This is a genomic window from Paenibacillus sp. FSL R10-2736 (genome assembly GCF_038000245.1).
In the GTDB taxonomy this organism is placed as follows: domain Bacteria; phylum Bacillota; class Bacilli; order Paenibacillales; family Paenibacillaceae; genus Paenibacillus_AQ; species Paenibacillus_AQ phytohabitans.
In genome coordinates this window covers 461371-576713 of the sequence record NZ_JBBOBN010000001.1, presented here as the reverse complement: position 1 = coordinate 576713, position 115343 = coordinate 461371, and the positions used below count along the sequence as shown (strand labels likewise).

The window sequence follows — 115343 nt, the reverse complement described above, 5'->3', positions numbered from 1 at the left end:
CTTCCTCCGCTCCGCCGCCCTCCGGACGCAGAATCTTGCCAAGCTCGGCTTCTACGGAAACTCCGAGCGCCTTGGCGATTTTGCTGATCTCATTGGTCTGGCGGATATTCTCCTCCAGCGGCAGATGCGCGCCGTCGAACATCACCGACGAGAAGCCGAGCTGCATCGCCCGGATCAGAATTTCGTGATCCTGGCCGTGATCCAGGTGTACCGCAACGGGAACCTGCGCTTGCCTCGCAGCCGCCAGTATAATTGGAGCGATCACCTCAAGCGGAACAAGCGGAATATGCACTTCAGCAAAGGACAGAATGACCGGTGAGCGCGCCTCCTCGGCCCCGGCAATGATTCCCCGGATCATCTCCAAATTAATCACATTGTACGCGCCGACGGCATAACGTTTGGCTTCGGCATCCTTCATTAACTCTTTCAGGGTCACTAATGGCATTCTTCAGCATCTCCTATGGGTTTGACATGGCGTTACTCACCGCTTGATACAGCCGTTTATATTTGGCGTAATTCTCGTCATAGTGCTTGCGGTTCTCCGGGCGGGGATAGAAGGTAGTGCCCACCTTCACCAAATGACGGGCAGCTTCTGCATAGGAAGGGAACACTCCCAGCGCCACCCCGGTCAGAATAATCGCTCCTAGAATACCCGCCTCTTCGATATCGAGGGCGATGACGGCCCTGTTCATGATGTCCGCCTTGATTTGCAGCCACAGGGCGGACTTGGCACCGCCGCCGCAAGCTTTTAGTTCCCTGATACGCATACCCGCTTGCTCCAGACAATCCAGATTGAGCCTCATCTCATAGGTGACGCCCTCCATCAAGGCTCTGTACAGTTCACCCTTCGTGGTGTTGAAATTCAAGCCCGCGATGACCCCAACCGCAGCCGGATTCATGTAAGGTGTGCCTGAGCCGGCAAAATGCGGCAGTACCAAAATGTCTGTAGGACCTTCTCCGGCGCTCTCGCCCATAATCTCATAGACACTCCGGCCGGACTCATCTGCCGCACATTTCTCTTCATAACCGAACTGGTCCCTGTACCACTTGAGCAGGGAGCCGCCGGTGAAATTAAACGCATAGGTGGTATAACTCCCCTGGATATAAGGAACTAGCGCCAGCTTGCTGAGTGCAAGTGCTTGGTCATCGACCTGCATGGTATGGAAGACGGGCGTGATGCACTCTACGGTGCCAATGCCATCTACGGCCGAGCCTTCTTCCGTGACTCCCGCGCCAATAGCAGCGCATACCTGGTCATGTCCGCCGAGCACCAGCTGGAGGTGGGCAGGCAGCCCCAGCGCCTCAGCCGCTGCGGGTGAAATCCGGCCGAGCCGTGATCCAAGCTCCAGCGCCTGGGGAAATATCCCGCTCCTTAAGCCTGACGCCCGGATAATCTCCTCATCCCACTCAAGCCGGTGAACATCAAAGGCCATCGTTCTGGACGCCAGCGAATAGTCGATCACGGGTCCTGCACCCAGCTTGTAGAGAATAAATGATCCAAACGGCAGAAAGGTATGAAGCCGCTCATAAATGTCCGGCCGCTCTTCGCGGTACCACATCAATTTGGAGAGGGTGTACATCGGATGGGGATGAAGACCCGTCTTGCCAATGATGTTCTCTTCTCCGATATGCTCCACCAAAACCTCCAGTTGCTCGCTTCCCCGCTTGTCAATATACAGCAGGCTGTTTCCAAGCACGCCGCCCCCGCTGTCGAGCAGAACGGCAGCCTCCCCAAAGGAAGAAACGGACAGTCCGGCAAGCATGGCAGGCGGTCGGTCATACCTAATCATTGCGGAACTGATCACAGCTTGAACCGCTTCCCACACCCGCTGCGGACTCAGCTCATAACAGCCGCTTTCCGGCGATTCCATGGGGTATTCCCTGTATGCCTGGGCCAGCACCTCACCCGTTGGAGCCATGATCAGACATTTCGTGCCTGTTGACCCGATATCTAGGCCTATGAGATCGACGGCCATGTCCCCGATTCAGCCCCTCTCCCCATCCGGGACGTATTTCACACCGGCTATACTATAGCGCTCAGAGATTATGTCTTGTTGCTCTATGCTCAGACCGCCTTCTTGGGTCACCTTAATTGTGGCAAAAGGCAGGCTCTCAGAAATCATGGTATAGCTGACTGCATCATCACATAAAAGCGAGCATTCCCCTGCTTCCGCACCGTACAGAACGGGCTCTACATTAAAAACGGTGTTGTCCCGGACACATAGAACGGGCTCTGCCCAAGGAACTAGCGCGCCCTGTTTGATATACAGAGGAACTTCATCCTCAGCAACCTGGCGGGTGATCCATTGTCCGCCGTTCAGCCACTCTCCGGTCAATCGTTCGTACCAGCGGCCTTGAGGCAGGTAGAGCTTACGTGTGTCACCGTTACCATAGACAACAGGAGCAGCCATAATATCCTCTCCAACCATGAACTGGTCGAAGCAATCCAGCACCTCAGAGTCACCCGGGTAATCCATCACTAAGGGACGTATAGGCGGTACCCCCTGCTGACGGTATCTGCCAAATGCGGCATACAGGTAAGGAATCAGACTCATTCGGATTTGCAGAAGCTTTCTGCATTGCTGCGCCAGCTGCGGCCAATCCTCCAGCCATTCACCGGCATGGTTCTTGTCATGATCGAATTGCTTCCACGGCGGCGAAGGAATCATATAACAGTTAAGCACCGCCAGAGGCGAGAAAATCACAGCGCCAATCCGGCGCAGCAGCTCTTCCCTCGTTGCTGTCTGGCGGACCTCCGGCGACCAGAGCAGACCTGAGAAGGACGCTGTGGCCAGCCCCCGTACGAAGTCTTCATGGTCGTAGAGGTCGCTGTACAGTACATAGGGATAGGGCGCCGCGAGCGCATGGGAAGCGCGCACCTGTCCATAGGTCCGGCGATCCGCTGCCTTGAACGGGGCGAGCATCGTTTGCTGATAGAGCTGGCCGAACAAGCTGTGCATCTGCTCCCCGTCCGCCCCTCCCGGAAAACGGGCGAAATCGGGAAAGCCCCAGTTGCCGATATAATCGCCGTTATCACATTCATCCAGCTTGAAGCCTGACAACCCCGCCTCAATGAAGGGCTGATGGATGTCCGTGAAGGCTTTCCGGGCCTCAGCTTGCGTGAAATCCGGCACCAGACCGTCCCATACATAGCTGTCGGCCGAATAAGGCTTCAGCTCCGGGAAGACAGGACTATCAGGATGCACATAAGCATGTTCCCACAGATTAAGCCGGTACCCCATATCATTCAGATCCTGGATCAGCCTTGTTTCATCCGGAAATCTGTTGCTGTCCCACACATAGGTGCAGGAGTAGGCGTTCGTCTGCCAGCCGGGCTCCAGACCAAACATGTCGCAGGGCATCTCATCTTCCCTGATTTGCCGGGCTAACTGCAGGACATCCTCCTGATCCGCATGCCAGTCTGCACGGTACATGACACCCAATCCCCACATCGGAGGTAACGCCCCGCCGCCGCTGAACAGATTATAGCGGCTGACCGCGTCCTTCATATCCCCGCCGCAAAACACATAAATATCTACTCCTTGCGCCGCAGGGATATCCACCAGCATATTGCCGCTTCCCTTTTTCACTTCCCAGTGCCCCTTCTCGGTGCCTGCCGATTCGAAGCCTTCCAGATCCTGCTTGCTGCCAACTCTCTTGCACCCTCCGCTGAAAAAGGTCGCGTACCGGGCCGTATCCACCAGAATGGCATAACCGGCAGTACTTACATAAACGGGAACCGGCGCATGGGAGTCGCCCAGATCGGCGGACGGGTCGGAATTCGTTCGCAGCTTCTTCTTGCTGCCGCTCTGTCTGAACGATTTAAGCTGTAAGCCCAAACCGTATACTTCCTCTTCCGGCTCCAAGGGAATCTCCAGCAATACGGAGCCCTGGCGCGGTTGAAATTGAATGTCCTCCCTTAGAAAGGGAAGCGGATGATCTTCAAGCGCATTCAGCGCTTCGAGACATGTGACGGGCTTCAATACCGATACCGGTGTAAATTCTTCGGGTGTTCCGAAGGTCAGCTTAAAGATTCCACTGGCAATTTTCTGCATAATCCATTTCTCCTACTGTAAATAGTTTTTGGAACTATCCCTTCACGCTTCCCAGGACGAGACCAGACACGAAATAACGCTGTAAAAAAGGGTAGACGCACAAGATGGGCAACGTGGCCAGAATGATTTGCGCGCTCTTGGTCGTGCGCGGTGAGATGCTGGCCAGGAGTGCGGCATCCTCAGACCTCACATTGCTGAAATCGAAGCTGACAATAATGGAGCGCAAATAGGTGGCGAGCGGATAGTTCTCGGTCTGGTTCATGAAGATCATTCCGTCAAACCAGCTATTCCAATGCCCTACCATAGCCAGCAGCAGGATGGTCGCAAAAGCAGGCAAGGACAGCGGGAAGTATAACCGCCACAGGATGGTCCAGTGTCCGGCTCCATCTATGCGGAAGGACTCATCCAGTTCCCGGGGCAGTCCTCTGAAGAAATTGATCATCAGAACGATGTTGAAGACCGCCAGGGCTGTCGGCAGGACCAGTACCATCATGGTATCCAGCATGTGGAGGGATTTCACTTGCATGTACAGGGGAACAATGCCTCCGCTGAACAGGATGGTGAACATGAAAAACCATACATAAAACGTCCGCATGCTGAAATCCCTGTTCTCCCTTGAAAGGGGATAAGCCGAAATAAAGGTAACCAGCATCTGCAGGGCGCTCCCTACAAGCACCCGGATCACAGCCACGCCCAAGGATCTTAGGAATTCCGGACGGGTAGCGATAAATTTATAAGCGTCCAGTGAAAAGTCCGACGGAAAAAACCGTACCTTCCCCATCGCCACCGCCGAGGCGGAGCTGAAGGAAATGGCTAACGTATTGACAATCGGCGCAATGCAGAGGATTCCCAAGAGAATGAGAAACACTTTGTTGAATACTGCGAACACGGTGCTGCCGTTCAAACGGTATTTCACCCTTGCTCCCCCTTTCAAAAAATGCGGTAATCGGCAAACTTATAAGCCATATAATAGGAAACTGAAATAAGTACTCCGGACACCAGGGATTTAAACAGTCCTACGGCTGTCGCTACGCTGTACTGCGCCTGATTGAAGGCCAGCCGGTAGACCAGCGTATCCAGGATATCGCCGGAATCGACCACCAGCGGATTGAGCAGCATGAATACCTGCTCAAACCCGGCGTTCAGCACATTGCCGAGACTCAGAGTAGCCAGAAGAATGATTGTGGGACGAATGCCGGGCAGCGTAACATGCCAAATCTGCCGCCAGCGGCTGGCTCCGTCAATCATGGCTGCTTCATATAAATCCGGATTGATGGAGGTTAGCGCAGCCATATAGATAATCGTATTGAATCCAAAGTTCTTCCACACTTCAGTAGTGACCAGTACGCCGGGGAACAGCCGGTTGCTGGACAGGAAGCCCACCGGCTCTCCGCCAAAGGCCTGGATGAGGCTGTTAATCACCCCCTCCAGACTGAGGACATCCAGGATAATGCCGCCCAAAACCACCCAGGACAGGAAATAAGGCAGGTACATCGCAGTTTGCAGCACCCGTTTCAGCCTCTGGCCGCGCATTTCGTTCAGCAGCAGCGCAACAACGATAGGCACAATCAATGAAAATACAATTTTCAAAATCGAGATATAGATCGTGTTATACATGACTTGCCCGAAGCGGGGCATGGAAATAATATATTTGAAATTGTCCATCCCGACCCACGGACCCGCAAGCCAGCCCTTGAACACGCTAAAGTTCTGGAAGGCCATGACAATCCCCATCATCGGGATATAGCAGAATAGAACGGCCAGTATAATTCCCGGTATCAAAAACAAATGATACGGCAACTCATGTCTGAAGCGGCTCTTCAGGTGCAATGCTCTCACAATAGGCTACCCCTTTCATCACAAGCTGGCGTTGATCTCGTCCAGAATCTGCTGGCCGCCCAGCTTGTGCCACTCGGATACGAAAGTATCGAATGCATCAATAGGCTCTGCACCCATGATGATCTTCGTGAAAATTTCACGTTCATAATCGCCCAGAATGCCCATTTTATTCAGCATCGTTTCTGTGGTGCCTCCATAAGCCTGGGGAATCAGATGATCCGTGCCATAGCCCTCCACAATCGTTTTGAAGGCTTTGACCTGGTGATACTCCATATAGCCGGTCCCCTTGCCGTCCAGATAAGCTACGCTCGGTTCGTATTTCCCCGTCTCGGTCAGAGCCTGATCCAGCTTGCTGGGATCGCGCTTCTCGATGGCTTCGATCAGGTATTCCAAAGATTTCACGGTGGCATCATCGGTCGTAAGAGTCCGGGCCAGAGACAAATGCCCCTGTTCCACAATGGTCTGCCCTTTTTCGAAAGCAAAGAATTTCTTGACCTCGGGATCATTCCGGTTCGGACCGTAAGCCATCTCGTTGTAATCATTCAACAATTGGACCAGAATTTCGGGATGCTTATAGTCTTTGTTCACCGCGTAGTAGCTCACCACGGTTGTGCCTACATTGGCAAATACATCCTCGCCGTCGGCGCTTGGGGCCGCCAGTGGAGTCCAGACCATATCCGGCTGGCCCTCCAGGCCCGTACCGTACATGTATACGTTCCAGCAGCGTCCATAGCTGATGCCGTATTTGCCGCCGCTGACCTCCTCCGTTACCTTGGTCGTATCCTTCATGCCAAACTCAGGATCAATCAGGCCGGCCTGATACATTTCTCTGAGCTTGGCCAAGGCATTCTTCATTTCAGGCTGCACGCTGCCGTAGGTGATCTTGCCGTCATCTCCTTTGAGCCAGCTCTGCGGATAGGCATGGTAGCCGTTGAAGAATCCGGTGGTGGAGGTAATCCCGTCGAATAACCAGTTGCTGAACGCCAGCCCGCCGGTGTCGTCAATGCCGTTGCCGTCCGGGTCCTGTTCCTTGAAGGCCTTGGCCACCGCAATCACATCGTCGATGGTCTTCGGCACAGGCAGGTTCAGCTTATCCAGCCAGTCCTGCCGCACCCACAGCAGACTGGGTTCATAGATGACCGAGGTCGTGTAGGGCAAAGCCATGAGCTTGCCGTCAAAGGTGGCCGAATCCATCGCAAGGCCGCCGTCACCGGTGAGAATCTCCTTCGTCAAATCAGACGCATGCTCCTCGAAAACATCGGTCAAATCCGCTGTCATACCGGCCTTTACCATGGTCTCCAGCTGGTTGGTGGAGGCTTCGATGACGATATCCGGAATCGATCCCGAGGCAATGACGATGTTCAGCTTCTCATTGTATTCATTCTGCAGAGCTGTCCATTCGTGTATGACGTTCAGATTGAACTTGTCAGCATAATGCCGGTACCAGATGTTGTTCGCAAAATCATCCCCTGCGGGATAACCCCAGGTGGGCAGGGAATAACGGCCTACCCGCAGGTCAATGGGTTGCTTGGGATCGGCACTGGAGCTGGCAGTGTCTTTGGTATTGGATGGAGAGCTGCAGGCTGTCAGGGCCAAAAGAACAGTACTAATAGATAAAGCGGCAATTTTTTTCATGATTTTGCTTCCCCCTCATATTCGGTTTCTGCATGATCTCTTTACTGCTCAATCAGAGTCGGCTGGCCCCAGAAGGCCCGGTCATATCCGTAATCGCCCAAAGAATCGGTGATCAGGGTGATGATGACCGAAGTTCCGGCATACTCGGCCAGCGGGACACTGAACGGTGTCCAAGCCCCGCCCGGCATCATATCCTGCGACCACTTTACCGTTCCGTTCACCGCTATGCGGAAGCCGGCGCCCTGGGAGTCATCCGATCCGTCCTTAATGCCGGCGAATCCCTGCAGCGCAGCTGGAGTGCCTGCCGGTAAATTCAAGGCATATTCAATATGCGTCTGCCCGTGCTGCGGCGGGTGGGCATCCAGCCCCTGCTTCTCAAGACCGAGTACAGAGCCGCTTCCCGGGAATCCGCCGAACGGAGACTGGGCTTGCCCTTCGCTTCCGTCCTCGAACACCAGGTTCGAATGATATGGAGCGCCGGGTAACGATAATGGCAGCTGCACAGGAGCAGACACGTTGTGAATCAGATACACCGTACCCGAGGCAGGTGCTGTAATTTCGTAGTGATTGTTACCTAGACTTACAGACGAGGCTGCTCCGTAGCTGGATTGCACCACAGTTAAGGGCAGCGGGCTGTTCACCTTGAAGCTTACGCTGCGATTGCCGCCGTAAGTTGCAACGGCTACCGTCGGCGCCACCCATACGGCAGAATCATTGTCCACCGTCACACCGGGATGCGTCTCCAGCCGGAGGGTCACTTCTTTGCCTGCTAATTCCGACAAATCCAGCTCCATGGCTGTAGGTGAGGCACTTCTGCTGAACTGCTCTTCACTCAGCACCGTACGGTCTCCAGGCGCTTCTGCCTTATCCCAAGCGGATACCTTGAAGGTGACACCGTCACTGCTCGCAACGTTCTGCTCGGAGCCCAGCTGCACACCCGCTTGAAAGCTCGCTGCCGCTGCTGCGGGCAGACTGATGTCAAATTCCAGCCAGGTATGCCCGCCCTGCCACTGTCCTGCGTAAGGCGGATGGGCCATGATCCGGTCGCCCCAGTGCTGCACAGTTCCTCCTCCGGGAAAGGAGTAGGAGAATCCGCCCGTGGTAGGGAACGGGGCTGCGGTTGTATGGACGGTGCCGTCTCCCAGGACCTCTCCTGCTCTCACCGGTCCTTCGTAATTCAGCAGATCTATATCACCGGACTGAAGCTTATCTTCCATAACGATGGTGGTGTGGGTGGACCGGCTGGACAGCCGTTTTAACGCCACATCCTCCGGCCACTCATAGACATGGAATCCTTCGGAATCGCGGACCTGGTTCAAATACAGATACGTTTTGTCCGGGTCCAGCCCGAACAGCTTTTGTTCGTCATAGAGCAGCCACCCCGGAATGCTTCCCGGCAACGGATAGGTCTCTGCCCCGTACAAATAACGCATGATATCGGTGCCCCCGCCGGAAGGGTTCCCGTCGTAGGCGGTCAGCTTCTCGCCATAGGAATCGCGCACATATTTGGCACTGCCGCCGTTAGCTGTCCTGAAAGCAAACAGAGTGGGATCTGACATATTGCTGAAATCAGCTGTAGGCTGTGCGCTCTGGTACCAGCCCGCTTCATCCAGCAATTGTTCCATCAGCGGCGTAGGATTGGCGATCTGGCCCAGATTAGGTCTTGTGAGCATCGGAATAGCCCCCAGCCGGTTCTGAACAACCTTATGCCAGGCTATGAAATAATCCTCCGTGATCGGGTTCGCATGATCGGGATGACCGTAAATGGTCGTATACGGGGCAAAAATCGCTGAGCTGGCCGGAACCACCTGATTGATTTTGCTGTCATCCCACGTTCCGCTCGCGGAGAAGATGCCATAGGCATGGCGCTGCGCAAAGGACTCATACCGTGTCGTGATTTCATTCAAGCTCTCCCCGCCCAAGGCGATATCCGGCAGCGCTTCTCTAAGCTCGCGGTGCAGGGCGATATTGCCTTGCATCATGTTGTTGCCGTCAATCAGGCCGTTGGCATCGTTATACATGAGCAGCGACTGGTCCAGATGCAGCGCGTCCGGTCCGACCTCATTCACCAGGGCAGTCATCTTGTTAACGAAGAGTTCCCGCCATGCCTCCGCCGCCGGATTAATAACGGCAAATGAAATCTGTTCCGATCCTGCTGTATACTCCCAGCGCTTCCGCTCCAGCGTGAACGGATCTTTCACCTGATAGGGCTGCATCTGTGTGTAATTCTCGTTGTTAAACGATGTTCCGAATATATTGACATACAGCATGACGCGGAAACCCAGCGCCTGAGCAGCGTCGATCCTGGCTGCGATATCCGGTTTAGGCTCATAGTTGGGAAAATTCACATCATAAGGGTCCGCTCTCCAGCCGGGAACAACCAGCAGCGTCCGCTCCGCATCTACCCGCTGTGCAAGCTCCTCAAGCATCGGCTGGTCTTCCAGATCCGTCAGCACCGTGAATCCTATATCCTTGGCCCAATCCGGTGCCTTCGCGGAAGATTCAGCTAACCCGAAGGCGCCATCTGCCCACTCCCGGTACATCGCCGATCCTTTTGCCCAGTCACCGGCGTATGCTTTAAGCCGCCAATCGGTGGAGACCGCCTTGGTCGTTTGCTGAAATGGAGCGGGTGCTTGCGTCTCTATTCCTACATAGAAGCTGCCATTCTCATGCTTCACATGCAATGTTTTGAAGAAATCGGCATTGTCATCCGCATGAACCAGCAGTCCGCCCTCTGCCCCCTGCACAAGAAACATCTGCGCCTCCCAGACATCGGGATAGGTGAACTGGGAGAAGCCATAGGCGGCGTCCGGTGATTCAGCAGTGAGCCGGATCCCGCCCAGTGCAGGAATAATCAGATCATACGTATCGGGGATAATGAATCCCCATTGCACGCCCGATATGCCTAGCTGCTCTGTCTGCGCATGCTGGCTGACGGTCAAGGTACCGTCATATTTACGGGCAACCGTCGTCTCCAGCTCAGCTAGCGAAGTGCCCGACCCCCAAGTGTGTTCATAGGTGACATGCCCTCTCTTCGCTGAAACGGTGGAAGCTGCCGTATCATTCCACAGATTGTTCTGCGCCAGATGGCGGATACCGGTCAGCTTTCCTTCGTTGCCGCGGGCCAGGTTTATCGTGCCATAAGTGAAGTCGATGGCGGCCGTGCCGGAATCAATCGTCACCTTTACATTAGCCGTATCTGCAGAACTAAAGCCCGGCAGACTGCTATACAAAAGGATACACGCCACACATACCATCACTGTTCTTCTGACAACATTGATCATTACCTATCCCCTCTCTTCATCCGGATTGGAATGGACCTACATTGCAAACTGCCTGAATATGAATTCCGCACTCCCCTCACTCACGAACAACCCCGTCCCTCCCTGCTGGAAATCATACAGCCGTGTGCTTAATGCAAGCTCCTCGTTCACATAGACTACGCATACCTGATCTTCCAGATATATGCTTAACGAGCAGGCGCTTCCCGGCAGCAATTGCAGCGGCCGCTCCATGCCGACGGCGTAGGGGACATCTCCCTTCCTCGGCCACTGGTCAACAACAATCCGGTTACGGCCCGGCTCCAGCCGGATCATATACCCCTGCCTGAACTCCTGATCGGTCCGCAGAACAATGCCGCAGCCCCGGGTGCCGGGAGCGAACGTTATCGTCGCCTCCAGCTTGCAGGCGCCGTCCGGTAATGGCCCCGCATAGGCACCGGCGAAGGAATCGGTTGCCGTAACCGCGGCCGTGCTGCCACTGAACTTCCAGCGTCCGAGCACTTCGGTGAAGGATAAAGCGCTTTCCTTATTGAATGCAGCATTCAGGGTATCCGGCACTTTTACAAGCAGCGCACCATCCGTGCCCTGTACTACTTCATGCACAACCAGATGTCCGCCCCATTGCCAGGTGCCCCCGTCATGCTCGCCTTCCCGCGTCGGGTTCCATCCGAATGCATAACGCCGCTCACCGTCAGTCCAGGTCTTGGCGGCATAGAATGCCCGGGTATCAAGTGCATCGTTCTCGGGCGCCAGCCAAGGCCCCTGCAGCGAGCGGCTCATCCGGTAATGCGTGACCGTACGGTCCGAGAATGTCGAGTACAGAAGGTACCACCAGTCCCCCATCCGGAACAGGTCCGGGCATTCGTGAGTCGTATACAAGTAGGGAGCCCAGAACGGATCGCGTACCTCCCAGCTGGTCAAATCCTTGGAGGCGCATAAGGCAACGCAGCCGCGGCGACCCGCGGGGCCCTTCTTCAACCGGGCGGCAAGGAGCATCCAATATTCCCCCGCCTCCTCGTTCCAGAACACAAACGGATCACGCCAGTCATGCTCCTCGTAGCCCTCCGTTGGTGCGTAGAAGGCATCCTCCGGCCGTTTTTCCCAATGTACAAAATCGCTGCTGACCGCATGCATCACTGCCTGCTGCGCCTTGCCCTCTGCCGGATAATGAAAATTGTTGCCGGTATAGAAAATATGATACAGTCCGTCTTTCTTCAGCACGCATCCCGTATAGATATACAGATCCTGCTCGGATACCGCGCCCCTCGGCAGAACCTCTCCGTATTCCTTGTAGTGAATGAAATCCCGGGTCCCCAGCAGAAACCAGGGCGTGCCTTCACCGTGTCCTTCCCTGTCGCGCCAATCTTTCAGATACAGCAGCTTGAACTCGCCGTCTTCATAGAACGGGATAACGTCGGCCAGCCAGCCGTCTTCAGGCTTGTAGAATAATTTGCTCATGCTGCTCGTTCACTCTCCTCCATACGGTTCATTAATTTCTTCCAGGATCGCTTTACCGCCAAGCCGGTTCCAATCCTTTACGAATCTATCGAATTCATCAATGGAAACCGCACCCATAATAATTTTGGTGAAGGTTTCCTTCTCGAGTCTGTCCAGCATGGCCCACTTCTCTGTCATCGTAGGGGTCTGTCCGCCGAAGGCAGTCATCAGCAGCCGGTCGCCGCTATAGTGGTCCATGGTCGTCTCGAACCCGAAGTATTGATGGGCAACGGCCCAATTGTCCATATTCCCGGTTGTCAGGTAATCAAGAGTCGGCCCGTATTTGTCGGTTTCGGTGAGCGCATCCTTCAGCAGGCTTCCATCCTCGTTCCTGATGGCCTCGCGCAGTAACGACAACGACTCTGCCACATCTTCGTTGGATACGCCGGATTGGACAAAGGACAGCCTGGAGGTGTTGATCCTTCCGCCGGCTTCTTCCACGGTAATGAATTCGCCTTCGCCGCGTCTGGAGCCGTGAACCACCTCTTCATGCAGGTTCAGCATTTTCACTACAGCTTCCGGGTGCTGATAGCCTTTACGTACTACGACATATCCGCTTGCCGAGAAACCTACGCTGGCCTTGGCCGGCACGCCATCCACCGAAGGCACCGCATACGGCTTCCACTCCATTCCGGGGTTTTGCCGTACAGCATCCAGGAATACATAGGGATTCCAGTTGGCACCGAACGTCATGCCGAGCTTGTTCGCGGAGATATCCTCCACCACCTGGTCGCTGTCCTTGACACCGAATTCCCGGTCCAGCTGCCCGCTCCTGTACATCTCCTGAAGCTTGCCCAGCGCACGCTTCATCTCCGGCTGAATGGAACCGTACATCACTTGACCGTTCCCGTCCTTGATCCAGGTCTGCGGATAAGCATGATACGCATTGAAGAATCCGGTAACCGAGGCAATGCCGCCATACAGGTAATTATTGATGGCCAGGCCAAAGGTATCCTGCCGGTTGTTGCCGTCGGGATCTTGCCCCGTAAATGCATCGGCAATCGCAAACACCTCCTCCAGCGTTTTGGGCTCAGGCAGACCCAATTTGTCCAGCCAGTCCGTACGCACCCACAGCAGATTGGCTTCGTAGATCGGAGCATTGACGATGGGAATGGCCAGCAGTTTGCCGTTGAACGTGGCGGAAGCCAAGGCCGCACCGCCGTCTCCCATCTGCAGTTTTTTGGTGCGGCCGGAAGCGTAGCGCTCGTAGACCGCGGTCAGATCTTCCAATTGATCCGCATCCGCCAGCTGTTTGAGCTGGCCTGCCGAGACGGAGAACATCTCCGGCAGACTGCCCAATGCGATCAGGACATTCAGCTTGCGGTTGTACTCGCCCGGCAAGGCGGTCCAATCGTGTTCAATTTCGATGCCCAGCAGGCTGCGGTACTCCCGGTACCAGATATTATCTTCAATGCTGTCACCGCCGGGATACGTCCAGGTCAGATCAACCGGACGCGCGATATGAAGCTGAATCGGCGGATCGTATTTTCCAAACGGGTAGGCTTCATGTTCCGCAGAGTTCAAGCTTCTGTCCGTTCCGGGACTGCCAGCGCTCAGCAGAAGCGACAGAACGATTCCGTAAGACGTCAAGACTGCCAATCTCTTTCCCTTCACTTCTTATCCCCCCTAAATCTTGGTGGGTCTTTCGTGAAAGTTCGCCTTATTTAGCATTATTATAGGCTCGCTTCCCCTAGCCCCTCTACTCGCCGATTTTCACTTTTGATTATCCGATTTGGATAAGGTATGCCGCTCTCTGTATTCCTGGGGAGTAATGCCGGTCTCCTTCTTGAAAAAGCGGTAGAAGGATTGCTCCGTCATAAAGCCGACCGCTTTCGAAATGTCCTGCACAATCAGACTGCCGCCCTCCAGCAGCTTCTGGGCTTCCGCCAACCGGGAGGAAGCCACGTAATCCGGCAACGACTGGCCCGTTAAACGCTTATACAACCGGGTCAAGTAATACGGATTGTAGCCGACGACATCACCGATCCGGGTCAGTGACAGATCGCCGGCCAAATGGTGCTCCACATACAACCGGACGCGGGTAATCAAATCATGCTCGCGGTAGACCTGGTCATCTTGCTTTTGTTCAAACAGCCGCATGGCCAGCGCCGACAAATAATCTTCCGCGCTCTCCCAAGAAGGGTGGGCCTCATATCTTGTAAGCTTGTCCAAATCCATGGACTCTCCGATGACCTCATGCAGTTCCCAGCGGTTCATATAAGACAGCAACAAACACATGAGCGAATAGTAGATCTCCAGCTTCAGCCGGTTGTCGGTGCCACGCGCAGGGGAGGCCAACGCTGCCAGCTTGCCGAATTCGAGAAAAAAATGCTCCTGCTGTCCGTTGTCCAAATAAGCCGCCATGGCTCCCAGCTTCCCCAATTGGCTGCTAATTTCATGATTGTGCAGCTCTGCCTGCTGCGCCTCCTCTCCGGCTTCCTTGCGCTGTTCGATCAGGACAAGCTCCTTGCCCATGCCAAGTCCCCGTCCCAGCAGCGCCTTCAGGGTGCTGAACTGCCGGGGCGCCTCCTCCCAGGGGCGAAATGCTGCACCGGCCGAGAACGACAGCCGCAGCTTCAGCAGCCGCTTGCAGCTCATGGCGATCGTCTCAAGCGTCCCATGGATGAACCGGAGCGCCCGCTCCCTGTCCTCCGGAGCATCTGCCATAGGCTGCAGCAGCCACAGCAGCTTGTTCTTCTCATAACGCAGACTGAGGCAGCGCACGGAGGGGAGCCAATATTCTTCGGCAATATTCCGGATAGCGTACAGCATCAGCTCCCTGTCTGCTACACTAAGCTCGTCCCGCCAGTCGTCCACGCGCCCGATGGTGAGCAGTACGCCGCGGGCAGCATCCAGCGGACACTCCAGCTCCTGGAATTTATGTGCAAGCTGGCTTACGCCCGGGCTATCCCCCTGCATCAGCTCCAGCAAATAATCGCCCAGCAGCAGCGGACGGACAAGCTGTAGCTGCCGGTGCGCGCGCTCAATCAGCTCCTCTGCTTCCACCGCCGCATCCAATTGCGCAGCGGCCTGCTCCACAGCGTGAAGAATCGCTTCCTCGCCTTCTGTCTTTAACAGGTAGTCCACCCCGCCGCCACGCATGACTTGCTGTATATAATCAAATTCGTTATATCCGCTCAAAAAAATAATTTTGCACCACGGCCAGTGGCGTCTGATTTCCTGCTGCAGCTCAAGCCCGTCCATTCCCGGCATACGGATATCGGACAATACAATATCGAACTTCATCTTTCCGAGCTGCTCCAGTGCCTCCGCAGCGGAATAAGCACCGTATACCTCCAGCTCCAGCTTGTCCCAGTGCCCGAACAGATCAAGCAGGTTCCGTACAATCCACCGTTCATTATCGACAATCAGCAGTCTGATCATGGCTGTCTCCCTTCTTCCCGTCTTATCATCAGCAGCACCTTCAATCCGCCCAGCCCGCTGCGTGACACCTCAATTCCGAACGCCGGACCATAGTTCAACTGAAGCCGGCGGTGCACATTGAGGATTCCTGTCGTCTCCATAGCTTCTTCAGCAAGAGCCAGCGTTCTGCGCAGCGCATTCAGCTGTTCATCGTCCAGCGATTCGCCGTTGTCTTCCACCCCGATGACAAGCCGGTCCGCCCCTTCCTCCCGGAAGGTTACCCGCAGCATCCCTTCTGCCAGCTTGTTCTCCAGCCCGTGGGCATAAGCATTCTCAATTAATGGCTGGACAATGAGCCGAGGCACCATGGAAGCCTCCCACCCCTGCGGTATGGGCTCCAGTTCGGCTGTGACCGTACCGGCGAAACGTATATTCTGAATCTCCACATAAGACCATGCGTGCTTCATCTCTGCAAGCAGACTGACCTGTTCTGCTCCACTACGTGTAATAAACTGAAAATAGCCGCTGAGATGGTGAAGCATCCGCTCGGCTACTTCATGTTCCCTCATACGAACGAGACCCTGCAGAATGAAGAAGGTGTTGTAAAAAAAATGGGGGTTGATCTGCGATTGCAATTGCTTAAGCTCGGATTGCTGGGATCTGATCTGCTGCTCATACACTTCATGAATCAACTCCTGAATCCGCTCCAGCATATGGTTGAAGTGATTATACACATAATTGAATTCATCCTGATTGCCGTGATACAGCCTGACGCTCAGATCGCCCATCTCCACTTTCCGGAAGGAAGTAATCAGCCGCCTCATAGGCTTATGAATAAACCGGTATATCCAGTAAGAGAAAACAACGGCGAGCAGCAAAGCGATCAGCGACTCTCCCCAAATCCAGTTGCGATGCTTGTTCAGCGGCTGGAGCACCGTTTCCGCAGGAACAAATACGGCCAAAGTCGTTCCCAGCAGCGGTGAATATTCACTGGCTCCAAAATAGTCAATGCCTGCTGACTCCAGCCGGTATTGGCCGGACTCGCCGCTATCGTCGAGCAGTTCTCCCCGCAGTGCTTCCCCGAACGCAGCCAGCAGCGAGCCCTCCACACCGGAGGCAATCTGCCACTGGCCGCCGGTGTCCATCCATACTGCTCCGCCGCCCTCGCCCTCCGCCATGCTGGAGAGTGAGCGGAGAATCTCCGAGCGTGACAGCTGAATTTCGATAGCCAGCACAGGCGGCCGGCCGGCGTACACCGCATCGGGATACACCCCGCTCATCAGCAGCTTCTCGCCCATGCCGAAGATCGGCGATTTCATGTGGGCCGGGTTCAGAATGTCCTCCAATTCTTCAAGCGGCATCGCACTGTCGAAATTGTTGGCATTGATGCTTCGGTCCAGGGAAGGAATATACAGCGTAACGTTCTCCACGAACGGGCTGGAGCTTTTGAGCAAATACAATTTGCTCTTGGCGGATAATAAGGCGCGGGTCCGTTCATAGTCGTTCAACTGGTTCGGAACCGTCGCCAGCAAGAGCAAATCGTCGTCATTGACATACTCCAGCTTCAGCCGCGTAAGCCGGGTCAGCTCTGTCTCCAGCGAAGTCAGATAGAAATGGACACGGCTGGCCATGGATTCCGAGATTTGCTTCTGGACAACCTCCTGTCCGGATTGATTCATGATCAGGCCCCACAGGTAGAGCGGAATAATGACAAGCAAGAAAGCCATAACAAGTTTGGGATAAATTGAAAGCGTTCTCATATATCTGATCAACAGCATCTCTCTCCTTCCACAAGCCTCCCCTGTAGTCCCATCATACCTCTGCAGCAGGCCCTTAAACAATAATAAAGAGAGGCGGTTAGCCTCTCACATTTCAAGCATAAATTGTATGGTCTTATCCTCGAAGCCCGGCAGCCGTTCATGGATAAAATCGGGATAGATCTCCAGTTTCTTCTCGCAGCGGATTCGGTTGTAGGCGGCGAATTGCGTCGAAGGCGGACACACCGTATCCAGCAATCCCACACCCATCATCACCTTCCCGCTGATCCGGTCCGCCAGGTGTTGAACATCAATATAGCCGAGCCGTTCAAAAATCTCATTCTCCCGCAGGTGCTGGGGATCGCGGTGACGGAAAAAAGTCCGCAGTTCCTCATAGGCATCTCTGGCCAGGTCCATTTCCCATACCCGTTTATAATCACACAGGAATGGAACACTGGGCGCAGCCCGGTTGACCCGCGGCTCAAGCGCCGCACAGGCCAGCGCCAGCCCCCCTCCCTGCGATCCGCCGATTGCACCGACGCGGGCGGCATCCACTTCCGGCATGTCCATTACAATTCCAGCCAGCTGCGCCGCATCAAGATAGATCTGCCGGAACAGCAGCCGTTCGGGCGCATCATCCAGTCCGCGGATCAGATGCCCTTTATGTGTGGTTCCTTTGACCCCGCCAACATCTTCGGACAGTCCTCCCTGGCCTCTGCAATCCAACGTGGCTATGGTAAAGCCCAAGGAAGCATAGATCAGCTTATCGGCCCAGTCATCCGAGTGGTGGGCGTACCCGTGGAACTGCACTACCGCCGGGTGTGGGCCGGCAACATGCTTCGGCTTGACCAGCTTCGCATGGATACGCGCTCCGCCTGTCCCCGTAAAATACAAATGGTAGCATTCGGCGAACGGAACCTGAAACTCGCTTCTCACCAGTTCAACACGGGCATCCGTATTTCTCATCTCTTGCAGTGCTTGTTCCCAGTAAGCCTCGAAGTTGGCCGGACGTGGATTACGTCCCTCATACGTTAATAATTGTTCTAACGGCATATCGACTAGCGGCATTAATAAGCACCTCCGTCTCTCTTTGTTTGTGTGTCCCGTATCAAATACAGTACAATGTTGCCAGCAACGCAGATCAGCCTTGAAGAAGAGGAGGCCGCACAATGAGCTTGTTGTTCAACCTGCGGGGCGTCAAGGAATTGCTGCGCAATTTCTATACATTGACCGGTATCCGCACAGTGATTTTCGACAATTCCTTTACTGAGCTGGCTGCCTATCCCACCCGCCATTCGACATATTGCCACATCATCCGGAGTGATCCGCGCGCAGAGGCCCAGTGCATCCTCTGCGACCAGGCAGCCTGCACCCAAGTGAAAAAGGAGAAAACCCTCTACACCTATCAATGTCATGCCGGACTTACCGAAACGGTGGTGCCTATTCAAACGGACAATCAGGTCATCGGGTATATTATGTTCGGCCAATTGCTGCAGACCGGGTCCCGCGATGAGTTATGGGAGAAGGTCTGTGAGAATATAAGCCCCTATAATGTGGATATGAATAAACTGTACAGCGCCTTCCAGCGAAAAAAATACATCTCCAAGGAAGTCATTGATGCTTACGCCAAAACCATGGAGATGAGCGCCAGCTACCTGTATCTATCCCGGATGCTGGTTCTGAAGGAGGATACGCTGGCACAAAAGATCGACGGTTATATTACAGAGCATATCCAGGAACCGCTGTCCGTTCCCGTTCTGTGCAAAGAATTCAGCATCAGCAAATCCCATCTCTACAAGCTCTCGGAGCAGAACTTTGGCATGGGCATTGCGGAATACATCCGTAGCCTGCGTATCCAAATGGCCAAAAGGCTGCTGGGTGACACCGATAGTCCGATTTACGAAATTGCGGAGCAAGTCGGCATTCCCGATTATAATTACTTTACCAAAGCCTTTAAAAAGGTCACCGGCACCTTGCCCAGAGTCTACCGCAAAGAAAACACTTTACAAGGACGCACTCTGGACCGGTTCTGATTGCACCTGAGTGGAAGCGTATACAGCAGGGAAGGCGCCATGGCAGCTTCCCGCAATAACCGATTTTTATCACCCCCGGCTTATAGCAATTCTGCCTGCTCTTTGCTGATCTTATCATCCGGTCCCTAGAGCAAAATAGTAATAAACGTTTCAGTTAATAGTCATTTTGTTTCAAGGTGTGCACTACTGTACGCGAAAAAAATGCTAATTCATTTCTACATTTTCACCGGTTAGGGTGATGCGTGCTTAGCTGGGCACGCGGCAAACAAAAAAGCCGGCTTTCGCCGGCTCTGCTTAAATCCAAGCGCGAAGATTCACCTGTTTGATGAAATCCGCTTGGGACATACTTTCCTTGGATGTTGCCTCTATCTCTTCCGCCTCAACTTCTTCACCGTTCATCAGATGATGGAACAGCTTCTCGTTGTACGTCGATAGAGCATAATCTATCAAAGCTTCGTGCGTGGCTCTTTCAGCTTCTAGTACCAGCAATTGCTCTTCGGCCTCAATATCCTCCGCCGTAACATAGAAATTTCTATTGGCCTCGGGAACACGAATGACATAATCAAACGCATTATCTGGATTGCGGTCGTAAGCAATTAGGTAGCCGTAGTCTCCGATAGGAAGACTCTGCTCAAAAGCGTCCGCGACAATGACAATCTTCTCTCCTAAACGCAGCATCGTCCTACCTCCTGACCAAAATCTATCATGGTTCTGCTTGTTTCAACAGTCTACTAAAAAAAGATAGAGCTGTCCAGCCGCAGGAGAGTAGTCCGATGATTTTTCGCAGAAAATACTCTGAAAATTCTTGAAAACGTGCTATTCTATTGCAATTTTATCAATTCGGCAATTTATTCCTGCGAATGAGCAGCGAAGCTCCAGCAATACAAGCAACGATTAACACGGCTGCTGAGATCATCGGCCCGCCGGTTACTCTGCCTTCTGCAAGCACGCCGGCAGACATTCCAGGAAGCGCTGCAGGCAACCAGGCAGTCCTGGAAGGCAGCAGGCTGTGGGCAAGACTCATGCCAGCAGCCAGCAGGAGAGCAAACCCGGCAGCAGCAGGTCCGCGCAGCCAGGCGCTGAAGAGCAGCGTAAGTGACACCGCACACAGCAGCCAGAGTGCATAGAGTCCTGAAGCCGCCGCAACTGTGCCCCAGGCCAAGCTCCCCATTAGCTGCACTGTATAATAAGCCGCTCCCGCGACCCCCAATACCAGTGCAATTATCAGCACTGTGAAATTTGCCGCCCATTTGGCAACAACGATGGATACCGGTGAAACAGGTCTGGCCATCAGCAGCTCGGCTGTCCCGCTGCTCCGCTCCCCGGCCAGGCTGTTCATTGTCCCCAGCGCCAGAATCAGGATGCCAATCGTTCCGTATTGGCCCAGAGCCTGAGCCATTACCGCAGCGGCCCCAGGCATCTCGTAGCTGTCCATAAATCCTGCCGGGACATTTGAAGAGGCTGCCAGTATATCAGCCATATAAAAGGTGACCAGCGGCTGCATGATACCCAGAATAATGAACACTACAGGTATCCAGATCAGCTTATAGCTGCGTACTGCCTCCAGCATCTCTCTCGAATACAGGGCCCAGAGCTTGCTCATGTTCCCACCACTTTCATAAACAGGTCCTCCAGCGTCGATGAACCTGCTTCAAATTGCAGCAGCGGAATATCCAGCCCTGCCGCTTCCTGCAGAATCATCCGGCGCGCGAGCCCGACATCGCTTACGTTAAAGACTGCCCTGCCGTCCGAAATACTTGCTTCTTCAATAAAAGCTTTGTGCTTAAGCTCCTCCAGCCACCGGACAGCCTTGTCTTCCTTCGCTGTGGTTATTCTGATAACCGGAAGACTGTACTCTGCCCGGAGACGGGCCAAGGTCCCCTGCACAGCTATAGCTCCCCGGTTCATCAATATGACGTCATCGCAGATCTCTTCCGCATCATGCAGTACATGGGTGGAGAAAATCACAGTTGTCTCTTCCCGGATGTCCCGCAGCAGCTCCATCACTTCCCGGCGCCCTATAGGATCAAGCGCAGAGACAGGCTCGTCAAGCAGCAGCAGACGCGGGCGGTGCACTAAGGCCTGGGCCAGCCCCAGGCGCTGCTTCATACCGCCGGAATATCCGCCGATCCGGCGGCGCGCTGCGGAGCTAAGCCCCACGCGCTCCAGCACTGCGCCCGACACCGCCGCAGCTTCTTTGGCGGCCATGCCGCTAAGCTTGGCGGCAAAGATCATATATTCGAGTCCGCTCATCCAGCTGTAAAAAGCCGGAGACTGCGGCAGATAACCAAGCTGCCGGCGGTAATCCGTTCCGGGAGGAGCGCCGCCAAAGGAGATGCTCCCTCCGGTAGGCGGCAGAAGACCGGCAAGCATGCGCAGTGTGGTGGTTTTGCCTGCTCCATTGGGTCCCAGCAAAGCGACACAACGCCCGGCTTCGGCTCCGAAGCTGATGCCGTCCACGGAGAGATGTCCGCCAAAGCTTTTGCGGAGATTCGTAACCTCAAGCAGCGGCATCAGAGTTCTTTCCTTCCCAGTGTGAAATAAGCTATACTTCCTAGCAGGTTGCCAAATACCAGGAGCAGCACCCACATCCATTTGGGCCCGCGGACCTGCTCTGTCCTGGCCAGCGAGATCAGTCCCACAACCGCCAGCAGAATCTGCAGCGCCAGCAGCGGCGCAATCAACCCCCAGTTCACTTTATCCATCCGTACACCCTCCATACTCCAGTTTGCTATTCTGAAATCGCCTTCCCTGTCCGCCTTCAGCGCTTCTGCCCGGCCTTCCGCCTGCCCGGGAGAACTACAAACAGCAGATAACACAAAACTGGTGACGGGAAACCGGTAAGGCCCCAAATTCCCCAGAACCAGGCCATTCGGCCCTTCCCTCTGCCCTGAGCATTACGGAACAGCCAAGTCCCCTGCAGCATCAGTACAGCAGCTATACAAAGCCACAGCCACAAAGGCGCCTTCTGCAATTCACTCACTCTTCAGCATCCTCCCGTCGCAGCCTGATCCGTGCTACTCCCAGACTGCCAAGTGCTGCCAGCGGAAATAGCGCCTGCAAGCCCCAAAACAGTGCCGGGGCAGAGTTTAGAATAGACAGCACTACGCTGAGCAGGAGTAAAGCCACCAGAGAGAATATCAGCAGTTCCTTGCGCTGCCGCTTCACGCGGCGGATTGCTTCTGCCGCAATAAGCTGCTCCAGCTCCGGCAAGGAGGGGGGCGCCACATCGGCATAGTGCTGATCCAGAATCTCCAGTTCTGCTGACAGCTTATTCAGCAGCTCTTCATCACTGTTAAACCTCATCCTCGTCCAGCTCCTTTCGCAGTTGATTCAATCCGGCTGCTACCCTTGATTTGGCCGTGCCGGAAGGGATCTGCAGCATCTGGCCGATTTCATCATAGCCATATCCGTAATAATGCTTCAGCAGTACAGCCATTCTGTGGGCAGTAGACAGGCGGGATAAGGCATCAAGCACTTCACTCCACTCCATATTCCGGCTCTCAAACCTCCAGCGGATACTGCGGCTCCCCTGCTCCTGAGCCTGCTCCTTCTGCCACTTCAACTCACGCTTCCACCGCCGCTTGCGGTCGATGTAGAGCCGGCTGGCAATCGTTATCAGCCATGAAGAAAATGCAGAGGTTCCATTGTAACTTCCCATCTTCTCCATGCATCTGACCATTGTATCCTGAGCCAGTTCTTCCGCAAGTGAAGGGTCCATTGTAGCTTTAATCAGATACTTGTACAGGAAGGGATAATGCTCCCGCAGCAGCATAGCTGTTGCCTTGGCATCCCCCTGCTGCGCCAGTCTGATCTTCTCCAGCGTCCCGTCGCCCATAGTCCCTCCTCTTTCTCTTCCTCACCTCTGTAATACGATTATGTATTGTAGATCGTTCATTCAGGGTCAGAATTATTCTGCAATTCCCACAGCCTGCGCCTCCATGGCTGGACGGCTCCCTTGCCTCTGGGGAAGCGCCAGAACAGAGAAATCTTATTATCCCCATTCTCTGCAGCATACTCTACGGAATTCTGCTCCGCCACGCCTTCCCCGTCTGTTCTCAATTCCCCATAGTCCAGTTGGTGATGCATATCTTCCTTCATCTGCTTCCTCCCATGAAATTAAAGACATATAGACAAAAAAAAGAACGCAAACCGGGATTATTCCACAGTCTGCGTGCTTCGCGAGGTAAATGTTACATTTAATTAACATTATTGTAGCAACTCTGTATCTTCTTGTCCATCTCTAATTTCCCGAATTATGTCATAACCGGCATAAACACGTCGTTACATAGGAACGTATGGGTTATTTTGCTTCTCAAACCCGATAGAGGTGCGCGGACCATGTCCGGGAAATACCCTCACTTCTTCATCCAGCCGGTACAGCTTACCGCGGATCGAATCAAACAGATCACGTTCTCTGCCGCCGGGAAGATCGGTGCGTCCTACTCCCATTTTGAACAATACATCGCCGGAGAACAGATCATTTCCGCACAGGAAGCTGACACTCCCCGGAGAGTGTCCAGGCGTATGCAGCACCCGGAAGGTTAAACCGAGCAGCTTCAGAATCTGGCCTTCCGCCAAATCATATTCTGCCGGATCTGTACTGACCGGAGGGGATGATTCAGGCCACATCAGCGAGCCGTTCAGCTTGGGACTGCCCAGCCACTCACTCTCCAGAGCATGGATATACACTGGGCATTTCTTGGCCTTACGGACCTCATCCAGACCGGCAATATGATCAAAGTGGGCGTGAGTCAGCAGGATGGCCTCAATTTCCATACCCTCAGCAGCACGGAGAAGGGCAGCCGGATTGGCTCCGGGATCAATAATTACACCTTTGGCAGGGTCGGCTCCTGTCAGGAGATAAGCGTTCGTCTGAAGCGGTCCAAGATTATAAGACCTAATATTAAGCATCGGCATTAGAATCCGGAGATCAGACTGCGCAGCTCTTTGGCAATAACCGCGTGTGATTCCGTTCCTTCTCCGTAGGCTTGGCCCATGGCTTTGCGCACTTCGGTGATTTTGCCCTCATAATCCGCAGCTTCGCGGTCCGGGTTCTGCTGTTTAAACTCTCTCATCAGTGACTGTACATGCTCCGGACGCGGTCCCCAATGGCCCAGCACATAGCCGCCGGTATCGGCAAAAATCACGATCGGAACCGAACGTCCGCCCATGGTCAGGAAGTTATCCATAACATCCTGATTCTCTTCCAGAATCAGAACTTCAGTCTTAATGCCTGCCGTCTCCAGGATGCGGAACACCACAGGGACATTACGAACCACATCCCCGCACCAGTCAGCAGCCAGAATCAGTACCCTCAGATCATCCCGGTGATTCAGGCTCTCGAAATATTCCCGGTCACCCTCATCTGTCCAGGCAAACTTCTCATACCAGGATTCAAAAGCCTGCTGGTTCTTCGTCATGCCTTCCACGAACTGGCGCGGGGTCAATCCCTGACCAAATTTAGAAGCTACATTCTGTTTCATACTGCACTACCTTTCTTCTTGGATTTGTACCACTTGAACAGGAAATACAGAACAATAACCGCAAGTGCGGCAAGAATGATTTCATGCGTATACTTAGCTGCGACTTCATCAATAGTCTCCCATTTATCGCCGAGAGTATATCCGAGATATACAAACAGTGCACTCCATGGAATAACAGCCAGCGTGGTCAGCATAGTGAACTTACCGAGCGGCATGCGCGAAATACCAGCGGGAACAGAGATCGCATGACGGACAACCGGGATAAAACGGGCGGTGAAGATTACTCCGGTCCCGTATTTCTGGAACCATTCTTCAGAATGGTCAATATGCTTCTTTTTGATAAAAATATACTTCCCGTACTTCTCCAGCACCGGTCTGCCGCCATAACGGCCGATCCAATACACAAAAATCTGGGCGACTACCCCGCCAATTGTACCAAACAGAACCGCGCCAAAATAATTAATATCTCCCTGCGAGACCAGATAGCCGCCAAAAGCCAATACAATCTCACTTGGTATGACTTCAATCATCAGGCCAATCATTATTCCGAAGTAACCCAAACTCTGAATCCATTCAAATAAATGCGAAATCAGTTCAGATATAAAATGCAACTGCAGCTCTCCTTCCGTGTATTGCGTAATCAGCCTGGCATTCTGCTGGCAGAATCCTAAGCCTCGTCCGCTCTATGTATCCAGCTTCTCCTAGCCTATTCTAGCATATGCAGGCTTACGACTTCTACTTATGGAAAATGGACATTCGGTTCTCTGCTATAGAGAAGCAGGTATTCCAGCATTGACAAAGTGTGGAATGAAGATCTATTATACATTTAGATAATTATTTAAATGTCGAAAGGGGGCTGCGGAGTTGAATGAATCCTTCAAGGCGCTGGCTGATCCGACCCGGAGACAGATTCTCCGCCTGCTGCGGGAAAAGGATAGGACGGCCGGAGAAATTGCCGATTTTTTCAATATGTCCAAACCCAGCATCTCCCATCATCTGAATGCACTGAAGCATGCGGGACTGGTGCAGGACGAACGGAAAGGCCAGTTTATTCTCTATTCGCTGGACTCCACGGTGCTCGAAGAGGTGCTGGGCTGGTTCCTGGAATTGACGGGTACGGGTAAGGACGGTACGGAGAGTAAGACCATTGCGGATGAACCGGCTGAAGATGCGTTAGGCTCAAAAGGCGCAGGTTCAAAGGGGACCAGGAGCCGGGAGCATTATTCTGACACGGAGGGTGAATCAAGATGAAGGATTTCCAATGGAAATGGCAGGACACACTGATTGTCATTCTGGGATTATTCTCGCTGGGCTACGCATTGTTGAATTACGGCAAGCTGCCGGATCAGCTTCCTGCCCAGTTCAGCATTACAGGCAAGGTTAACACTTACTGGAGCAAGGGCTCCCTCATTGCTTTTTTCTCCTTCATGGGACTGATCTTCCCTATAGCCATGCAGTTTATGCGTACAATTGATCCCAAAAGAGAGAACTACACTAAGTTTCAAAGCGCTTATAAAATGATCCGCCTGGCAGTGGGCATTATATGCGATGCTGCACTTGTGCTGTCGGTCACACAAGGTCTGGATGAGCAATTTGCCGCCGGGAAGTGGGCTACTGTGAGTCTCGGGCTGCTGTTTATAGTGATCGGAAACTTCATGCCGCAGATCAGGGATAATTATTTCACGGGTGTCCGTACACCCTGGACGCTGGCTAACCCTGTAGTCTGGCGGAAGACCCACCGTCTCTCCGGAATCATGTGGGTGATTGGCGGACTGCTGATTGCACTGGGGGCTTTTATGCCAAAAGCTCTGTCGGTCAGCATGATCATTACCGCCCTGGTTATCGCCATTATCGTACCTTATGTGTATTCGTGGCTGATCTCACGGAGGATCAAGGCCTGAAGCTGGCCGCAGGACTGCACCGAGATCTGGAAGAACGCTGCTGGAGATGCGCATGTAATAAATTCAGCCGGACAGAGTGCCTGCTTAGAGCTTCATTGTTCAGCGGGCCACAATCTTCTCCCGCTCCTCAAGCGTAGCCAGTGCCTGCAAAGCTCTCAGCCGAAGGTAAACACCTTCGGCTTGCTCATCGATCCCGAAGCCGCGGTCATTATGCCGCCGGCCTGCACTATGCTCCCTGCCGGCAAGCAGGCTGTATTGCCGCAGCAGTTCCAGTCCGGCAGCTGCGCTGTCTGCAGCCCTCTGCCTGTTCCCTTCCGCCCATCCGCGTTCGGCCATTTTAAGCATCCCTTCAATCGCCGCCAGTCTTTTGGCGGCGTTAAATATGTCCGCCTTCAGGCTGCGGCGTACCCAGTACAACGCCTCTCCCGGATCGCGGCCTTGCAGATAACGCTCTGCAAGTTCCCAGTGCAGAGCAGCATCTCCGGGGGAGAATTGCAAACTGCACAGCAGCAGGTCCATTCCCTGCTCCTCTGGAAGCAGCCGTGATAATGCGGCCGCCGTCTGCGGCTCTCTTGGATTCCATGCCAGCGATTGCCGCAGCAGCGCAGTTTGTGCAGCAGGATCAGCGCTTGTGCGGGCGGCCTGCTTGTACAAAGCAGCCCCTCTCATCGCCTGATATGAAAGGATGCTTAGTATGAAGGTCAAGGCGCAGAGAACGGCGATTGCTGCATACGGCCATGATCGCCGCAGCCCTGTAAGGATGGCGGTATCCTCCGCAACTGGCCGATGTATGGTTTCTGCAAGAGCCCATGCAGGCAGCAGCAGGAGCAGCAGCCATATCAATCCGTAGCTCCAGTCAAAATCAACTGCGCTATGCAGGATGATGACAAGCAGAGGCGGAAGCAGCCTTGGTGACGCCTTGAATACGAGCCAGCCTGCGGCCAGCAGCAACAGGAGGACAGCAGCCAGACCGGCTGTCCCCAGATTGAGCAGGATGTCGAGATAACCGCTGTGCACCTGGCTGCCTACATAGGGGCGGGACTGGGCGGCGAGGTACGAATGCCGCCAGGTCTCGCCCCCGCGCCCCAGCCAGGGCGCCTCTGCCGCGAGCTTCCAGGCATCGCGGTAGAAGAGCCCGCGCGCGGCGGCCGTCGGGGACGGCCCCGTGATCCGCGCGCGTACCTGCAGCAGGACGGCGCTGGCTGCCGCCGTCCATGCCCCCGCCGCCAGCGCCAGCATGGCGGCGCGGTGCCAGCCCGCCGCGCGGCAGCTGCGGCGGTGCAGCCATAGGCCGGCTAGCAGCGCGCCGGCCCAGAGCCCGGCCAGCAGCAGCAGGCCGGGCAAGGGCTCTGCCGCCAGCCCGGTACGGGCCAGCTGGCGGTACAGGAGCGCCGCGGCGGCCACAGGCGCGGCGCCGGTGATTAGAAGCGGCGCGGACAGCTGCCGCTTCCAGAGCAGGGCTGCGGCGCCGGCTGAGGCCGCAGCCAGCCATGCGCCGCGCGACTCGCTGAGCAGCAGCGCGGCGGCGTACGGGAACAGCGGCAGCAGGCGCGCCGCTGTCCGCCACAGCTCTGCGGACCAGCCCCGTGCACGGTCCGCTCTGCCAGCTATAGCGGTCTCACCCGCTCTGCTTACCGCTCCACCCTCCGCTCCACCCTCCGCTTCACCGCTGGCTATGTTCTCCTGCTCCGCCCGGTTTACCGCTCCACGGGATGCTTCAACCTCTCCCTCTGCGCAGTCTTCTCCACTCACGGTTCCCGAAGGACCTGTCAGCCTGAAGCCATAAGCAGCAGTAAATAGCCGTTCCAGCAGAAACACGGCCATCACCGTGCCAAAGGCATTCGGATACTGGAGCAGTCCGGCCAGCCGGGCACCGGTCGCACTGACCTCAGGTGACTGGCTGTAGGCTACCGCGTAAGGAACCGGCAGGCCACCGCACACCGCCAATAAGGCAGACAGGCTGATCACGAGACCCAGCAGATGCCAGACCGCTGCAAGAAGAGTTCCTCCCCGGCGTGTTCCCGCCACAAGTACAGCAAATACAGCAAAGCTGGCGTAGAATCCCCAGCGCAGCAATTCATCCAATGTTCCCTGCGAGGATAGGGGGCCACGGAATGCATGAATAGCGTAAAGAATACAGATGACAATGCAGCAGCCCGGTAACAACCATACAGCCGCCCTCAACCCCGTAACTCTACTCACACTGCCCTCCAACATACGGCCACTCCCGGACACTGTCTCATCTGCTGCTTGCGTTATCTCGGCCTTCCCGGCATTATCTGTCACCAACCGGCCACCCCCGGCTAACCTCTCAGCTTCAGCTATATCTTCCTTCACGCCCCCTCCAGGTAGCGCCCGCACGGTCTCCGTCTTCCCCGCCGGCCCCCCCTGCGGCTTTAGCCGCTTTTCCCAGCCGGAGGCGGCATACAGGACAAGTCCTCCTAGGGTTAGAACTCCGCACAACACAAACCATAGGGTCAGGAAGAGATACATTTCCTTGGCAAAAAAGAATCCTCGCAGCACACAGGCCGCTCCGGCCGCTGCTATCACCGCCAAACTGCAAGCCAGAGTGACCGCCATTCCTCCGTACTGCTGAAACCGATTTATCCGCATTTCTAAATCCCCTATTCTTATTGTTGCTTACAGTCTTCCCATATCTATAGCAATGCAAAAGAAAGTCGCTATATGAACCACACTTAAGTCTAAGATTGGGGAAATAAACGCTTAAGAGCTGGTAGTCAAGCGGGATTATTCGAAATGTTGTATGTATTACAACTTTGCTTCAGGTATACCCGGGTGTTTGGATGAATTATTGTACAAAATACAAGATTAGTTCCATAAATCGGCTGGCGGAGGGGGAAATGTTGCATTTTGTACAACAATTTCCGATTAGAGGCGGCGGAGTGAAGGAAATGTTGTATTTGGTGCAGGATTTTAATTACAGAAGGCCCTACAGTAGCACTAAAACAGCACTAACAATACAATTCACTACAGTAGCACATCAGCACCACAGTCAGCACTCCATAGGCACAGCAGCAGCACTCCATCAGCACTACATCAGCACCACAGAAGCACCACAGATGCTCTACAGAAGCACTACAGACGCATCGCAATAGCGGCCGAAGCTTCCAATAGCAATCCCAAGTGGAAACGGCTTTGCAATCCTTTTGTAAGGACGCTGACGGTTCAGCGAGAAACACAAAAAACAGCCGCCCCCGCAGGAAGCAGCCGTTCTGTCATACTCTGAACTATTAAGCTGATTAATTAAGCTCCGCATTTCCCCCGGGCAGCAGATCAGAGCAGACGCGCTCCAGATAAGGCTTGGCACCGAGAAAATCGCGGAACGCGGTGTACTCGCGCCATTTGGCGGCGTTGTCGCCGCTGTCACTCCGCACGGCACGGATTAGAATGTTCTTCGGCGTATGCTCCATGTCGATGAATTCCAGCAGCTGGCTGCGGTAGCCCATCAGATCGAGCAGCTTGGCCCGGATTGCATCCGTGGCCAGTGCCGAGAAGCGTTCCTTCAGGATTCCGTGCGACAGCAGCGGGCTCAGCACATCGCTCTGCACCTGCGCAAACAACTCATGCTGGCAGCAAGGCACCGAGAGGATGACCGATGCGCCCCAGCGTACCGCCTTCTCCAGAGCTGCATCTGTAGCTGTATCACAGGCATGCAGGGTAACAACCATGTCCACCTGGTCCAGTTCATTATAGTCAGCGATATCACCGACAAGGAACTGCAGACGGTCGTAGCCCAGCTTGGCAGCGAGGGCACCGCAGTGCGCAATGACATCCGCCTTCAGATCAAGACCGACTATATTCAGCTCCCGCTGCTCACGGACGGCCAGATAGTGGTACAGTGCAAAGGTCAGATAGGATTTGCCGCAGCCGAAATCCACAATTGTCAGCGGACGGCCTGCCGGAAGATCACCGAGCACATCCTGGACCATCTCCAGGAACCGGTTAATCTGGCGGAACTTATCATATTTCTTAGCCAGCACTTTGCCTTCGCTGTTCATAATGCCCAGCTCTACGAGAAACGGCACAGGTTCTCCTTCGTCCAGGACATACTGCTTCCGGCGGTTATGTGCCAGGTCCGGTGCCTCCTGTTTGCTGGCAGACTTGGTCAGAATGGACACCTTGTATTTTTTGCTGATCAGCACCTGGTAGTCGGCACTGGCGGTACAGAGCAGGCCTTGGCGGAAGGTCTCTCTCAGCAAAGTCAGCATTTCCTCAGCGGCATCCTCTGCCGGAATATTGCGGTGTTCGACCTTAGGGCCGATATAGTAGGCGAACTGATAGTGCAGCTTGCCCTTTAATTCAACAGGTTTGATCTGCACTTTGCTGTAGGTGACCCCACCCTTGCTGCGCAGCTGGCTTAGTGTAGCCGTAATCAGTGTACGGCCGGCAATCAATTGGTCGATCAATGCTTTCAAAGATTCCACTGGGTACATCTCACTTTCGAATTTATAAATGGAGCACGTTGTCTCCTGAATATCGTTATATTATAGCATTAACCGTAAGCTTGCTCCATTCTTCCCCGCCCTGCTGCACTTCCTCCAGAGGAAGCCCCCCCTGGGCTAACCGCTCCGGACTCAGCAGCAGCAGCCGTCCGTACAGCTCCCTGCCCTCCGCCGCAACATCCTCCCCTTGCTCCCATAGCCGGTACAGGCTGTTCTCCGCTTTGGCGTAATGTCCCAGGGATTCCTGGTAGGCCATCAGCAGCCGCTCGGTTTTGGCCGGAAGGCGGTAAGGCTCTACTTCCTCCAAAAGCTCATGGATATCGCCCGTCATGTTCAGCAGCTCACGGTCGGCACCATGCAGATCCGCATACAAAAACAAATGCAAGGACCGCATCGCCCTGTAGAGGGCTTGATCCTGATCCCCTTTTGCCGCGTAAATACCGCCTTCCTCCTTCAGCAGCCGGGCTACCCCTTGCAGCTTATCAGACTCCAGCACACCGCCGAGACGAAACATATCAATAATGTCCTCTACGGACAGCGAATTGAGCAGACGGGAATTTATGCGGAAATGCCGCATCAGCAGCTCGTCCACTTCCCACAGGGCTTCTGTTGTTTTTTTATCCTGCTTCAAGGTCATTACCTTGGCAACCATTGCCGTCATATCCTCGATCATGCGTACGATATAATCTCTCCGGAACATGTTTGCTCACCCTTTCGCCTTTGAAATCATCTTAAACCATTCCACCCGCCTGCGCCACCTGGCATAACCCCTGTCCTTCAGCCAACACTTGTTATCACTGCTACTGATTGTTCTTGACATAAAATAGCAGCCTCAAATACAATACAAATAACCGATCTGGAACCCAGATCATACTGTTACACAGATTGAATTACAGGAGGAAACTTGATGTCCCAACCCGCTGACCCCGGGCAAAGCCCGCCGGAAGCAGCTGCTTCAAGCAAATCTCAACTGGAAGATAACGTCCAGCCTTTGAAGGTCACCCCGGAACAGGATAAGCTGCTGGAAAGCGCCTTGCGGATTAAGATCATGCATACGCTGTCGGGGGAACCCCTCACGTCCAAGCAGGTTGCCGGGAAGCTGAACAAGACACCGGGGAACATCCACTACCACATCGTCAAGCTCTATGAAGGCGGGCTCCTGGAGCTTGTCCGCACCGAAGCAGCAGGAGGCATCATCCAGAAATTCTACCGCTCCAAAGGGACGATGTTCCGCTCGGAACAGCTTAGCAGCTTCCACTTCCGCCAAGAAGACCAGGTGGAGCATTTCATTACCAGACTCACCCTCTCTCCTCCGGAGCTTGCGAAATTCCATCAGGAGATGCTGGAGCTGATCACCGCCTGGGAATCCAAAGTTACTGCCGGTGACGAGTATGGTGTTGAAATCGTGATGGGCCGTCTGCAGTCTGCTGAGCCTGCTCCGGAGACGGATACAGATGCGGAGGTACAGGAGTAGATGAATACCGCCGCTCCTTCCGGACAGGAAAGGCGCAATCCGCTGCAGGGTTTCGCTGCTCCTTTTGTCCGCTCACGCGCTTTTCCCTATCTGTGGCTGGGACATTTAATTTCATTCCTCGGCAGCTCGGTGACGATGGTCATTCTGCCCGTCCTCGTCTATTCACTGACCGGATCAACCACCACGATGGGTCTGGTTATGGCCGCTTACATGCTGCCGAATGTGATCATGCTTCCGGTATCCGGACATATCGTGGACCGTTACGACCGTGTGCGGATTATGATGCTGGCCGATATTGCCCGCTTTGCCGTGATGATGATAACGGCAGTCTTGGCCCTGACCGGAATACTCAGTATTCCGCTGCTCTATATCCTGGTAGCCTTCTACGGCCTTCTCGATGGTCTATTCCAGCCTGCTTATGCTGCAGTCCGGGCCACAGTATTCACTCCGGACATCCGCGTGGCTGCGAATTCATTGACCCAAATCACTACCCAGTCCGTACGCCTGATCGGCCCCGCACTGGGCGGTCTGCTGATCACTCACCTGTCCGCAGGTGTCGGCTTCGGCCTGGATGCCTTCACTTATCTGATCTCCCTAATCTGCCTTGTCTACCTGCGCAGAGTGCTGATCGTCAAATTGCAGCCCGGACCCGCCGCAGATTCCGCGGCCTCCGTTCTTCCGGATACTGAAGCCCCGGATACTCCTAACTGGAAAGAGGATTTCATCGAGGGAATCTCCGTTCTGCGCAGCCACCCCTGGCTGTGGATTACGATTCTGGCCTTCTGCTTCATCAACATCTGCTACGCGGGGATCAGCAGTGTCCTTCTTCCCTGGCTCTTCAAGGTCCATCACGGCTGGCCTCCTTATGTCTACGGGCTTGCCGTTACTTTCTCCGGTGTAGGCGCAATTATCGCAGGCTTGCTGTTCGGACTGCGGCCGAAATGGAAGAACCGCGGCATTATGGCTTACGGCGGTGCTATGCTGGGTGGTGTGGCTCTGCTGCTGATGCCGTTTGCGGGTACTCCGGCTGCAGCCATCGCTTTCTTTGCCCTTGAAGGCTTCGGGCTGATGATCTTCGGACTGATCTGGGAGATCAGCCTGCAGGAGCTGGTTCCGAAGGAAGCCTTCGGACGGGTAGCCAGTCTCGATTTATTCGGCTCCTTCGCCCTGCTGCCGGTCGGCTATATCTTTGTCGGCTGGCTGGCCGACCTGATTGGCGGGGTTCCGACCATAATTATTTTCTCCAGTCTGGGACTTACCTGTGTCGCTCTCGTGCTCTGCGTTCCGGCTATCCGTAAATTTCAATAAAAGCCGCAGCGCGGCCAACACAAAGAAGCAGCACTCCGCCATCCGGCGGGTGCTGCCTCTTTGTGTGCTAAATGAATTACTTCTGCACAGGCGTGTGTACGAAATCCTTGATAATCTGCGACAAATGCTCCGGAGCTTCAAACATGCTCATGTGGCCCACTCCTGCTATCGTCACCTTGGTAATATTCGGATTATCCGAGGTGAAGGTCCGTTCTGGAGTCACCTTCGAATCCTCCGCTCCGGCTACCAGCAGCACCGGCAGCGCTGTTGCCGAGATCACATCACGCCGGTCCGGGCGCTCACGCATAGCCATGGCCGCGCCTACCGCGCCTTGCGGCGGGGTCTTATAGCCGATCTCCTTGGCACGTTCCAGCAGCTGCGGAGCTGCTCCGGAAGCAAAGAGTCCGGGCACCAGCTGATCTACAAAAGCAAAGATCCCTTCATTCTGGATCATGCTGACGCTCTTCAGCCGGTTCTCCTTGGCTTCCTCACTATCCGGATAACCGGAGGAATGAATCAGTCCGAAGCCCTTCAGCCTGGAGGCATGGCGCTGGGCAAACGACAACGTAATGTAGCCTCCCAGGGAATGTCCAAGCAAATAACACTCAGGAATCTCCAGGGCATTCAGCAGTGAAAGAACATCATCGGCCATCTGTTCGATCGTGTAGGCTCCGAGCGGAGCATCTGAAGATCCGTGTCCGCGCAAATCAGGGGCAATGACCCGGTAATTGGCGATTAGGCCAGGAATAACCTTCTCAAAGTATTCCGAGCTCCCGCAGAATCCATGCAGCAGAACAATGACATCACCTTTACCTTGATCACTGTAACAAATGTTGTTTCCTTCGCATCGAACATTTTCCATGGCTGCTTCCTTCTTTCTATGTAGTATCCGGTTGAAGACCGCGGCTTGTCTTTATTATTAAGCTAGATCAGGTACCTTTGAAACGCTCTCAGCCCGTGAGCCCGAAACCCTGGGCGGCAGCACGGGCAATCTGGTCGGCCATAACGATCACCCGGTGCAGCGGCGTGGTCTGCAGCGTACGGTAAGGCCGGGGACTGTTCACATCGACAATCGCCGCCAGACTGTAGTTTCCGACTGCGGGCAGCAATAGCCCGACAGACTGTGCCGGACGAAGCGGCTCCGCAGCCGCGAAGTAATACCCGAGCGCAGCGGGCGGCCCCAGGCAGGCATCCACAGCGATAATAATCTGCCCTTCCGGAATCTCTGCTATCCGCTGGACCAGATTATTAGCATCGCATGGTGCCGGCAGCGTACCGGTAACATGGGGGAAACCATATTCAAGCAGACGGCTGCCAGTTAGCGGCCCCAGGGCATCACCAGTGGAGCGGTCCGTTCCGATGCACAGAAAGGTCAGCTGCTCTGCCGGATGCAAGGCGGCGATCTCCCGGAAGAAAGAAGCCAGCCCGTCAGCATCCATTTTGCGGCGTTTCCTGCTCTCTTCTTCTCTGATTGCCAAAGACTTCTCTCCCCCTCACTCCATTGCCTGCGAATTATTCCCTCTAATTTAACATGTTTTCTGTGATCCAGACAAAAAAATGGTCTTTCACTGTCCAAACATGATAAAATACTTGAACTATCACTTAGGGAGGACTGTTATACCCCATGGATTTATCGAAACCAAGCCAGGAAAATGTTGAGTATATGATCGAGGGTATCAAAAACAAGCTGAAAATGGCCAGCGCTGCGGCTATGCAGGCCTCGGCTTTTTCGGTGGAGCATTATGAGGATATTCAGGATATTTATGAGGTTGCCATGGGCAGCGACAGGCTGAGCATCTCACAGGTTGAGGCGCTTGTCTCTGAGCTTGGACGCTTGCGCAAGAAATAATCCGGTTAAATTGGCATGATAAAAGCCCTTCTCTCCGACCCGTCCGTAGGAATGGATAGGGAAGCTGAAGGGCTTTTGTGCGTTGATGCTCGAGTATAGGCTGGTCTGCGCCCGGCATTTACGGCAGATCAATCAGGATAAACTCTGCATCTCCGCCATTGCTTGTCCCTTTAATGGTCAGATCACAGCTCTTGCGGATACGCGCCGCATCTCCCTGCTGAAGCTGAAACACGCCGTCTGAGCAGCTAATCTCCAGATTCCCGGAAATCAGATAAATATGAGTGCGCCGCTCCTCTTGCTGCGGATAATGCAGCTCCCGGTTCGTCTGCAGAAGGGACAAATAGACCGTAACATCCTCGCCCAGCTTAAGCGCTCCCTTGTCCGCTGATCCGGAAGCCACCGGAAGCAGGTTGTTCAGCTTAAGCTCCTCCGGAAAGAATCTTGCGTCCCACCTCGGCGTCATTCCCGGACGGTCCGGCAGCAGCCAGATTTGCAAGAAACGCACATTCGAGCTTAGGGACGGGTTCGTCTCCGAATGATTGATGCCTGTACCCGCGCTCATCATCTGTACACTTCCGGCCTGCAGATCCGCATGATTACCAAGATCATCCTGATGCTTCAGGACTCCGGAAACTACATAAGTAATAATCTCCAGATCATGATGCGGATGCTCATGCATGCCTTGCTCCGGCTTCAATTCATTGTCGTTATGGGCCAGCAGTGCGCCAAAGTGGGCATTGCTGGGGTCATCGTAATCGGCAAAAGAAAAGCTGAATTCACTGTGTATCCATTCTCTATTCGAAGTATGACGCTCTGCTGATGTGACTACTTTAATCATAAACTTTGCACCTCCATAGATGTTGGAACCTTCACCATATCTTAAACAGGGGATAAATGCTCCTTATATGAGATGTATATAGGCGCTGTGATTTAGTATCTCTTACCCCCTTCCTTTCTTCATCAATCAACCGTTTGTAAAGCCGTAAATGTGGCCGTTTATATATAGAAAAGACCCTTTATTGCCGGGATGCTCCCCTATACTCCGGCAATCTTTCCCATGCTCACCAACTGTTTCAGTATATACCCCTACGTTTATATACGAAGTAAGATACTTCAGGCTATCCTGAATTTGAATGACGGCAGGCAGCATAGCAGCCGGAGTTCAAATCATAATAATCTAATGAGGAGTGATTGGTGATGAACAAGGCAGAAACGGAATATCCAGTAGAAAGCGGCGGCACATTTTTCAAGGGAATTTTTATAGGCGGTCTGCTTGGGGCTGCGGCGGCACTGTTGTTCGCACCGAAACCCGGTCGTGAAATGCGCAGTGATTTGTCGGACAAGCTCTCGATTGCCACTGACAAAACCAAAGAGGTTGCAGGAGCCGTAACAGACAAGACCAAAACGCTGGCAACTACAGTCAGCGAAAAAGCAACCGATCTGGCAGGTACAGTATCTGCTAAAGCCTCCGACATCTTCACAACGGTCAGCGACAGCAAACAACAAATTGCTGCTACATTGTCGGAAACAGGCAAGAAGATTGGTGAAACTGTAAGCGAAGCCTCCAAGGATGTGGCTGGTGACGTTAAAGACGCTTCCAAGGATGTCTCGGATGAAGCTAAAGACTCCTCTAAAGAGGTAGCCGACAAGGCTAAAGATGCTTCCAAAGACATAGCTGATGAAGCTAAGGATGCTAAAGAGGAAGTTAAATCCTCTTACAAGTCCAATTATTAAAAACGGCGATATACGGCCTTTTTAGGCAGTACAAGAGAGCAGCCAGCTCGCCGTAGCTGGCTGCTCTCTATTTATGCATGCCTTTTTTAGGCTTATAGGCCCACACTAAGCCGAAATGGATTATACCCTCATATTCTCAATAAAGCCTGTTCCAGGCTATAGAAAGCAGGTACGCCTTATGGGAGAAGCGGACACCAGAACTAAAGCTTATGAAGTTGATGAGCATCCCTTCGAGCTGCGGCATGAGGTCAAACGCTTGAATGCACGGCTCGACAAAATCGCAGATTCACTCGAAAAATCAGAATTCAAGGATATTCTGGAGAATTATACGGACCCCAAGAAGCGGATCATTACCAATCTGATGGCCGGCGTATCCAGAGGCCTGGGGCTTTCCCTTGGTACGTTCGTGATCCTCGGTTTATTGGGCTATATTCTTAGTTTGTTTCTTGATGTGCCGGTTATCGGGGAATATCTTGGAGAAATCAAAAAGTATATTGATGCCAACAGCTAAGTGAATTTCCCGCTCACCCCTCCTGCAGCCTACTCCGCCAGAATAGACTGCAGGAGGGGTGTTGCTCGTGGAACTACGGGAGATTATTCCTGCCTACAGCAAAACAAGCCCTATCCCGGCGGGGAAGGGCTTGTCCTGCTATTCAATATAAAGGCATACTTCTTAAGCTTAATAAGAGGAGTTAGCCATAATCTGCTTCAGCTTCTCGGTAGCACGCTTCTGTATGCGGGAAACACTCATCTGCGATACCCCGAGCTTCTGGGCGATGGCACGCTGTGACTGGCCATCCTGGAAGGCCAGCAGCAGCACCTGCTGTTCCTGCTCCTTCAGCTGTCCCAGAGCCTGCTGGAGATCCATACGTTTCTCCACAGTCTCATAGTCATTGGCGTCAGAGCTGATCAATTCGCCGAGTGTAGCACCCGTCTCTTCCTGTGAGAGCGGTGAATCCAGGGAGACATAATGATAACATTCCCTGCCGGCCAGTACTTCTACAGTTTCTTCCACGGTAAGATCCAGATAATGGGCAATTTCTTCCACCGCAGGGGAACGTTCCAATCGAATGGTAAGTTCATCAATGGCCTGCTGTACAAGTGCGCCTTTTTCTTTGATCCGTCTTGGAACCTGTATGTACCAGGATTTATCACGCAGGAAATTCTTCATATGTCCGATCATGCTTTTCATAGCATAGGGCTCAAAAGGTATCCCCAGACTAATATCATACTGCTGCAACAGCCGGATCAGCGCCATTTGTCCCACTTGATACAGATCTTCATAGAGATCCGGACGGTTACGGGCAATTTTGCCGGCTGCCATCTTCACCATGGGCTCGTATTTACGGATGAGCACTGTAGCTATTTCATTGTCTTTCGTCTGCTGGTATTCCCAGATCAGGCTTACTGCTTCATTCATGGACTCTGGGGGAGTCACTTTGTCGTTCATACTTTCTCCTCGCTGTAATTAAGCCGCTTAGTCAGGGTAACGACTGTCCCTTTCCCTGCTTCGCTAACGACGCTAACGTCATCCATAAGCGCCTGCATTAAATAAAATCCCAGTCCGCCCACCTGAACATCATTCAGCTCCTTGTCATGCAGCGTCATACGTTCATCGGACGAATCCAAACCGTCAAAGCTCTCCCCCTCATCTTTGACAGTAATGGACAAAGCACTTGATCCTACTTCAAAGATTACATCAACCAAACCGTCTTCCTGCCCGTAAGCATAAAGCACGGAGTTGTTACAGGCTTCCGAGACTGCTACCTTCATATCCTCAATATCTTCGTAAGTGAAACCCATCTTAGAGGCAATGCCATATAAATTAAGTCTGACGATATCGACATATTCTGCACTGGCGGGTAACTGAAGAACTACTCTTTGCACGTCATCACTCATCCTTAGTTCGATCCTTTCCTAGTGGGAATTCTCTTGGGGGGCAAAAAACTTGGAAATGCCGGTCATATCAAACAATTTCTGTATTTGTGGAGGAACTTCCTCAACGGCAAATTTAACTTCCATTCCGTGTCTTGCTTTGAGAATCGACAACAAAATCCCGATGCCTGTGCTGTCAATGTATCTCAAATCCTTAAGATTAATCACGAGATCAAGTCCCGTATCTCCCACTAGGGGTTCCATGACCAGACGGAAATCAGGAGCCACAGACAAATCGAGCTCTCCAATCAGATAAACGGTGCATACTGTGCCTTCTGTTTCGGTTTTTGCGTGGAACTTTTCGCTTTTATGTGTATTCATAGACAACTCTCCTGATAAATGTTTTCTTTACCAATAACCCTAATGGAACACTGTTGAAACAACAATGGGGACTTAACGGCTGTGGTAATTACTGGATCATGCATTAAAAAGTGAGGCATTCCGCTGGGCAGCGGGGTTATCCTTGACAGAATACCGGGAAATAATCTGCTTGATGCTGCTTAGCTTGAGCGGTTTGCTGATATAGCCGTCCATTCCGGCAGCGGTGCAGCGATTCTGGATGCCCTCCATGACATTCGCAGTCATGGCAATAATAATGGTCTTGTCCGGGGAACCGCCGCTGTCCTCGCGAATCCTGGAGGTTGCTGTCAGCCCGTCCATCACCGGCATCTGCAGATCCATGAATATAAAATCGTAAGCAGAGTTCCGGGCCATCTCTACAGCCTGGCTGCCATCCTCGGCAACCTCGGCATTATAGCCAAGCTTGTCCAGCATGCTTACCATCAGTCGCTGGTTGATCGGATGGTCATCCACGACAAGCACCTTACTGCGCCAATGCCGGTCAACCACTTTCCCCGCACTCTGTTCCTCCTGGCAGCTGCCTGCCAGTTCATCCTCCGGGACAGCTACCTGTATCGTGAATACGAATGTAGCTCCCTTCTCTTCCATCGACTCCACACGGATATCTCCGCCCATCATCCCAACAAGCGACTTACAGATGGCGAGCCCCAGGCCTGTCCCTCCGTACTTGCGGGTCATGGATGAATCAAGCTGAGAGAAGGGCTGGAACAGCCGATCACATTTCTCAGGTGAAATTCCAATGCCTGTATCTTTCACTGTAAATTCCACTACCAGTTTATTATCAGCTGTAGGCACGCTGGACGCAACCAAATATACGCCGCCCTGGTTGGTAAATTTGACCGCATTGGCCACCAGATTAATTAATACCTGACGCAAACGGGCCATATCCCCATAAATGAGCTTCGGCAGCTTCTGGTCGATGAAATAAGCCAGCTCCAGATTCTTTTTGCCTGCTTCGGCAGAAAATAAGCTAAACACCTCTTGGATGGTGGTTTGTAGCTCAAACAACTGCTCTTCCATTTCCATTTTGCCTGATTCCATCTTGGTGAAATCAAGGATATCGTTAATGACCGTAATCAGGGTATCCGCACTTTTACGGATGATCTCCGTATATTCCTTCTGCTCAGGAGCAAGCTCCGTCTCCATCAGAAGATCGATCATGCCTACTACCCCGTTCATCGGCGTACGGATCTCATGGCTCATCATCGCGAGGAATTCGGTCTTGGCATTAGCGGCAATCTCCGCCTCTTCCTTGGCTTTGACCAGTTCCCCGTTAATCCGCTCGAGTTCCTGCGTCTTCTGCTGCAGCAGCATAGACTGAAGCTGCTGCTTCTTGCTGGTCAGATACATGTTAACAAAGCCTTCGATCTTGGACTTCAGGATCTGTGGAATAAATGGTTTGACCATATAATCAATGGCACCGGCAGAATAACCCGCGAACAGATGCTCCGCCTCCTTGCTGTTGGCAGAGATAAATATGATCGGAATATCCTTGGTTTTCTCTCTGGCTTTGATTAATTTGGCGGTTTCGATTCCGTCCATACCCGGCATCTGCACGTCCAGTACGATAACTGCAAATTCATATCTTAATAAGCACCGCAGTGCTTCTTCACCAGAATTGGCTTTGACAAGCTTGTAATGCTGACTCTCAAGCACTGCTTCCAGTGCCAGCAGATTCTCGGGACGGTCGTCAACCAGCAGTATATGAATCGGTTCCTGAACCCCCATAGGCCCCTCCTTACCCGCTACTTATTCTTGCGGTATATTTTTTCCACCCTGTCCAAAGCTTCGTAGCTGTCACTGTATTTCGTGAAATGAATGGATTCCTTGGAACCAAGGACCAGCACTCCAAACCGGCTGAGACTTTCGTGGAATAAGCCATGAACATGATCGCGGAGCTCGTCGTTGAAATAGATCATTACGTTGCGGCAAAAAATAACATTAAATTCATTAAATGAAGTGTCTGTCGCCAGATTATGCTCGGCAAAAATAATATTCTTGCGCAAGTAAGGCTGCAGAATCACTGAATTATACTTTGCAGTGTAGTATTCCGAGAACGCGCGTGTACCGCCCGCCTCCAGATAATTCTTGGTATATTGCTTCATCTTCCCGATCTCATACACGCCTTCTTTGGCCTGCTGCAGGGAACGGGCGTTCATATCCGTTGCATAAATCCGTGCCTTGTCGTAAAGCCCTTCCTCATGCAGCATAATAGCCATGGAATATACCTCTTCGCCTGTGGAACAGCCGGCATGCCAGATCCGGATATACGGATAGGTCCGCAGCAGGGGGACCACCTTCTGCCTGAAGGTCAGGAAGAGTCCCGGATCGCGGAACATTTCCGTTACAGGGATCGAAAGACTGTATACAAACCGTTCAAAGCAGGCACGGTCATGCAGCACTTTCTCCTGCAGGGCGGATATGCTGGGCACATTCTCGGCATGGACATGATGCCAGATACGCCGTTTCAATGAAGGCAGCGCATAATTCCTGAAGTCATATCCATAAAGACGGTGTACCCCGCTAAGAAGCAGCTCAATTTCAATCTGTTCAAGCTCCTGTTTGCTCCCTGCCTGAATAGCCTGCTCCTCATATCCGCGATCCATAGCTGTCATTGTTATCAATACTCCCTTGCCTAAGCCTTATTTCCGGACTCGTTCCAAATGGTACTGTATAGCTATTACCCCGAAATCGCCCTTACGAATACAACCAGACACGCATTAAGGAAAGAAGCTGATCTGTACTGATCGGTTTCTTCATATAATCGGACGCTCCGGCCTCAATACACTTCGCCCGGTCCTCCTTCATCGCCTTGGCCGTAAGTGCAATAATCGGCAATTTCTGGTACTGCGGCATTTGCCGGATACGGCGCATCGCTTCGTAGCCGTCCATTTCCGGCATCATCATATCCATAAGCACCAGATCATAATCCGTCTGCTCCACCAGCATATCTATGGCCTCCCGCCCATTCTCGGCGAACTTCACTTCCATGTGATACCCTTCGAGAACACTGGAGAGGGCAAAGACGTTTCGGATATCATCATCAACGAGCAATATTTTTTTGCCGTCGAACAATTCTTCTTTATTGTGCAGCTTTTGCAGAATTTTACGCTTATCTTCCGGAAGATTAGCCTCTACCCGGTGCAGGAACAGCGTAGTTTCATCCAGCAGCCGTTCCGGCGAGCGGACATCCTTGATAATGATCGATTCCGCATATTTACGCAGCTGTGTCTCTTCTTTGCTGTCCAGATCTTTACCGGTGTAAATAATGATCGGCAGATCATTCAGCTCTTCATCGTCCCGGATCTGATCCAGCAGCTCGAACCCGGTCATATCCTCCAGCATAAGATCGAGGACCATACAGTCGTACCTCTGCTTGCGCAGCTCACCCAGGGCTTCATGGCCGGTGGAAACCGCAGTAATGGCTACATCATCATGCCCGATAAGCTCCATGATGGATCGGCGCTGGATATCATCATCTTCTACAATGAGCAGATGCTTAAGTGTGCTGGCGGTGTAGTTCTCAATTTGCGAGAATGCCCGGTCCAACGCTTCGCGGGAAGAAGGCTTTCTTAGGTAGGCCATCGCGCCCATCATGAGGCCCTGCTTAATCTCATCGTTCACGGAGATCACGTGCACAGGGATATGCCGGGTCTGGGAAGCACCCTTGAGTTCCCTGAGTATTGACCAGCCGTCCATGACCGGCAGCTGGATATCGAGAATAATCGCGTCAGGCAGATAGGTCTTGGCCATCTGCAGGCCGGTATCTCCCTGAAGAGCCACCAGTCCCTTGAAGCCGCGGCCGCGGGCCATGCCGAGCAGTATCTTGGCAAAGCTCTCGTCATCTTCGATAATGAGCAGAACCTTGTCGCCGGCGGTCAGCGATTCCCGGTCATCCTCAACAATAACCGGCACGAGGGGCGTAGGTGCCACATCGCCGGTTTCATCCCATGAACGTTCGTCCCGGTATTCTTCAAGCGTCGCCGCATCCCGTGCAGCGGCTGCTTCTGCCACTCCCGGCAGCAGGCTGTAATTCCCTTTGACCGGCAGGTACAAGGTGAAGATGCTTCCTTGTCCTTCGCGCGATTCCAGTCCAATTGCCCCGCCCATCAGACGGGCCAGCTCGCGGCTGATCGACAGTCCTAGACCTGTGCCCCCATACTTGCGGCTGGTTGTCCCGTCGACCTGCTGGAAGGCCTCAAAGACAATATCCATCTTGTCAGACGGGATGCCGATTCCGCTATCCTTGACGGACAGTGCAATGTATTCAAATTCATGCGGCAGATAGGAAGGCAGCTGCTTGGTGTCCGCCCGGCTGACGGAGAACTCCACATGTCCTTCGCTGGTAAATTTGAACGCATTGGACAAGAGATTGCGGAGCACCTGCTTCAGTCTGTGGCTGTCCGTGAACACATGGTCCGGCAGCGGCTCTTCGAAGGATAAGCGCAGCGACAGCCCCTTCTTACTGGCCAACGGCGCAAAGTTCTGCTTCACGAAGGTCTTTAGCTCCGTAAGCGGAATCTCTTCGTAATTGAGCTCCATTTTGCCGGCATCCACCTTGGACAGATCGAGGATCTCATCTATCATCTTGAGCAGGTCCGCACCTGACATATAGATGGTATGGGCGAATTCCACCTGCTTGTCGCTCAGATTCCCTTCTTTATTCTCCGTAAGAAGCTGAGACAGGATTAACAGGCTGTTCAGCGGCGTCCGCAGCTCATGGGACATATTCGCCAGGAACTCGGATTTGTATTTGCTGGTCACCGCAAGCTGCATCGCCTGCTTCTCAAGCTGGAGGCGGGCCTGCTCAATCTCATCCTTCTTCTCTTCGACCTCCTGCACCTGCTCCTGCAGCGCATGGGTCTTGGCGACCAGTTCCGTATTATAATGCTCCAGCTCTCCCTGCTGGCGCTGCAGCAGCTCCTCGGAACGCTTCAGCGCATCTGTCTGTTCCTCCAGATTCTCGTTGGAACGGCGGAGTTCTTCCTGCTGGGTCTGCAGTTCCTCTGACTGGCATTGCAGCTCTTCGGTGAGCGCCTGCGATTCCCGCAGCAGCTCTTCAACGACAAGCCTGCGGCTGATATTATTCAGAATGATACCCAAATTATTCGATAGCTGATGAAGCAGCTCATTCTGCAGCACCGAGAAAGGAGTAAAGGAAGCGAATTCCACTACCCCCATAAGCTCATCTTCAAATAAAAGCGGATGGATGGAAATGTAACCCGGATGCGATTCCCCGAATCCGGAGGAAACGGAAATATAGTTATCCGGTGCCTCTGTCAGCTTGATCGGCAGCTTGTCCAAGGCACTCTGCCCGACCAGCCCCTGACCGATCTCGAAGCTCTCCTTCGGTTTGATGCCTTCCTCACCGGCATAGAAAGCGCTGCTGACCAGCAGGTTCGGATTATTCTGATCCTTCAAATATACAGCACCGTACTGGGCTCCCAGCACAGGCGTGAACTCACTGATAAAAGTCTGCGATACCTGATCCAGTGAACTGACTCCGCGCAGCAGCTCCGTTACCCGGGCTATGTTCGCATTCAGCCAAGCCTGATCACTCTGCGCCTGGGCATAGGATTTCTCAAGCTGCTGTTTCTGCTCAATATCCTCAGCCATCTGCTGGAACACGCGGGCTACATCACCAATCTCATCTTTGGATTTGACCTTGATCCGCCGGATCGCCCGCATCTTGCCGTTACCAAAGCTGGTAATCATCATGGATACGACACTCAGACCGCGCGTAATACTCGGGATAACCCACAGGATCACCCCAAGCCCCAGCAGCAGTCCCACAATCATAATCAGGGTCACCATCTGAATCGAACGCTCGGAGGCCTCCTTGGCTTTGGCGGTCTCATCGGTCATCCGGAAGGCGTTATAATCGGAAAGTGCGTTCAGACTGTTCAGCACTTCGTTCTGGATATCTTGTCCTTCTGTATTACGGTAAGTATTGGCATTCTGGAAGTACCCGGCAGTCAGCATCTCCAGCACTTTATTCTGATAATTCTTATACGCAGAATAAGAAGCCTCAATCCGCGATAACAGCTGTAATTCTTCTGTGGTCTTCATGGAGTCCTGTATATTCTTCAGATGATCCTCGGCTTTGAGCACCTTGCTGTTAATTTCCGCCTTCTGGGCATCCACAGAGAGTGTATCCGCGTTAAGCATCGAGGTGGTTAAAATCCGTGCCATATCATTCACTTCACCGCGAAGCCCTGAAGAGGAGCGGCCTTTGCTGTATCTCTCCTGGAAGCTGTCAAGCTGTCCGCTCATATAATGAAGCCGGTCATACCCGATCATGGTAAGAGCCAGCATAATGGCCAGCATGGCACTGAAGCCGATTAGCAGTTTAGCCTTTATTTTCATTCCCTATCTGTTCCTTTCTTCAGCGAAATCCATACCAGACACTTGTCGTCATCGCGCTCCTGATTCACAGGCTCATTCAGGAAAGCAGTGCGCATAACCTCTTCTTGCCAGTCATGACCGGCATTCAAATGCCCGATCATGAATTCGAGCTGTTCCGCCTGTTCTCCCTGGACCATCTCCAGCAAGCCGTCTGTAAACAGCACCAGATGGCCTTCTTCCTCATAGCTGAGGCTCTGCGGCTGGATATCAATCCGGTCAAACAGCCCGACCGGGTGGCAGTTGCTCTCCAGCAGAACCGGGGTCTTGGCCTCTCCTTCGAAGAGCAGCGCCGGCGGATGTCCGGCATTCACATAATCAATCCGCTTCATCCGTGTATCAATGACAAGATAGATTGCCGTGAAGTAATACTGGACCAGCTGCTTCTCAATATAGAGCTGGTTGAAACGCCTGTTGAGTTCTTGAATAACCTTCTCCGGCTCCACATAGGTAGTCACGGTATCCTTCAATACCGAGGCCAGGAACATACAGAACAGCGATGAAGAAATCCCGTGTCCCATCATATCCAGCAGAATGACAGCATAACGCCCGTCCCCCAGCGGATACCAGGCGTATAAGTCACCGGCCAGCTCAAAGGACGGCTGATAAATGGCATGCACCTCAAACGTTTCCTCGGTAAGCGGCAAGCTGAGTACTGCATTCTGCACTAAGGCAGCCAGCTTCAGCTCATCCTGGATGCGCTGATCCCGCTCCTTATGCCAATCCTTCTCGCGTTTCAGCCGCAGGGCCAGACGGATGCGGGCCATCAGCTCCACCTTGTTAATCGGTTTCGTAACATAATCTACGGCACCTGCATCCAGTGCTTCTGCGAGCTTCTTGGAATCTCCCACAGCGGTGACCATAATAATGGGAATGTCCTTCAGATGCTCATATTGCTGAACCACACGGCATGCCTCAATCCCGTCCATCTCCGGCATCATCATATCCAGCAGTATCAAATCGATATCCGACTGCTTAGGTCGCTTCTCATCCATGCCAGAACCCACACCGAGCAGCTTCAACATATCTTTAGCGGACGAAGCCGTTATAAAATTCCGGTAATCTTCTTTTTTCAGGATTTCACGGATAATGATTACATTGGTCGGATTGTCGTCTACGATTAAAATTCTCAAGCTCCCTCACCTCACACGAATAGTATTAGGACCGTAAAACCTGTAATTCTATCACTCTATCATACGATATTTGAACGGCCTGTTTCCATATATCAAGATATTGGAAGAGAATCAGGCCCTCGTCTTCAACAAAGTAACCTCCAGCCCCACTGCTTGTAGTGGGGCTGGAGGTTACGCTATTGGACTATAGAGGTCACAGAAAGCTGACCGGCAATTATTTCGGATTTCTTTTGGCGATAACGAGAACTTTGCCCAAATCGAGCTCCTTCTCATAAAATGCCGCTTCCGCGCTACTAAAGCCGAGCGAAGTAATCTTGAACCGGAGAGCATCGCCGCGTGAACGGAAAAGGTTAGCAATCGCACCAAATAATCCTTCTTCGCTGAGCCCGACTTCGTTCACGTCTGCAGCATCCACGATACGGCCTTCACGGTCTTCATCGTGACTGATCACGTAGAGGTCATCTCTTGTATAGCCGCTGCTACGCAGACGATTCACTTCTTCTATCGCCTGAACACCATTCTCCAGCAACTTGGCATATGCCTGAGTACCGATTGAATCCATGAAATCACTCTCCTTGTATTGTTTAAGAGGGCAACGCAGGTAAAAGATGACTGAGCATTCATTAACCTAAATTGCCGCCCTTGAAACAGCCTCAGAAAGAATTTCCGTCAAATAAATCAATACCCTCCCATTGTCCGGTGTTCATATTGCGGTAGACTTTGAGCGCTGCACTTCCTCTTATATATACATCGCCGTCCTCGGCTTCAAAATCCGGGGCCCCTAATGTCTCCTGCAGGCTGGAAGTTACCGGATTCAGCTCCTGACCGTTAAGATTCAGGCCGAATTGTTCTGCCTGGGAAGGTGAAGCATGTACATAGAGGACAACACCCTCACAAACACCAGCGGAGACGTCAGCATATTGATATTCCAGGCAATCTCCCCAAGGGTCCGGAGTAATCTCAGGCGGGATACCTTTGGTCTGCAGCAGCGCTTCTTCCGGCATATACAGGGTAACCCCCGCCAGAGACTCGAAACTGCTTATGTAGGGAACTGTATTGACACTATGCTCGAATGCGAGCCTTACCGGCGGTTGCACGGTTGCCGAAGAAGCGGCAGGGACAGTCTCAGCTTGCGGCGGAATGGTGATAAAGGGAGAAAGCAGACTAAGCAAAAGAATAACGATTTTCATATAAACTCCCGCCTCTCATAAGCTGTAATTGCCCTTGGCCTGAACCCTGCGCTACTTAACCTGATTAATGGCGGAACTTCTGCCAGATGGCGGCTGCAGCATCCACGCCCTTAAGCGCTGTTGCTATTTTACCCTTGGACTTGCTTTCGTTTACCGCTTCATAAGATTGAATAGTTCTTTCTTCAGACGGAGTAAGCGGAACTTCTGCAATGGATACGGATTTGGCCTTATCCTTCAGTTCACGTGATTTGCGGAATTTCTCAATGACGGTTACCGATACCTGCTTCACGGTCAGTGTCAGTTCATTCATTACATCACCGAGGTTCTTCACAGAATCGACAATAGGATCAATCTTCTGAATTTTGCCCTGAACATCGGCAGTGATATCGTTGGCATGTCTGACCGTTGTTTTCACTTCATAAGTAAGTTCATCAATGGTCTTTTGCACTTCCTGCAGAGTCTGACTGACCTTGTCGAGGGATTCCTTCGCTGATTTCAAGGTTTTAATTAAGAAGAATACGAGGACTGCGAATGCAACAGCAACTAGTGCTACGCTAAGTTCAATGATCATTTCCATAACCCCTTCCGAATGTCTTATAATGTCGTTTGCTCTGCCTGTTACTGCATAGTTACCCTTACGGAATTAGGCCGAAACAAATTGTCAAGCGCCTTAAAGACCATCCCCTTCTGTTTGTTTCAAAATGATAGGCACCGTTTAAACAATGACTACATCACCACACAGAAAGGATGACATCTCATGTTAAGATGGTCAGTAATTCTGCTGGTAGTTGCTCTGATTGCCGGTATCTTCGGTTTCTTCAATATCGTGGCAGCCGCTGTAGGTATTGCCAAAGTATTGTTCTACATCTTCCTTGTTCTCTTCGTTGTTTCGCTCTTTATGGGACGCAGAGGAAGGTCAATGTAGTCATTCATTCCGCTAACTGCAACCCAAGCATTGCTGTAGAGCCTGAGGCTTCCACGAGAAGCCCCGGGCTTATTTCTATTTATGCAACTTATTCCGCTTGATATATCCTATTCACCCTTCAGAAAGTATAGGCCTTTCCTCTCAGGTTGTCACTTGCCCTCTGAATCAGAAATACAAGGCCGCCCCGGCATAAAACAAAATTAAAATATTTCATCCCGATGTCTGGTTCATTACATACACTTTATGTTTACATGCTTATTAGCACAGCACGAACATGTTAAAGTACACTACTAAACCAAAATCAGGAGGAATCATCGATGAAAAAATTAGCCAGCTTAACAGTAGCAATGGGTCTTATGGCTTCCATAGCAGCAACCGCTTCTGCTGCTGAAGTAACAGGTACAACAACTACTACTACACCTACTTCTGATGCAGCAGTGTCTGTAACCGGAAGTACATACCTGGAGCCATTCGACACTGTAATCACTCCAGCAGACATCAAACTAGCGACTCCTCAGATTATCCTGACCAAGATCACTGCTTTCCACCTTTCCGTGGGCAGCATGGCGCCTATCGGCTGGCTGGGTGCGCAGACTGTCGATACAACAGGTGTAATCATGACCGACACTTGGGGCAATGAGTGGAGAGAAGTATATACTTGGCTGGGCAAAGCTTGGCTCAAGGTTCCTGCTTCCGCTTATGTAATTACTCCATAAATACTTAACGATAAGCGAAGTCATAACAGCTGATGTGCTACCTTTGCTATGATTTCGCAGTTGGTATACTCAAGAGGCCCATGGACGTTAGTCCTGACGGCCTTTTTGCTGTGTATAAGGAAAAGGGGTTATCCTTTCAGTAGAAGAATCTACTGAAAGGATAACCCCACAAAACATCCGCCCTAGTTAGTTCACCCGTCACAAACTTGTACTACTGCCGCTTCATGCTCTCTACATCTATTGTTATATTAGCGGATGACCGAGCCTCCATAAAGGAAACGGTTCATCCAAGAAGCGCTTAATTTGTCTACTCTTACGCCGCCGGAAGATACGGAATACGTCTGTAACAACTGCCCGTCTCCCAAATACATCGCTACATGCGTAATTCTTGCTGCAGACTTGTCGATCCCCGCATAGGCGGAAGCCGAGCTTCCCTTATAATCCATGAAGAACATCAAATCACCGCGTTTCAACCCAGCAATGTCCGTTACTACATTACTATTCTGCTTCACCCAGTCTCCCTGCTGCCGGGAGTCGGCAGGCAGCTTCAAATTCGCTGCATCCATGAAAATCTGGCGGATGAAATCCGAGCAGTCGAACGTGCTGGTATCATTCCGGCTGGACCCGTACTCATACGGTGTACCGAGGTAGCCCATGCCTGCGGCTATTACACTTTCAATCACAGCAGCCTGCGGCGGAGCCGTAGGTACTGGCGTAGGTGCAGGTGTCGGTATCGGTGTTGGCACCGGTGTCGGTATTGGTGTCGGAACAGGCGCCGGAGCAGGTGCCGCCGTTGCTTCAATATATTGATCCGCAGAGCTTGTATATCCGGTTGTACCGTTAGCTGCTCTTACTTTGTACCAATAGCTATTGGTCTCTTCCAGGATTGTTACCTGGTCATTCTTGTATAGGTAACCCAGCACTTTACCGCTTGTGGAAGGTGTCTCCCGAAGACGGACTGTGGACTGGATGACTGCTGTTTGTACTGCAGGTGTAGCCACCGGAGCCGTAATCACACTGATGTATTGGTCTCCCGTACTGGTATAACCGATCTCGCCGTCTGCAGTTCTGACTTTGTACCAATAGCTGTTCGTCGCTTCCAGAATTGTTACCTGATCTCCCTTACTGAGGTACTTCAATACCTTACCGCTGGTAGATGGAGTCGTGCGCAGCCGCACCGAGGATTGAATTATACCTGTCTGTACCGCCGACGCAGCCAAAGATGAATTGGCAGAAGCCGATGCGGCGAAGAACTGCTGAGGACTTAACACTCCCAAGGATAGTGCAAGTGTTGCCGAGACCAATAACGATGCTGTCAGTTTCTTATGTGATACGATCATAGCGTTCCCCCGCTTAGCGTATTGAGAATTCAACAACGGCGCGCGCTACGTTTGTTGCTTTCTGCCCTCATTATAGGCTTGCCCGGGATTTGGAACATGCTCCAAATTTCACAAAAAACCTTTCCATCTTATGGTAACACCCAGGTCTATAGTCACGATTTCTCCTTGGATTTGGTGGAAATTACAGCTAACTAGGAGAAATTAAGGAATGTTAATCTTTGGGTTCAACGTGAACCTGCACATTCATGATGTTATGCAGCTTACTCATCCGCTCTTCGATGGAGTCACTGATGGCATGGCCCTCCATTACCGTCATCTGTGCATTCACTTGTACCACTACATCAACCAGCACATGATTGCCATGAACCCGGGCTTTCAAATCCTTGATGCCCTCCACTCCCGGTGTCCGGGCAATGGTGCTGCGCAGATCAAGCAGTTTATCTTCGTCAAAGCCGTCAGTCAGCCGGTAAGTGGAGTCACGGAATATATCCCAGGCCGTCTTGGAGATCAGGAGTCCTACCGCAACAGCAGCAGCGGAATCGATCCAGGGAAGGCCGAACTGTGCTCCAACAATACCTATTGCAGCTCCGATACTAACCATGGCATCCGAGAAATTATCCTTGGCTGCAGCCATCAGCGCATTGTTGTTAATCTGCTTCGCCAAACGCTTGTTATATATATATACCCCCATCATGGCTACGGCACACACCAGGGCAACTCCCGCCGACCAGAGCTGCGGCGTTGCCTTCGCCCCTTCAAACAAGGATCGCACCGCTTCCACAATAACCTGAATGCCGACCATTGCCATGATAAAAGAAGCCATCAGCGCAGCGACCGTCTCGGCCCGGAAATGCCCGTAGGTATGATCTGAATCCGGCGGCTTCCGCGAGATGCGCAGACCAATCAGCACGGCCAGTGAAGCCACAATATCGGTCAGATTGTTAAAGCCGTCTGCCAGGAGAGCGCTGGAAGCGAACAAGTAGCCGCAGACCAGCTTGAAAGCTGACAAAACCAGATAAGCGACAATACTGACCAGCGCGCCTTTTTCTCCTTTGCGTATATCTTCATAAATATCGGACATCCCAGCTACCCCCTGTCAATCTCCATCCTTGTCACATAAATACAGGAAAACTTTCTTTGAGTTATTCTTGCCCTTGTGGCAGCATTTAAAAACAATTAGAATAAGGAAAAGGACTTGCTGCCTAAGGGGGTTAACATAATGAGCGAGAACAATGATAAACCAAAAATTAATTTGGCCGAGGCGATCCGCCAGAAGCTTGAACAGAAGAAACAGCATGCTTCGGGTAAACCGGGTTCAACTTTTCAAGCCGGTTCCGCGAAGCCGCTGAAAAGCCAGAACAATAAGAAGCCAAACAATCAGCGCCGTCGTACAGGCGGATCCTAGGCTTCTTACACTCTTATATGTGAACATAAACGGCTGCGTTATCCCTTCCGGGACGACGCAGCCGTTTTCGTATGAACTCATTACCGTTCATCCTACCTATATCTAGTTCTTAAGCCTCTACAGGGTACATCCGTGCACGCATTTCCTTAATTTCCGGATTCTCCAGATATTCATCATAGCTCATCGAGCGGTCGATGACACCAGCCGGTGTAATTTCAATAATGCGGTTGGCGATTGTCTGGATGAACTGATGGTCATGGGAAGTGAACAGGATGGTGCCGTCAAAGTCAATCAGGCCGTTATTGAGCGCTGTGATCGATTCCAGATCCAAGTGGTTGGTTGGCTCATCGAACACGAGCACATTCGCCCCGTTCAGCATCATCTTGGCCAGCATGCAGCGGACCTTCTCGCCCCCGGACAGTACGCTCGCCTTCTTCAGTGCTTCTTCACCGGCAAACAGCATCCGGCCCAGGAATCCGCGCAGGAAAGTTTCATCCTGATCCTTGGAATACTGGCGCAGCCATTCTACCAGGTTCATATTCACACCGTCGAAATAACTCGAGTTGTCCTTAGGGAAATAAGCCTGGGTTGTTGTAACGCCCCAAGTATATTCACCGGCATCCGCTTCCTTCTCGCCCATAAGGACATCGAACAGCAGTGATTTCGGCTGGGAGTATGGACCCACAAAGGCAATCTTATCGCCCTTGTTCACGACAAAGCTGACTTCATCCAGCAGCTGCTCACCGTCAACCGACTTGCTCAGTCCGCTGACCGTAAGCAGCTGTTTGCCGGCTTCACGTTCAGGCTTGAAGTTCAGGAACGGATATTTACGGTTGGAGGGACGGATATCGTCCAGTGTAATTTTCTCCAGCTGCTTCTTACGGGAAGTAGCCTGTTTCGATTTGGAAGCATTAGCCGAGAAGCGCTGGATAAAGGCTTGCAGCTCCTTCATCTTGTCTTCCTTCTTCTTGTTCGAGTCGCGCTGCAGGGCTTGGGCCAATTGGCTGGACTCGTACCAGAAGTCGTAGTTGCCGACGTACATCTGGATTTTGCCGAAATCGATATCCGCAATATGCGTGCAGACCTTGTTCAGGAAGTGACGGTCATGGGATACCACGATAACGGTGCCTTCGTAGTCCATGAGGAAGTTCTCCAGCCAGCCGATGGATTCAAGATCCAAATGGTTGGTAGGCTCATCGAGCAGCAGGTTGTTCGGACGTCCGAACAGGGCTTGCGCCAGGAGTACCCGGACCTTTTCGTTGCCGCTGAGTTCGGCCATTTTCTTGTCATGCATTTCGCGCATAATACCAAGTCCGATCAGCATTGCAGCAGCATCCGGCTCTGCATCCCAGCCGTTCAGTTCAGCGAATTCGCCTTCCAGCTCACCGGCGCGAAGGCCGTCAGCTTCCGTGAAGTCGCTCTTGGCATACAGGGAATCCTTCTCCTTCATGATCTCATAAAGGCGGGTATGGCCCATAATTACCGTTTCCAGTACCAGGAATTCGTCATACTCGAAATGGTTCTGTTTCAGTATAGCCAAACGTTCACCGGGTGTAATATGCACATCGCCGATGTTGGCTTCGATCTCTCCGGACAGGATCTTTAGAAAGGTCGATTTGCCGGCGCCGTTCGCGCCGATCAGACCATAGCAGTTGCCGGGTGTGAATTTTATGTTTACGTCCTCAAATAGTGCGCGTTTTCCGTAGCGGAGTGTTACGCCGCTTGTGCTAATCATTAAGCATTACCATCCTTTTCACTTAGGGTTCCGGCTCATTATAGCATAAAATCAAGGCAAATGGCCCGTAATTGTAGCCCTTTAAGGGGCATCTTTGCCCTTTTCCGGGCAAATATCTTATCAAGTGGAAACAACTTTGCCGTCCTTTTAAGGAAGGCACCGTTTCAGCGAGAAATAGAAGGATAAGTTATCGTGTGAAACATATAATTTCTTATATTTTTAAGTAGAAGGGTTATGCGGGACTTCTCCCGGTCAGCCGCCGGCAGTTATTGTCCGGGCGGGCGCTCTTCGGGATGCACCACCAGTGTCTCCCCATAACCTAATGTACGGATACGTTCCTCACTGATCCCTTGTGCCACACGCGCCAGCTCCATCCGGTCCAGTGCTTCGCGCGCGGTATCATCAGCCAGCCGGAACGTCCCGAAATGCATCGGAATCATGAGCTCTGCCCCTACATCCAGGAACGCCTGCACAGCCTCCTCGGGATTCACATGCTGGGAGTTCATGAACCACTCCGGCTCATAGGCCCCGATTGGCATCAGTGCGACATGCAGCTTAAAGCGGCTGCCGATCTCCTTGAAGCCCGGGAAGAAGCCGCTGTCTCCGGCAAAATACAGATTCGGCGGAAGCTTGCGCTGCCCCTTGCCCTCTTCGCCCTCCGGATGCTTCTGCGGGTCCGCCGGCTGAAGCACATAACCGCCCCAGTGCGAGGAATTCGTATCAAACGGTGTCCGCCGGGTCCAGTGCTGGGTCGGGACAAAGGTCAGCTTGACGGCACCGAGCGTAAGCTCCTGCCACCACTGCATCTCCAGGCAGTCCGTGAACCCTTTACGTAGCATTTTGCGCTTCAGTCCTTCCGGGACCACAAGGGTCGTCGTCCCTGCCCGGTACAATTTGCGGATGGAAGCGATGTGCAGATGATCATAATGGGAATGGGAAATCAGGATAAGGTCTATCGGCGGAATATCGCCGAGGGGGATCCCCGGCTGCCCGATCCGCTTCTCAAACCCCAGTCTGCGCGCCCAGATCGGGTCCGTAATGATATTAAGCCCTTCATATTGCAGAAAAAAAGTGGAGTGCCCGATCCACGTAATCGTTGTTTCCAGCCGGTTTCCGGCCAGATAACTGAGCTGCGGCGGATGATTCGGCACCTTATAGGTATAATCCTTCTTCTTCCGGCGGCGTTCCTCGCGCCATTGGCGGAATTCCTTAAGCGTTTTATCGGTACTTACATTATCGATGTTGTTATAGCGTATTTTAGCCATGGTTGAAACCACTCCTTATAACCGCTCTGCCGGATCTCTCTGGTGCGGCAAATCAGATACTCTAACTATAGGGTTCCGCAAAGCCATTTGCAAAATCACAGAGGTGTGCAGGTGCGTACAAGAGTGTGCCGATGTGTAATGCCACTCCTTACAAATGTTACCCATTTGGCCCAAACGGAAACGTCAGTGTGAAATAGAGGATTAACAAATCTACCGCTGACAGCGGTTATGAATCAGGAAATCCGGAGACAACAGCGGCCGGAAGTCCAAATGTACACCGCAGTAACGAGTGGGCTGGAAGTTATTAACTTATGTATCTCTTATCTGTCCTAATATTTTAAATTTTAGCGGGTTCAGACCTCTGCCCTTTTGTGTTCCACCGCTGAAATGATGTAAAATGCGGGTAAAGCGCACGGTGCTTATGCCACTTATCAAAGAGGAGCTGACGTATGAAGATTACCTTTATTGAACCGACTCCGAGTCCAAATACGATGAAGCTTCACCTGGACGAAAGTCTGGAACCCGGCATCCGCCGGACCTACACGCCGGAAAGCCGGCGCTCTGCCCCTTCCTGGGCGCAGGATATGCTGGAAATTCCGGGCGTCACCAGTATCTATCACGCTGCCGATTTCGCGGCCCTGGAACGCAAGGGCAGTGCCGATTGGGCAGCTATTCTCCGCGAGGTCCAGAACCGCTTCGGCGCGGACGGCCTCGCCGCCGATTTCAGCCTGGAGGATGAGAACGCCGGCGCCCATTTCGGGGAAGCCCAGGTGTTCGTGCAGATGTTCCGCGCGATCCCGATTCAGATCCGCGTCAAAACCGGCGCGAAGGAGGAGCGCATCGCCTTGTCGAGCCGCTTCACGCAAGCGGTGACCGATGTGGCCAGCGCCGTGCTGATCAAGGAGCGTAAGCTCACCGATTACGGCGTACGTTACGGCGAGCCGCCGGACATTGCGCGCGAGGTCGAGCAGGAGCTGGAGGCGGCGTATCCGCAGGAACGCCTCGACTCCCTCGTGCAGCAGGCGATCGCGCACGGGGCTGCCGGCGAGTTCGTCGAGCAGCGGCACAAGAAAGAGCAGGCCGAGCTGCTGCGGGACCTGCATGATGAGGACTGGCGCGTGCGCTACGCCGCGCTGGAGGATCTGGCGCCGAGCGAGCAGCTCCTGCCGGAGCTGCGCACGGCGCTGCACGACCCCAAGCTGCACATCCGCAGATTGGCGGTCGTGTACCTTGGCGACATCCGCACGCCAGGGGCGATGGAGCTGCTCTATGAGGCGATGCAGGACAGCGCCCCCGCCGTCCGGCGCACCGCCGGCGACACGCTGTCCGACATCGGCGACCCGGCAGCGACGCCGGTGATGACGGCGTCGCTGCGTGACGCCAGCAAGCTGGTGCGCTGGCGGGCGGCACGCTTCCTGTATGAGGTCGGCACGGCCGAAGCCCAGGAAGCCCTGAGCATTGCGGCCGAGGATCCTGAATTCGAGGTCGGGCTGCAGGCCAAGATGGCGCTGGAGCGGATTCTGTCCGGCGAAGAGGCCGCGGGCACCGTCTGGCAGCAGATGTCGGAGCGCCGGCGGACCTGACGTCAACCTGCCGTATTTTGTCATTGCCTGTGAGGCGAAGTTGCATTATACTGATTCCTGTTGTTCATATCGTTACAAGATAGCCTCATCATACCTAGGATGAGGTAGAGGTCGCGGATATAAAGAGTACGCGCGTGGAGATGCCTAAGAGCCATCTATGATACGTGCCGAAAGGAATATCCGCCGAAATCCGGGCTGCTGCTCTTAGTTTAGCAGCCCGGATTGGGGCCGTCAGCCGAAAGGCGCGGAACTGTCACCGTGTACATGCCTGCCAGGAAACTGCGGGAATTGCACCGTGTTGCGCTATCTTAACAGGGAGTATGATGCGGAGCCTATAATCAGGAAACCGCAGCGTCCGTCTGCGGTTTTTTTGTGTGCATAACGCTAAGCAGAAGACACAGGGCCAAGCAGGCTGCAGCAACTCCCCGCTGTGAACCGAACCAACAACTTAAAGGGAGTGTCCTATTCATGCAAGCGAAGCAAGAGAAGCAAGAGAAGCAGCCGGCTGCACAGGCAGGTAACGCCAGTACTCCGGGCCTGCGCAAAACATTCAAAGCAAGACATCTGACCATGATCGCCCTGGGCGGTTCCATCGGAACCGGGCTGTTCCTGGCCAGCGGCGGTGCGATCGCCTCCTCCGGTCCGGGCGGAGCACTGCTTGCCTATACCGCAGTCGGCATCATGGTCTATTTCCTGATGACCAGCCTCGGTGAGCTGGCTACCTATTTGCCGGATTCCGGTTCTTTCAGCACGTACGGAACGCGGTTTGTCAGCCCCGCCTTCGGCTTCGCCATCGGCTGGAACTTCTGGTACAACTGGGCGGTAACGATAGCAGCGGAACTGTCGGCTGCTACCGTCATTATTAAATACTGGTTCCCGGACAGCCCCTCCATGCTCTGGAGCCTGTTGTTCCTGCTGATCATGTTCGGCCTGAACTTCCTCTCCTCGCGCGGTTACGGCGAATCGGAATATTGGTTTGCCATCATTAAAATCATCACCGTCATTGTCTTCCTCGTTGTCGGCGTCCTTATGATCTTCGGTATTATGGGCGGTAAGGCGGTGGGGCTCAGCAACTTCCAGCTGGGAGGCAGCTCGTTCCACGGCGGCTTCTTCGCCTTCGTCGGCGTTTTCATGGCCGCCGGATTCTCCTTCCAGGGGACGGAGCTGGTCGGGGTCGCTGCGGGCGAGAGTGAGAATCCCCGCAAGAATGTACCGGTAGCCATCCGCCAGGTCTTCTGGCGCATCCTGATCTTCTATATCTTCGCCATTCTCGTAATCGGTCTGCTCATTCCTTATACCAATCCCGATCTGCTCCGCGGCGGGATCGATGATATCGGTGTCAGCCCGTTCACGATCGTCTTTAACAAAGCCGGACTGGCAATTGCCGCTTCCGTAATGAACGCCGTCATCCTCAGCTCCGTGCTGTCTGCCGGTAATTCCGGGATGTATGCCTCTACACGTGTCCTGTACGCCATGGCGAAGGACGGCATGGCTCCGCGTGCCCTCGGCAAGCTGAACCGCAGAGGCGTGCCTGTAGGCGCGCTGCTCGTGACCACAGCTGTCGGCATGCTGGCCTTCCTCGCCTCCTTCTTCGGAGACGGCGCAGTTTACAACTGGCTGCTGAATGCCTCCGGGATGTGCGGCTTCATCAACTGGCTAGGGATTGCCGTCTGTCATTACCGCTTCCGCCGCGCCTTCGTCAAGCAGGGGCATTCGCTGGATGAACTGCCTTACCGGGCGAAATGGTTTCCGTTTGGTCCGCTGTTTGCCTTCGCCCTCTGTATGGTGGCCGTATTCGGCCAGAACATGGGCGCCTTCACCGGTTCCAAAATCGACTGGTACGGCATTCTGGTCTCTTATGTTAGCGTACCTCTGTTCCTTCTGATCTGGCTGGGCTACGGCTGGTTCCGCAAGAGCAGCATTGTCCCGCTGGACAAATGTGATCTGAGCACTCACGCAGAGTAACTCTTAACAGGTCAATATTCAAGCGCCTAGCCTTATATATAACAAGTGGAAACGGCTACGCCGTCCTTTAAAGGATGGCGTAGCCGTTTCAGCGAGAAATAGAAGGTTAAGTGGATCATGTGAAACATATAATTTCTTATATTTGAACAAAATTACCCTTACGGGTGAAGCAAGCTGAGGGCTTGTACGACCTGTCTCGCATTTGGGAAATTCAAGGGCACTAATGCTCCTCATTTGCTCCTTTAGCTCACATTCGGGGAATTTAAGGGCACTAATGCTCTTCATCCCTCCTTTGGCCAACGTGCGACGGATTCAGAGGGATTTATCCCTTTAATTTCACCATACCGCCGACCGTCGGCGGAATTAGTGGGATTTATCCCTTTAGTTTCTCCATACCGCTGACCGTCGGCGGAATTAGAGGGATTTATCCCTTTAGTTTCACCATACCGCCGACTTTCGGCGGAATTAGAGGGATTTATCCCTTTGGTTTCCCCATACAGCCCACTTTCGGCGAAATTAGTGGGATTTATCCCTTTGATTTCTCCATACCGCCAACGTACGGCGGAATTAGAGGGATTTATCCATACCGCCGACTTTCAGCGGAATTCTCCACAGCCCCCTAATGAAGTTGGAGTCCTCCCCCATAAAAATGTAGACTGAATACAGGAGGAGGATGAACACAATGGGAAACTTAACAGGAACAAGAGAGAAGGCAGCGCAAGAGGTGTTGTCTGGCATTAAGGCAGCGGTGGTTGCCCGAAAATATGGGGTGACCCCAGCGACGGTGAATCAGTGGGTGAGAGATTACCGAGAGGCCCATGGGGAACAAGATCATCCGTATCCCCAGGAGCAGGTGGAGGAACTGAAGCGCCTCCTGGAAGTGGAGCAGAAATACGAGAAGGCCGTCAAGATACTCGGCGAAAAGGAGTTAGAGATTGAGATTCTGCGTGAACTGCTAAAAAAGCCAACCCCTGCTTATCCGAAAAAATCGAGGTAGCCGACATGTTCATTAAGCAGGGGAATACAGCAGCTTTGGTACTGCGTCTCATGGGGCTAGCAGAGTCCACGTACTACGACCGTAAGAAACGCAGGTCACTGTCCCCAAAGGCCGTTCAAGGGGGGCGTGGAAGACCCCAGCCAGGCTACTCCTTTAACGAGTCTGGGGAAAAGATTAGTGACGAGGAGATCCAGGAATGGCTGCTGGAATTAATCGCTGGAGAAGAGCACGTGTACGGGTACAAACTCCTGGCCAAGTGCTTGTGGAACCAGCACCGGTTGAAGCTCAATCACAAGAAAAGCTACCGGCTGTGTCAGGCGCTGGATATCCTGCAGCCCCAGCGTCAGAAGCGCTTTAAGCATCCCCGGAAGCTGCCGGAGAACCGAGTCATTACAGGAGCGGGCCAGCTCTGGCAGATGGACATTAAATACGGGTATGTGGAGGGACGTGACCGGCATTTCTTTGTCCTGAGCATTATCGATGTGTTTACCCGCGTCATCGTCGGCTACCACCGGGGATCGTCGTGTGAGGCCAAGCACGCCTGCCAGACGCTGGCGCGCGCCATGGAGCATCACTGCGCCCCTGACAGCGCACGCCCTGTGATCCGCACCGACAACGGCCCACAGTTCGTCAGCCACCTGTTTGGCGACATGTGTGAAAGCTGGGAAATGACCCATGAACGTATTCCGCCTCGAACGCCGGATTTAAATGCTTTTATTGAATCATTCCACAGTAATATCGATCGGGATTTGTTCCGCAAAGAGGCATTCGAAACGTTCGAAGAGGCCTATGAAGCGGTGGACCGGTACATGGACTTTTACAACAATCGCAGAATGCATACGAGCCTTCGTAACCTGCCGCCAGCTACCTTTGCAGAGTGGGTGCTGACCCTAGAAGACCGCTCCCGCTTCTTCTGGCCGAGAGAAAAAGCGAAATAAAGAGCATATCTACAACAAGTACTGATTTTATACGGAGGACTCCGGGATAAGGGGGTCGCACCGAATTAGTGGGATTTATCCCTTTGATTTCTCCATACCGCCCACTTTCGGCGAAATTAGTGGGATTTATCCCTTTAGTTCCCCCATACCGCCCACTTTCAGCGGAATTAGTGGGATTTATCCCTTTAGTTTCCCCATACCGCCCACTTTCAGCGGAATTAGTGGGATTTATCCCTTTGATTTTTCCATACCGCCGACTTTCAGCGGAATTAGAGGGATTTATCCCTTTAATTTCACCGTAGCGCCGACTTTCAGCGGAATTAGAGGGATTTATCCCTTTAGTTTCACCATACCGCCAACCGTCGGCGGAATTAGTGGGATTTATCCCTCTGATTTCACCATACCGCCGACTTTCGGCGGATTCAGTACAAAGACCGGTTTCGGCCACATTATCGTGGCCTGAACCGGTCTTTTTTTCGTCAGTAGATTAAGTTAAGTATTCTTTTGTACTGAAGAACGTCCCCTTGGAGCTGTTGATTATGCCCAGGTTGTGATTGTCTCAACCGGCAGGCGGTAGGAAGGGTAGCCTTCTTTGGCTGCTTTCCCTATCGAGATCAGCATGACCGGCTGGAACCGGTCTTTGTCCAGACCAAAAGCTTCCGCGATCTTGTCCTTCTCATAACCGGCCATCGGGTTGGTGTCATATCCATGGGCCCGGGCAACAAGCATCAGCTGCATCGAAATAAGCGCCGAGTCAATCAGATTCACATCACGCAGCTCGGATGCAGATATCCCCGCATAATAAGGCTTCACTTGTTGCAGCTGCATATTCATGACGTCGCGCGGCATGTAACCAAGTTCCACGGATTTGCCGAAAATTTCCTCCATATATTCAATATTATTCGCATCGTAAAATACCGCAATAACTGCCGAGGAAGTCAGGGCTTGCGTCTGGTTGAAGGAGGCCAGCGGTGCAAGCTTTTCTTTGCCTTCCGCGCTGTCAATAACAAGGAAACGCCATGGCTGCATGTTAATGGCAGACGGGGCACGGGAGGCTTCCGCCAGAATCTCGCTCATTTCCTCCCGGCTGATTTTTACTTCAGGATCATAGGCCTTCACGGAACGGCGCTCCAGGACGATCTCATTGAAATCGTTGGTTGTATGGTATTTCCCGGTGATTGTACTCATGTAAATTTCTCTCCTTTATCTATAGGTTTTCTTGTGCTGAAATGTCACTTATCATCACTACAAGAATTCTAAACTATGAAGTATACTTTATAGCAAGAGGGAAAAACGGGGTGATTTAAACATGAAGATTAGTGAAGTCGCAAAAATTGTTGATCTGCCTATATCAACCATCCGGTACTATGAGAAAATGGGCATTATCACGGATGAATATATCCTCAGGGAAGAGAACAATTACCGGAATTATGATGCAGAGATCATTCACCATTTGGGTGTTGTTAAGAATTGTCTGGCTGTCGGTTTTTCAATTAATGATATAAAATCCATGATCTCTAAAAATGGAATCTCCAAAGAAGAACAAACACGAATCATCAAAGCTAAAATAGCAGATATTGAAGCTGCCCAAAAAAACCTTGAGGATTCCAAGCAATCTCTTTATGACCTTCTTGAGCTGGATATAACATGCGAGGACGGGTTCGGAAAGTATTCTTGAGCGCTTCCGGCGTTTCTCCGGAATTACAACAAACAGGGATGTCCCGCAGCCTATCGGCGCGGCAGACATCCCTGTTTGTTTGCTGTTATGATGTAATTTTTTATTTTGGGGGCAAGCTAATACATATTCACAATCTACAATCTAAGGAGACTGCCATGAAAAAAATTTGGATCACCGCTCTGCTGGCGCTTATCTTCACCCTTAACAGCCCGGTGAGTTCAGCCGCTCCTGAGTATGCCAAATGGGGTGTCGTAGCCGTGAAAGCTGCGCAGCAGAAATACAATGCCGAGGTTATCGATTATAAGCATGTAGGCCGAACTCAAATAAAGCCAACGCTTGCGGAGGAGAAATTCAAGCTGTGGATCCGGAGCAAAGCCGGCCGGGAATTTGGCATATTCGTCATGGTCCGCTTCGACCCGTCGAACGATCAGCTGCAAACCATTCTTTTCTCGGAGACGGATCAATGGCGATAAAGCTATACTGTATCCCTTTCAATACTCTTATTTCCAGGTCACATACACCTTAAGATCCCCTGTATTGTCAAAAGGTGAACTGTTGAATGCCAGATTATTCAGCCCTATCTCATAGAGGACCTGCAGGTCCTGCCTCAGCAGCTTCTCACTGCCCCGGTAACGGAACAGCAGTGAGAATTGGCCTGAATCCGCCGCCTGCTGCGCAAGCTTCTTCAAGTCTGCCGCCGAAGCGATCACTTGATCCTCCTCATACAGCCTGTAATCCAGAACCTCCTGCAGCTTCTTGTATCCGTCTGTCCCCTGTCCGCCCCGGCTGACCAGCTGTGACAGTGTCTGGGCATAACCGGTTGAAGCAGCCGGATACGTCTTGGTCCAGCTGTGGTCACGGCGCATCTGGGCATCCGTTCTCATGTAATATACGGTACTGATTCCACCCTCCGGACTAGGCTCCGGATCATCCCAGGTCGTATCGAGATGATACCATAGTCCGTCCAGCTGCACGAGATTCCAGGCATGCGACTGGGCAACGCCCCCCTCGGGCCTCGCAGTACCCTCCACAATTCTATTCGGTATACCCGCTCCCAGCAGCAGCTTATAGGTCAGCAGGGAATACCCCTGACATACCGCACTGCCCGTCTGAAGTCCCTCATACGCCGTATATTTACGGTATGAATTATCATATTGCAAATGCAGCACCACCCAGTCGTGGATGACTTTGACCTTCTGATGGCTGCTCATCCCCGGTGTAATTAATTCCTGCAGAACTGTCTTCACCTGCTTGTTAACATATGCTGTCTGCTGCAGCGTCTCCCGGTACTCCACCTGAACCGTCACGTTGGCAGAGCGTGTGCTCCCCCGGTAAGAAAACGCATAGCTGTCAATAATATAATAGAGATACGGATCGCTCCCCATCGCCTGATCGATTGCCGTCTGCACCTGGCTCTTCAGCTTATTTGTCTTGCCCTGATAAGTGAAGGTAATTGTCTCTCTGCGGTTGCTCATCGCCCCGGTCAGCTTCTGCGCCATCTCATTGACAGAACGCAGCACCACAGAATCAGCAGCAGCATAGGCATGCTCATACCCCCAGTATGTTGCGGGCGGGATAGCAGCAAAAACCAGCATGCCGCAAATCACGGTCTTCATCAGCGATATACGTCTCTTCCCCATAGCCTTCAAGTGCCTCCTGCAATCTATATAATGGATGATTAGCCGTTTACTCTATAGTAAATGCCGGAAATCCCCTGTATACAACTCCAACCCTAGAAACCTTTGAACCTGAACCTGAGATACCTGTTATATTCATTATTATCGGCCCGGCACACCCGGCGCATAAGTATCCACCCCATAAATATTATCAGGACAAGCACTGGTGGGCGGATGGGTGATGGGCAGGCGGTGGAGTGCTGGGACAGGCGGAGTGCTTGGGCAGGCGGTGGAGTGCTTGGGCAGGCAGAATGCTCAGGAGGTATGCGGGCGCGCGAAAATAGATCATTAAAAAAGCCGCTGCATCCCGGTCCATCTCCGGGAAGCAGCGGCTTCGGCTGCGCTTATCTATGATACACTTAAGCGTTCACGTTCACAGCTTACAGTTCACAGCCTACAGCGTCACAAGATAAGTCACACCGGCTTTAACCTCAATCGCAGGTTCTACCACCTGCGTGCTGCCGTCAGGAAGCTGCAGCTTCAGCTCCTGCGCATAGCTTAGACGCAGCAGTCCATCATACTTCGCTGTGATCCGGGCGGATACCAGCAGTCCATCCTGCCAGTCCATGTCAACCACATAGCCGCCGCGTGCCTTCAGGCCGCTAATCCGGCCGTTCTTCCAGGCTCGGGGCAGCGCCGGAAGCAGCGTAAGCTCACCCAGATGACTCTGCAGCAGCATTTCCGCAATACCCGCGGCAGCGCCGAAATTACCGTCAATCTGAAACGGCGGATGCGCGTCGAACAGATTCGGATAGACCGAACGGGTTAACAGCGTACGGACAAAACCATAAGCCGAATCACCGTCCTCCAGCCGGGCATACAGATTAATCAGCCAGGCGCAGCTCCAGCCGGTATGCCCGCCGCCGGAAGCGATCCGCTTCTGAAGCGATAAACGGCTCGCCTCCAGCAGCTCCGGTGTGTCCCGTTTGTTGATCCGGTTGCCCGGATAAAGGCTGTACAAGTGCGAGACATGACGGTGTCCAGGCTCGGATTCAGTGAAGTCATATATCCACTCCTGCAGCCGCCCGTCCTCAGCAATCTTGAGCGGTGACAGACGGGAGAGCGTCTTCTCCAATTCAGCCTGGAACTCCGGGTCCACGCCGAGAATCCGTGCAGCCTGCAGGCAGTGCTGCATCAACTCATTGATCAGGCTCATATCCATGGCCGAGCCCATGGATATGCTGCTGGCTCTGCCATCTTCTGTTACAAACCGGTTCTCCGGTGAAGTAGACGGGCTGGTTACCAGCTGGCCGTCCGGCCCCTCCACCAGCCAGTCCAGGCAGAAGAGCGCCGCTCCCTTCATTAACGGATAAGCCGTCTCTTCGAGATAAACGGCATCCGGCGTGAATTCGTAATGCTCCCACAAATGCCGGGACAACCAGACGCCGCCCATCGGCCAGAACGCCCAGCTGGCATCTCCGCCGGAAGGGTTAGACGCCTTCCACAGATCGACATTGTGATGAGCTACCCAGCCGCCGCGTGCCCCGTAATGAATTGCAGCCGTTCTGGCCCCGGTCTCACTGAGCTCCTTGATCAGCTCAATTAACGGCTCATGAAATTCACTGAGATTACAGACCTCTGCCAGCCAGTAATTCATCTGCGTATTAATATTGGTTGTATAATTGCTGTTCCATGGCGGCTGTACATGATTATTCCAGATGCCCTGCAGATTGGCGGCCTGTGTTCCGGCACGCGAGCTGCCCATCAGCAGATAACGGCCATATTGGAACAGCAGCGCCTCCAGCGCCGGGTCCTCCTGACCGTTCTTATAGGCAGCCAGACGTTCATCGGTCGGCAGGTTGTCCGCTTCATGACCGCCCAGATCCAGATCCATGCGGCGGAATACCGCCTGATGATCTTCTGTATGCCGTCTCCGCAGCTCCTCATAGGACTTGCCGGCAGCTGCGGTCAGCCTGCTTGCACACAAATCCGCAGGGCTGACAATAACTGCGGAATCCTGAGCCGCCCCGGATTTCTTATGGCTTGCTCTGGACCGCACCTCTTCATAGTCCGTGCCGGCCGCAAGCAGCAGAAGTACACGATCAGCGCCGGATATGACAAGCTTGCCATCCGAATGATGGATGCTTCCTCCCCCGGTTACCTGTACCTGCAGGTGCAGCTCGAAGGCAATCCCGAGACCCTCCTCATAGCGAACGGCCACGGGGTGATCCTGATGATAGTTGTCAGCAATGTGCGACGGACAGCGGCCATGGAGCACCAGTTGTTGCTCAGTTTCAGAACTGACCGTATGCTTCAGCTGGCTGCTGAGAGCAAGCTCCAGATGAAGTCCGCCCGGCACCGCACTTGTAACGTGAACGACACCCACCTTGTCAGGAGCACTGATAAATACTTCACGGGTAAAAGCCCTCTGCTCATTCTGATAAGTAACTCTGGCAATCCCGCTGTCCAGATCAAGCTCCCGTTCATACGCCGTGCAGTTCTCTACGCCAGCCTGCTCCAGCAACAGGTCACCCAGCGGCATATACGCCTGTGCATTTACCCCAAGCATATGCGCGTTGACCACATCCTCGGCTTCACCATATTTGCCGGAGGATACCAGCTCCCGTACCTTCTTCAGATACCGCAGGGCTTCATAGTTGTTCGTGTCCCGCGGAAATCCGGACCACAGGGTATCTTCATTCAGCTGAATCTGCTCTTTGGCGGTACCGCCAAACACCATAGCGCCCATATACCCGTTACCAAGCGGCAGTGCTTCTTCCCAGACTGCCGCCGGCTGGCCGTACTTTAATTTCCACGGGTGATGCCTGTTGTTATCCATTCTCTTCTCGCCCTCCGTAATAATATCTGAGTACGGCAAAAGGCCCTGACCTAAGTCGGGCCTTCGCTGTATGGAATGACCTACATCCCATTATTGATTAGAACGTTTTACCTGTCCACAGGGTTACTCTCTTTTTCACGAGCTCTGTGAATTCTTTTTCCATATCCTGAGCGCCGGCTTTATCCAGCTCTGCCAGGAAGGCATCATACACTTTATCGAAGTCTGCAGGTTTCGACAGGATGGCTTCAGGAATACGTTTGCGGATGATATCCTGTGTCTTCTTGAAGATTACCTGATATTGACCGTCAGTAGGAACCGGCAGGTTGTACAGGGCTCCTGTTTCTTTGATCGGGAATTCATCTTCTTTAGGGAACAGATCTTTCCATGTAGTAGCCTTGTAACCTGCAAGTGATTCCTTCTCAGCATCGGAGTAAGAAGCTACGATCTGTTCCGGGAAGCTTGTAGTGTAGTAGTTGCCAGTGGAATCCTTCACACCATCACCATAACGTGCACCGAAGATAAGGTACTGGCCAATCCCGGTTTTCTTCTGGGTGTTTGCGGTATCGTTAGCTAGACCATCGCTGATTTCCGGAAGAACTTCGCGTTTACCATCTGCATTTACAGTGTAGTGCGTGCCTTCAATACCCCAGGTTCTCAGAATCTGACCTTCATCGGAAGACATCCAGTCCAGCCATTTGATGATCCGGACAGGGTCTTTAGCTGCGGTAGTAATCGCAAGACCATAGCCGTCGATACCTGTCTGCATGAAGGAATGATCTTTATACTCATCAGACAGGGTTACAGGGAAGTGACCGTAAGTATACTCGTCTTTACCGGCTGCCTTCAGAGCATTCTCACCATCGGAGTATTCCCATTCCTGGGAGATCAGACCGAGTACACGGCCGCTGGCAACTTTAGCTTTGTATTGATCGTCTTTTTGTACGAAGGTATCCTTATCAAGCAGGCCTTGAGCGTACATTCCGTTCAACCAGCGGAAATACTCTTTTTCTGCCGGACGTTTGTAGTGCAGCTGTGCTTCATAGGTTTCAGGATCTACATAATACTCGCCATCATCCGGTGCACCTGTTGTAGTGAAAGCCGGGTTTGTAACGGTGATCATGATTTTCCAGTCATCAGCGTTCAGCGTCAGCGGAATGGTAGGCTGGCCATCGGTTTCCGGATGCAGAGCCACATAATCCTTAAGCACTTTCTCATAATCTGCCAGTGTCTTCACTTCAGGATAGCCCAGTTCCTTCAATACGCGGTGTTGAATTTCAAATCCGCCTGTAGCGTCGAAGGCTTGTTGGCCGACACCCATATTCGTAGGAATCTGATAGATCGCTTGGTCATCCAGGCTGTATTTCAGACGGCCCATGTTTTCGCCATAGACCTTCTTGAGGTTCGGAGCATATTTATCAATCAGTTCCGTCATATCAATAATCAGGCCGGCATCCACCAGGGTGCTCAAGTTTCCTTTGGCGAAGATCAGATCAGGCACGTCGCCGCTGGCAGCCATCATCGGGATTTTTTGGTCGCCGCCGCCGCTGCCTACATCAAATTCAGCGTCAATAGTAACACCTGTTTTTTCAGTAATGGCTTTTCCGACTTCATCCTGCATTTTGTTCCAGTTCGGACTGGCGTCACCGCCGAAGAAAGAGATCGTGAACGGAGAAGTATCTAATGCGGTATCATCTGCTGCTGCATTAGTCGCTGCAGGTGTGTTTCCTGTGTTGTTAGATGTCGTGTTGTTGGCCGCATTATTGTTATTGCCTCCACAACCGGCGATCAGCATAGAGCTCATAAGCATGAGTGTAAAGATTGTTTTGGTACTCTTGCGATTCATTGTATATCCCCCTTGTAAATTAGTATGTTTCATCTATGCATATCAGGATAGACCTGAATATACCATTGTGAACGCTTGCAAAACTACTATAAATATAAATTCCACTATTTAACAATAACCCTGAGATTGGATAGCCGCCTGATCCTGCACTGAACCAGGCAGCTGTTCCATTTCCATCTATTGTCAGGCTTACGCTTTAACTGCACCCAGCGTCATACCGCCTACGAAATACTTTTGCAGGAACGGGTATACAACCAGAATAGGTACAGTTACGACAATCGTAATCGCCATCTTGATCGATTCTGGTGAAATCTGCGCCATCTGCCGCGCCATATCGTTCGCATTCACCATACCGCTGCCCTGATTGGTAGACGACAATACCTTCATCAGCTCATACTGCAATGTAGTCAAGTGCGGCTTGTTACCGTTATACAGATACGTTGTGAACCATTCATTCCATTGGCCAACGGCCAGGAACAGCGCGATGGTTGCCAGTACCGGTTTACAGAGCGGAAGGATGATCTTATAAAAAATCATAAAGTCATTCGCCCCGTCCAGCTTGGCGGATTCCTGAAGAGCAAATGGCAGCCCGTCCATAAAGGAACGGATAATGAAGACGTTAAATGCGGAAACCATACCCGGAAGGATGTAAATCCAGAACGTTCCGATCAGATTCAAATCTTTCATCAGAATGTACATAGGCACCATACCGCCGGAGAAATACATCGTCAGGGCCAGGAAAGTCGAGATGAATTTTCTCGCTCTGAATTCCGGACGGCTGAGCGTAAAGGCCAGCATGGAAGCACTGATCAGACCCAGAAGTGTACCTGAAAGGGTACGCAGAATGGAGATCTTGAAGCCCTGAATCAGACCGGTATAGCTGAAGATCCGCTGGTAATTCTCAAGCGTCCAGGCTCTCGGGAAGATATAGATGCCGCCCCGAACGGTATCTGTAGATTCATTGAAAGAAATCGCCAGTACGTTCAGGAAGGGATACAACGTCACAATCATGATTAATGTAAGTGCAGTGTACAGAAAGATGTCGAATGCACGCTCACCTTTTGTCATTTGAAATGCTTTGCCACCCATTTATGGTCCCCTCCTTACATAATGCTTTCTTTAGTGAATTTCTTCATCAGACCGTTAGCCGTGAACAGCAGAATTACACTGACTACGGAGGTGAACATGCTTATTGCAGTACCATAAGAGAACCGCATGATCTGAATACCATACTTAAGCGCATACAAATCCAGCACTTCCGAATAATCGGTGACCAGGTTGTTCTGCAGCTGGAACTGTTTCTCGAAGCCGATACCGATCAGATGGCCGATGTTCATAATGAGCAGCACCATAACGGTTGAACGGATACCCGGCAAAGTAATATTGAATGCCTGCTTAATTCTTCCCGCACCATCCACTTTTGCCGCTTCGTACAGCTCTTTATCGATCCCTGTAATCGCTGCCAAATAGATGATTGCACCCCAGCCTGTTTCTTTCCATATATCGGATGCAGTCAAAATTCCCCAGAAATATTTGCCTTGGGCCATGAATTGGATCGGCTCATCAGTGATATGTAACCACATCAGCAAATCGTTCACGATTCCTCCGTCGATCGCGAGTGTCTTGTAGACAATCCCGCCTACAACGACCCAGGAGACAAAGTGAGGCAGATAAGATACCGTTTGAACCGTTCTCTTGAAAATACTCCCCCGCAGCTCATTGAGCATGATAGCAAACGTAATGGGAACCACGAAGCCAAAGATCAGCCCGAGGACGCTCATGGACAGGGTATTTCTTAATACGAGATAGAAACGTTCGTCATGGAACAACTCCTTGAAGTTATCCAGTCCGACCCACTTCTGTTCGCCGAATGTCTTAGCCGGCTTATAATTTTGGAATGCCATCAACCATCCCCATATGGGTACATAGCTGAAAATAAATACCCAGATCACGAATGGAAGAGACATCAGATATAAGTACTTTTGCTGCAGTACGCTTTTCCAAAATCCACTATTCCGTTTCGCAGGTGGGCGGGGGGTTACGCTTTCATTTGCTGTAACACCGTTTTCAGTGAGCGCTTTCACGATCATTATTCCCCCTTCGTTTTTATAGTCTTATCTTACCGCAGCACCCCGGGAGAGAATACCCAACAGATTTCACGTAAAATCCTGTCTAAATTAGAGATTCTCCCAGGCCGCGCTGCTTAAGACTTGAACTCGCTTTCAACGGGAATAGAAAACGCTATCTCGGTACCTTCACCTGATCGGCTTGTAATCCTCAGACCATGCTCCTCTCCGTAATATAGAGTCAGTCTCTGATGAACATTGCGCAGGCCGATCCGTCCCCGTTCCTCTTCCTCCACTTTGCTAATCACATCCACGATCTCGGACAGTCTTTCCTCCTTCATGCCGATGCCGTCATCTGTCACAAGCACCTGAACCTCCTGGTTCTCATCCAGCGTTATACTGACATTGACATGAACGGTACCTTGCTTATTCTCCAGCCCGTGGACTACGGAATTCTCTACAAGCGGCTGGATAATGAGCGGCGGGATCATGATTTCAGCTGCTCTAGGGTCAAATTTAATCTCATACTCCAGCCTGTCCTCATACCGGAATTTCTGGATCTCCAGATAAGAGCGGATCATCTCTACTTCTTCCTTGATCGGCGCCCGTTCGCGGCCTACTTCGAGGTTCTTGCGCATAAGCTTACCGAGCAGTCTGACGATGTTCGCAATCTCCTTCTCTCCCTTAAGATGCGCATTCATGCGGATCGATTCCAGTGCGTTGAACAGGAAATGCGGATGGATCTGGCTCGCCATCATCTTCAATTTGATCTCCCGCTGGGCGATCTCCAGTGCACTGTTCTTCTCATTGCTCTCAATAACCTGGGTGATCAGCCGGTTAATACTTGCCACCATGTAATTGAATTGCCGCGACAGCTGGCCGATCTCATCCGTCCCGTCAATCCGGGAGACGATATTCAGATTGCCAAGGGCTACCTGATTCAGCTGGCGGCTCAGGCGCAGCAGACGGTTGGTGGTCAGCAGGGAGATGGTGTATACAAACACAAGGGCAACCAGCAGCACACCAATAACGATCAGGAGGCCCAGCTTGCTGACATTATTGGCATCGCTCAGAATGCTTTTCGTTTCAAATATAGAGATGATCTTCAGCTTGCTGCTGCTCAGCTCAGGAGACATTTCATCAATAATGACGTAAGAATCCTTGTCCTTCACCCTGGTTTTGAGCACCCCCTTGGACTGCAATTGCACATCAACGCCAATGTCAAAATCATCCACTGTGCTGCCTACAAGCTGCGGATCATTGGCCGACACAATATAACCCTGCTCATCGATGATTAACGTATCGAACGGCTCCTGGTAGAGCATCTGATTCAGTTCATCCTGAGAAACCTGCACCATCAGTATTCCGGATTTGCCGGATTCCCGGTAATACACCTGACGGATCAGGCTGAGCTTGTTGATTGTCCCTTTGGGGCTGTTGAAATATTTCTCCTTGTCGGGAATATACATCCAGTAAATCTCTCCGGACTGCATGGCCTTCTTGTACCAGGCTCTCGACTCCAGCTCCGGAGTCAATGGTGCAATCGACATATCATCAACCAGGCTCGGATTATCAATGAAGAAACGGATATTAGAAATTTCCCGGTACCGCAGAACATACACACGGATATCCGTGTAATTCAAATAAGCCTTTGTAAGCGCCAATGGATCCGGGTAATGCGTAGTGACCAGCTGCTCAAGCTCCTCGTCAAAATAGAGCAGATTAGAAATATCCGTCGGAACACGCAGCTTACTGGACAATTGGCTTTTGATCTTCTCCACGTTGTTGGTGGCCTGATCAATCGCTCTGTTCAAGGCTCCCTCACGAAAATAGCTTGTAAGAATAATACCAACAATCAGCACGGGTATCATGACGACAATAATGTAGAAAAAAATCAGCTTATATTTCAGCTTCATATTATTAATCATTCGCACCAGCTTCTTAATAACACTTCCCCCTTCCGTTCAATGGAAAACAGGCTGCTCCCCTTATCCTCTGCAGATAGGGAACAGCCTGTATATCATAAGCCTCACGCTGAACGTTCGGCAAGTTCACAGTTCTAACCGCCCATGCTGCTCGCGGGCCTGCCCGGCAGCCGGGATATTAATTCTCTTTGCGGTAGGCCGACGGAGACACTCCGACATATTTGCGGAACTTGGCATTAAAATAATCGGAGTTCATATAACCGACCCGCTCTGCAACCTCATAGACCTTCATGCCTTGGGTCAGGAACTGCTTGGCTTTCTCAATTCTGACTTTATCCAGATATGTGTTGAAGTGTTCTCCCACCTGATTCTTGAACATTTTGCCCAAATACGCGCTATTATAGTTGAAAATTTCGGAAAGCGAGCCCAGCTTCAAATTCTCACTATAGCGGCGCTGGATCAGGTCCGTGATCCGCTTGATTTCATCTCCGCGCCCGCCGCTGCCGATCAGCCCGGAAATTTGCTCCATATAAGCTGATACCAGCTGCTCCACATCATGCAGGTTAGCACTGCTGTACATTTCACCCATAGGCGAGGCTTGACCGGCAATCAGTGCACGGATGTCCGGATTCGCTGCCTCCAGGCGGGCGATGGTACTGCTGACAATCCGCATCAGGTTATCCTTGATATAAGTTTCTTCGCGCCGGGCATGAACCAGCTGGCGGACAATTTGACCTATAAGCCCTCGGGCTACCTCACCGCTTCCGGCCTCAACAGCAAGCAGCAGCTGTACCTCTACATCCCGCTCCGGGTCCGGCTCCTCCTCGAATTCCCCGGTCCTCTTCACGGGTTCATTCCAGTTATCCGGCTTCCCGCTGAGCAGCGTATCCTTCTGCCCGAAAAAAGCATCGTCCAGCCGGGCACGTGCTGTGGCAAACGACAGGAACGCCTCTTCCGGGCTGCCGGCTGCACCGCCTGCTGCGGCCTGAAATTCCAGTCCTTCCTTCGCTGTAATATAATGCAGCTCCTGCCATAGCGACTCCCGGGCACTGTCATTTGCAAGCGGTTCCTTCAAAAGAATCCCCATATAAGGGGGAAGCGTGAAGAATAAGCCGCGCTCTTCCTCTTCCAGCCAATGCCGCTCCATCAGGCTCTTCACCTGTTCCTCACGGCTGTCTTCCCCTTTGTTAAGCCCTTTCAATTCCAGCAATATCACTTCGCAGCTGCATCCTTCAAGACCCAGCTGAGCGGCAGCCTCTGCGGAAGCCTCTCCGCCTTCCTTTGGCTGCAGCAGCTCGCGCAGCAGCACTTCGGTGGTCTTCGCCGGCTCCCCGGACTGCCATTCGATCATCCGTTCTTCCAGGCTTATCTTCTCACGCAGCTCCTGCAGATAGGTGATCAATTCCTCCTCATCGACCGGCTTAAGCAAATAACCGTCGATATGGTAGGCAATCGCCCGTTTGGCATATTCAAAGTCGGCATAGCCGCTAAGAATCAGCACATGGCAGTTAGGGCTCTCTTTGCGGAGCTCGGAGATCAGTTCCAGACCGTCCATCCCCGGCATGCGGATATCTGCAATCACAAGGCCGGGCGCGAGCGCATGGAACTTGTCCAGTGCTTCATATCCGTTCGCCGCTGTTGCCACTACGGTGTATCCCTCTTCTTCCCAGGGGATCAGCGTCCGCATCCCTTCTCTTAGCTTGGGCTCATCATCTACAATCAGTACCTTGATCAATATGGGTTCACCCCCTTATTTAAAAAGAAAACAGCTGCCACCCTGTGAGGAATGGCAGACATTAAGTGCTGGATATACGACTGTATTGATTGAACTAGAGATAATTCCAATGGAGACTGCGGCCGTAACTGCGTGGATTTTGAACTTCCGGCCGCTGTTGTCTGCAGATTTCTTAATCTAAACCGCTAATCGCGGTAGAAATCCGGTGACTGATGATGCTTCCGGAGCGAGCTTTCCTGCGGAAAGCTTTCAGGCGGACGCTGTCGCTCCTTCCAGTTCCAAAATTCCCCTCCGTTACTATAGCCCTTTTGGTATGGAATTAAGTTCAACTTATACAAGTTCATTAAAATATGGGATAGTTTATATTTTACACTAAATTATTTACGATACAAAGCCAGCTTCTCATTCAGTTCGCGGGTCTGGCCGTAAACATCCTGGTACAAGGCGAAGATACCGTCGTAGATTGCAGCCTGCTCTGCATTAGGAGTGTAGGTTTCAGCCGGACGGATGAAGGCTTCCGCGCACGCTCCCAGCGATTCAAACCAGCCGGCACCGTAAGCAGCCAGCATCGCCGCGCCCATAGCCGGACCTTGCTCGCTCTCCAGCTTGATGATCGAAGCGCCGAAGATATCGGCCTGCATCTGCAGCCAGGCCTCATTCTTGGCGCCGCCGCCGATCGCTACCACCTCGGTGATCTCTTTGCCGGATTCACGTACAATCTCAATCGATTCACGCAGCGAGAAGGTGATGCCTTCCAGCACAGCGCGTGTAAAGTGGGACAATGTATGGCCGGAATCCATGCCGATGAAGCTGCCGCGGATGTTCGCATCCGGATGCGGTGTACGTTCTCCGCTGATATACGGTGTGAACAAGAGGCCGCTGCTGCCGGCCGGGATATCATTAACGCCGTGAAGCAATTCGTCGAAGCTCTTCTCAGCCGCAAAGGTTTCCTTAAACCAGGTCAGACTGTGGCCCGCAGCCAGTGTAACGCCCATGATGTAGAAGGCATCCTTCTCACTATGGTTGAAGAAATGGACTTTGCCTTCAAGGTTAAGATCCTTGTTGCTCTCATAAGACAACACGACTCCGGAAGTACCGATGCTGCACATCGTCCGGCCTTCACCCAGAATTCCGGCACCGAGTGCGCCGCACGCATTGTCTGCACCACCGGCGAACACCTTGGTGGAAGGCAGCAATCCGGAAGCTTCGGCAATCTCCGGAAGCAGGGTTCCGGTCTGCTCGAAGGATTCCACAAGTCTAGGGCAGATAGAGAGCGGCAGACCGAAGGCTTCGGCAATCTCCGGGCTCCACTGCTTGGAGCCTACGTCGAGCAGCAGGGTTCCGGCTGCGTCTGAATAATCCATAGCATAGTCACCGGTCAGGCGGTAACGCACATAATCCTTCGGCAGCAGGAACAGCTCAGCCTGCGCCAATACCTCCGGCTCGTTCTCTTGAACCCATAGAATCTTCGGAAGCGTGAAGCCTTCCAGCGCGCGGTTTCTGGCAATTTCGATCAGCTTGCCGCCAAGCGTCTTCTCAATCTTGCGGCACTGGGCTGTTGTGCGTGTATCGTTCCACAGGATCGCCGGACGCAGAGCCTTACCTTCGCCGTCAACGAGCACCAGTCCGTGCATTTGACCGGAGAAGCTGATTCCGTCCACTTGCGAAGAATCTACACCGGATACCTCCATCAGCCGCTTCAGGCTGACGATTGTTCCTTTGACCCAATCCTCCGGATTCTGCTCACTCCAGTTCGGCTGGGGTCTGCTAAGCGGATAAGCCTCAGAGTGCTCGAACGCAACTTTTCCCTGGGGATCTACCAATACAGTCTTCACTGCGCTGGTTCCGAGATCGACACCGATTACATATTTCATAGTTATCCTCCTAAAAGTTTTGCGAGCTTCTGCTTCCTGAATTCACTTCAAGCAAAACTCGCTTCGTAAGCATCTGCTTAGTTATATGAAGCATTACTTCTATTGGAACATCTCCGCAATATAACTCGCCTCGTAAGCATAATCTTAAGTTTTGCGAGCTTCTGCTTCCTGAATTCACTTCAAGCAAAACTCGCTTCGTAAGCATCTAATTAATTATATGAAGCATTAACCCTATTACTGAAGCCTGTGCATCAGCCATCCTTCGCCGTGCACATCTATTCTCCACCAATAAAAAGGGGCTGCCGAAGAATGCTCTCTTCAGCAACCCCCGTTGCGTTTATCCTCTGATGAATCTGCGGCAGCTGCCGCAAATCCGGTGAAGTCTTACTCTACTGTCAGGATGTACTGGTTAAGTGTAGCTCTCAGCAGTTCCTGGCGTCCGGACTTGTTCGGACGCGGGTTTTCGTTGTTCAGTGCATAGTCCGCAAGCGAAGCAAGTGTCGCTTTGCCGGATACGATGTCCGCGCCGATACCTTCATTGAAGCTGCTGTAACGCTCAGCAATGAAGTTCTCGAATACGCCGTCTTCCAGCAGCTTAGCAGCTACCTTCAGACCCTTGGCATATACGTCCATACCGGAGATGTGTGCCAGGAACAGATCCTCAGGCTCGAAGGAAGGACGGCGTACTTTGGAGTCAAAGTTGATTCCGCCTTTGCCCAGACCATCGTTCTTCAGTACTTCATACAGAGTCAGGGTAGAATCGTAGATGCTTGCAGGGAATTCATCGGTATCCCAGCCGAGCAATGGATCGCCCTGGTTCGCATCAAGCGATCCCAGCATGCCGTTGATACGGGCTACGTGCAGCTCATGCTCGAACGTATGGCCGGCCAATGTAGCGTGGTTAGCTTCAAGGTTCAGCTTGAAGTGCTTATCCAGGTTGTACTTCTGCAGGAATGCGATACAGGTTGCTGCATCGAAGTCATATTGGTGTTTGGTAGGCTCTTTCGGTTTAGGCTCGATCAGGAACTGGCCGTCGAAGCCGATTTCCTTAGCATAATCAACAGCCATGCTGAACAGGCGGGCAATGTTGTCCTGCTCAAGACTCATATTAGTGTTCAGCAGCGTTTCGTAACCTTCACGGCCGCCCCAGAATACATAGTTGTCAGCGCCCAGACGTTTACCAACTTCCAGACCTTTCTTCACTTGTGCAGCAGCGTGTGCGAACACATCAGCGTTGCAGGTAGAGCCTGCACCGTGCATGTAGCGCGGGTTGGTGAACATGTTAGCTGTGTTCCACAGCAATTTTTTGCCGGAAGCCTTCATGCCTTGTTCAAGGATATCTACGATTGTATCGATGTTGCTGTAGAATTCACGCAGGGACGCGCCTTCAGGAGCGATGTCCACATCATGGAAGCAGTAGTACTGCAGATCCATCTTCTCCATGAATTCGAATGCTGCTTCTGCACGGGCTTTCGCCTTGTCCAGTGTGCTGAGCTTATCCCAAGCGCGGACTGCAGTTTCAGCGCCGAACGGATCGGAACCGCCAGCTGTTAATGTATGCCAATATGCCATTGCAAATTTCAGGTGCTCTTCCATAGTTTTGCCGGCAACGATTTCTGTAGGGTTGTAGAATTTGAATGCGTAAGGGTTAGTGGAACGGCTTCCCTCGTAAGAGATCTTGCTCACTGTTTCAAAATAAGCCATTTGTAAAATCCTCCTCGATATTTTGCTTCGCCCGCAAGCGTTTACAGCAACATCTTATCACATCTTCAGGACTTTGTATATTGGTTAAACAAAGTTTTTGAGAACTTTTATTTTGCCTGTTTTTTATTCTGTGCCGGGCAGAGCAGCCTCTCTCTTCTCGCTTGATTTTCACCTGATGATGCTGAACATAAAGTACCCTCCGGCAGTGCAGCCTATGCGTATAACTGTAATTTCCCCGCCTCACCCGGACGTTAATCTAGTTGCTTTTTGCCGCTCTTCATTCTAGACTAAATGGCATACCTTCTCCGCGTAAGCGCTGCTTCAAGGCTTAATGCATTACGTATGCGGGAAAACCGAAACCTATAAGCTCCGCCCTGATTGAGTGCCTTTCCTCATTGTTATGTGCCGTACTCAGCAGGCCGGATAGTCTTATATTTCAAAAAAGGAAGTGTGCTTCTTGAAAGTTACCGGTGATCAGGCGCTGGTCAAAAAAATCAACAAATCGATTATTTTACATACGATCCGTATGCAGTCCCCCGTCTCCCGGGCCAAGGTGTCCGAGATGACAGGTCTTAACAAGGCTACGGTCTCCAATCTAGTCGCCGAGCTCTGCGGGCAGGAGCTGGTTACCGAAGCCGGTCCCGGAGAATCCAGCGGGGGACGCAAGCCGCTTATGCTGCATTTCAACGAAATGGCCGGAAGCGTTATCGGGATCGAGCTGCGTGTTAAACAGCTTAAGGCCGTGCTCTGCAATCTGGGAGGCGGTATTCTTCATGAACGGGATTGTGCGCTGGAGGCCCACGACTTCCCTTATGTACTGGGGCAGATGCAGCAGATGATCTCGGAGCTGATTGCCGAGGCGCCTCCTTCGCCCTATGGCATTGTCGGCATCGGAGTCGGCGTGCCGGGAATGGTGGATGAACACGGAGTCGTCCTGTTTGCGCCCAACCTTGGCTGGGAAATGGTCGATCTGCGGTCGATTCTGGAAAGCGCCTTCGCGGTTCCGGTCACCATTGACAATGAAGCCAATGCCGGGGCACAAGGGGAGCTGAACTTCGGGGCGGCGCGTGATGTGCGCCATCTGCTGTATATCAGCGCTGGTTCGGGGATCGGGTCCGGAATCATCATCGGCGGAGAATTGTATAAGGGCGCACGCGGATACGCCGGGGAGACCGGGCATATGACGATTGAGGCGGAAGGCAAGCCCTGCAGCTGCGGCAGCCGGGGCTGCTGGGAGCTCTATGCTTCGGAGAAAACATACGATAATCCCGGCCTTTCCCTGCCTGCCCGCACCACGACCGAACTGGTGGCGTATGCGCTGGAGGGGCAGCCGGATACCCTGCGGCACTTTAGCTCCATCGGGGAATATCTGGGCATCGGGGTCACTAATCTGATCAACAGCTTCAATCCGGAGCTGATTGTCATTGGGGGTGCTCTGTCTGAAGCCGAACCGTGGCTGGGCGAGCCGCTGCGCCGGGTAGTAGCCGAGCGTACGCTTCCTTACCACAAGCAGCAGCTTGAGATCACTTTCTCCAGGCTGGGCAGCCGCGGAACGTTGATTGGCGCAGGCTTTTCTGCGGTCATGCACTTTCTCGGCAACATCCGGGTAACCTTATAGACAAGTTGACAAGTAGAAACGGGTGCCTTCCTTTTTTAGGAGGGCACCCGTTTTAGAGAGAAATAGAAGGATAATTTTAGCGTAGAATATACAAGCTCTTATATTTTCGTAAAATTGCCGCATTTGCAGCAGCATTTCCTGCACTAAAAGGAATAGCAATCCTATATAATAAGGATATACGTGTGACATTTATCACCATACCCCTTTTTCTGAATGGAGAGAGCGTCCATGACCTATGTTGATACGTCAGATATTTCGGCGAAGATGTTCATCACCGTGCTGCTGCTGCTGCTTATTATCGCCCCACTCATCAGCCTTGGCGTCCTGCGCCTGTTCCAATCGAGGAAGAAATCCGGATTCATGCTTATTAGCAGCGGCATTGCCGTATATGCTGTTTTTCAAATTGTCATGTCGTTTACCCATACTTAGCCTAGCGGCCTCCAAACGGGGTTCACGCTTGCAAGACAGCGGTATCTTGTATCCCCTTCATGTATCTGTTCTAGCGGGAAATACAAAAAGCAGCCTGGATTCAATGACTGCTTTTTGATATATCCGTTGTTCCCCTGGTGCGCAGTACACACTCAAACCGCTCAACCCCCGGATATTTTTCTCCCAGACTGTGAATCTCAAACCCTGCCTTGCTATAAAAGCCTACCGCATCCTGATCCGTTTCTGCCTTCAGCAGCTCTACCTGCTCCCAACCGGAAATTTCTGCGATCATGTTGCTGCCAATCGTGCGTCCGCGCCAATTCTTCTGGACAGCCAGATGTCTGATCTCCACCTCATGTGCAGCAGCGCAGCTGATTCCTGTGATTCCGGCCAGTTCCCCGTTAATGAAGCAGCCAAACAGCTCACAGCCCTCCGCAGCAAGATATCTCTTCAACTCTTCGTTAACTCTCTGATCATCCGCCCACATACATTCTGCGAGCAGGCTCTTCACGGCATCGCTGTCCCAGTAATTCTTTAAGCTGATTAACAAGTTACCCTTCTCCTCTCATTCAGGACAACGAAAAACCGCCTCCGGAGGGAAGCGGCTACTGTATTCTCCTTAAGTCCGGCCAGCTATTCCTTAAATCGTAGCCAAAGCCTTGTCGAACTTGGTTTTGTTCATGCCGACGATTTTGAACTCACCGATAACCGTAATAGGAACAGCTCTCATTCCCATATCCCATACCTGCTGTGCATAATCATCGTTCTGCTCGATGTTGCGCTCTTCGTAGGCTACACCTTTATCGTTCAGGAAGCTCTTCACCTGACGGCAATGCGGACAATTGGTTGAAGTGTACACAATTACATTCTCCATAGTATGATCTCCTCCTAATGTGTAAGTATAAGAATCTGTGATCTATTGTAGCACCGGAGTGTCTTCTATTCCAAATGGAATCTTACAGAATAACCGCGCTGTGCTCCAGGCTCTCGATATATTTCTCGGCATCCATCGCCGCCATACAGCCGCTGCCTGCTGCAGTAATCGCTTGTCTGTAACGGGTATCCTGCACGTCACCGCAAGCAAACACGCCGGGAATATTCGTCTCGGAGGTTCCGGGATTCGACACAATGTAGCCGTTAGCATCCGTAGTGATTTGTCCGCCCAGGAAAGAAGTATTAGGATGATGGCCTACAGCTACGAATACACCGCTGGCTTCAATGAACTCTTCTTCACCGGTCTCATTGTTAATCACCTTCAGGCCAGTCACACCTTTGTCTCCGGCAATAACTTCAACTGGCGTACGGTTGAGTCCCCAGGTAACTTTGGCATTATCGCGTACACGGTCCTGCATAATCTTGGAGGCACGCAGCTCTTCGCGGCGGTGCACCAGGGTTACTTTTGACGCGAATCTTGTCAGGAAGCCCGCTTCCTCCAGCGCCGAATCGCCGCCGCCGACAACCACGATTTCTTTGCCGCGGAAGAAGAATCCGTCACAGGTTGCGCAAGTGCTGACACCGCGTCCGATATTATCCTGCTCCCCGGGAATCCCGAGATATTTCGCTGTAGCGCCGGTGGAAATAATCAATGTATCTGTAACCAGTGTACCCATGCCTTCTACATTCAGCTTGAACGGACGTTCGCCCAGCTCTACACTGTTCACCCAGCCGGTAACGAACTGTGCTCCGAAACGTTCAGCCTGCTTGCGCATATTATCCATCAGATCCGGACCCAAAATGCCTTCCGGGAATCCTGGGAAATTCTCGATCTCTGTTGTAGTTGTAAGCTGTCCGCCTGGCTGCGGACCTTCAATAACGAGCGGGCTCAGGTTCGCCCGGGCCAAGTATATGGCAGCCGTCAATCCGGCCGGTCCAGTACCTACAATAATTGATTTGTACATGATTATATCCTCCTTGAGATGGACGGCAAAGACGCCATTTCTTAATTAAAATTATTATAATGTAGTATTTATTATGATCATCTCAAGGGAATATGTCAATATGCCAGACACGGTGAAAACGTTCCTATTTTGTGAACAATTCAATTTTAAGCAATTAAATATTTGGCAGGGCCGGTTAAACGAACTTTCGGGCTTTTTTTAGCGCAAAAGACGCAGTCCGTTAAGGATTACAAGAATGGTGCTGCCCTCATGGCCCACCACGCCAAACGGCAGCGCGATCCCCTGTACAAAGTTGCTGATCATTAGTGTGGCGATTACGGTCACGGCAAAAATCATATTCTGCTTCACAATCCGCTGCGTGCGGCGGGCCAGGGCAATCGTAGAAGCGATCTCCTCAATATTATCGTTCATCAGCACCACGTCGGCAATCTCCAGCGCAGCTCCGCTGCCTTTCATGCCCATCCCCATACCAATCGTTGCTGTAGCCAGCGCAGGCGCATCATTAACACCGTCACCCACCATAATCACATGGCCGTATTGTTCACGAAGCGTTTTGATATGCGATACCTTATCTTCCGGCAAAAGACCGGCAAATACCAGGTCCACTCCGGTCTTCCCGGCAATCACCTGTGCGGTGGCCTCACGGTCCCCGGTAAGCATCGCTACCTTAATGCCCAGCTCCTGCAGCTTGCGCACCGCCGTCTCCGCCTGGGGACGCACGGTATCCTGCAGCGCAATCATTCCGGCGATGGTGTCTCCGGCGAGAATCAGCGATACTGTCTTCCCTTCCTGCTCCAGTCGGCTGCGCAGCGTTCTCCAGTATTCCGAATCCCCCTGCGGTTCAGCGCCGTCCACTTCATCCAGCAGATTGGACTTGCCGATCCGCCACAGCTGGCCGTTAATGGTTCCCTCAATGCCCCAGCCGGTAACCGATTTGCTCTCTTCGATGTCATGCAGCTCTACCTGCTCAGCTTCAGCAAGCGCCACAATCGCTTCCGCGAGCGGGTGTCCGGACAGCTTCTCAATCGAAGCACTGACGGCCAGCAGCTCTTCACGTACATATCCTTCTCCGGCGATGAAATCCGTTACCTGCGGAACCCCTTCCGTCAATGTACCCGTTTTGTCAAAAGCAACTACAGAGGTGCGTGCCATATTTTCCAGGTGGACACCGCCTTTGAAGAGAATCCCTTTGCGCGCACTCTTCGAGATGGCCGACAGCATGGCAGGCATAATGGAGGATACGAGTGCACACGGAGAAGCCACTACCAGGAAGACCATTGCTTTATAGAAGGTATTGCTCCAGCTCCAGTCCAGCAGAAACGGCGGCAAAGTAATCAACAGGGCCGTTGCAGCTACTACAACGCGGGCATAGACGGATTCAAGCCGTTTGATAAAACGCTGTGAATCCGGCACTTCATTCTCTGCTTCTTCAACCATTCGGATGATCTTGGCGAACAAGGTATTCTCTGCCGATTTGGTAACTTCAATATATAGCGGGCCTTCACCATTCACTGTACCGGCGAACACTTCACTTCCGGCTGCTTTGTCCACGGGAAGCGATTCTCCGGTAATGGACGCCTGATTAACGGAGGATTCCCCGCGGCATACCTTGCCGTCAGCAGGGATGAGTTCACCGGGACGGACCAGCAGCAGATCTCCGATGGCCAGCAGATCAATCGCCACCTCATTCATTGCCCCCTGCTCAATGCGCACAGCCGTGGCAGGTTTGAGCGCCAGCAGCGAGGAGATATCCTTCTTGCTGCGCTCCATCGTGTAGCTCTCCAGCGCTCCGCTCAGCGCGAAGATGAAGATCAGCATCGCGCCTTCATTCCAGTAACCGATCGAAGCTGCGCCGAGAGCCGCGGCAATCATCAGCAGATTGACATCCAGATCGCGCTCTTTGACCAGCGTCTCCACGCCTTCCTTCGCCTTGATCCAGCCTCCTATCGAATAGGAGATCACATAGAGAATTACGGATATCGTCTCAGACCAGCCGCTGGCGGCCCAGGCGATCAGCATCATCAGCCCGCTTCCGAGCGCTGCCTGCATTTCGGCATTTGAGATCATAGCCAGCGGATCGAAGCGTCGCGGCTCCGGCGTCCGCGGCTGCTTAGCGCCTCCTTGACGCGCGACGGATTTGGGCATTTGTTTCGAGGTTGCTTGCATTATAAATCACCTTCCTGATTGTAGTTGTATAAGAGGCATACTTGAGAATGAGAGCCGAATGAGAACCATTATGACCCGACTGAGAATGAGAGCCATTATTAAGACCCTTAAAATGACACATGCTGCCCCGGCTTAGCCGGGACAGCATGTTAAATGAGAATGATAATCATTGTTGCGATAATGCAACTATATTTCCTCAACGCAACTTATAGCTATACTATATCACGCCCGGCGGAAAAGTAAACCCGGAAACAAGCCTGTTTTTTCGGAGGGTTGACCTCCACCTTGAGCAAAGCCCGCGCGCCGGTTGGGGGAAGTTTTGAGGGAAGTTTTGAGGAAATTATGGAGGCTGCTGAGAATGGCACTGGTATTGCGAGCGAAAGGTGTGTGGAGTTTGCATAAGCCGGCTGCTGAGTGCTGTTATGAGAGTCCGCCCATATGATGCTATATAGAGTGAACTTAAGTATCTAACTTGCTGCATGGGCGGAACCCTTGGGTAGCAAGGGGTTCGTCCATCGGCAGGCCATATCATCATTCTTAAGTTCAGCTTATATAAGTGGAAAAACGTATCTTAATTCGGAAGAATTGAGTGATTTCAAGCAAGCAATTGGAAAAAAGGCATTTAATTCGGTTCATTTACCTTCATGTAGCTCATACGCAGCGATTTAAGTGCTGTTTATCCAACTGCTGTTTCAGCAGACGCTCTTCGTTCATCAGCAATTGGAGAAAATCCAACTGCTATTTCCGGCCGCCGCAGCATCCCGTGACGGAGAATTTGAGGATAATTGCTATTTCGAGGGATAAAAAAATGCCCGCCATAATTCTGCTGGTGCAGCTGGCGGGACACTTTTGAGTATGCATTAAGCTCTGCCTACAACTATAGTAGAACCTCCACTTTCACCGAGCTACGATCCGGATAGACAGGCACTACCGTACCTGCCAGCAGTTCACCGTCAACACGGATTTCCTTGACGCCTGTGCAGACACCGCTCTCGTTCTTCACGGTAATCTCATACAAGCAGCCGCGGAATCTCCGGGAAACGGAAAAGCCCTCCCAGGAAGAAGGGATGCACGGGTTAACCGAAAGTCCGCCGAGTACGGGCTTAATGCCCATAATATACTGCGTAGCGGCTACATACATCCACGCAGCAGTTCCGGTCAGCCAGGATACATTCGCCAGCCCGAATCTGTCAGATTCCGGTCCGAACAGGTTGGAGGCATAGACGTACGGTTCCGCTTTATAGCGCCATAATCCGGCTTGCTCCATCGCAATATTAGGAATCAGCTGGCGGTAATATTTGTAGGCCTGATCTCCTCTGCCCAGCATGCATTCCGCAATAATCGCCCAGGTATTGGCGTGGCAGAAGACGGCCCCGTTCTCGCCTGTCCCCTTGTTGTAATTGGTCAATGGATCTGCAGGATCGGGGAAATTGGTAATGGACGGGTGCAGCTTCTTAATGCCAAGCTCCGTATCCAGAATGTCGCGGACACTGTCCATGGCCTGGAGCGCTTTATCAGGCTCACCCATGCCGGACAGGGTTGCCCATGTCTGGGCGTTAAGCCAGATCTGGGCTTCATCATGCTCTGCGGTGCCCAGATAACGCCCGTCATCCATGACTGCCCGCCGGAACCATTGGCCGTCCCAACCGAGCGTGTTCACCAGCCGCTTCTGCTCCTCGTACAGCCTGTCATAATCCGCCGCATGCTCCGGATGACCGGCTGCCGCCGCCAGGTCCTTCATGCGCAGCAGCACGGTTCCGAACTGCATCGCCGTCCAGATGCTCTCCCCCCTGCCCTCACGGCATACGCGGAACAGCTGGTCATTCCAGTCCGAGCGGAGCATCAGCGGGAAGCCGTTCGGCCCCAGCCGGGAGACGGTGAAGTCTACCGCACGCTTCAAATGATCATACAGCGGTGCTTCCCCGCCATCATAGAAAGGCAGACTTTCCTGCAGGAATCCGGCATCGCCGGTCTCTGCGAGAATATCCCATACGGCCAGCGCCGTCCACAGGTGGTCATCCGAGTGAATACTGGTCACCGGGTCCCAGCCCTCATTCGGGAAAAAGTAATGATTCACATGCCCGTCCTGATACTGCTGCCCAAGCAGCAGACGGACCTTGTCTTTGGCTGCCTCCGGATCTAATGGAGCTACGGCCAATATATCCTGGGCGGTATCCCGGTAGCCTACTCCCCGGAATGTTCCCGTAGCATAGAACGAAATATTGCGCGAGAAAAGAAAGTTCCGCTGCGACTGATACGGATTCCAGATATTGATCATGCGCTGCGCATCTTTATCCGGCAATTCGCAGTTCCAGGCGCCCAGATAGCTGTCCCAGTTCTCCTTAAGCGCCGCAAAGGAACGGGTGACGAAATTCTTCTCCCGGGAATGGCCGATGGCCTGTTCGATCTCAGCCTCATTCATCGCCGTCCCCAGGAAGAAGTTCACGGTGCGGATCTCGCCGGGCTGCAGCCTCACTTGAACCTGAAGCGCTCCGCAAGGATCTCCGCCAAGTATTGTCGAGCCTGTACAGCCGCCCTGCTCAACCGCAGCCGGATTCGATTCACTTCGGTAGCTGCCGATGAATTCCTCCCGGTCCCCGTCATAACCGGCCAGCGGCGCATCCGACATCATATAGACCAGCGGCGTCTCATCCGGCTTGGGCTGATTCTCAACTCCGTACTTGTAGATAAGGGCTTCCTTGTCATGATACTGCACCGACACCTGATGCTTGTTGTAGCATTGCCATTGCAGCTCACGCATGAATTCCATCATGCCAAACTCGGCATAGGCATACACGTTCAGATCCTTGACCTCTGTACTATGGTTAGTCAGCGTCAAATTCCAGATCAGCGAGTTCTCGTAAGGTCCGACAAAATAAACGGTTTTTGCCGAAACTTCATCCTGCGCGGCTTCAAAGCGGGTATACCCCATGCCGTGGCTGCTCTTCCACTCCTGCGGCTTCTGAAAAGCAGGCTCATAGGTAGGGCACCAGTAGCTGCCCGTTCCGGCATCCTGCAGGTAAATATAAGGGCCGGAGCGGTCGGTCGGCAGATGAAAGAAACGATAGCGTGTAATCCGCCAGATCTGCGGGGATTTATAAAAGGCTAATCCGCCGCCCGCATGGGACAGCATGGTATGGAAGGTGCCGTTGGATAAATAGTTCAGCCATGGGGTCGGCATATCATGGCGCTTGAACTCTACCTCCTTCGCGTCATCGCGGAAGGTGAAATACTGGTCCAGCTCCTGCTCGCGGGCAAACGCGCTGCCCCCGGCTGCAGGTTTTGCAGCATTGTTACTCTGTGTGCGGCCGGAATGGCCTGCCAGATGGATTGTTCCCGGTTGGTTCGTCATTAGTCTGGCTCCTCTCCATTTAGGATTACTCATTGCTTATTCTTATTGCTTATTTAGGCTCAACCTCATCCATTGTCATGCGGAACTCCAAATCATTCATATATGTGCTATCCGGGTTCAGGAAAACCATGCCGAAGGAGATATCCTCCCGGCTTCCCCGGACGATGGCAACCAGCCGGTTGATTCCTTTTCTCAAAATGATCTCCCGCTCCGGCTGAGTCACATGCTGACCGTTCATATAGATCTCGTAAGCACATTCTGAGTTCACCCGCAGCCTGCCGGTTCGGATATTCGCAGGTTCCCCGGTGCCGGAGACGGGCGCAGGCAGATGCACGAAGCAGCTCAGAAACAGCGGACGGCCTTCCGGTGCCGGGATCAGCAGCGTTCCGTCTTCGCGCCGTTCTTTTTTCTTCATCCAGCCGTACAGGCCTTCGCCCAGATTGTTCAGGGAGAATTCCGGGTCGGTATAGTAATCCTTCATGGCCTGATAATCGGTATACGGCGGACAGAACAGCGTCATCGCGGCTTCCACCGCCCACTGCGCATCTCCTTTATCCAGCTGCAGCAGCTCATCCGTGAAGGCGGCGCCCAGATTGCCCAGCAGGCGGGTGTACAGCCTCAGGCTTTTGTCACTGCCCGGGTCGGTGAGCAGCTGCGAGCAGATAATCTCACCCTCGCCGACTGCCTGGCGGATCACAAAGGCTCCGGGAGCACAGGCCTTGCTGCGGTTCAGCTCGACCAGCGCCAGCCTGCTGTATTCCGCCGTATGCAACCCGGCGAAGTAATCCTTCCAGGCTGTGCCTTCCACGCTGGTGCACAGCACCTCCGCGCCTTGCACCTCCAGCCTGTGACCGGCGAGCTCCCGGTTGACCACGTCCCGGGGCGAGAGATGCACCTTGTCGAACCCGAACAGGTCGACAGGGCTGATCCCGCAGACGGCGGCGTGCGTATAGTCCGCCGCCAGATGATAGGTCCCGTGCGGCGCGATGCGCACGGGGCGGTCCAGCAGGCGGGCAAGCGCCTGCTGCCCGCCTGGCTCTGCAGGCAGCACCAGCACTGTGCTGCCTGCTTGCGCTGCCTGCCGGACGGCTTCCGCCGCGCCCGGGCCGTGCAGCAGTCCGGCCTCCACGACCAGGAGGCCGGGGTTCAGGCTGGACAAGCCTGCGGCGCTGTCCAGCCTCTGGCCCTTCAGGCGGAGCTTGCCCAGCAAGGCTTCCGCCGCCCCGCCGCTGCGGACCCACACCGCAGCGGGCACCGGTACAGCGGCCGCGTGGACCGCGCGGCCCGCATACTGGAGCAGGCTCCGCAGCAGCAGGCAGGCCTGGGGAATCCGGTGGAGATGATCCATGATCTCCAGCTGATTCGCCAGGAACATGCCCGCTCCGCTCCGGTACTCCAGCAGCGGCGACCACAGATCGCCGCCGTCTCCAAAGTCACCCGCGCTGCATTCCAGCAGCAGGGTGAAATCGCCGGTCACCGGCTTCTCGAACGCCGCCCGGATAATCGGCAGCGGCCCGTCCTCGCGCAGCCCCTCATGCCAGTACATGAGGTCCTCAGCACTCAGACCCTGGAGCACCGGATGCCCATAGTCGCCTGCATGGGCACGGATGAATTCCCTGCGTACCAGCGGGAGCCTGCCGGGGGAGAGGTGAAGCTGTTCCAGCAGCAGTAATCTGCCGCCCCGCTGCACATAGCTTCTCAGCTTCCGGTCCAGCGCCCCGTCCTTGTCCTGCATACGGCTGCCGACAATCAGCAGCGTCCCGCCCGCAAGCCGCTCTACCGCCTCCGCTTCTGCCCGGACCAGACCGGGCACCAGGGTGCGGATCGCCTCATAGTCCCGGTCAGAGCCTATATAAGAAGCGGGAAGCGCTACTTCTACCGGCTCTGTCTTGCAGCTTCCGGACAGCAGCCGGTAGCTTAACTGAAGCTCATGCTTCAGCTCCGTGCCATGGAACAGCCGGGCAGACAGCACCGCTTCCGCTTCTGCTACTCCTGCTGATGCTGCTGGTGCTCCCACCCCTACTCTTACTTCTGCACCATCTCCTGCTCTTGCTCCTACGCCTTCATCCCCTCCCACTCCAGCTCCTTCGCCATTGACCGGTTGCGGCATCCATTCCAGCCGGATGCTCTTGCGGGCGGCAGGCTCGTGGCGGAAACGGAACGTCTCGCTATGAACCACATGTCCGCCTTGCCGGACTGTGCATTCAACAGTCACTTCCTGTTCTGCCAGCGTATCGTTGTAGACATCGAAGCTGCGGCGGACCGGCTCATCATCGAAGAAGCAGCGGTTATATTCGGCGGCAATCAATGTTACCGGCTTGAAGGCTTCAGCCATAATGGCAAAAGCGGGATTGGCCTTGAATGCCGGATATTCCTCCGGCAGCAGCCCGTTGTTCAGGGAAAGGGAGTAAGCCGGAATTACCGCAGGCTTAGGGCCTGGTGTGGTCAGGTCGGCAGGCGGCAGCTGAATATTCCGTTCCGGCATCGCCCGCATGAAATAATGGGCGAAGTTGAAGGTAGAGATACCGGAGACACCTTGGCGGCGTGCATACTCCACGAACAGCCTTTCCTTCTGGGCCAAGCCGGCAGCACTTGCATCTGAGTCACGGTATGCATCCAGTCCGACATACATGCTGCTGTTCTGCGGGCAGATGTACCACCATCCGCCATGCTCGCCGAAGGTGAGCGGAACGCTGCGGTCCCACTGCGCGATCGTGCCGTCAATGTTGTAATGGCGGCTCTCCACCTCTGTCCCTGGCTTGGTGACCAACCGGTTATCCCCTTCCACCATAATCGGGCGGGTAGAATCAAGGGCTCTCATCAGCTCCATCAGACCCGGGATATGCTGTTTGTAGGTATCCCGGCCGTCCACCCAGCGCATCTCGTTCTGCACGCTCCACAGAATGACGGATGGGTGATTCTTATCCCGCTGTACCAGCCGCTGCACATGCGCCCGGCAATTGGAGATGAAGTCAGGGTGAGCAGCATCCATGGTTTTGCTCGACCCGTAGATTGCTGTCTCATCGACAATCAGCATCCCTTCCTCATCGGCAATCCGCAGATAATCAGCCGGATACGGCTCGGCATGCAGCCGGATGCTGTTGATGCCCGCCTGTCTGCACAGACGGTACCAATTGCGGATATAGTCTTCTGTCTGCTGCGCCGCCCCCTGGAAATGCCAGGAATCGCCCCGCAGGTTAACGGGAATCCCGTTCAGCATGAACTGCGGGCCTTCGCACCAGAACTCCCGGAAGCCGAATACATCGGTCTGACGGTCAAGGACCTCTCCGTCTGCCTGAAGCTCCAGCTCCAGCTCATATAGAACCGGGTGATCCGGACTCCACAGCACGGCATCCTGCCAGGGCAGCGCAAAAGATGCTCCGCCCCACTCCCGGCTGCCGGTGTTCCAGCATAATTGCCGTCCTTCTCCTGCCTGCGCAGGAAGAACATCTACTCCTGCTTCCGCTTCAAGCACCGGCAGCGGCTCTGCACCCTTCACAGGCAGGGTACCGGCCTTCCGTTCCCTGACTTTCAGGAACACCTGCAGCGATTCCACCGCAGGTCCGCCGGATTCCGTCCCAATAAGGGCCTCTACTTCCAGCATGCCCTGCCGGACAGAGGTGCGGATCGTGAGATCCTCCAGCGATACAGGCGGGTAGCCTTCGAGGAAGACATCCTGCCATATTCCCCTTGCGATCCTGCCGAACCACGAACCGGCAAGTCCGGTGATTCTTTCCTCCCCGGAGGGGAGCACCGCCATGTCGAAGCTTCCGCATACCACATGCAGCTGCTGCTCCCGGCCGGGCTGCACCAGCCGGGTGATATCCAGCCGCAAAGGCAGATACCCGTCCTCCCAGACGGCAATCCGCTCGCGGTCCAGATATACCGCTGCCTTCTGCATGATTCCATCGAAGCGCAGCACAATCCGCTGCCCCAGCATAGTCTCCGGCACCTGAAAAGAACGGTGCAGCACCCCAGCCTCGGCCGCATCCCATTCTCCCGGGTAGCCGTACACATCAAACGGCACGAAGTTATGGTCCGGTACTTCTCCAAATTTGCTGCCCGAAGGCGTCTTATAGCTGTGGCGCCAGCTCGAAGGCACCTGTATCTTGCGTGCCTCATATTGCAGCCTCTCAGGAAGACTGCGGCAGCGCGGCTGATCGTAGAGCGGCATGAAATCCCATTCGCCGTTCAGGCATATGGATGTGCGCAGCATATTCATTCTCCTTTTCCCCTTTGCGGGAGGTTGACCGTTAGGACAGGCGTAAGCTTTTTCCAGATTTCCTGATCCGGCTCTACATTCTTCCACTTGATAAAATGCGGCTCCATAACCTCTCCCCACTGCTCCGGACGCAGATTGGTTGTGAGTTTCCCCCTATAGGGAGCGGGCTCCACGGTTGCGGGCAGCTCGGAATAAAAGAACAGCAGGTTCTCATGAAGACCGATGATCCCGTATTTGTCACCGTCTCCCGGGCGCTCCTCCTGATATTGATAATGGTAATAGACATAGCTTGAGACCTGCTCCGGCTTGAGTACTGCCAGCCTGCCGTAGGGAGCCCCCGGAACCTGGTTGCGCTTCCAATGCTGCCCGGACACCGGCTGCTGATAATGAAAAATGTCCATCATCGGCACCCACAGCCGCGGATACTCCCCGCCCGGCCAGACCTTGAGGATCTCCAATGCGCCCGGAAACAGCTCCTCCGGCTCAACCCCCGTGCCGCTGCATTCGTAATATAGAAACAGCCCCTGGCCGTCTTGAAAGATGCTTAGCCAAGAAATGCCCAGCCAGTCCATACGTTCATTAAGCAATTCCACCTGTGAGCCCAAAAAAGCAGCCGGGTCGCAGCCCTCTCTGCATTCGGCTCTATATAAACATCTCTGCATAAATTCCCTCCAACCGTGTGTCATCTTCCTCTTAAGATTAACGCAAACGGCGGAACGGTTCCTTGACGATCATGCCCTTCTTTAGCATAATAACGACATGACAAATAAACTCTATGCACGGGATTTAGGACTCGAGCCTGGCTTTACTTTCCGCATTCAGAAATGCCCGCTGACTCAGGATTATTATGTTCACTGCCATGATTTCTCGGAGCTGGTGGTCATTCTGGAGGGAAGCGCGATTCATATCATTGAAGGAAGGGAGTACCCCGTATCGGCGGGGCAGGTGTTTTTTATCCACAGCGATATTTCGCATGGGTACAAAAATGTGCAGAATATTGAGTACATTAATGTGATGTTCCATCCCGATCAGCTGCTGCAGCTGCCTGAGCTGAAGCTCCTGCCGGGGTTTCAGGCGCTGTTCTATCTGGAGCCGTTCTTCCGCAAAGAGATGTATTTCAAAGGCATGCTCTCCTTGCAGCCCGCGCAGCTGGAAGAGGCTACTGTTCTGCTGGACCGGATTCTGGAGGAGTATGACCGGCAGTCTGACGGCTACCGGCTGATGATCCGTACGTATTTCACCGCGCTTGTCGGCACACTATCACGATATTACCGGCAGAATGGCGGCGGAACGGAGAACAGGGCGCTGCAGATCGGTGAGGCGGTTACCTATATTGAGGAGCATTTCCTGCAGCCTATTTCACTTCAGTCTCTGGCAGATCTGGCTTATATGTCGAAGCGCCAGTTCCTCCGCGTATTCACCCGGAATTATCATACGACGCCCATGGATTATGTCATCCGCAAACGGCTGGAGTACTCCTGCACGCTGCTGCGCAATGCCGGATTAACCATCTCACAGGTGGCCATGGACAGCGGGTTCCGGGATCATAATTATTATTCCAGACAATTCAAAAAAGTGTTCCTGTGCACGCCCTCCGAGTACCGGATGCATAAGGCCGGAATGTAGCGGCAGACAAGCGGAAAACTGCAGTTTTCTCAATATCGGCAACCGGGATAATGTTGCGGGTTTGGCTGATTGTACTTTGTGCAATAGAACTCCTTTGGAATTGCGGAAAAATGATATTCTATTGCATTTCGTTACAAAGTACAATAGAATCTTACCTCCCCTTCCATGAGCACAGATATATAGAAAGAAAGGCGGCAAGGGGAAACTCCCCTGCCGCCTTTTCAAGCTATATGCCCGCCCATGGGCCTGTGGAAAATGCATCTGATCCGCCCTTAATCCCCGGCAATATCTGCCCGGCCCAGGCTAGCCCTGCCGCTCGCCATGCGGAGGGCCGCTCCGCTCCTTGCGGTATTCTCCCGGGGTTACGCCCTCCAGCTTCTTGAACACGCGGATGAAGGACATTGGATACAAATACCCCACCCGCTCGGCGATATTCTGGACAGGCTCGGAGGTCTCTGTCAGCAGGCGTTTGGCCTCGTCCATCCGCAGCCGGGCCAGATAATCGACGAAATTCTCGCCGATTTCTTCCTTGAAGATCCGGCTCAGCGCTTTGGTATTCATCGCGAAGCTGTCGGCGGCATGGGTCAGGGAGAAATCTGGATCGGCGTAATGCAGGGCAATATACTCACGCACCTTGTTGGCCAGCGTATACTGCTCCCGGTTCATCCGCAGGCCGCGGAGCGCCTCCTCCATCTCCTCCAGAGAAGCCAGGAGCTCCCCGCGCAGCTCCTCTATCCATTCGAAGGATTCCGGAGATTGCGGAATTCCGCGCAGCGACCCGTTATTCCATATCCCCTTCATCTCCGGCGGCAGCTCCTGCATCTCCCTGGAGAGGCCTGCCTCCAGCAGCTGCAGCAGGCGGACAATGTCCTCCTTAGAGTAATTGCCGCCTGCCAGCAGCCCGAAGATCCGTTCCATCAGCGGCCTCCACTCATCGTTCCCCAGCCGGTACAGCTGGGGAACGGCACCGATGGCCTGCACCAGCACATCCATTCCTTCCGCCTGAGGCGGGGAACTGCCTTCCGCCGGTGCAGCATAGACGCGGTCGGGGCCGCTGGTGAGTTTACGCTCCAGCGCACCTGCGGCCTTGCGGTAAGCATCCGATAAACCGCTGAGACCGGCCGCCGGCCCGCTGATGCCAAAGGTTGCCGTGAATTTGAGATGCTGCTTCACCCAGGAGCGGGCAGTCTCGGCAATCATCAGCGGCTTCTCGGCACCATCAGCCGTTGCTCCGGCGGCGAAACGGCGGAAGAGCAGCCCGAGACGCCCCGGTCCAATCCACTCTGTCCAGAGCGGTTCCCCTTCTTTCTCGGCGATCTCCTGAATCACACTGCGAAGGGTGAATTTGAACAACGCCTGATCACGAGCAGAGTAGTCTGCAGCAAAGGCCTCATAGAAATCAATCTCGGCAATTCCCACAACCGCGCCGGCAAATTCACCTTTCATTCCAATCCGCTCCGATTCCCGGCTCCATATTTCTGCCGACACCTGGCCGCTGTTCTCCAGCAGCTCTTTGAACAACTGATTCCGCCTGTGCAGAATTCCTTCGGCCTGCTGCTTCTCATAGCTGTTCGTCTGCTCAATCAGACTCTCCAGCGCATGGCTGATGAAGGAAAATTCATCATCCCCCTTGCTCTGCGGCTTCCAGCCTGAGGAACGGTCCGCTCCGAACGTGTAAATCCGGCTCATTACCTGCTCAATCGGACGGTAATTCCGGTGGCTGATATACGTCATGGCCGCAATCCCGCCGAAGACCGCCGCAAAGCCCAGAATCGCCCAGACATTAGAGAAGGCTGACAGCAGCGAGAAGGCCTCTGCGCGCGCCATTCCAACCTTAATTGTCCAGCCCGTATAGGAAGACATGCGGCTTACCACCTGCTCCTGTGCCTGCGGGTCTGAGCAGGTATCCGCCCCTGCAAAAGCGCGCCCTCCGGCGTCCTTCAGGCAGATCTCCGTATTCGTCATGTTCATATCCTGAATCAGCGCCTGCATAGACTGCTTCCGCACGTTAATGACAATCAATCCCTGCTCACCGGAAAAATAAGGGACCTGCTCCACCAGCGAAATGACTGATTTCGGCTGATCCTCGCCGGAGAAAAGCTGCAGGTCACGGATTCCGCTCCAGACAGGGCCGCCCGTATTCTTCATCGCTGTCTCAATAAAGCTGCGGTCCCCGAAATCCGGCAGACTGGACGAGAAATGCTGCATCAGCACTTTGCCGTCGGCCGCACGGTACAAATAGACCGAATCGATCATCGGCAGCGGCGACATGAAATCCAGCAGCACCTCCGTTACCCCGTAATCATGATAAGGGTCAAGCTGCCCCGGGCGGTCAAAATAACTGCTCACCTGATCATCCAGCAGCAGGCTTTTGATCGTTGTAGTCTCCAGGTTGCGGAGAGTGGTATCCACGATCTGCAGCACATTCTCTGCGTATACACCGTTTGCCTTGGCCGTCTGTCTCTCCATTGCTTCATTCAAGGTCAGGAAAAAGAGGATAATCAGGCAAAATACCACAGCAAACAGGATCGGCAGATAGGAAAGAATCAGTCGGTACAGCCATTTCTTATGCATCGGTGTCATCCCCTGTAAGTCCAGATGTTGGCTATCGCTTAAGTGATATTGACTACGGGGCCGGGTTCATAAGTGTAGTCTGTTCAGTACCCCAGTTCTGTGCTTGCATTGCGGGAGATCAGCCCGAAGTATCCCGCTTCTCCAATCGCTCCTGCGGCGGTGTCCAGATAGTTAAAGATCTGCACCCCGTCAACCTTCAGGATCAGGCGCACCCCCCCGGACTCTTGAAAAGCGCCAAGCTGAACGCGGCTCTGCTCCCCGAAGGTTATGGCTGTATTCGGAATGGCCGGCCCGCCCAGACTGGTCAGGCCGTCAATCTTGCCATAGATCACAGTCCGCACCCCTTCGTTGAAGCGGTGCAGCTCAATACCCGATGTCCCTATAACCACCAGGTACATACTACCGGTACTATAGCTCAGTTCCTTGCTCTGATTATTCAGCATCAGGGCATACCAATTGGACGAGACCGCGCTGTCATTGATCTTCATAGTGAAATCCAGCAGCTCATTCTGGTATTTGCGGTTCTGGTAAATGACATGCCCCCCGGGAGCGCGAAGGGTCAATTGGTCTGCTCCGGTCTCCTTCAGCCCGTTGGCAGTGGCAGAGACATACCAGCCATCCGGGTCCTGTACCTCTGTCTGCAGGGTATGATCGTATTTGCTGGCTTCATTCCATACCTTAACCTCATACTGCCCCTGCGTCACGGTGCCAAGATAACCGGCTGACAGCGTCAGGGTTACCGATCCGGTCTGATACGCCGTTAACAGGCCGTTCCCGCTGACACTGACGATGGAAGGATCACTGCTCGTATAACTGACCTCCTCCAGCTCCTCGCGGTTGCCGAACAGCGTCTCGCCGTAAGGCTGCAGCTGCATGTCCGCACCTTCATGAACATATGCCACATTACCGTCATGCCCCTCCAGGCGGACAACGGCTAAGGTGTCTCCCACGAATACATCCGTGGTGATTGTCCGCAGGATGGAGCCGTTAATGATGCTTACGATAAGCTTCGTCTGCCCCTGGCTGAGTCCCGTCACCTCACCCGTGGTATTAACTGAGGCCACGGAGGGATCAAGAATGCTGTAATAGAAGCTGCTGGTTTCCGTGCCCAGCGGCCTGTCTTTGCCGTCCAGCGCTTGAATGGGTGCAAGTTCGCCCCCTCCAATAGCCAGCTTCAGCGGATCCAGCTTCCAGCGGCTGACCTGCCCTTCTGCTGCCCAGGCATATTCCGGCTCCAGCCCGGCCTGGTCAATGATCGTCATTGCCGCCTGAGGCCACTCTGTATCCGGCTGGACCGTATTGTTCTCAAACAGAACCTTGCGGCCGTTGTTGGTATACCCGTCCGTGGTTGTATAGTTGTTCACGAAATCCACATCATGGATCGTCGGCACATAGGCCATCGCCCAGCGGAGCGGTGAATGCCACAGCGGCGTATCCTTCAGGTCGATCACATTATGCTCAAATTTCCAGTAGGCGGAGCCTTCATCCGTGTATAAGGCGGAGTTGCCGTCCATCTGGTTGCGGATGTAGTTGCCGGTGACCAGATTTTTCTCACCCGCTGTGGCCCCGGTAGGTCCAAGACTGTAGATGGCTCCTCCGTCACGCAAGCCCATTCCCATGAGATCATAGATCAGATTATTCTGAATCTTCACGTTCCGGGTAGCGGCATCGAACAGCTTATCCCAGCCATAGCCGATATGTGTTCCGCTGTAGGGCAGATTGTACATTTCATTATGGCTGATGTCCATATCTACCGGATACCCCGCAGATACAGCGGAAGCAGATTTGTAGTCGATGCCGATGTCATGAATCACATTGTTCAGCACATCATTATTCTTCATCAGCAGCCTGTGGTCAGCCGGGTGGTAGATCATGCGGTCCGAGGAATCCGGCTGGCCCACGTTCAGCGCGCTGCCTGAGATATCATAGAAGCGGTTGCCTTCAATTAAGCTGTTCTGAACACCGTTCTGCATCCGCACCGCCGTAATGCCGAGCTTGGTGAACTCATTGTTGCGGAAATTTACAGTATTGGCCAGCTCCAGCATCACCGCCGCATCGGTCAGCTCATCGGGGATGGACGGATAACGGAGATGGTTATTCTGTGAATCGGAATGTCCCGCTGCCGTACTGGGGCGGTTCCAGGTGGTGTACATAAATTTCAGGCCTTCAAAATTCAGATTGCGCACCGGTTCATCAGCCGATATCCCGTACACTGTAGCAAGCTGCTCCAGCACCGGAACTACAACGTCAGCTGTCGACAGATCCTCCCAGGCGCGGGGCTTGTAGTACAGCATGCCTTCTACCCGGTTGTAGTACCATTCTCCAGGCTCATCCAGCAGCTCAAACGCATTCTCGTAGTACACGGGTACCGTTGCCGAAGTTAATCCCCGGTTGAAGACTGCGCTCCGGCCTGGCTCCTGGAGGCCGATCTGTGCTTTGCCGCCGGATGAAGCTATAGACTCCACCTTGATCCGGGAATTCGTCCACAGCTCATTGAATACCATTTCCATATCGGCAGTATTGCCCCATCCGGCCAGCTCTGTATTATCGGAGGTATAGCCGGTTGCAGTCTTCACCGGATTCACGAGTCCCGCGGCGCTCCGCGCCCGGACCGCCCGGATGCCATCCACGAACAGCTGGCGTGTCATAAGGCCGGTTCCGGCATTCGCCCGGTAGATGCCTTTGGCGCTGTCAAACATTGTCCAGCCAGTGACAGACCGTCCGCCGCTGATGGCCGCCGGCTCTCCGGGATAGCTGCGGTAAGTGACAAAATACCCGTTCGTCCCTGAATCCTCCGGTGTGAATTCCAGCGGCTCTGTCAGGGTATAGGTCCCTTGCCGCAGATTGACGATGATGTCAGAGTCCATATCCGCGTTCAACTGGCGGACCTCAGCCTGGGCCCGGGCAATCGTCCGGAAGGGCAATGCTTCTGTCCCTTCATTGCTGTCGTCTCCGCCGGGAGCAACATACAGCTCCTGTCCGGTTGTCCGGCCGGTCACAGTAACGGCTGTCTCGGCGCGCACGCTCCCGGTCTCATCCGTGACAAAGGCTGTAGTCGTTCCGGCGCTTACACCCGTCAGCTCTCCGTAGCGGTCAATCACGGCAATGCTCTCGTCCTCCGTTCCCCACTGGATACCTGTATCCGTATTGTCCAGTGGAGTTACCGAGGCATGTAACAGCACACGGGAGCCTAAGGGAACCGACTGCTCCAGCGGAGCCAGCACGATGGCCGTGATCGGATCTTCATATACGGCTACCGTAGCCGTTACTGCCGGAAGCCCCTCATTCGGCTGTGCCGTAACCGTCGTGACTCCCTGACGGATGCCTGTCACAAGACCATTGCCATCCACCGCTGCCACCTCTGCATTGCCGGTAGACCAGACAGCGCTCTGATCCGTAGCATCCGCAGGTGTGAACTGGAGCGGCAAGGGCAGCTTGGCGCCTCTCCGCAGCTCGTAATTCTCTTGAGAGAAGGCTGCACTTTCCGCCTGTTTGTATCCGCTTACAATAAAATTGTCAAAGCCTATCTTGCCTATGCTGTCTTTATAGAACCCCATATAGAAGGAGGTTAACGCTGCGCCCTCTGCCATCGGTTCCTTCGTCAGCAGCCTGCTGCCGTCAATGGAAAGATCGAAGCTGTGGCTGCCGCCGTCGAGCGCCAGGCGCACATCATACCATACGCCTGCCGAAATCGGCAGCACGGAGGTCCAGGAGCCGGCGCCTTTTTTCATATAGCTGATCGCGCCATTGTTAATGGCGAACTTCACCAGCGGAACAGCACCGCTCTGCGGGGTAGGCAGGTAGATCACCGCTCCCGTCTGCTCTGCCCGGAACGAATAGCTTAACACGCTTCTGTACGTAACATCCGTAACGGATCTGCTTATACTGTAGCTGCTTGCCGTTTTGGCCGCCTGATGAAGCTCCAGCAGCTTGCCGGCATAACCTTCCCAGGACTGCACAGCAACACTCACACCCTGCGGCGGCGTCTTGATCGTCCATCCGGCCGGCTTCGTGCCGGGGCTATACGATTCGAACGTCTCTTCCAGCTTATAGGTGCTGTCTGCCCGGGCCACAGAACCAAGGTCTGCCGGGAGAAGACCTATCAGCAGCAGCATAATGATAACGCATACAAAAAACGGTTTCCGGCTTGTTTTTCTCATAATAGCCACCTTTCCGTATGGAAGCAAGTATAGCGGTTCTAGTACAACATTAGAGCTACAGAAGTGAATTCATTCAACCATGCAGCAATTTATGAAGTTTAATTTGAAGTGAACATTCAGTGATATCAATGATAGTTGTATAATGTGCAATTAAAAACAGTCAAAAGGCAGGCTTGCCTCTTATAGCTGTAGTCTGTACAACTAAATCTGCCCAAATGGGTGAATCCAAGGTACAAATGGCTGTTTAATTGTATGAAATACAACTAAACAGATATTCGGTGGTACATCAGGCGATTTAGTTGTACAAAGTGCAATTAAGCTTAGCACGGCAAAATTTACACTGGCCGCCTGAACTCCGTTGTCACGGTGTATAAGGATCAACGGTTAGCCGGACCGGCGGCTGATTGCCCGCCGCCAGCACAATCTCCCGCGCCCGGGCCCAAGGCTCCCGCGGCACCTCACGGTCATCCGTCTCGAAGTCATCGATCCGCACCGTATCCAGCAGTCTGCGGACATCGCCAGCTTCCGCTGCTTCGTCCAGACATATCACCGCCCAGCCCGCTTCCAGGCGGGGCAACGCCAGAACGGTGCTGTCCCCGGAGTAGAGGACCTGGCGGAGCCTGATCCTCCCTTCCTCCCGCACCACCGTGACGGGCAGTGCGGCGCGCGCCTCCGCCCCGGCACAAATACCCCTCAGCGCCGTGACCGCCACCGCACAGCCCGGATAATGCAGCACGAGCCATTCCCGGTCCCCGGCTGTATTCATTACACGCGCAATCTCTCCGTCATAGCGGTGGATGACCCATTCATCCGCAAGCTCCGCTGCCCGGTTATGCAGCCGGGTCATGCTGCGGACCACCAGCACGGCATTGTCCTGCTGGGCCGAACGTGTCTCCACCTCCGGGTATAGCGCTTCCGCAAACAGCGCGGGCATCAGATAGGCCATGCGGTACTCCTCCGCCGGATGTGTCCGCACGGCTGCGGAATCATCCACGTACCAGCGGAGATAGGACACCTGCTGGTCCCTTACGCTGAAGCTGACCGGGAAGCTCTGCCAGCCCAGCCCCCAGGTGGGATGCTGGTAGCTTCCGGGCATGACCGGGAAGCGGTTGATGCTACCCAGACGGGTATGCTGTCCGATCCAGCTATAGGAACGGGAGGCGTCGAAGATCCGCTCCTCAAGAACCCTGGGCACAGGCTGCGCAGACGGAGAGTCTTCTCCCTGAAGGAAATCATCTTCGAACAGGAGCAGCGTTGCCGCATCATTAAGCGAGAATTTCTGCTCTGCCAGGCGGCCCAGCCCTGTCACCCCCGCAATCGGCCACAGCAGGCTCGGCCGTTTCATCTCTCCCCGGAAGTTGTAGCTGCGGATGGATGGAACCAGTTCCTCCCCGTCATGGAAGACAAGAATGTTCTTCAGTGCATCCATCCGCTCTGACAGCCGTCCGGCGAGCTCCCGGTCATGCTCCTGCAGAACAGAACCGGCAATCCTCAGCGCGTTCATCATCACTCCTTGATAGACCAGGCTGATGTTCTCCCCCCAGCCCCAGCCCCGGCGGACCGTATATTCTTCCCATCTGCGGAAGTAAGCGGTTGCGGTCTCCAGATACTCAGGCTCACCCAGGAAGTGGGCGATGGCCAGCAGCATGGCGCCGTCGCTCATCGTCTTGTTCGGGTAGAACAGCTCCGGTGTCCGGCATTCCTGAGAGAACCAGGCCGCCGCATGGCTGAACATCCGCCGGATCACCTCCAGGTGACTGGCCGGCAAAACACCGGGATCACAGAGGCGTACAACGACAAGCGGCATGAGGATAAAAAACGCCGCATTCGAATCCTGAATCACGCTCTCCTCCCGGTACCAGAGGAACCCTCCATAATCCGGATGCTCCGGGTCTGTAAACTGCAGCCCGGCAATCGATTCAAGCATCTCCAGCCCTGCCGCCTCATCTATCCGGCCCAGCAATGTGCCGTAAGCATAATACCCCGCCGAGAACCGGGCTTCGTGGCAGTACGGCAGCTTGGAGACCTGCCGGGTATGACCCGGCCAGTCATAGCGGACCAGCCCCTCCTCGACCACAATATCCTCCGAAGCAGCCGCAAAGCTCTGCTCCAGAATCTGTCTAACCTGATTGTTCAACTCCGCCGCCCCCTATGTTAAGATTCACCTTTATTCGACTGCGCTCAATTGCTCGCCCATCTCATAAATATCCTTCAGCATGATGGCATCTGCTTTATTGTCCTGATACCAGGTTGCATAGAACTCATCGACCTTGGGTCCGCCTGCCTTCTCCCAGACTCCCTTGGCTTCCTCAATGAACTGGTCCACCGAAGCCGGATCGGAGCTGACGATGGCCTGCATGGCCCGGTCGAGGATCGTTTTATTCGCATTGGTGTTGATCTGGGTCAGATCCTGCGGCAGCAGCGGCAGGAAGGCCTTTTGCGTAATGCCGACAATCGGGCGGGCAGGGTCCATGTACAGCTTCTCGGCCTTTTCATAGATTGCGATGAAATCCTGCTCAGCCGGTGTAGGGTTCACCTTGTTCTTCAGCCCGTAATTCTTGCCGATCAGCGGAGTGAGCATGCCCATATCGCGGTTGTATTCCAGCTCCTTCTTGTTCTTCTCCGGATCGATCACCTCAGCGCGGCCATCGGCTGTCTTGTTGTAATGCACGCCTTCGATACCGTTCTGAATTGTAGTGGTGTATTCATTTGTAATCATGAAATCAATCATCTTCATCACGGATTCAGGGTCTTTGGCCGACGCATTCACCATCCCAGTCATCTGGATCGGAGAGGTCAGCGTCGGACTGAACTGGCCGAATTCCGTCGTTGGCAAGGCAATCGGAATCACCTCGGCTTCCGGGAAGTTCTTCTTGAGCGTCTCATAGGTGCTGACATCGGCACCGTTGCCGCCGTAAATCCCCAGCTTGCCGGAGATCCAGTCCTGCTTCTGCTTCTCCCCGTTTTTATCCGTAACGAAGTCCTTATCCACCACACCCGCCGCATACAGCTCCTTCTGGAAGGAGATCGCCGCCTTGATCCGGTCCCAGTCATGCACAACCTTGTCATTCTCCAGTACCCAAGGATATTGGTCTTCGCCGAACAGCGTAAACCCGGTGCCGAACATGTTGTTCAGAATAATTCCGGCCACGAAGCTGAGCCCGGTCCCCTGCGTATCCGCTTTGCCGTTGCCGTCCGGGTCCTGCTCAGTGAACGCTTTTGCCACCTTCAGCAGCTCCTCCGGGGTAGTGGGAACCTCTAAGCCCAGCTTCTTCAGCCAGTCATTGCGGATAAACAGGTAATGCTGCGGACCGAACTGGATCGGACGTCCCACCGTGTACAGCTTGCCGTCTGCCATCGTGCCTGCCTTGCGCAGCGCCGGATACTTCTCCAGCATCGCCTTATACTCTGTACTGCTGCCCTCAATCAGGTCATCCAGCGGCAGGAGCTGCTTCTGGTTGTAGAGCTGTCCCTGGTAAGCGGTATCAAATTCAAAGATCAGGTCAGGGGCAGACTTCGATGCGAACAGCACATTGAACTTCTGCAGGGATTCGAAACGCGGAACCGTGACGTATTTGACGTTCACCGGCCCGTTCTCATTGACCCACTTCGTCCAGCGGTTGTCGCTCATCGTCCCCTCTTCTGCCGGTACCGTGCCGCGGTCATACAAAGAGACGGTGATGGACCCGCGTTTCCCGGAGGTTCCTTCCTTGTTCGACTCTCCGCCCGGGGAAGCAGCATTATTGCCGCCGCAGCCTGTGACAGCGATAACGAGCATCAGGGTGGCTGCTCCGGCAGCGTTTTTTTGGCTAAGCCATAGTGGTTTGGACATATGAATGTGACCCTCCTAGAATGATGTTCTTGTAGTTACGGATATGAGCAGCAATGATCAGCCCTTGATGGCCCCGATGGTTACGCCTTTGACAAAATACCGCTGCAGCAGCGGATACACAACCAGCATCGGAATGACCATCACCATAATCCCGGCGGCCTTGATGCCCTCCGGTGTAATATTGACGGCCTCCTGCGAGTTCATCGTGTTCAGCTCCTGCAGGACGGACTGGCTCTTGACCATCTGCTGGATGAGCACCGTCAGATTGATTTTCTCCGGACTGTTCATATAGATCATTACATTGAAGAACGAGTTCCAGTAATACACGCCGTAAAAGAGTCCGATCGTCGCCAGCACAGGCAGGGACAGCGGAAGAATAATCCCCGCCAGCAGCCGCCATTCGCCGGAGCCGTCAATTCTGGCCGCTTCCACCAGCTCCTCGGGAATGTTCTCGAAAAAGGAACGCATGATCATCATATTATAAGTGCTGACCAGAGCCGGCAGCCAAAGTGCTGCGTAGGAATCCACCAGCCCGAGACTGCTGACCACGAGATAGGTCGGGATCAGACCGCCCGTAAACAGCATCGTGAACACAATCGCCAGCGTCAGCGTGCGTCTTCCGTAGAAATCACGGCGGGACAACGGATAGGCGGCGAAGATCGTGAACAGCATGCTGGCCGCCACACCGACCAGAGTAATCAGGAGACTGTTGCCAAAAGCACGCACCACCGGCGTTCCCTCGAACAGCATGGTATACGAGCTGATGGTGAACTCCACCGGCCATAACGTGACAAAACCGGAGAGTACGGCATCCTTGCCGCTGAGGGACAGGGAGGCCAGATGGAGCAGAGGCAGCAGGCACAGAATGCCTGAGAGCGTCAGCAGCAGATAATTGAAGCCGTAGAATACCTTTTCACCTTTTGTACTTTGCATAGTGTCCTCCTGTTACCACAAGCCTTTATTGAAGCGCCGGGCAATGGCGTTAGAGATCAGCACCAGAGTCAGCGCAACGAGGGAATCGAACATTCCCAGTGCAGCGGTCAGGCTGAACTGCCCTCCCTGTAGTCCAATCGCATAGATGTACGTACTTATAACCTCGGAGATCCCCGATACAATCGAGTTCTGCAGCACGTACACATGGTCGAACCCTACCTCCATCACCCGTCCCATGGCGAGAATCAGCATGATGACGATGGTCGGGCTGATCCCGGGCAGCGTGATGTTGCGGATCTGCTTCCATTTGCCTGCTCCGTCCATACTCGCCGCTTCATAGAGGCTGGGGTCAATGGACGTCAGTGCAGCCAGATAGATAATCGCATTGAAGCCCGCATCCTTCCAGATGCCCGAGCCGAGGAAGATGGATACCCAGGACCACTCCTCGAAGAGGAACGGAAACGGCTTGCCAAACAGCTTCTCCACCAGCACATTGGCAACCCCGGTCTGGGCGAAGATCGTCACCACCAGCCCTCCGACAATGACCCAGGAGAAGAAATACGGCAGATACACTAACGTCTGAACGGATTTTTTGAAAACCTTGTTGCGGACCTCATTCAGCATAATCGCCAGGGCAATCGGGAACGGAAAGCTGACCAGCACTGACAATATACTAAGCACAAGCGTATTGCGGATAATCTGCACCGATTGTGCCTGGGTGAACAGATTGGTGAAATTGTCCATGCCGACCCACTGGCTGCCCCATACCCCCTCATAGAAGGTATAATTCTTGAAGGCAATAACCAGTCCCAGCATGGGCGTGTATTTGAAAATGATATAGAACGCGATAACCGGAACGAACATGACCCACAGCGGTAAATTGTTCTTGAACCGGCGGGTCTGCCAGAAGTGTTTGCGTTTGCTGCCCGTCTGCCGGGGAGTGTCCATCCGCAGCACCGCTTCGCTGGCTCCATTCGCTTTCATCTCGGTGCCTCCTTTCGCTTGCCTGTTTTTGCTTCTGAAAAATGTTGCTGTTGATCTGAAATGGCCGTTTCATGTCCTCACCATAGCCGCTCCGGACGGTTAGAGCAATATTCAGTTTACCTGTTAATCGCCGCAGAACCCTTATGCAGCCTGGGGTTAGAGGATTCCGCCCAGCTCCCGGGCCAAATTCTCCCCCATCCGGATATGTCCGTCATCCCCGGGATGAATCAGATCACAGGACAGCCCGCTAAGGTCATCCAGCACCCGGCTTCCTTCAATCAGGCTCAGCTTGGGGTGTGACAGGCGCTGTACGTGGCTGCGCAGAATCCCGTTAAACCGGATATCCTTGTCCGCAATCCCGCTGGCCGGGAAATTCGCAAAGTTGGGATAAATCGTAATTACCGCCACCGGCTTCTCCGGATGCCTGCTTACCAGCCGGTCCAGCAGATAGCCGGTCCGCTCACGGAATTCGTCCTCCGGCATATGATCGCGCATATTCACGCCCAGCTCCAGCGTCATAAAGGACCAGTCCTGCTGCTCCGCAAGAAAATCACTCATCTCCCGTTCGCACTGGCAGGAGCCGCTCATGCCCAGATTCAGCACATCGGCAGCCAGCCTTCTTGCCGCTTGGCCGATGTACGGCAAGCTGCTGTCCTCACCGTTGGTAATGGAGGAGCCGTAAGCAATCCAGCGCTTCCGGGGAGTCTCTCCTTCCTCCGGCGGGCGGAGCGGATGGCCGAAGGTCTCAATGCCGTTGACCACGCAGGCATACCGTCCGAAGCATATGCGCCACACCTCCGGTGCAAAGCCCGTTCCCATCAGCAGCTGGCGGGCGGCCATCGCCAGCCGCAGCGGCTCGCTTAACTGAAGCGTGCGGATGGTCCCCGCCTGAAGCTCATGCCTGGAATGGAACAGTCCGCCCTTGAATACGGTCACACAGCCATCCGTCTCCGGCAAAGACAGGGTTACCCGGATATTCGGGGCCGCTGTGACGAAACGAAGCTCGCAGCCGCCCGCTTCCCCGGCGATGAACCGGCCCCGCTCATTCAGCTGCTCCCTGACGCTGCGGGGAATACGGCGCAGATACACGCCATTCCCTGCTGCCGGTTCCAGCTCAGCGACGTTATGGAAGGTAATCCGGTCCAGTCCCGGCAGACCCTTGACCTTGGCGGAATCATACATGCTTCATCGCCTCCACCAGCAGCAGGAGGGTCATGGATTGCCCGTAGGGCATCGGGCAGACGGGAATCTCCCGGTAGTCCTGAAGCGTAGCGCCCATGCCCGTCCCGTAAGATACTCCCTGCACTATCCCTTCTTCATCAATCTGGCCCAGCACATAGTGAAGAGCTGCCAGGGCAGGCTGGCGGCAGCTCTCATCCAGCAGCCCCTGCCGCACCGCCTTCAACATGCCGTAAGCAAAAGCGGCGGTAGCCGAGGTCTCCAGATAGGAGCTGCTGTCGTCCAGCAGGGTATGCCACGCGCCCTCCGGCGCCTGGAGCTCCTTCAGCTTGCGCACCTGCCGCTCCAGCGAGGACAGCAGGAAGCTGCTCACACCCGGCGGCAGCTCCACCATCTCCAGATAATCCACCAGCCCCGCCGTATACCAGGAGTTGCCGCGTGCCCACAAGGCCCGGGCAAAGTGATGGCCCCCTTCGAAGGTCCACCCGTGGAAGAATAGCCCTGTTGCTGGATCGGTCAGGTATTTGAGATGGACGAGAAACTGGCGGATACTCTCCTGTATGCACTCCTCCTCCTTCAGTACAATCCCCATCCGGGCTACGAACAGCACCGTCATATACAGCGTGTCGTCCCAGAGCTGTCCGGTATTCGGGCTGCCCGTAACCTCGTGCTGAATGCCCGCTTCCTCTGTGCGGGGCATGTCATTCAGCACATAATCCAGCCATTCCCGGCACAGCTTCAGATAATCTGCGCGTCCGGTCTCCTCCGCCATATAGCTTAAGGTAAGCATCGGGCACATTGTGTTGACGTTTTTTACGGGAATGCCCCCGTCAAGCTTGCTGTCGAACCAACCGGTCAGATAGTGCAGAATCTCTTCATCTCCGGTTTCCCGGTAATAGCTGTATAAGGCGAAGAGCCCCACTCCCTGCGGCCATTCCCAATTGTCCATAGAGATAATGCCGATGGGTGCGGTTTCCTGAATGGAGCCTTTCATATCCTTCATCCGCTCAATCACACGGACGATCTGCCTTTCGAGTGCTGTACGTGATACTGCTTCCATAATGCTCCTCCTTCTGCAATGTCCTGCTCAGAACCTGGGCCATGAGCATGTGAAGCCTGAAGCCTGTTGATGACTGATTAGCCCTGTTCGCCACCCCATTGTAGTCAAGCGGCGGAATGCCGTCCATTAACAAGAATCTTGCTAATCGCTTTCATTTCTGGCATTGTTCATGATGGGGCTGTATTCATCATTAGGAGGAGTACATGCTCACGTTCACCATCTCTATAGATAAGATGCACTACAGAAATTAACGAAAAGCGAAAAGAAGCGGACGGGAAATTTGGAACTTTAGGTGCGGGTAGCGGCCGGAAGTTCAAGGGTTCACCGCTGTGACGACTAAGCTTCAAGTTCAAATCTGAAGTGCGTCTTGTATAGATTGAGCCTGTAAATTTATATTGGGGAGAAGCGGATCAAGTAGAAACTGCTACGCTGTCCTTTTAAAGAACGGCATCCGTTTCAGCGGGAAAACTAAGAAATATGTATGGCGCGAAGCTTATAAATTCTTAACTTTTAGGAAATCCGCAGACTGACCGTGCCCGGAAGGCATAACCCTCCACGGAGCCGGGAATCCATCCCAAATTATAAATTTCCAGTTCAGTCTTATAAGAGAGAGAAATCAGGGAGGCTAACAGGTAATGAAAATCAAATTTGATCTTTTCCCGGGCGGCGTTACTAAAGCGCTCACATTAAGCTGGGATGATGGAAGAATCCACGACAGACGGCTTGTGGAGATTCATAACCGGCACGGGCTGAAGGGCTCATTCCATTTGAATTCGGGGTTCTTCGGCAATGAAGGCTATATCACTGAAGACGAAGTGGCAGCGCTCTATCAGGGGCATGAAATTTCAGCACATACCAGTACTCATCCCTTCCTCTCCATGACCCCGCGTGAGGGCATCGCCGAAGAGATTCTGAAGGACCGCAGACATCTGGAAGCGATAGCGGGCTATCCCGTAAGGGGCATGTCCTATCCGTTCGGCGATTACAGTGATCAGGTGCTGAGCGTTCTGCCGGCGCTGGGAATTGAATATTCACGTACGGTAAAGTCCCATGGCAGCTTCAGCCTGCCGGACAACCTGCTGGCTTGGCATCCCACCTGCCATCACCGCGACATGCTGGCGCTGGGCAAGCAGTTCCTGGAGGAGCAGCCCCGGTTCTCCCATATGCAGCTTCTGTATGTATGGGGACACAGCTACGAATTCAACGACAATGATAACTGGGAGGAGCTTGAGCAGTTCGCCGCCATGATGGGCGGCCATGAAGAGATCTGGTATGCCACCAATATCGAGATTGCCGACTACTTGTCCGCTGTACAAGGACTGCGCTTCTCCGCTTCCCGGGAGATCGTCTATAATCCGTCGGCAGTGGATGTATGGATCACCGCCGGGGACGAGGCTTGCCGGATATCCGGAGGAGCTACCGTGCAGCTGGGTTAGGAATTGCTGTGGGTATGTCAGGGAGCCGATCCATGGCTTATGAGCATCCGGACGTGGTTGTGGTCGCGGCACGGTTGCTGGCGCGGCCAGGGGCGCGGGCACGGGCACAGTTGCTGGCGCGGTAAGGAGAAATTGTTGTATAAATTGCAACTTTGATTCATTAATCCCGGGGTGTTTGAGAGGATTGTTGTACAAAATACAAGAATTCTCTCACTGAGCGGCTTTGGTGATGAGAAATGCTGTATTTCATACAACAATCCATAGTTATAGCCGATTTATCGCAGAGAATGTTGTATTTAGTGCAGGATTTTAGTAGTAAACGCACGCCGTAACGCATTCGTAATAAAACCAGCTATTAACCGCACCAGTTGTGTCAAAGGTACAGTTACAGTTACAGTTACAGTTACAGTTACAGTTACAGTTACAGTTACAGTTACAGTTACAGTTACAGTTACAGTTACAGTTACAGTTACAGTTACAGTTACAGTTACAGTTACAGTTACAGTTACAGTCACAGTCATAGTCATAGTTACAGTCATAGGTACAGTCGTAGTTACAGTCATAGGTACAGTCATAGGTACAGTCGTAGTTACAGTCATAGGTACAGTTAGAGTCACAGTCACAGTTGCCGGATTTCTGCCACAAACGTGGTTTGATTTAGCTAAGTCTATTAATATCTTCTTCATTCAGCCAGAACTCGAGTTGCAAACCTGTTGGACTGAAACAGATGACGATTTGGACTAATCTCAGGATAGCGAAATTCCCTTATACCTTAGTGACTTTTATTCCCCTCTTTCTGTGAACATAATAAAACCCGATTCCAACACAGCCTGGATGGCTGGTGGAATCGGGTTATTATTATAGTAGATGCGCTTAGGCACTGAGGGTCTACCGTAATGGTATTGATGTAGGCTGGCGGCATAGCTAGATTCACGGCGCGCTTGATAGTGCAGATACTTATAGCTCGCCGTAACAGATTGAACACGGCGAGTGATTCAGATGGATTCGCGGCTGTGAGCAGCAGAGGCCTGAATATCGGCGCGTAACAGCGGTGGTGCTTATGGCGTTAGCAGTAGTTTGAGTGAGATGAGCAGCATGGATGGATTGGGCACAACCGGTCTAACCGGCTGCTACTGCCATCCTCCGGCGGCAGCATCTATATTGTCCTGCCGGGCGATCCACGTCAGGCAGGCCGCCCGGAGCAGCGCTTCGGTCCGCTGGGCCGCGCTGCAGAAGATCCCGCTCAGGCCGATCTGATACAGATCGGCCAGCGCGTACGCCGCCGGTGCCCCCGCGGCGAGCACGGCCGCCGCCGGCTTCACCCGGCGCACGGCGGCTAACACCTCAGCCGCCGCTGTGGCGAAGCCCTCGGCGGCGCTCTCCTCCAGCGCGGCTTCACCTGCCGCGCCGTCCAGCACCAGGAAATCGGCGATACGCGCGATTTCCCCCGCGGCAGCGCGCCCCACCTCGGGGAGCAGAAGCGCCCCGATGCGGCACGCTGCCGCGTAAGCGTGGCCGAGGGTCTGTTCGGCCACGCCCTCAATGAATTCGCGCTGTGCCGCGAATTCGGCTGCGCTGGCGGGGTACGGCGCCAGCAGGTCCACGCGGCTGTCGCCGCCCAGCCGCTGGCTCTCCGCCACCGCGGCGAACAGCGCTTCAAGCTGCGCATCCTGCAGCGCGGCCAGTCTTGCCGGGCGAGCGGCAAGCTCCGGCGTATAGGGCAGAGCTACTGCGGCCCAGACACCGTCCGCCGACTCCAGAAGCGTGGCAGCGGCAGCCCGCAGCCGGTAATAAATCCGCTGCAGGATACGCTCGGCCTGCCCCTCATCCCCGCAGGACATCCAGCTCGAATAGAGTGCGGCAAGCTCCGGCTCCATCAGCCATTCCTCGCTGCGGATCAGACAGGGACCAGCAGGGTAAGTACCCTTCTCCTCCCGAAGAAGGGACCGGTCGCCCAGTCCGTCGCGCAGCACCAGAAAAGCCGGACGTTCACCGGGACGGCGGAAATAGGTCCGGCTCATGTTCCCGTTACTCTTACGCCGCTCCCCGTCGGTTAGAAATTCCGCTGCAGCGGAAGCTACAGATGCAGACTGGCTCATCTCCATGCCAATAGTCCGGTCGCCGGCATTATACTTGAACGGGCGCTCCTCATTATTTTGATTCTGATCCTGCTGACGTTCACCCTTCATCATCGCACCCACCTTTTTAACTTTGGATTGCTGCCGGCACTGCTTCCCTTATGGCGATGCCACCGGCATTTTACGATGCTTCAATCTATAAATACTGGCAAAGGTCCCGAAATATGCAAACGGTATCAAATGAATACAGCGCAGCCCTATAAACCTGTGATTTTAGCGATTTAAAATACCGGAACCATTCCTTTTTCCCGCCAACAGCATTTATACTATTCTGGATTACAGCCTTGTCATTCCTCATATTTTCCATTTGTTAGTAATTTCGATAAATACTTCGCTGGAGGAGCTTATGCAATTAGACGATAACCTTATTAAAATAGGCGGTTACTTGTAATCCTGCTTTTTGCTTATATCCAATATTGTTCTGCTGTCAGCGCTCCAAATGTTCGGATATGATTTCGTCCCTTATTTGAAGTCACCCGGGTTCTACATCATTCTTATTAATGAAATCCTTATTGTAATGATATTTATTAATCTCAAAAAAAAGCTCATGCTTATATTATTAATCCCATTATTCACAGTGATTCTTGTTGCCTATGTCTTATGGAATGATATGACGGAATACCATTACAGTTTGCTCAAATCTCCTGAACAGACCCAAACTGTTATCGTTAAATATCGTGTAGTTACTTTAGGGAAAGTTCCTATTTCTTACATCCGAACAGGTCCTGGAAACCGGCTATCCCCAGTGGAACAATGAAAAGGAGCTTATTTTCAGTACAGTAACCGGAGAGAAAAAGGTGTTTTTGAAATAATGGATTAAAGGATGAAATGATTAAAAGGCACAATTCAATTGAATTGTGCCCTCAGGTTCAACATAGCAATACTATACATCCTTATCCCCTTGGAAATCGCCGGACGATTACTTATATTTACAACTGCTGGCTGGCAGCGATCGCCTGCTCCAGATCGTAGAGGATATCATCGATCGACTCCGTACCGATGGACAAGCGCAGCAGCTCCGGAGTAACACCCGCCGTAATCTGCTCTTCGTCTGACAACTGCTGGTGTGTAGTGCTTGCCGGATGGATGATCAGCGACTTGGAATCACCGACATTGGCCAGATGGGAGAACAGCTTCACATTCTCAATCAGCTTGACGCCTGCCGCTGCTCCGCCTTTGATTCCGAAGGTAAGGATGGCACCCTGGCCTTTGGGCAGGTATTTCTTCGCCAGTTCATAGGAAGGATGACTCTGCAGCCCGGCATAGCTTACCCACTCCACAGAATCATGCTCTTCAAGATACTGGGCTACCTTGAGGGCATTCTGGCTATGGCGTTCCAGACGCAAATGCAGCGTTTCGAGTCCCTGCAGCAGCAGCCAGGAGTTGAAAGGCGAGATCGCCGCGCCGAGGTCACGAAGGAGCTGTACGCGTGCTTTGATGATATAGGCAATGGGTCCTACAGCTTCAGTGTAGACTACCCCATGATAACTTGGGTCCGGTTCTGTAAGGCCGGGGAACTTGCCGCTTGCCTTCCAGTCAAACTTGCCGCCGTCCACAATAATTCCGCCGATTGAGGTGCCGTGGCCGCCGATGAACTTGGTAGCCGAATGCACGACAATATCCGCTCCGTGTTCAATCGGACGCAGCAGGTACGGGCTTGGGAAGGTGTTATCGACAATCAGCGGAATCCCGTGCTCATGGGCGATGGCCGCTACCGCTTCAATATCAAGCACGTTTCCTTGCGGATTGCCGATGGTTTCGGCATAGAGCGCTTTGGTTTTGTCCGTAATCGCTGCCCGGAAGTTCTCCGGATTGTCCGAATCAACAAAATGCACCTTAATCCCCAGCTTGGGCAGCGTCGTGGAGAATAGATTATACGTCCCGCCATAGAGGCTTGCAGAGGAAACAATCTCATCCCCTGCACCGGCAATATTCAGAATAGAGAAGGAAATAGCCGCTGCTCCGGAAGCTGTCGCAAGTGCACCCGCCCCGCCCTCCAGCGCGGCAAGGCGCTGTTCGAACACATCGGTGGTCGGGTTCATCAGCCGGGTATAGATGTTGCCGAACTCCTTAAGCGCGAACAGATTGGCAGCATGCTCTGCATCACGGAAACTGTAGGATGTGGTCTGATACAGCGGTACAGCACGGGCTAAAGTAGTTGGATCAATCTCCTGGCCTGCATGAACGGTTAAGGTTTCAAATGACAGCTTGCGCTCTTCTGACATGGGGTATTTCCTCCTCTAAAGGTATAATGGCAAAGGTTAACAATTAAGAATTGTACCTATTCTCTCACAAACCATGTCATTTGGAAAGATAAAATTCTCATTATTTCACTATGCTTTATTTGTTTAATAATGGGGTAATTCAAGCCTTTTTTCTTAGGCCACAAAAAAAACCCGCCGCAAGCGGCGAGGGTCGGAGAATAACGGTATCCGTCTTAATTTCTTGTGATAAATCCACCCTTATTTCAATCCCGCTTCAGGTGTCGTAGCTGACCAGATAATGATGAAGCTCCGTGTTATAGCATCCGATGCTGTGTTCTATCAGTCTGCCTTCCCCGTCATAGGAGTTGCGCAGGCGCTTAAGCACATGCGTCCCCGGCGGAATCTGCAGCAGCAGGCAGACTTCAGAAGGTCCCGGTTCCACAAAGAAACGGTCCTTGAAGTTCTCCAGCACGATGTCGTTCTCCTCCAGCGAGTCATACAGGGACTGGATATCCGTATCCATTCCCCCGGCTCCGCCGCCGGGCAGGGCTGCCGCCGTCAGAAAGTGTATCAGATGAATATACGGCTGCCCGTTCAGAATATAGAGACGTTCAATCCGCTGGCAATACGGCCCGTAACGGGCATATTCCTCCGTGCCGGTATCGTAGGTGACGAGCCGGGAGCCCAG

General features: G+C 53.2%; 92 protein-coding genes, 1 pseudogene and 1 riboswitch (2 of these 94 only partly in view). Of the genes and pseudogenes, 21 read left to right on the top strand and 72 right to left on the bottom strand.

All coding sequences use genetic code 11. From position 1 onward, the window contains the following. The 12 genes from NSQ73_RS02595 to NSQ73_RS02540 form a co-directional block, all read right to left on the bottom strand. Positions 1–445: the 5' portion of a class II fructose-bisphosphate aldolase gene (locus tag NSQ73_RS02595; RefSeq protein WP_340985303.1), read on the bottom strand. Its footprint begins 434 nt before the window's first position; the window shows 445 of its 879 coding nt (coding positions 1–445); its start codon is at positions 443–445; the stop codon falls past the left edge of the window. Positions 446–458: 13 nt separating this feature from the next. Further along, entirely contained in the window at positions 459–1976 is a 1518-nt protein-coding gene (locus NSQ73_RS02590; RefSeq protein ID WP_340985302.1) for an FGGY-family carbohydrate kinase, read from the bottom strand. Between the two features lie 9 nt (positions 1977–1985). After that, the gene (locus tag NSQ73_RS02585) at positions 1986–4055 is read right to left on the bottom strand and encodes a TIM-barrel domain-containing protein (RefSeq protein ID WP_340985301.1); all 2070 of its coding nucleotides are present in this window, start codon (positions 4053–4055) and stop codon (positions 1986–1988) included. Positions 4056–4089: 34 nt separating this feature from the next. Then, complete coding sequence (locus tag NSQ73_RS02580) at positions 4090–4971, bottom strand: carbohydrate ABC transporter permease (protein ID WP_042139988.1); 882 nt, start codon at positions 4969–4971, stop codon at positions 4090–4092. A 14-nt stretch (positions 4972–4985) separates the two neighbouring features. Then, positions 4986–5894 carry an ABC transporter permease gene (locus NSQ73_RS02575; RefSeq protein WP_445669479.1) on the bottom strand — a complete coding sequence of 303 codons (909 nt, stop codon included), beginning with the start codon at positions 5892–5894 and terminating at the stop codon, positions 4986–4988. 18 nt (positions 5895–5912) lie between these two features. After that, complete coding sequence (locus NSQ73_RS02570) at positions 5913–7529, bottom strand: extracellular solute-binding protein (RefSeq protein WP_340985300.1); 1617 nt, start codon at positions 7527–7529, stop codon at positions 5913–5915. A 41-nt stretch (positions 7530–7570) separates the two neighbouring features. Beyond that, positions 7571–10813, bottom strand: coding sequence for a DUF6259 domain-containing protein (locus NSQ73_RS02565; protein WP_340985299.1), 3243 nt, complete (start codon positions 10811–10813; stop codon positions 7571–7573). Between the two features lie 36 nt (positions 10814–10849). After that, positions 10850–12268, bottom strand: coding sequence for a family 43 glycosylhydrolase (locus NSQ73_RS02560; protein WP_340985298.1), 1419 nt, complete (start codon positions 12266–12268; stop codon positions 10850–10852). 9 nt (positions 12269–12277) lie between these two features. Then, on the bottom strand, positions 12278–13921 hold the full coding sequence (locus NSQ73_RS02555) for an extracellular solute-binding protein (RefSeq protein WP_340985297.1): 1644 nt from the start codon (positions 13919–13921) through the stop codon (positions 12278–12280). 99 nt (positions 13922–14020) lie between these two features. Further along, positions 14021–15691 (bottom strand): response regulator, encoded by a 1671-nt coding sequence (locus tag NSQ73_RS02550; RefSeq protein ID WP_340985296.1) that lies wholly within the window; start codon positions 15689–15691, stop codon positions 14021–14023. Then, positions 15688–17442, bottom strand: a complete 1755-nt coding sequence (locus tag NSQ73_RS02545; protein ID WP_340985295.1) for a sensor histidine kinase — start codon at positions 17440–17442, stop codon at positions 15688–15690. Before NSQ73_RS02545 ends, NSQ73_RS02550 begins: the two co-directional genes overlap by 4 nt. Before the next feature lie 93 nt (positions 17443–17535). After that, complete coding sequence (locus tag NSQ73_RS02540; protein ID WP_340985294.1) at positions 17536–18495, bottom strand: acetylxylan esterase; 960 nt, start codon at positions 18493–18495, stop codon at positions 17536–17538. Between the two features lie 101 nt (positions 18496–18596). On the opposite strand from NSQ73_RS02540, the gene NSQ73_RS02535 reads away from it, so the two are divergent. Beyond that, the gene (locus tag NSQ73_RS02535; protein ID WP_340985293.1) at positions 18597–19460 is read left to right on the top strand and encodes a PocR ligand-binding domain-containing protein; all 864 of its coding nucleotides are present in this window, start codon (positions 18597–18599) and stop codon (positions 19458–19460) included. 294 nt (positions 19461–19754) lie between these two features. Here the strand turns inward: NSQ73_RS02535 and NSQ73_RS02530 are convergent, their stop codons facing one another. From NSQ73_RS02530 to NSQ73_RS02480, 11 genes are all read right to left on the bottom strand, one after another. Beyond that, positions 19755–20138 carry a hypothetical protein gene (locus NSQ73_RS02530; RefSeq protein WP_042139996.1) on the bottom strand — a complete coding sequence of 128 codons (384 nt, stop codon included), beginning with the start codon at positions 20136–20138 and terminating at the stop codon, positions 19755–19757. Between the two features lie 157 nt (positions 20139–20295). Then, positions 20296–21063, bottom strand: a complete 768-nt coding sequence (locus NSQ73_RS02525) for an ABC transporter permease subunit (protein WP_336101159.1) — start codon at positions 21061–21063, stop codon at positions 20296–20298. Then, positions 21060–21974 (bottom strand): ABC transporter ATP-binding protein, encoded by a 915-nt coding sequence (locus NSQ73_RS02520; RefSeq protein WP_340985292.1) that lies wholly within the window; start codon positions 21972–21974, stop codon positions 21060–21062. The genes NSQ73_RS02525 and NSQ73_RS02520 overlap by 4 nt, the downstream gene beginning before the upstream one ends. Beyond that, positions 21974–22165 carry a PLD nuclease N-terminal domain-containing protein gene (locus NSQ73_RS02515; protein ID WP_042139999.1) on the bottom strand — a complete coding sequence of 64 codons (192 nt, stop codon included), beginning with the start codon at positions 22163–22165 and terminating at the stop codon, positions 21974–21976. The genes NSQ73_RS02520 and NSQ73_RS02515 overlap by 1 nt, the downstream gene beginning before the upstream one ends. A 56-nt stretch (positions 22166–22221) precedes the next feature. Then, positions 22222–22443, bottom strand: coding sequence for a hypothetical protein (locus tag NSQ73_RS02510; RefSeq protein WP_042140000.1), 222 nt, complete (start codon positions 22441–22443; stop codon positions 22222–22224). Further along, on the bottom strand, positions 22440–22766 hold the full coding sequence (locus NSQ73_RS02505) for a YxlC family protein (RefSeq protein WP_039303114.1): 327 nt from the start codon (positions 22764–22766) through the stop codon (positions 22440–22442). The genes NSQ73_RS02510 and NSQ73_RS02505 overlap by 4 nt, the downstream gene beginning before the upstream one ends. Next, complete coding sequence (sigY, locus tag NSQ73_RS02500; protein ID WP_039303115.1) at positions 22756–23298, bottom strand: RNA polymerase sigma factor SigY; 543 nt, start codon at positions 23296–23298, stop codon at positions 22756–22758. The genes NSQ73_RS02505 and sigY overlap by 11 nt, the downstream gene beginning before the upstream one ends. A gap of 56 nt (positions 23299–23354) precedes the next feature. After that, positions 23355–23561 (bottom strand): hypothetical protein, encoded by a 207-nt coding sequence (locus NSQ73_RS02495; protein WP_039303119.1) that lies wholly within the window; start codon positions 23559–23561, stop codon positions 23355–23357. Positions 23562–23744: 183 nt separating this feature from the next. Then, positions 23745–24374, bottom strand: coding sequence for an MBL fold metallo-hydrolase (locus NSQ73_RS02490; RefSeq protein ID WP_042141679.1), 630 nt, complete (start codon positions 24372–24374; stop codon positions 23745–23747). A gap of 5 nt (positions 24375–24379) precedes the next feature. Then, on the bottom strand, positions 24380–24946 hold the full coding sequence (locus tag NSQ73_RS02485; protein ID WP_042140001.1) for a thioredoxin family protein: 567 nt from the start codon (positions 24944–24946) through the stop codon (positions 24380–24382). Next, complete coding sequence (locus NSQ73_RS02480) at positions 24943–25557, bottom strand: DedA family protein (RefSeq protein WP_039303123.1); 615 nt, start codon at positions 25555–25557, stop codon at positions 24943–24945. Before NSQ73_RS02480 ends, NSQ73_RS02485 begins: the two co-directional genes overlap by 4 nt. A 253-nt stretch (positions 25558–25810) precedes the next feature. On the opposite strand from NSQ73_RS02480, the pseudogene NSQ73_RS02475 reads away from it, so the two are divergent. Beyond that, positions 25811–26077: pseudogene (locus NSQ73_RS02475) on the top strand (autorepressor SdpR family transcription factor); the annotation flags it as partial. A 116-nt stretch (positions 26078–26193) separates the two neighbouring features. Further along, entirely contained in the window at positions 26194–26847 is a 654-nt protein-coding gene (locus tag NSQ73_RS02470; RefSeq protein ID WP_340985291.1) for an SdpI family protein, read from the top strand. A 99-nt stretch (positions 26848–26946) separates the two neighbouring features. Here the strand turns inward: NSQ73_RS02470 and NSQ73_RS02465 are convergent, their stop codons facing one another. The 3 genes from NSQ73_RS02465 to NSQ73_RS02455 form a co-directional block, all read right to left on the bottom strand. Beyond that, the gene (locus tag NSQ73_RS02465; RefSeq protein WP_340985290.1) at positions 26947–29460 is read right to left on the bottom strand and encodes an O-antigen ligase family protein; all 2514 of its coding nucleotides are present in this window, start codon (positions 29458–29460) and stop codon (positions 26947–26949) included. A 647-nt stretch (positions 29461–30107) separates the two neighbouring features. Beyond that, the gene (locus NSQ73_RS02460) at positions 30108–31301 is read right to left on the bottom strand and encodes a class I SAM-dependent methyltransferase (RefSeq protein WP_340985289.1); all 1194 of its coding nucleotides are present in this window, start codon (positions 31299–31301) and stop codon (positions 30108–30110) included. Between the two features lie 46 nt (positions 31302–31347). Beyond that, the gene (locus NSQ73_RS02455) at positions 31348–32010 is read right to left on the bottom strand and encodes a DUF6483 family protein (protein WP_340985288.1); all 663 of its coding nucleotides are present in this window, start codon (positions 32008–32010) and stop codon (positions 31348–31350) included. Between the two features lie 207 nt (positions 32011–32217). On the opposite strand from NSQ73_RS02455, the gene NSQ73_RS02450 reads away from it, so the two are divergent. Together NSQ73_RS02450 and NSQ73_RS02445 are read left to right on the top strand one after the other, a co-directional pair. Continuing rightward, the gene (locus NSQ73_RS02450; protein WP_340985287.1) at positions 32218–32784 is read left to right on the top strand and encodes an ArsR/SmtB family transcription factor; all 567 of its coding nucleotides are present in this window, start codon (positions 32218–32220) and stop codon (positions 32782–32784) included. Beyond that, entirely contained in the window at positions 32785–34092 is a 1308-nt protein-coding gene (locus NSQ73_RS02445; protein WP_336101165.1) for an MFS transporter, read from the top strand. A gap of 76 nt (positions 34093–34168) precedes the next feature. Here NSQ73_RS02445 and NSQ73_RS02440 read toward each other — a convergent pair whose 3' ends face one another. After that, positions 34169–34954 carry an alpha/beta fold hydrolase gene (locus NSQ73_RS02440; RefSeq protein WP_042140005.1) on the bottom strand — a complete coding sequence of 262 codons (786 nt, stop codon included), beginning with the start codon at positions 34952–34954 and terminating at the stop codon, positions 34169–34171. 88 nt (positions 34955–35042) lie between these two features. Next, on the bottom strand, positions 35043–35570 hold the full coding sequence (yyaC, locus tag NSQ73_RS02435) for a spore protease YyaC (protein WP_340942164.1): 528 nt from the start codon (positions 35568–35570) through the stop codon (positions 35043–35045). 146 nt (positions 35571–35716) lie between these two features. Between yyaC and NSQ73_RS02430 the strand changes: the two genes are divergently transcribed. Next, complete coding sequence (locus NSQ73_RS02430; RefSeq protein ID WP_039309247.1) at positions 35717–35941, top strand: DUF1128 domain-containing protein; 225 nt, start codon at positions 35717–35719, stop codon at positions 35939–35941. Positions 35942–36059: 118 nt separating this feature from the next. Here NSQ73_RS02430 and NSQ73_RS02425 read toward each other — a convergent pair whose 3' ends face one another. Continuing rightward, positions 36060–36779: a pirin family protein gene (locus tag NSQ73_RS02425; RefSeq protein ID WP_340985286.1), complete on the bottom strand. Its 720-nt coding sequence runs from the start codon at positions 36777–36779 to the stop codon at positions 36060–36062. Positions 36780–37138: 359 nt separating this feature from the next. Here NSQ73_RS02425 and NSQ73_RS02420 point away from each other — a divergent pair, with 359 nt between their 5' ends. Continuing rightward, positions 37139–37675, top strand: coding sequence for a YtxH domain-containing protein (locus NSQ73_RS02420; RefSeq protein ID WP_340985285.1), 537 nt, complete (start codon positions 37139–37141; stop codon positions 37673–37675). A 178-nt stretch (positions 37676–37853) separates the two neighbouring features. Beyond that, a complete protein-coding gene (locus tag NSQ73_RS02415) occupies positions 37854–38186 on the top strand; it encodes a DUF5665 domain-containing protein (RefSeq protein ID WP_042140007.1) in 333 nt (110 codons plus the stop codon). Positions 38187–38354: 168 nt separating this feature from the next. On the opposite strand, the gene NSQ73_RS02410 is transcribed toward NSQ73_RS02415, so the two are convergent. The 10 genes from NSQ73_RS02410 to NSQ73_RS02365 all read right to left on the bottom strand — a co-directional run bounded on the left by NSQ73_RS02410 (position 38355) and on the right by NSQ73_RS02365 (position 49266). Further along, positions 38355–39125 (bottom strand): sigma-70 family RNA polymerase sigma factor, encoded by a 771-nt coding sequence (locus tag NSQ73_RS02410; RefSeq protein WP_039309251.1) that lies wholly within the window; start codon positions 39123–39125, stop codon positions 38355–38357. Further along, complete coding sequence (rsbW, locus tag NSQ73_RS02405; RefSeq protein ID WP_042140008.1) at positions 39122–39574, bottom strand: anti-sigma B factor RsbW; 453 nt, start codon at positions 39572–39574, stop codon at positions 39122–39124. The genes NSQ73_RS02410 and rsbW overlap by 4 nt, the downstream gene beginning before the upstream one ends. 18 nt (positions 39575–39592) lie before the next feature. Then, the gene (locus NSQ73_RS02400; RefSeq protein WP_039309255.1) at positions 39593–39931 is read right to left on the bottom strand and encodes an STAS domain-containing protein; all 339 of its coding nucleotides are present in this window, start codon (positions 39929–39931) and stop codon (positions 39593–39595) included. Positions 39932–40027: 96 nt separating this feature from the next. Beyond that, on the bottom strand, positions 40028–41698 hold the full coding sequence (locus NSQ73_RS02395; RefSeq protein WP_340942158.1) for a response regulator: 1671 nt from the start codon (positions 41696–41698) through the stop codon (positions 40028–40030). A gap of 17 nt (positions 41699–41715) precedes the next feature. After that, entirely contained in the window at positions 41716–42585 is an 870-nt protein-coding gene (locus NSQ73_RS02390) for a CheR family methyltransferase (RefSeq protein WP_042140010.1), read from the bottom strand. An 82-nt stretch (positions 42586–42667) separates the two neighbouring features. Beyond that, positions 42668–46336 (bottom strand): response regulator, encoded by a 3669-nt coding sequence (locus NSQ73_RS02385; RefSeq protein ID WP_340985284.1) that lies wholly within the window; start codon positions 46334–46336, stop codon positions 42668–42670. Continuing rightward, positions 46333–47505 carry a fused response regulator/phosphatase gene (locus tag NSQ73_RS02380; protein ID WP_340985283.1) on the bottom strand — a complete coding sequence of 391 codons (1173 nt, stop codon included), beginning with the start codon at positions 47503–47505 and terminating at the stop codon, positions 46333–46335. The genes NSQ73_RS02385 and NSQ73_RS02380 overlap by 4 nt, the downstream gene beginning before the upstream one ends. A gap of 214 nt (positions 47506–47719) precedes the next feature. Continuing rightward, positions 47720–48067 carry a general stress protein gene (locus NSQ73_RS02375; RefSeq protein WP_171717927.1) on the bottom strand — a complete coding sequence of 116 codons (348 nt, stop codon included), beginning with the start codon at positions 48065–48067 and terminating at the stop codon, positions 47720–47722. Positions 48068–48158: 91 nt separating this feature from the next. After that, a complete protein-coding gene (locus tag NSQ73_RS02370; RefSeq protein ID WP_052422113.1) occupies positions 48159–48695 on the bottom strand; it encodes a hypothetical protein in 537 nt (178 codons plus the stop codon). Between the two features lie 64 nt (positions 48696–48759). Next, the gene (locus tag NSQ73_RS02365) at positions 48760–49266 is read right to left on the bottom strand and encodes a DUF948 domain-containing protein (protein WP_039309267.1); all 507 of its coding nucleotides are present in this window, start codon (positions 49264–49266) and stop codon (positions 48760–48762) included. A 186-nt stretch (positions 49267–49452) separates the two neighbouring features. On the opposite strand from NSQ73_RS02365, the gene NSQ73_RS02360 reads away from it, so the two are divergent. Both NSQ73_RS02360 and NSQ73_RS02355 read left to right on the top strand, forming a co-directional pair. After that, positions 49453–49620, top strand: coding sequence for a DUF1328 domain-containing protein (locus tag NSQ73_RS02360; RefSeq protein WP_171717925.1), 168 nt, complete (start codon positions 49453–49455; stop codon positions 49618–49620). A gap of 317 nt (positions 49621–49937) precedes the next feature. Beyond that, positions 49938–50336, top strand: coding sequence for a hypothetical protein (locus NSQ73_RS02355; protein ID WP_039309272.1), 399 nt, complete (start codon positions 49938–49940; stop codon positions 50334–50336). 248 nt (positions 50337–50584) lie between these two features. Here NSQ73_RS02355 and NSQ73_RS02350 read toward each other — a convergent pair whose 3' ends face one another. Continuing rightward, positions 50585–51676 carry a C40 family peptidase gene (locus NSQ73_RS02350; protein WP_340985282.1) on the bottom strand — a complete coding sequence of 364 codons (1092 nt, stop codon included), beginning with the start codon at positions 51674–51676 and terminating at the stop codon, positions 50585–50587. Positions 51677–51887: 211 nt separating this feature from the next. Next, positions 51888–52757 (bottom strand): cation diffusion facilitator family transporter, encoded by an 870-nt coding sequence (locus tag NSQ73_RS02345; RefSeq protein ID WP_042140017.1) that lies wholly within the window; start codon positions 52755–52757, stop codon positions 51888–51890. Positions 52758–52895: 138 nt separating this feature from the next. Between NSQ73_RS02345 and NSQ73_RS02340 the strand changes: the two genes are divergently transcribed. Then, positions 52896–53081: a hypothetical protein gene (locus NSQ73_RS02340; protein WP_039309279.1), complete on the top strand. Its 186-nt coding sequence runs from the start codon at positions 52896–52898 to the stop codon at positions 53079–53081. Positions 53082–53190: 109 nt separating this feature from the next. Here the strand turns inward: NSQ73_RS02340 and NSQ73_RS02335 are convergent, their stop codons facing one another. Together NSQ73_RS02335 and NSQ73_RS02330 are read right to left on the bottom strand one after the other, a co-directional pair. Continuing rightward, positions 53191–54816 carry an ABC-F family ATP-binding cassette domain-containing protein gene (locus NSQ73_RS02335; protein ID WP_039309280.1) on the bottom strand — a complete coding sequence of 542 codons (1626 nt, stop codon included), beginning with the start codon at positions 54814–54816 and terminating at the stop codon, positions 53191–53193. Between the two features lie 266 nt (positions 54817–55082). After that, positions 55083–56081, bottom strand: coding sequence for an MBL fold metallo-hydrolase (locus NSQ73_RS02330; protein ID WP_340942148.1), 999 nt, complete (start codon positions 56079–56081; stop codon positions 55083–55085). A 449-nt stretch (positions 56082–56530) separates the two neighbouring features. Between NSQ73_RS02330 and NSQ73_RS02325 the strand changes: the two genes are divergently transcribed. From NSQ73_RS02325 to NSQ73_RS02310, 4 genes are all read left to right on the top strand, one after another. After that, positions 56531–57664 carry a virulence factor gene (locus tag NSQ73_RS02325; protein ID WP_042140019.1) on the top strand — a complete coding sequence of 378 codons (1134 nt, stop codon included), beginning with the start codon at positions 56531–56533 and terminating at the stop codon, positions 57662–57664. A 97-nt stretch (positions 57665–57761) separates the two neighbouring features. Further along, positions 57762–57978, top strand: a riboswitch (Lysine riboswitch). Between the two features lie 154 nt (positions 57979–58132). Further along, positions 58133–59629, top strand: coding sequence for an amino acid permease (locus tag NSQ73_RS02320; RefSeq protein WP_445669478.1), 1497 nt, complete (start codon positions 58133–58135; stop codon positions 59627–59629). 682 nt (positions 59630–60311) lie between these two features. Then, positions 60312–60626 carry a helix-turn-helix domain-containing protein gene (locus NSQ73_RS02315; protein ID WP_340985281.1) on the top strand — a complete coding sequence of 105 codons (315 nt, stop codon included), beginning with the start codon at positions 60312–60314 and terminating at the stop codon, positions 60624–60626. Positions 60627–60631: 5 nt separating this feature from the next. Next, complete coding sequence (locus NSQ73_RS02310) at positions 60632–61564, top strand: IS3 family transposase (RefSeq protein WP_340985280.1); 933 nt, start codon at positions 60632–60634, stop codon at positions 61562–61564. A 537-nt stretch (positions 61565–62101) separates the two neighbouring features. On the opposite strand, the gene NSQ73_RS02305 is transcribed toward NSQ73_RS02310, so the two are convergent. Beyond that, complete coding sequence (locus NSQ73_RS02305; RefSeq protein ID WP_340985279.1) at positions 62102–62752, bottom strand: nitroreductase family protein; 651 nt, start codon at positions 62750–62752, stop codon at positions 62102–62104. Positions 62753–62873: 121 nt separating this feature from the next. Here NSQ73_RS02305 and NSQ73_RS02300 point away from each other — a divergent pair, with 121 nt between their 5' ends. Continuing rightward, entirely contained in the window at positions 62874–63242 is a 369-nt protein-coding gene (locus NSQ73_RS02300; protein ID WP_340985278.1) for a helix-turn-helix domain-containing protein, read from the top strand. A 155-nt stretch (positions 63243–63397) separates the two neighbouring features. Continuing rightward, a complete protein-coding gene (locus NSQ73_RS02295) occupies positions 63398–63715 on the top strand; it encodes a DUF3889 domain-containing protein (protein WP_076246998.1) in 318 nt (105 codons plus the stop codon). 27 nt (positions 63716–63742) lie between these two features. Here the strand turns inward: NSQ73_RS02295 and NSQ73_RS02290 are convergent, their stop codons facing one another. The 9 genes from NSQ73_RS02290 to xylA all read right to left on the bottom strand — a co-directional run bounded on the left by NSQ73_RS02290 (position 63743) and on the right by xylA (position 78844). Then, on the bottom strand, positions 63743–64882 hold the full coding sequence (locus NSQ73_RS02290; protein ID WP_340985277.1) for a transglutaminase domain-containing protein: 1140 nt from the start codon (positions 64880–64882) through the stop codon (positions 63743–63745). Positions 64883–65312: 430 nt separating this feature from the next. Continuing rightward, the gene (locus NSQ73_RS02285; protein ID WP_340985276.1) at positions 65313–67697 is read right to left on the bottom strand and encodes a glycoside hydrolase family 95 protein; all 2385 of its coding nucleotides are present in this window, start codon (positions 67695–67697) and stop codon (positions 65313–65315) included. A gap of 97 nt (positions 67698–67794) precedes the next feature. Beyond that, a complete protein-coding gene (locus tag NSQ73_RS02280; protein ID WP_042140025.1) occupies positions 67795–69540 on the bottom strand; it encodes an ABC transporter substrate-binding protein in 1746 nt (581 codons plus the stop codon). A 189-nt stretch (positions 69541–69729) separates the two neighbouring features. Further along, positions 69730–70629, bottom strand: a complete 900-nt coding sequence (locus NSQ73_RS02275) for a carbohydrate ABC transporter permease (RefSeq protein WP_042140026.1) — start codon at positions 70627–70629, stop codon at positions 69730–69732. 14 nt (positions 70630–70643) lie between these two features. Continuing rightward, a complete protein-coding gene (locus tag NSQ73_RS02270) occupies positions 70644–71630 on the bottom strand; it encodes an ABC transporter permease (RefSeq protein ID WP_081970288.1) in 987 nt (328 codons plus the stop codon). 113 nt (positions 71631–71743) lie between these two features. Next, positions 71744–73534: a sensor histidine kinase gene (locus tag NSQ73_RS02265; RefSeq protein WP_340985275.1), complete on the bottom strand. Its 1791-nt coding sequence runs from the start codon at positions 73532–73534 to the stop codon at positions 71744–71746. A 175-nt stretch (positions 73535–73709) separates the two neighbouring features. Next, complete coding sequence (locus NSQ73_RS02260; protein WP_340985274.1) at positions 73710–75266, bottom strand: response regulator transcription factor; 1557 nt, start codon at positions 75264–75266, stop codon at positions 73710–73712. 377 nt (positions 75267–75643) lie between these two features. Then, positions 75644–77140 carry a xylulokinase gene (gene xylB / locus NSQ73_RS02255; RefSeq protein ID WP_340985273.1) on the bottom strand — a complete coding sequence of 499 codons (1497 nt, stop codon included), beginning with the start codon at positions 77138–77140 and terminating at the stop codon, positions 75644–75646. A gap of 384 nt (positions 77141–77524) precedes the next feature. Next, a complete protein-coding gene (xylA, locus tag NSQ73_RS02250; RefSeq protein WP_042140031.1) occupies positions 77525–78844 on the bottom strand; it encodes a xylose isomerase in 1320 nt (439 codons plus the stop codon). A gap of 457 nt (positions 78845–79301) precedes the next feature. Here xylA and NSQ73_RS02245 point away from each other — a divergent pair, with 457 nt between their 5' ends. Both NSQ73_RS02245 and NSQ73_RS02240 read left to right on the top strand, forming a co-directional pair. Then, positions 79302–80462, top strand: coding sequence for an ROK family transcriptional regulator (locus NSQ73_RS02245; RefSeq protein ID WP_340985272.1), 1161 nt, complete (start codon positions 79302–79304; stop codon positions 80460–80462). 228 nt (positions 80463–80690) lie between these two features. After that, a complete protein-coding gene (locus NSQ73_RS02240; RefSeq protein WP_039308602.1) occupies positions 80691–80891 on the top strand; it encodes a hypothetical protein in 201 nt (66 codons plus the stop codon). Between the two features lie 100 nt (positions 80892–80991). Here NSQ73_RS02240 and NSQ73_RS02235 read toward each other — a convergent pair whose 3' ends face one another. From NSQ73_RS02235 to NSQ73_RS02205, 7 genes are all read right to left on the bottom strand, one after another. Continuing rightward, a complete protein-coding gene (locus tag NSQ73_RS02235; RefSeq protein WP_340985271.1) occupies positions 80992–81441 on the bottom strand; it encodes a GNAT family N-acetyltransferase in 450 nt (149 codons plus the stop codon). A gap of 90 nt (positions 81442–81531) precedes the next feature. Further along, the gene (locus NSQ73_RS02230; protein WP_039308604.1) at positions 81532–81765 is read right to left on the bottom strand and encodes a glutaredoxin family protein; all 234 of its coding nucleotides are present in this window, start codon (positions 81763–81765) and stop codon (positions 81532–81534) included. 82 nt (positions 81766–81847) lie between these two features. Next, entirely contained in the window at positions 81848–82789 is a 942-nt protein-coding gene (gene trxB, locus NSQ73_RS02225) for a thioredoxin-disulfide reductase (protein WP_039308607.1), read from the bottom strand. A 198-nt stretch (positions 82790–82987) separates the two neighbouring features. Continuing rightward, positions 82988–84955, bottom strand: a complete 1968-nt coding sequence (locus tag NSQ73_RS02220) for a heavy metal translocating P-type ATPase (protein WP_340985270.1) — start codon at positions 84953–84955, stop codon at positions 82988–82990. 877 nt (positions 84956–85832) lie between these two features. After that, entirely contained in the window at positions 85833–88307 is a 2475-nt protein-coding gene (locus NSQ73_RS02215) for a GH36-type glycosyl hydrolase domain-containing protein (RefSeq protein ID WP_340985269.1), read from the bottom strand. A 49-nt stretch (positions 88308–88356) separates the two neighbouring features. Further along, positions 88357–92529, bottom strand: a complete 4173-nt coding sequence (locus NSQ73_RS02210) for a glycoside hydrolase family 2 TIM barrel-domain containing protein (RefSeq protein WP_340985268.1) — start codon at positions 92527–92529, stop codon at positions 88357–88359. Beyond that, positions 92526–93191 carry a hypothetical protein gene (locus NSQ73_RS02205; protein ID WP_340985267.1) on the bottom strand — a complete coding sequence of 222 codons (666 nt, stop codon included), beginning with the start codon at positions 93189–93191 and terminating at the stop codon, positions 92526–92528. The genes NSQ73_RS02210 and NSQ73_RS02205 overlap by 4 nt, the downstream gene beginning before the upstream one ends. Positions 93192–93288: 97 nt before the next feature. On the opposite strand from NSQ73_RS02205, the gene NSQ73_RS02200 reads away from it, so the two are divergent. Next, entirely contained in the window at positions 93289–94155 is an 867-nt protein-coding gene (locus tag NSQ73_RS02200; protein WP_076247025.1) for a helix-turn-helix domain-containing protein, read from the top strand. A gap of 303 nt (positions 94156–94458) precedes the next feature. Here NSQ73_RS02200 and NSQ73_RS02195 read toward each other — a convergent pair whose 3' ends face one another. The 8 genes from NSQ73_RS02195 to bglB form a co-directional block, all read right to left on the bottom strand. Next, entirely contained in the window at positions 94459–96729 is a 2271-nt protein-coding gene (locus NSQ73_RS02195) for a helix-turn-helix domain-containing protein (RefSeq protein ID WP_340985266.1), read from the bottom strand. 83 nt (positions 96730–96812) lie between these two features. Next, positions 96813–100889, bottom strand: a complete 4077-nt coding sequence (locus tag NSQ73_RS02190; RefSeq protein WP_340985265.1) for an Ig-like domain-containing protein — start codon at positions 100887–100889, stop codon at positions 96813–96815. 361 nt (positions 100890–101250) lie between these two features. Then, positions 101251–103026 carry a hypothetical protein gene (locus tag NSQ73_RS02185; RefSeq protein ID WP_340985264.1) on the bottom strand — a complete coding sequence of 592 codons (1776 nt, stop codon included), beginning with the start codon at positions 103024–103026 and terminating at the stop codon, positions 101251–101253. 30 nt (positions 103027–103056) lie between these two features. Then, complete coding sequence (locus NSQ73_RS02180) at positions 103057–104721, bottom strand: extracellular solute-binding protein (protein WP_340985263.1); 1665 nt, start codon at positions 104719–104721, stop codon at positions 103057–103059. Positions 104722–104778: 57 nt separating this feature from the next. Continuing rightward, a complete protein-coding gene (locus NSQ73_RS02175) occupies positions 104779–105654 on the bottom strand; it encodes a carbohydrate ABC transporter permease (RefSeq protein ID WP_340985262.1) in 876 nt (291 codons plus the stop codon). 12 nt (positions 105655–105666) lie between these two features. Next, the gene (locus NSQ73_RS02170; protein WP_340948871.1) at positions 105667–106602 is read right to left on the bottom strand and encodes an ABC transporter permease; all 936 of its coding nucleotides are present in this window, start codon (positions 106600–106602) and stop codon (positions 105667–105669) included. A 192-nt stretch (positions 106603–106794) separates the two neighbouring features. Further along, the gene (locus tag NSQ73_RS02165; RefSeq protein WP_340985261.1) at positions 106795–107820 is read right to left on the bottom strand and encodes an SGNH/GDSL hydrolase family protein; all 1026 of its coding nucleotides are present in this window, start codon (positions 107818–107820) and stop codon (positions 106795–106797) included. Then, positions 107813–108877, bottom strand: a complete 1065-nt coding sequence (bglB, locus tag NSQ73_RS02160; protein WP_340985260.1) for a beta-galactosidase BglB — start codon at positions 108875–108877, stop codon at positions 107813–107815. Before bglB ends, NSQ73_RS02165 begins: the two co-directional genes overlap by 8 nt. A gap of 635 nt (positions 108878–109512) precedes the next feature. On the opposite strand from bglB, the gene NSQ73_RS02155 reads away from it, so the two are divergent. Continuing rightward, a complete protein-coding gene (locus NSQ73_RS02155) occupies positions 109513–110313 on the top strand; it encodes a polysaccharide deacetylase family protein (protein WP_340985259.1) in 801 nt (266 codons plus the stop codon). A 296-nt stretch (positions 110314–110609) separates the two neighbouring features. On the opposite strand, the gene NSQ73_RS02150 is transcribed toward NSQ73_RS02155, so the two are convergent. The 4 genes from NSQ73_RS02150 to NSQ73_RS02135 form a co-directional block, all read right to left on the bottom strand. After that, entirely contained in the window at positions 110610–110999 is a 390-nt protein-coding gene (locus NSQ73_RS02150; RefSeq protein WP_340985258.1) for a hypothetical protein, read from the bottom strand. A gap of 444 nt (positions 111000–111443) precedes the next feature. After that, positions 111444–112502, bottom strand: a complete 1059-nt coding sequence (locus NSQ73_RS02145) for a hypothetical protein (RefSeq protein WP_340985257.1) — start codon at positions 112500–112502, stop codon at positions 111444–111446. Positions 112503–113380: 878 nt separating this feature from the next. Then, on the bottom strand, positions 113381–114676 hold the full coding sequence (locus tag NSQ73_RS02140; RefSeq protein WP_340985256.1) for a homocysteine synthase: 1296 nt from the start codon (positions 114674–114676) through the stop codon (positions 113381–113383). Positions 114677–114929: 253 nt separating this feature from the next. Beyond that, positions 114930–115343: the 3' portion of a GntR family transcriptional regulator gene (locus tag NSQ73_RS02135; protein ID WP_340985255.1), read on the bottom strand. 321 nt of this gene lie beyond the right edge of the window; 414 of the gene's 735 nt are visible here — the last part of the coding sequence; the start codon falls outside the window, past its right edge; it ends in the stop codon at positions 114930–114932.

What these genes read in the sequence shown, in the direction of transcription:
- NSQ73_RS02430 (WP_039309247.1), top strand. Translation starts at nt 35,717, where the DNA reads ATGGATTTATCGAAACCAAGCCAGGAAAATGTTGAGTATATGATCGAG.
- NSQ73_RS02560 (WP_340985298.1), bottom strand. Translation starts at nt 12,268, where the DNA reads ATGAGCAAATTATTCTACAAGCCTGAAGACGGCTGGCTGGCCGACGTT.
- NSQ73_RS02415 (WP_042140007.1), top strand. Translation starts at nt 37,854, where the DNA reads ATGGGAGAAGCGGACACCAGAACTAAAGCTTATGAAGTTGATGAGCAT.
- NSQ73_RS02320 (WP_445669478.1), top strand. Translation starts at nt 58,133, where the DNA reads ATGCAAGCGAAGCAAGAGAAGCAAGAGAAGCAGCCGGCTGCACAGGCA.
- NSQ73_RS02515 (WP_042139999.1), bottom strand. Translation starts at nt 22,165, where the DNA reads ATGGATAAAGTGAACTGGGGGTTGATTGCGCCGCTGCTGGCGCTGCAG.
- NSQ73_RS02230 (WP_039308604.1), bottom strand. Translation starts at nt 81,765, where the DNA reads ATGGAGAATGTAATTGTGTACACTTCAACCAATTGTCCGCATTGCCGT.
- NSQ73_RS02370 (WP_052422113.1), bottom strand. Translation starts at nt 48,695, where the DNA reads ATGAAAATCGTTATTCTTTTGCTTAGTCTGCTTTCTCCCTTTATCACC.
- NSQ73_RS02240 (WP_039308602.1), top strand. Translation starts at nt 80,691, where the DNA reads ATGACCTATGTTGATACGTCAGATATTTCGGCGAAGATGTTCATCACC.
- NSQ73_RS02390 (WP_042140010.1), bottom strand. Translation starts at nt 42,585, where the DNA reads ATGACAGCTATGGATCGCGGATATGAGGAGCAGGCTATTCAGGCAGGG.
- xylA (WP_042140031.1), bottom strand. Translation starts at nt 78,844, where the DNA reads ATGGCTTATTTTGAAACAGTGAGCAAGATCTCTTACGAGGGAAGCCGT.
- NSQ73_RS02570 (WP_340985300.1), bottom strand. Translation starts at nt 7,529, where the DNA reads ATGAAAAAAATTGCCGCTTTATCTATTAGTACTGTTCTTTTGGCCCTG.
- NSQ73_RS02385 (WP_340985284.1), bottom strand. Translation starts at nt 46,336, where the DNA reads ATGAAAATAAAGGCTAAACTGCTAATCGGCTTCAGTGCCATGCTGGCC.
- NSQ73_RS02280 (WP_042140025.1), bottom strand. Translation starts at nt 69,540, where the DNA reads ATGAATCGCAAGAGTACCAAAACAATCTTTACACTCATGCTTATGAGC.
- NSQ73_RS02585 (WP_340985301.1), bottom strand. Translation starts at nt 4,055, where the DNA reads ATGCAGAAAATTGCCAGTGGAATCTTTAAGCTGACCTTCGGAACACCC.
- NSQ73_RS02420 (WP_340985285.1), top strand. Translation starts at nt 37,139, where the DNA reads ATGAACAAGGCAGAAACGGAATATCCAGTAGAAAGCGGCGGCACATTT.
- sigY (WP_039303115.1), bottom strand. Translation starts at nt 23,298, where the DNA reads ATGGGCGACGGGACGCTGGAGAAGATCAGACTGGCGCAGCAGGGGGAT.
- NSQ73_RS02210 (WP_340985268.1), bottom strand. Translation starts at nt 92,529, where the DNA reads ATGAATATGCTGCGCACATCCATATGCCTGAACGGCGAATGGGATTTC.
- NSQ73_RS02365 (WP_039309267.1), bottom strand. Translation starts at nt 49,266, where the DNA reads ATGATCATTGAACTTAGCGTAGCACTAGTTGCTGTTGCATTCGCAGTC.
- NSQ73_RS02295 (WP_076246998.1), top strand. Translation starts at nt 63,398, where the DNA reads ATGAAAAAAATTTGGATCACCGCTCTGCTGGCGCTTATCTTCACCCTT.
- NSQ73_RS02460 (WP_340985289.1), bottom strand. Translation starts at nt 31,301, where the DNA reads ATGTACCCAGTGGAATCTTTGAAAGCATTGATCGACCAATTGATTGCC.
- NSQ73_RS02450 (WP_340985287.1), top strand. Translation starts at nt 32,218, where the DNA reads ATGTCCCAACCCGCTGACCCCGGGCAAAGCCCGCCGGAAGCAGCTGCT.
- NSQ73_RS02330 (WP_340942148.1), bottom strand. Translation starts at nt 56,081, where the DNA reads ATGGCTAAAATACGCTATAACAACATCGATAATGTAAGTACCGATAAA.
- NSQ73_RS02410 (WP_039309251.1), bottom strand. Translation starts at nt 39,125, where the DNA reads ATGAACGACAAAGTGACTCCCCCAGAGTCCATGAATGAAGCAGTAAGC.
- NSQ73_RS02590 (WP_340985302.1), bottom strand. Translation starts at nt 1,976, where the DNA reads ATGGCCGTCGATCTCATAGGCCTAGATATCGGGTCAACAGGCACGAAA.
- NSQ73_RS02215 (WP_340985269.1), bottom strand. Translation starts at nt 88,307, where the DNA reads ATGACGAACCAACCGGGAACAATCCATCTGGCAGGCCATTCCGGCCGC.
- NSQ73_RS02440 (WP_042140005.1), bottom strand. Translation starts at nt 34,954, where the DNA reads ATGGAAAATGTTCGATGCGAAGGAAACAACATTTGTTACAGTGATCAA.
- NSQ73_RS02425 (WP_340985286.1), bottom strand. Translation starts at nt 36,779, where the DNA reads ATGATTAAAGTAGTCACATCAGCAGAGCGTCATACTTCGAATAGAGAA.
- NSQ73_RS02350 (WP_340985282.1), bottom strand. Translation starts at nt 51,676, where the DNA reads ATGATCGTATCACATAAGAAACTGACAGCATCGTTATTGGTCTCGGCA.
- NSQ73_RS02195 (WP_340985266.1), bottom strand. Translation starts at nt 96,729, where the DNA reads ATGCATAAGAAATGGCTGTACCGACTGATTCTTTCCTATCTGCCGATC.
- NSQ73_RS02180 (WP_340985263.1), bottom strand. Translation starts at nt 104,721, where the DNA reads ATGTCCAAACCACTATGGCTTAGCCAAAAAAACGCTGCCGGAGCAGCC.
- NSQ73_RS02345 (WP_042140017.1), bottom strand. Translation starts at nt 52,757, where the DNA reads ATGTCCGATATTTATGAAGATATACGCAAAGGAGAAAAAGGCGCGCTG.
- trxB (WP_039308607.1), bottom strand. Translation starts at nt 82,789, where the DNA reads ATGTACAAATCAATTATTGTAGGTACTGGACCGGCCGGATTGACGGCT.
- NSQ73_RS02275 (WP_042140026.1), bottom strand. Translation starts at nt 70,629, where the DNA reads ATGGGTGGCAAAGCATTTCAAATGACAAAAGGTGAGCGTGCATTCGAC.
- NSQ73_RS02485 (WP_042140001.1), bottom strand. Translation starts at nt 24,946, where the DNA reads ATGAAACAGAATGTAGCTTCTAAATTTGGTCAGGGATTGACCCCGCGC.
- NSQ73_RS02155 (WP_340985259.1), top strand. Translation starts at nt 109,513, where the DNA reads ATGAAAATCAAATTTGATCTTTTCCCGGGCGGCGTTACTAAAGCGCTC.
- NSQ73_RS02400 (WP_039309255.1), bottom strand. Translation starts at nt 39,931, where the DNA reads ATGAATACACATAAAAGCGAAAAGTTCCACGCAAAAACCGAAACAGAA.
- NSQ73_RS02220 (WP_340985270.1), bottom strand. Translation starts at nt 84,955, where the DNA reads ATGCAAGCAACCTCGAAACAAATGCCCAAATCCGTCGCGCGTCAAGGA.
- NSQ73_RS02525 (WP_336101159.1), bottom strand. Translation starts at nt 21,063, where the DNA reads ATGAGCAAGCTCTGGGCCCTGTATTCGAGAGAGATGCTGGAGGCAGTA.
- NSQ73_RS02175 (WP_340985262.1), bottom strand. Translation starts at nt 105,654, where the DNA reads ATGCAAAGTACAAAAGGTGAAAAGGTATTCTACGGCTTCAATTATCTG.
- NSQ73_RS02200 (WP_076247025.1), top strand. Translation starts at nt 93,289, where the DNA reads ATGACAAATAAACTCTATGCACGGGATTTAGGACTCGAGCCTGGCTTT.
- NSQ73_RS02360 (WP_171717925.1), top strand. Translation starts at nt 49,453, where the DNA reads ATGTTAAGATGGTCAGTAATTCTGCTGGTAGTTGCTCTGATTGCCGGT.
- NSQ73_RS02565 (WP_340985299.1), bottom strand. Translation starts at nt 10,813, where the DNA reads ATGATCAATGTTGTCAGAAGAACAGTGATGGTATGTGTGGCGTGTATC.
- NSQ73_RS02270 (WP_081970288.1), bottom strand. Translation starts at nt 71,630, where the DNA reads ATGATCGTGAAAGCGCTCACTGAAAACGGTGTTACAGCAAATGAAAGC.
- NSQ73_RS02305 (WP_340985279.1), bottom strand. Translation starts at nt 62,752, where the DNA reads ATGAGTACAATCACCGGGAAATACCATACAACCAACGATTTCAATGAG.
- NSQ73_RS02310 (WP_340985280.1), top strand. Translation starts at nt 60,632, where the DNA reads ATGTTCATTAAGCAGGGGAATACAGCAGCTTTGGTACTGCGTCTCATG.
- NSQ73_RS02150 (WP_340985258.1), bottom strand. Translation starts at nt 110,999, where the DNA reads ATGAAGAAGATATTAATAGACTTAGCTAAATCAAACCACGTTTGTGGC.
- NSQ73_RS02340 (WP_039309279.1), top strand. Translation starts at nt 52,896, where the DNA reads ATGAGCGAGAACAATGATAAACCAAAAATTAATTTGGCCGAGGCGATC.
- NSQ73_RS02470 (WP_340985291.1), top strand. Translation starts at nt 26,194, where the DNA reads ATGAAGGATTTCCAATGGAAATGGCAGGACACACTGATTGTCATTCTG.
- NSQ73_RS02140 (WP_340985256.1), bottom strand. Translation starts at nt 114,676, where the DNA reads ATGTCAGAAGAGCGCAAGCTGTCATTTGAAACCTTAACCGTTCATGCA.
- NSQ73_RS02325 (WP_042140019.1), top strand. Translation starts at nt 56,531, where the DNA reads ATGAAGATTACCTTTATTGAACCGACTCCGAGTCCAAATACGATGAAG.
- NSQ73_RS02355 (WP_039309272.1), top strand. Translation starts at nt 49,938, where the DNA reads ATGAAAAAATTAGCCAGCTTAACAGTAGCAATGGGTCTTATGGCTTCC.
- NSQ73_RS02465 (WP_340985290.1), bottom strand. Translation starts at nt 29,460, where the DNA reads ATGCGGATAAATCGGTTTCAGCAGTACGGAGGAATGGCGGTCACTCTG.
- NSQ73_RS02190 (WP_340985265.1), bottom strand. Translation starts at nt 100,889, where the DNA reads ATGAGAAAAACAAGCCGGAAACCGTTTTTTGTATGCGTTATCATTATG.
- NSQ73_RS02530 (WP_042139996.1), bottom strand. Translation starts at nt 20,138, where the DNA reads ATGCTGCGTTTAGGAGAGAAGATTGTCATTGTCGCGGACGCTTTTGAG.
- NSQ73_RS02300 (WP_340985278.1), top strand. Translation starts at nt 62,874, where the DNA reads ATGAAGATTAGTGAAGTCGCAAAAATTGTTGATCTGCCTATATCAACC.
- NSQ73_RS02520 (WP_340985292.1), bottom strand. Translation starts at nt 21,974, where the DNA reads ATGCCGCTGCTTGAGGTTACGAATCTCCGCAAAAGCTTTGGCGGACAT.
- bglB (WP_340985260.1), bottom strand. Translation starts at nt 108,877, where the DNA reads ATGGAAGCAGTATCACGTACAGCACTCGAAAGGCAGATCGTCCGTGTG.
- NSQ73_RS02490 (WP_042141679.1), bottom strand. Translation starts at nt 24,374, where the DNA reads ATGCTTAATATTAGGTCTTATAATCTTGGACCGCTTCAGACGAACGCT.
- NSQ73_RS02535 (WP_340985293.1), top strand. Translation starts at nt 18,597, where the DNA reads ATGAGCTTGTTGTTCAACCTGCGGGGCGTCAAGGAATTGCTGCGCAAT.
- NSQ73_RS02290 (WP_340985277.1), bottom strand. Translation starts at nt 64,882, where the DNA reads ATGGGGAAGAGACGTATATCGCTGATGAAGACCGTGATTTGCGGCATG.
- NSQ73_RS02505 (WP_039303114.1), bottom strand. Translation starts at nt 22,766, where the DNA reads ATGAGGTTTAACAGTGATGAAGAGCTGCTGAATAAGCTGTCAGCAGAA.
- NSQ73_RS02395 (WP_340942158.1), bottom strand. Translation starts at nt 41,698, where the DNA reads ATGGGGGTTCAGGAACCGATTCATATACTGCTGGTTGACGACCGTCCC.
- NSQ73_RS02550 (WP_340985296.1), bottom strand. Translation starts at nt 15,691, where the DNA reads ATGATCAGACTGCTGATTGTCGATAATGAACGGTGGATTGTACGGAAC.
- NSQ73_RS02315 (WP_340985281.1), top strand. Translation starts at nt 60,312, where the DNA reads ATGGGAAACTTAACAGGAACAAGAGAGAAGGCAGCGCAAGAGGTGTTG.
- NSQ73_RS02205 (WP_340985267.1), bottom strand. Translation starts at nt 93,191, where the DNA reads ATGCAGAGATGTTTATATAGAGCCGAATGCAGAGAGGGCTGCGACCCG.
- NSQ73_RS02375 (WP_171717927.1), bottom strand. Translation starts at nt 48,067, where the DNA reads ATGGATTCAATCGGTACTCAGGCATATGCCAAGTTGCTGGAGAATGGT.
- NSQ73_RS02540 (WP_340985294.1), bottom strand. Translation starts at nt 18,495, where the DNA reads ATGCCGCTAGTCGATATGCCGTTAGAACAATTATTAACGTATGAGGGA.
- NSQ73_RS02495 (WP_039303119.1), bottom strand. Translation starts at nt 23,561, where the DNA reads ATGAAGGAAGATATGCATCACCAACTGGACTATGGGGAATTGAGAACA.
- rsbW (WP_042140008.1), bottom strand. Translation starts at nt 39,574, where the DNA reads ATGAGTGATGACGTGCAAAGAGTAGTTCTTCAGTTACCCGCCAGTGCA.
- NSQ73_RS02455 (WP_340985288.1), bottom strand. Translation starts at nt 32,010, where the DNA reads ATGTTCCGGAGAGATTATATCGTACGCATGATCGAGGATATGACGGCA.
- NSQ73_RS02265 (WP_340985275.1), bottom strand. Translation starts at nt 73,534, where the DNA reads ATGATTAATAATATGAAGCTGAAATATAAGCTGATTTTTTTCTACATT.
- NSQ73_RS02445 (WP_336101165.1), top strand. Translation starts at nt 32,785, where the DNA reads ATGAATACCGCCGCTCCTTCCGGACAGGAAAGGCGCAATCCGCTGCAG.
- NSQ73_RS02285 (WP_340985276.1), bottom strand. Translation starts at nt 67,697, where the DNA reads ATGGATAACAACAGGCATCACCCGTGGAAATTAAAGTACGGCCAGCCG.
- xylB (WP_340985273.1), bottom strand. Translation starts at nt 77,140, where the DNA reads ATGAAATATGTAATCGGTGTCGATCTCGGAACCAGCGCAGTGAAGACT.
- NSQ73_RS02170 (WP_340948871.1), bottom strand. Translation starts at nt 106,602, where the DNA reads ATGGACACTCCCCGGCAGACGGGCAGCAAACGCAAACACTTCTGGCAG.
- NSQ73_RS02335 (WP_039309280.1), bottom strand. Translation starts at nt 54,816, where the DNA reads ATGATTAGCACAAGCGGCGTAACACTCCGCTACGGAAAACGCGCACTA.
- NSQ73_RS02145 (WP_340985257.1), bottom strand. Translation starts at nt 112,502, where the DNA reads ATGAAGGGTGAACGTCAGCAGGATCAGAATCAAAATAATGAGGAGCGC.
- NSQ73_RS02165 (WP_340985261.1), bottom strand. Translation starts at nt 107,820, where the DNA reads ATGTATGATTCCGCCAAGGTCAAGGGTCTGCCGGGACTGGACCGGATT.